97 protein-coding genes and 1 pseudogene are annotated in these 105,359 nt (G+C 66.5%); 49 read left to right on the top strand and 49 right to left on the bottom strand.

All coding sequences use genetic code 11. From position 1 onward, the window contains the following. The 5 genes from ftsY to J5M67_RS20170 form a co-directional block, all read left to right on the top strand. Window positions 1-1,134, top strand: a 1,134-nt coding sequence (gene ftsY, locus J5M67_RS20190; RefSeq protein WP_243434767.1) for a signal recognition particle-docking protein FtsY, incomplete at its 5' end; no start/stop codon positions are given. Then, window positions 1,131-1,802 carry a cell division ATP-binding protein FtsE gene (gene ftsE, locus J5M67_RS20185; protein WP_207887095.1) on the top strand — a complete coding sequence of 224 codons (672 nt, stop codon included), beginning with the start codon at window positions 1,131-1,133 and terminating at the stop codon, window positions 1,800-1,802. The genes ftsY and ftsE, both read left to right, overlap by 4 nt. Next, window positions 1,802-2,812 carry a permease-like cell division protein FtsX gene (gene ftsX / locus J5M67_RS20180; RefSeq protein ID WP_207887094.1) on the top strand — a complete coding sequence of 337 codons (1,011 nt, stop codon included), beginning with the start codon at window positions 1,802-1,804 and terminating at the stop codon, window positions 2,810-2,812. The genes ftsE and ftsX overlap by 1 nt, the downstream gene beginning before the upstream one ends. A gap of 110 nt (window positions 2,813-2,922) precedes the next feature. After that, window positions 2,923-3,777 (top strand): RNA polymerase sigma factor RpoH, encoded by an 855-nt coding sequence (gene rpoH, locus J5M67_RS20175; RefSeq protein ID WP_207887093.1) that lies wholly within the window; start codon window positions 2,923-2,925, stop codon window positions 3,775-3,777. Window positions 3,778-3,856: 79 nt separating this feature from the next. After that, window positions 3,857-4,471: a hypothetical protein gene (locus J5M67_RS20170; protein WP_207887092.1), complete on the top strand. Its 615-nt coding sequence runs from the start codon at window positions 3,857-3,859 to the stop codon at window positions 4,469-4,471. 10 nt (window positions 4,472-4,481) lie between these two features. On the opposite strand, the gene mtgA is transcribed toward J5M67_RS20170, so the two are convergent. After that, the gene (mtgA, locus tag J5M67_RS20165; RefSeq protein WP_207887091.1) at window positions 4,482-5,204 is read right to left on the bottom strand and encodes a monofunctional biosynthetic peptidoglycan transglycosylase; all 723 of its coding nucleotides are present in this window, start codon (window positions 5,202-5,204) and stop codon (window positions 4,482-4,484) included. A 32-nt stretch (window positions 5,205-5,236) separates the two neighbouring features. Here mtgA and J5M67_RS20160 point away from each other — a divergent pair, with 32 nt between their 5' ends. From J5M67_RS20160 to J5M67_RS20140, 5 genes are all read left to right on the top strand, one after another. Then, a complete protein-coding gene (locus tag J5M67_RS20160; RefSeq protein WP_207887090.1) occupies window positions 5,237-5,605 on the top strand; it encodes a DUF423 domain-containing protein in 369 nt (122 codons plus the stop codon). Window positions 5,606-5,705: 100 nt separating this feature from the next. Then, window positions 5,706-5,906 (top strand): sulfur carrier protein ThiS, encoded by a 201-nt coding sequence (gene thiS / locus J5M67_RS20155; RefSeq protein ID WP_207887089.1) that lies wholly within the window; start codon window positions 5,706-5,708, stop codon window positions 5,904-5,906. Between the two features lie 60 nt (window positions 5,907-5,966). Beyond that, window positions 5,967-6,773 carry a thiazole synthase gene (locus J5M67_RS20150; protein ID WP_207887088.1) on the top strand — a complete coding sequence of 269 codons (807 nt, stop codon included), beginning with the start codon at window positions 5,967-5,969 and terminating at the stop codon, window positions 6,771-6,773. A gap of 134 nt (window positions 6,774-6,907) precedes the next feature. Continuing rightward, the gene (gene trmB, locus J5M67_RS20145) at window positions 6,908-7,579 is read left to right on the top strand and encodes a tRNA (guanosine(46)-N7)-methyltransferase TrmB (protein WP_243434773.1); all 672 of its coding nucleotides are present in this window, start codon (window positions 6,908-6,910) and stop codon (window positions 7,577-7,579) included. Window positions 7,580-7,746: 167 nt separating this feature from the next. Next, window positions 7,747-9,093, top strand: a complete 1,347-nt coding sequence (locus J5M67_RS20140) for a DUF1329 domain-containing protein (RefSeq protein WP_207887086.1) — start codon at window positions 7,747-7,749, stop codon at window positions 9,091-9,093. Between the two features lie 181 nt (window positions 9,094-9,274). Here J5M67_RS20140 and J5M67_RS20135 read toward each other — a convergent pair whose 3' ends face one another. The 12 genes from J5M67_RS20135 to J5M67_RS20080 all read right to left on the bottom strand — a co-directional run bounded on the left by J5M67_RS20135 (window position 9,275) and on the right by J5M67_RS20080 (window position 18,750). Next, window positions 9,275-9,529, bottom strand: coding sequence for a hypothetical protein (locus J5M67_RS20135; RefSeq protein ID WP_207887085.1), 255 nt, complete (start codon window positions 9,527-9,529; stop codon window positions 9,275-9,277). A 42-nt stretch (window positions 9,530-9,571) separates the two neighbouring features. Further along, the gene (locus tag J5M67_RS20130) at window positions 9,572-9,895 is read right to left on the bottom strand and encodes a DUF3392 domain-containing protein (RefSeq protein ID WP_207887084.1); all 324 of its coding nucleotides are present in this window, start codon (window positions 9,893-9,895) and stop codon (window positions 9,572-9,574) included. Between the two features lie 71 nt (window positions 9,896-9,966). Continuing rightward, window positions 9,967-11,154: a radical SAM family heme chaperone HemW gene (hemW, locus tag J5M67_RS20125; RefSeq protein WP_207887083.1), complete on the bottom strand. Its 1,188-nt coding sequence runs from the start codon at window positions 11,152-11,154 to the stop codon at window positions 9,967-9,969. Next, a complete protein-coding gene (gene rdgB, locus J5M67_RS20120; protein ID WP_207887082.1) occupies window positions 11,151-11,744 on the bottom strand; it encodes an RdgB/HAM1 family non-canonical purine NTP pyrophosphatase in 594 nt (197 codons plus the stop codon). Before rdgB ends, hemW begins: the two co-directional genes overlap by 4 nt. After that, window positions 11,741-12,163 (bottom strand): DUF4426 domain-containing protein, encoded by a 423-nt coding sequence (locus J5M67_RS20115; protein WP_207887081.1) that lies wholly within the window; start codon window positions 12,161-12,163, stop codon window positions 11,741-11,743. Before J5M67_RS20115 ends, rdgB begins: the two co-directional genes overlap by 4 nt. A 20-nt stretch (window positions 12,164-12,183) precedes the next feature. Further along, window positions 12,184-12,804 carry a methionine biosynthesis protein MetW gene (gene metW / locus J5M67_RS20110; protein WP_152219478.1) on the bottom strand — a complete coding sequence of 207 codons (621 nt, stop codon included), beginning with the start codon at window positions 12,802-12,804 and terminating at the stop codon, window positions 12,184-12,186. Window positions 12,805-12,815: 11 nt separating this feature from the next. After that, window positions 12,816-13,955: a homoserine O-acetyltransferase gene (locus J5M67_RS20105; RefSeq protein ID WP_207887080.1), complete on the bottom strand. Its 1,140-nt coding sequence runs from the start codon at window positions 13,953-13,955 to the stop codon at window positions 12,816-12,818. A 77-nt stretch (window positions 13,956-14,032) separates the two neighbouring features. Next, window positions 14,033-16,000: a dynamin-like GTPase family protein gene (locus J5M67_RS20100; RefSeq protein ID WP_207887079.1), complete on the bottom strand. Its 1,968-nt coding sequence runs from the start codon at window positions 15,998-16,000 to the stop codon at window positions 14,033-14,035. Window positions 16,001-16,116: 116 nt separating this feature from the next. Then, the gene (locus J5M67_RS20095; RefSeq protein ID WP_207887078.1) at window positions 16,117-16,407 is read right to left on the bottom strand and encodes a DUF167 domain-containing protein; all 291 of its coding nucleotides are present in this window, start codon (window positions 16,405-16,407) and stop codon (window positions 16,117-16,119) included. Between the two features lie 195 nt (window positions 16,408-16,602). Then, window positions 16,603-17,196 carry a YggT family protein gene (locus tag J5M67_RS20090; RefSeq protein ID WP_152219487.1) on the bottom strand — a complete coding sequence of 198 codons (594 nt, stop codon included), beginning with the start codon at window positions 17,194-17,196 and terminating at the stop codon, window positions 16,603-16,605. Window positions 17,197-17,209: 13 nt separating this feature from the next. Beyond that, window positions 17,210-18,043 (bottom strand): pyrroline-5-carboxylate reductase, encoded by an 834-nt coding sequence (gene proC / locus J5M67_RS20085; RefSeq protein ID WP_207887077.1) that lies wholly within the window; start codon window positions 18,041-18,043, stop codon window positions 17,210-17,212. A 17-nt stretch (window positions 18,044-18,060) separates the two neighbouring features. Continuing rightward, a complete protein-coding gene (locus tag J5M67_RS20080; RefSeq protein WP_207887076.1) occupies window positions 18,061-18,750 on the bottom strand; it encodes a YggS family pyridoxal phosphate-dependent enzyme in 690 nt (229 codons plus the stop codon). A gap of 73 nt (window positions 18,751-18,823) precedes the next feature. On the opposite strand from J5M67_RS20080, the gene pilT reads away from it, so the two are divergent. The 5 genes from pilT (at window position 18,824) to J5M67_RS20055 (ending at window position 24,368) form a co-directional block, all read left to right on the top strand. Further along, complete coding sequence (gene pilT, locus J5M67_RS20075; RefSeq protein ID WP_207887075.1) at window positions 18,824-19,858, top strand: type IV pilus twitching motility protein PilT; 1,035 nt, start codon at window positions 18,824-18,826, stop codon at window positions 19,856-19,858. Window positions 19,859-19,963: 105 nt separating this feature from the next. Continuing rightward, complete coding sequence (locus tag J5M67_RS20070; RefSeq protein ID WP_207887074.1) at window positions 19,964-21,109, top strand: PilT/PilU family type 4a pilus ATPase; 1,146 nt, start codon at window positions 19,964-19,966, stop codon at window positions 21,107-21,109. Window positions 21,110-21,201: 92 nt separating this feature from the next. Further along, window positions 21,202-21,606, top strand: coding sequence for a TM2 domain-containing protein (locus J5M67_RS20065; RefSeq protein ID WP_207887073.1), 405 nt, complete (start codon window positions 21,202-21,204; stop codon window positions 21,604-21,606). Between the two features lie 222 nt (window positions 21,607-21,828). Further along, window positions 21,829-23,202, top strand: coding sequence for a cystathionine beta-synthase (locus tag J5M67_RS20060; RefSeq protein ID WP_207887072.1), 1,374 nt, complete (start codon window positions 21,829-21,831; stop codon window positions 23,200-23,202). Then, on the top strand, window positions 23,199-24,368 hold the full coding sequence (locus J5M67_RS20055; protein ID WP_207887071.1) for a cystathionine gamma-synthase: 1,170 nt from the start codon (window positions 23,199-23,201) through the stop codon (window positions 24,366-24,368). The genes J5M67_RS20060 and J5M67_RS20055 overlap by 4 nt, the downstream gene beginning before the upstream one ends. A gap of 487 nt (window positions 24,369-24,855) precedes the next feature. On the opposite strand, the gene J5M67_RS20050 is transcribed toward J5M67_RS20055, so the two are convergent. The 7 genes from J5M67_RS20050 to gshB all read right to left on the bottom strand — a co-directional run bounded on the left by J5M67_RS20050 (window position 24,856) and on the right by gshB (window position 30,795). Further along, on the bottom strand, window positions 24,856-26,127 hold the full coding sequence (locus tag J5M67_RS20050; protein WP_207887070.1) for a dihydroorotase: 1,272 nt from the start codon (window positions 26,125-26,127) through the stop codon (window positions 24,856-24,858). Further along, window positions 26,124-27,128: an aspartate carbamoyltransferase catalytic subunit gene (locus tag J5M67_RS20045; RefSeq protein ID WP_207887069.1), complete on the bottom strand. Its 1,005-nt coding sequence runs from the start codon at window positions 27,126-27,128 to the stop codon at window positions 26,124-26,126. Before J5M67_RS20045 ends, J5M67_RS20050 begins: the two co-directional genes overlap by 4 nt. Before the next feature lie 45 nt (window positions 27,129-27,173). Beyond that, window positions 27,174-27,686, bottom strand: coding sequence for a bifunctional pyr operon transcriptional regulator/uracil phosphoribosyltransferase PyrR (gene pyrR / locus J5M67_RS20040; RefSeq protein ID WP_207887068.1), 513 nt, complete (start codon window positions 27,684-27,686; stop codon window positions 27,174-27,176). Window positions 27,687-27,804: 118 nt separating this feature from the next. After that, window positions 27,805-28,242, bottom strand: coding sequence for a Holliday junction resolvase RuvX (gene ruvX / locus J5M67_RS20035; protein ID WP_207887101.1), 438 nt, complete (start codon window positions 28,240-28,242; stop codon window positions 27,805-27,807). Continuing rightward, complete coding sequence (locus tag J5M67_RS20030) at window positions 28,239-28,808, bottom strand: YqgE/AlgH family protein (RefSeq protein ID WP_207887067.1); 570 nt, start codon at window positions 28,806-28,808, stop codon at window positions 28,239-28,241. Before J5M67_RS20030 ends, ruvX begins: the two co-directional genes overlap by 4 nt. A 76-nt stretch (window positions 28,809-28,884) precedes the next feature. Next, a complete protein-coding gene (locus J5M67_RS20025) occupies window positions 28,885-29,778 on the bottom strand; it encodes an energy transducer TonB (RefSeq protein WP_207887066.1) in 894 nt (297 codons plus the stop codon). A gap of 54 nt (window positions 29,779-29,832) precedes the next feature. Continuing rightward, on the bottom strand, window positions 29,833-30,795 hold the full coding sequence (gene gshB / locus J5M67_RS20020; RefSeq protein ID WP_207887065.1) for a glutathione synthase: 963 nt from the start codon (window positions 30,793-30,795) through the stop codon (window positions 29,833-29,835). A gap of 270 nt (window positions 30,796-31,065) precedes the next feature. Between gshB and pilG the strand changes: the two genes are divergently transcribed. The 10 genes from pilG (at window position 31,066) to J5M67_RS19970 (ending at window position 46,954) form a co-directional block, all read left to right on the top strand. Next, window positions 31,066-31,473 (top strand): twitching motility response regulator PilG, encoded by a 408-nt coding sequence (pilG, locus tag J5M67_RS20015; protein ID WP_207887064.1) that lies wholly within the window; start codon window positions 31,066-31,068, stop codon window positions 31,471-31,473. A gap of 45 nt (window positions 31,474-31,518) precedes the next feature. Beyond that, the gene (gene pilH, locus J5M67_RS20010) at window positions 31,519-31,884 is read left to right on the top strand and encodes a twitching motility response regulator PilH (RefSeq protein ID WP_207887063.1); all 366 of its coding nucleotides are present in this window, start codon (window positions 31,519-31,521) and stop codon (window positions 31,882-31,884) included. Between the two features lie 61 nt (window positions 31,885-31,945). After that, window positions 31,946-32,482, top strand: coding sequence for a chemotaxis protein CheW (locus J5M67_RS20005; protein WP_207887062.1), 537 nt, complete (start codon window positions 31,946-31,948; stop codon window positions 32,480-32,482). Between the two features lie 81 nt (window positions 32,483-32,563). After that, the gene (locus tag J5M67_RS20000; protein ID WP_207887061.1) at window positions 32,564-34,612 is read left to right on the top strand and encodes a methyl-accepting chemotaxis protein; all 2,049 of its coding nucleotides are present in this window, start codon (window positions 32,564-32,566) and stop codon (window positions 34,610-34,612) included. A gap of 62 nt (window positions 34,613-34,674) precedes the next feature. Beyond that, window positions 34,675-35,538, top strand: coding sequence for a CheR family methyltransferase (locus J5M67_RS19995; protein ID WP_207887060.1), 864 nt, complete (start codon window positions 34,675-34,677; stop codon window positions 35,536-35,538). A 24-nt stretch (window positions 35,539-35,562) separates the two neighbouring features. Continuing rightward, complete coding sequence (locus tag J5M67_RS19990; protein WP_207887059.1) at window positions 35,563-43,923, top strand: Hpt domain-containing protein; 8,361 nt, start codon at window positions 35,563-35,565, stop codon at window positions 43,921-43,923. Further along, entirely contained in the window at window positions 43,916-44,947 is a 1,032-nt protein-coding gene (locus tag J5M67_RS19985) for a chemotaxis protein CheB (RefSeq protein ID WP_207887058.1), read from the top strand. The genes J5M67_RS19990 and J5M67_RS19985 overlap by 8 nt, the downstream gene beginning before the upstream one ends. A 16-nt stretch (window positions 44,948-44,963) precedes the next feature. Beyond that, window positions 44,964-45,464 carry a chemotaxis protein CheW gene (locus J5M67_RS19980; protein ID WP_207887057.1) on the top strand — a complete coding sequence of 167 codons (501 nt, stop codon included), beginning with the start codon at window positions 44,964-44,966 and terminating at the stop codon, window positions 45,462-45,464. Between the two features lie 6 nt (window positions 45,465-45,470). Continuing rightward, window positions 45,471-46,268, top strand: a complete 798-nt coding sequence (locus tag J5M67_RS19975; RefSeq protein WP_207887056.1) for an AraC family transcriptional regulator — start codon at window positions 45,471-45,473, stop codon at window positions 46,266-46,268. Between the two features lie 74 nt (window positions 46,269-46,342). Beyond that, window positions 46,343-46,954 (top strand): LysE family transporter, encoded by a 612-nt coding sequence (locus tag J5M67_RS19970; RefSeq protein WP_207887055.1) that lies wholly within the window; start codon window positions 46,343-46,345, stop codon window positions 46,952-46,954. Between the two features lie 273 nt (window positions 46,955-47,227). Here the strand turns inward: J5M67_RS19970 and J5M67_RS19965 are convergent, their stop codons facing one another. Next, window positions 47,228-47,947 carry a 16S rRNA (uracil(1498)-N(3))-methyltransferase gene (locus J5M67_RS19965; protein ID WP_207887054.1) on the bottom strand — a complete coding sequence of 240 codons (720 nt, stop codon included), beginning with the start codon at window positions 47,945-47,947 and terminating at the stop codon, window positions 47,228-47,230. 64 nt (window positions 47,948-48,011) lie between these two features. Next, a complete protein-coding gene (locus tag J5M67_RS19960) occupies window positions 48,012-49,415 on the bottom strand; it encodes an adenosylmethionine--8-amino-7-oxononanoate transaminase (RefSeq protein ID WP_207887053.1) in 1,404 nt (467 codons plus the stop codon). A gap of 192 nt (window positions 49,416-49,607) precedes the next feature. Between J5M67_RS19960 and J5M67_RS19955 the strand changes: the two genes are divergently transcribed. From J5M67_RS19955 to J5M67_RS19945, 3 genes are all read left to right on the top strand, one after another. Further along, window positions 49,608-51,086 carry a flavin monoamine oxidase family protein gene (locus J5M67_RS19955; RefSeq protein ID WP_207887052.1) on the top strand — a complete coding sequence of 493 codons (1,479 nt, stop codon included), beginning with the start codon at window positions 49,608-49,610 and terminating at the stop codon, window positions 51,084-51,086. 177 nt (window positions 51,087-51,263) lie between these two features. Then, window positions 51,264-51,818 carry a cytochrome b gene (locus tag J5M67_RS19950; protein WP_207887051.1) on the top strand — a complete coding sequence of 185 codons (555 nt, stop codon included), beginning with the start codon at window positions 51,264-51,266 and terminating at the stop codon, window positions 51,816-51,818. A gap of 27 nt (window positions 51,819-51,845) precedes the next feature. After that, a complete protein-coding gene (locus J5M67_RS19945; protein WP_207887050.1) occupies window positions 51,846-52,421 on the top strand; it encodes a YceI family protein in 576 nt (191 codons plus the stop codon). A gap of 78 nt (window positions 52,422-52,499) precedes the next feature. Here J5M67_RS19945 and J5M67_RS19940 read toward each other — a convergent pair whose 3' ends face one another. After that, window positions 52,500-52,934 carry a MarR family transcriptional regulator gene (locus J5M67_RS19940; protein WP_207887049.1) on the bottom strand — a complete coding sequence of 145 codons (435 nt, stop codon included), beginning with the start codon at window positions 52,932-52,934 and terminating at the stop codon, window positions 52,500-52,502. Between the two features lie 269 nt (window positions 52,935-53,203). Between J5M67_RS19940 and mexA the strand changes: the two genes are divergently transcribed. From mexA to J5M67_RS19925, 3 genes are read left to right on the top strand one after another with little or no spacing between them, the layout of a single operon-like run. Beyond that, a complete protein-coding gene (gene mexA / locus J5M67_RS19935) occupies window positions 53,204-54,361 on the top strand; it encodes a multidrug efflux RND transporter periplasmic adaptor subunit MexA (protein ID WP_207887048.1) in 1,158 nt (385 codons plus the stop codon). Window positions 54,362-54,376: 15 nt separating this feature from the next. Next, window positions 54,377-57,520, top strand: a complete 3,144-nt coding sequence (locus J5M67_RS19930; protein ID WP_207887047.1) for an efflux RND transporter permease subunit — start codon at window positions 54,377-54,379, stop codon at window positions 57,518-57,520. Between the two features lies 1 nt (window position 57,521). Then, complete coding sequence (locus tag J5M67_RS19925; protein ID WP_207887046.1) at window positions 57,522-58,970, top strand: AdeC/AdeK/OprM family multidrug efflux complex outer membrane factor; 1,449 nt, start codon at window positions 57,522-57,524, stop codon at window positions 58,968-58,970. Window positions 58,971-59,210: 240 nt separating this feature from the next. Here the strand turns inward: J5M67_RS19925 and J5M67_RS19920 are convergent, their stop codons facing one another. The 12 genes from J5M67_RS19920 to ubiE form a co-directional block, all read right to left on the bottom strand. Beyond that, entirely contained in the window at window positions 59,211-59,639 is a 429-nt protein-coding gene (locus J5M67_RS19920; protein ID WP_207887045.1) for a UPF0158 family protein, read from the bottom strand. 100 nt (window positions 59,640-59,739) lie between these two features. Next, window positions 59,740-61,317 carry a methyl-accepting chemotaxis protein gene (locus J5M67_RS19915; RefSeq protein WP_207887044.1) on the bottom strand — a complete coding sequence of 526 codons (1,578 nt, stop codon included), beginning with the start codon at window positions 61,315-61,317 and terminating at the stop codon, window positions 59,740-59,742. A 415-nt stretch (window positions 61,318-61,732) separates the two neighbouring features. Further along, window positions 61,733-63,646: a methyl-accepting chemotaxis protein gene (locus J5M67_RS19910; RefSeq protein WP_207887043.1), complete on the bottom strand. Its 1,914-nt coding sequence runs from the start codon at window positions 63,644-63,646 to the stop codon at window positions 61,733-61,735. Window positions 63,647-63,814: 168 nt separating this feature from the next. Next, entirely contained in the window at window positions 63,815-64,522 is a 708-nt protein-coding gene (locus tag J5M67_RS19905) for a 16S rRNA (uracil(1498)-N(3))-methyltransferase (RefSeq protein WP_207887042.1), read from the bottom strand. Beyond that, window positions 64,519-65,316 carry a twin-arginine translocase subunit TatC gene (tatC, locus tag J5M67_RS19900; protein WP_207887041.1) on the bottom strand — a complete coding sequence of 266 codons (798 nt, stop codon included), beginning with the start codon at window positions 65,314-65,316 and terminating at the stop codon, window positions 64,519-64,521. The genes J5M67_RS19905 and tatC overlap by 4 nt, the downstream gene beginning before the upstream one ends. Beyond that, the gene (gene tatB, locus J5M67_RS19895; protein ID WP_207887040.1) at window positions 65,313-65,819 is read right to left on the bottom strand and encodes a Sec-independent protein translocase protein TatB; all 507 of its coding nucleotides are present in this window, start codon (window positions 65,817-65,819) and stop codon (window positions 65,313-65,315) included. The genes tatC and tatB overlap by 4 nt, the downstream gene beginning before the upstream one ends. Window positions 65,820-65,830: 11 nt before the next feature. After that, window positions 65,831-66,076 carry a twin-arginine translocase TatA/TatE family subunit gene (locus J5M67_RS19890; RefSeq protein ID WP_207887039.1) on the bottom strand — a complete coding sequence of 82 codons (246 nt, stop codon included), beginning with the start codon at window positions 66,074-66,076 and terminating at the stop codon, window positions 65,831-65,833. A gap of 24 nt (window positions 66,077-66,100) precedes the next feature. Next, window positions 66,101-66,439 (bottom strand): phosphoribosyl-ATP diphosphatase, encoded by a 339-nt coding sequence (locus J5M67_RS19885; RefSeq protein WP_065086256.1) that lies wholly within the window; start codon window positions 66,437-66,439, stop codon window positions 66,101-66,103. After that, on the bottom strand, window positions 66,429-66,842 hold the full coding sequence (gene hisI / locus J5M67_RS19880) for a phosphoribosyl-AMP cyclohydrolase (RefSeq protein ID WP_207887038.1): 414 nt from the start codon (window positions 66,840-66,842) through the stop codon (window positions 66,429-66,431). The genes J5M67_RS19885 and hisI overlap by 11 nt, the downstream gene beginning before the upstream one ends. Window positions 66,843-66,925: 83 nt before the next feature. Next, window positions 66,926-68,533 (bottom strand): ubiquinone biosynthesis regulatory protein kinase UbiB, encoded by a 1,608-nt coding sequence (ubiB, locus tag J5M67_RS19875; RefSeq protein WP_207887037.1) that lies wholly within the window; start codon window positions 68,531-68,533, stop codon window positions 66,926-66,928. After that, window positions 68,530-69,156, bottom strand: coding sequence for an SCP2 domain-containing protein (locus tag J5M67_RS19870; protein ID WP_207887100.1), 627 nt, complete (start codon window positions 69,154-69,156; stop codon window positions 68,530-68,532). The genes ubiB and J5M67_RS19870 overlap by 4 nt, the downstream gene beginning before the upstream one ends. After that, complete coding sequence (gene ubiE / locus J5M67_RS19865) at window positions 69,153-69,935, bottom strand: bifunctional demethylmenaquinone methyltransferase/2-methoxy-6-polyprenyl-1,4-benzoquinol methylase UbiE (RefSeq protein ID WP_207887036.1); 783 nt, start codon at window positions 69,933-69,935, stop codon at window positions 69,153-69,155. Before ubiE ends, J5M67_RS19870 begins: the two co-directional genes overlap by 4 nt. Before the next feature lie 140 nt (window positions 69,936-70,075). Between ubiE and J5M67_RS19860 the strand changes: the two genes are divergently transcribed. The 3 genes from J5M67_RS19860 (at window position 70,076) to J5M67_RS19850 (ending at window position 71,839) form a co-directional block, all read left to right on the top strand. Next, window positions 70,076-70,351 carry a polyhydroxyalkanoic acid system family protein gene (locus J5M67_RS19860; protein WP_152219573.1) on the top strand — a complete coding sequence of 92 codons (276 nt, stop codon included), beginning with the start codon at window positions 70,076-70,078 and terminating at the stop codon, window positions 70,349-70,351. 170 nt (window positions 70,352-70,521) lie between these two features. Continuing rightward, window positions 70,522-70,932 carry a phasin family protein gene (locus J5M67_RS19855; RefSeq protein WP_207887035.1) on the top strand — a complete coding sequence of 137 codons (411 nt, stop codon included), beginning with the start codon at window positions 70,522-70,524 and terminating at the stop codon, window positions 70,930-70,932. A gap of 10 nt (window positions 70,933-70,942) precedes the next feature. Continuing rightward, window positions 70,943-71,839, top strand: a complete 897-nt coding sequence (locus tag J5M67_RS19850) for a phasin family protein (RefSeq protein ID WP_207887034.1) — start codon at window positions 70,943-70,945, stop codon at window positions 71,837-71,839. 49 nt (window positions 71,840-71,888) lie between these two features. Here J5M67_RS19850 and J5M67_RS19845 read toward each other — a convergent pair whose 3' ends face one another. The 10 genes from J5M67_RS19845 to J5M67_RS19800 all read right to left on the bottom strand — a co-directional run bounded on the left by J5M67_RS19845 (window position 71,889) and on the right by J5M67_RS19800 (window position 85,468). Continuing rightward, complete coding sequence (locus tag J5M67_RS19845) at window positions 71,889-72,503, bottom strand: TetR/AcrR family transcriptional regulator (RefSeq protein ID WP_207887033.1); 615 nt, start codon at window positions 72,501-72,503, stop codon at window positions 71,889-71,891. A 182-nt stretch (window positions 72,504-72,685) separates the two neighbouring features. Beyond that, a complete protein-coding gene (phaC, locus tag J5M67_RS19840; protein ID WP_207887032.1) occupies window positions 72,686-74,368 on the bottom strand; it encodes a class II poly(R)-hydroxyalkanoic acid synthase in 1,683 nt (560 codons plus the stop codon). Between the two features lie 316 nt (window positions 74,369-74,684). Beyond that, complete coding sequence (phaZ, locus tag J5M67_RS19835; RefSeq protein ID WP_243434766.1) at window positions 74,685-75,686, bottom strand: poly(3-hydroxyalkanoate) depolymerase; 1,002 nt, start codon at window positions 75,684-75,686, stop codon at window positions 74,685-74,687. Further along, window positions 75,683-77,362, bottom strand: a complete 1,680-nt coding sequence (gene phaC / locus J5M67_RS19830; protein WP_207887031.1) for a class II poly(R)-hydroxyalkanoic acid synthase — start codon at window positions 77,360-77,362, stop codon at window positions 75,683-75,685. Before phaC (J5M67_RS19830) ends, phaZ begins: the two co-directional genes overlap by 4 nt. A gap of 577 nt (window positions 77,363-77,939) precedes the next feature. After that, window positions 77,940-78,311: a gamma-butyrobetaine hydroxylase-like domain-containing protein gene (locus tag J5M67_RS19825; RefSeq protein ID WP_207887030.1), complete on the bottom strand. Its 372-nt coding sequence runs from the start codon at window positions 78,309-78,311 to the stop codon at window positions 77,940-77,942. 92 nt (window positions 78,312-78,403) lie between these two features. Then, window positions 78,404-79,744: an ATP-dependent protease ATPase subunit HslU gene (gene hslU / locus J5M67_RS19820; RefSeq protein ID WP_207887029.1), complete on the bottom strand. Its 1,341-nt coding sequence runs from the start codon at window positions 79,742-79,744 to the stop codon at window positions 78,404-78,406. 29 nt (window positions 79,745-79,773) lie between these two features. Further along, window positions 79,774-80,310: an ATP-dependent protease subunit HslV gene (gene hslV / locus J5M67_RS19815; protein WP_207887028.1), complete on the bottom strand. Its 537-nt coding sequence runs from the start codon at window positions 80,308-80,310 to the stop codon at window positions 79,774-79,776. Between the two features lie 143 nt (window positions 80,311-80,453). After that, window positions 80,454-81,299, bottom strand: a complete 846-nt coding sequence (locus J5M67_RS19810) for an SPOR domain-containing protein (protein WP_207887027.1) — start codon at window positions 81,297-81,299, stop codon at window positions 80,454-80,456. 6 nt (window positions 81,300-81,305) lie between these two features. Next, window positions 81,306-83,045, bottom strand: coding sequence for an arginine--tRNA ligase (gene argS, locus J5M67_RS19805; RefSeq protein WP_207887026.1), 1,740 nt, complete (start codon window positions 83,043-83,045; stop codon window positions 81,306-81,308). A gap of 203 nt (window positions 83,046-83,248) precedes the next feature. Continuing rightward, a complete protein-coding gene (locus J5M67_RS19800; RefSeq protein ID WP_207887025.1) occupies window positions 83,249-85,468 on the bottom strand; it encodes a primosomal protein N' in 2,220 nt (739 codons plus the stop codon). Between the two features lie 210 nt (window positions 85,469-85,678). Between J5M67_RS19800 and rpmE the strand changes: the two genes are divergently transcribed. The 8 genes and pseudogenes from rpmE (at window position 85,679) to J5M67_RS19760 (ending at window position 93,461) form a co-directional block, all read left to right on the top strand. Continuing rightward, window positions 85,679-85,894 (top strand): 50S ribosomal protein L31, encoded by a 216-nt coding sequence (rpmE, locus tag J5M67_RS19795; RefSeq protein WP_090264577.1) that lies wholly within the window; start codon window positions 85,679-85,681, stop codon window positions 85,892-85,894. A gap of 25 nt (window positions 85,895-85,919) precedes the next feature. Further along, a complete protein-coding gene (locus J5M67_RS19790) occupies window positions 85,920-86,723 on the top strand; it encodes a thermonuclease family protein (protein ID WP_207887098.1) in 804 nt (267 codons plus the stop codon). A gap of 38 nt (window positions 86,724-86,761) precedes the next feature. Beyond that, window positions 86,762-88,171 (top strand): M48 family metalloprotease, encoded by a 1,410-nt coding sequence (locus J5M67_RS19785; protein WP_207887097.1) that lies wholly within the window; start codon window positions 86,762-86,764, stop codon window positions 88,169-88,171. Between the two features lie 103 nt (window positions 88,172-88,274). Beyond that, entirely contained in the window at window positions 88,275-89,543 is a 1,269-nt protein-coding gene (locus tag J5M67_RS19780) for a malic enzyme-like NAD(P)-binding protein (protein WP_207887024.1), read from the top strand. A gap of 140 nt (window positions 89,544-89,683) precedes the next feature. Then, complete coding sequence (locus tag J5M67_RS19775) at window positions 89,684-91,027, top strand: nodulation protein NfeD (RefSeq protein ID WP_207887023.1); 1,344 nt, start codon at window positions 89,684-89,686, stop codon at window positions 91,025-91,027. Next, entirely contained in the window at window positions 91,024-91,797 is a 774-nt protein-coding gene (locus J5M67_RS19770) for a slipin family protein (protein ID WP_207887022.1), read from the top strand. Before J5M67_RS19775 ends, J5M67_RS19770 begins: the two co-directional genes overlap by 4 nt. A gap of 92 nt (window positions 91,798-91,889) precedes the next feature. After that, window positions 91,890-92,663 (top strand): phosphatase PAP2 family protein, encoded by a 774-nt coding sequence (locus tag J5M67_RS19765; RefSeq protein ID WP_243434764.1) that lies wholly within the window; start codon window positions 91,890-91,892, stop codon window positions 92,661-92,663. A gap of 62 nt (window positions 92,664-92,725) precedes the next feature. After that, window positions 92,726-93,461: pseudogene (locus J5M67_RS19760) on the top strand (substrate-binding periplasmic protein). A 132-nt stretch (window positions 93,462-93,593) separates the two neighbouring features. On the opposite strand, the gene yccS reads toward J5M67_RS19760, so the two are convergent. Together yccS and dbpA are read right to left on the bottom strand one after the other, a co-directional pair. Continuing rightward, window positions 93,594-95,789 carry a YccS family putative transporter gene (gene yccS, locus J5M67_RS19755; RefSeq protein ID WP_207887021.1) on the bottom strand — a complete coding sequence of 732 codons (2,196 nt, stop codon included), beginning with the start codon at window positions 95,787-95,789 and terminating at the stop codon, window positions 93,594-93,596. A gap of 213 nt (window positions 95,790-96,002) precedes the next feature. Beyond that, window positions 96,003-97,379 carry an ATP-dependent RNA helicase DbpA gene (gene dbpA, locus J5M67_RS19750; protein ID WP_207887020.1) on the bottom strand — a complete coding sequence of 459 codons (1,377 nt, stop codon included), beginning with the start codon at window positions 97,377-97,379 and terminating at the stop codon, window positions 96,003-96,005. 320 nt (window positions 97,380-97,699) lie between these two features. Between dbpA and J5M67_RS19745 the strand changes: the two genes are divergently transcribed. Both J5M67_RS19745 and J5M67_RS19740 read left to right on the top strand, forming a co-directional pair. Next, entirely contained in the window at window positions 97,700-97,912 is a 213-nt protein-coding gene (locus tag J5M67_RS19745; RefSeq protein ID WP_015475193.1) for a cold-shock protein, read from the top strand. Window positions 97,913-98,002: 90 nt separating this feature from the next. Next, the gene (locus J5M67_RS19740; protein WP_207887019.1) at window positions 98,003-98,530 is read left to right on the top strand and encodes a RimK/LysX family protein; all 528 of its coding nucleotides are present in this window, start codon (window positions 98,003-98,005) and stop codon (window positions 98,528-98,530) included. On the opposite strand, the gene mdtD is transcribed toward J5M67_RS19740, so the two are convergent. Then, window positions 98,531-99,967, bottom strand: a complete 1,437-nt coding sequence (gene mdtD / locus J5M67_RS19735) for a multidrug transporter subunit MdtD (protein ID WP_207887018.1) — start codon at window positions 99,965-99,967, stop codon at window positions 98,531-98,533. 306 nt (window positions 99,968-100,273) lie between these two features. Here mdtD and J5M67_RS19730 point away from each other — a divergent pair, with 306 nt between their 5' ends. Both J5M67_RS19730 and J5M67_RS19725 read left to right on the top strand, forming a co-directional pair. Continuing rightward, complete coding sequence (locus J5M67_RS19730; protein ID WP_207887017.1) at window positions 100,274-100,807, top strand: DUF2780 domain-containing protein; 534 nt, start codon at window positions 100,274-100,276, stop codon at window positions 100,805-100,807. 151 nt (window positions 100,808-100,958) lie between these two features. Beyond that, entirely contained in the window at window positions 100,959-101,513 is a 555-nt protein-coding gene (locus tag J5M67_RS19725) for a DUF2780 domain-containing protein (RefSeq protein WP_207887016.1), read from the top strand. 8 nt (window positions 101,514-101,521) lie between these two features. Here J5M67_RS19725 and J5M67_RS19720 read toward each other — a convergent pair whose 3' ends face one another. Further along, window positions 101,522-102,406: an acyltransferase gene (locus tag J5M67_RS19720; RefSeq protein WP_207887015.1), complete on the bottom strand. Its 885-nt coding sequence runs from the start codon at window positions 102,404-102,406 to the stop codon at window positions 101,522-101,524. 136 nt (window positions 102,407-102,542) lie between these two features. On the opposite strand from J5M67_RS19720, the gene J5M67_RS19715 reads away from it, so the two are divergent. The 3 genes from J5M67_RS19715 (at window position 102,543) to creC (ending at window position 105,241) form a co-directional block, all read left to right on the top strand. Further along, a complete protein-coding gene (locus tag J5M67_RS19715) occupies window positions 102,543-103,070 on the top strand; it encodes an ATP-dependent zinc protease (protein ID WP_207887014.1) in 528 nt (175 codons plus the stop codon). Window positions 103,071-103,136: 66 nt separating this feature from the next. Then, window positions 103,137-103,823, top strand: coding sequence for a two-component system response regulator CreB (creB, locus tag J5M67_RS19710; protein WP_207887013.1), 687 nt, complete (start codon window positions 103,137-103,139; stop codon window positions 103,821-103,823). After that, a complete protein-coding gene (gene creC / locus J5M67_RS19705) occupies window positions 103,823-105,241 on the top strand; it encodes a two-component system sensor histidine kinase CreC (RefSeq protein WP_207887012.1) in 1,419 nt (472 codons plus the stop codon). Before creB ends, creC begins: the two co-directional genes overlap by 1 nt. The last annotated feature ends 118 nt before the right edge of the window (window positions 105,242-105,359 follow it).

Raw genomic sequence — 105,359 nt, 5'->3', positions numbered from 1 at the left:
CAAACCGTACAGCCCGTCGAACCGCCGCCGGCTCCGGTCGCCGCGCCGGTACAGCCCGCGCCCGTGGCGCCTGTCGTAGTCGCCCAGCCGGAGCCGCAACCCACGCCCGAGGCTCCCGTCGCTGTCGCCCAGCCTGAAGAGCAACCCGCTCCCGCAGCGCAGCCCGAGCCGCAAGCCATGCCTGCTGCTGCCGAACCGGCCAGGCTCGGCTTCTTCGCCCGCCTCAAGCAGGGCCTGTCGAAGACCAGCGCCAGCATCGGCGAGGGCATGGCCAGCCTGTTCCTGGGCAAGAAGGCCATCGACGACGACCTGCTGGACGAACTGGAAACCCGCCTGCTGACCGCCGACGTCGGCGTCGAGGCCACCACCACCATCGTGCAGAACCTGACCAAGCGCGTGGCGCGCAAGGAGCTGGCCGACAGCGAGGCGCTGTACAAGGCCCTGCAGGAAGAGCTGACCGGCCTGCTGCGCCCCGTGGAGCAGCCGCTGGCCATCGAGTCCGGCAAGCAGCCCTACGTGATTCTGGTCGTCGGCGTGAACGGCGTCGGCAAGACCACCACCATCGGCAAGCTGGCGAAGAAGCTGCAGCTGGACGGCAGGAAAGTCATGCTGGCCGCCGGCGACACCTTCCGCGCCGCCGCCGTCGAGCAGCTGCAGGTGTGGGGCGAGCGCAACAACATCGCGGTGATCGCCCAGCACACCGGCGCGGATTCCGCCTCGGTGATCTTCGATGCCGTGCAGGCCGCCAAGGCCCGTGGCATCGATGTGCTGATCGCCGATACCGCCGGTCGCCTGCACACCAAGGACAACCTGATGGAAGAGCTGAAGAAGGTGCGCCGCGTGATCGGCAAGCTGGACGAAACGGCTCCCCACGAAGTCCTGCTGGTGCTGGACGCCGGTACCGGGCAGAACGCCATCAACCAGGCCAAGCAGTTCAACAACGCCGTTGAACTCACCGGCCTGGCCCTGACCAAACTGGACGGCACCGCCAAGGGCGGGGTGATCTTCGCCCTGGCCAAGCAGTTCGGCCTGCCGATCCGTTACATCGGTGTCGGCGAGGGGATCGACGATCTTCGAACCTTCGAGGCCGACGCTTTCGTCCGCGCACTCTTCGAGACCCGGGAGATCGCATGATCCGTTTCGAGCAGGTAGGCAAACGCTATCCCAACGGCCATGTCGGCCTGCACGAGATTTCGTTCCGCGTGCCGCGCGGCGAGATCATGTTCGTCACCGGCCACTCCGGCGCGGGCAAGAGCACCCTGCTGCGCCTGATCCTGGCGATGGAGCGACCCACTTCCGGCAAGCTGCTGCTCGGCGGGCAGGACGTGTCGCGCATCTCCACCGCGCAGATTCCCTTCCTGCGCCGGCAGATCGGCGTGGTGTTCCAGAACCACCAGCTGCTCAACGACCGCAGCGTGTTCGACAACGTCGCCCTGCCGATGCAGATCCTCGGGTTGCCCAAGCCCGAGATCGCGCGCCGCGTGGAAGAGGCGCTGGAGCGGGTGAACCTCAAGGAGAAGGCCGACGACCTGCCGTCCGACCTCTCCACCGGCCAGCAGCAGCGCGTCGGGATCGCCCGCGCGGTGGTGCACCGCCCGGCCCTGCTGCTCGCCGACGAACCCACCGGTAACCTGGACCCGCGCCTGGCCTCGGAAATCATGTCCGTGTTCGAAGACATCAACCGTCTCGGCACCACCGTGCTGATCGCCAGCCACGACCTGGCGCTGATCGCGCGGATGCGTCACCGGATGATCACCCTGCAGCGCGGCCGCATCATCGCCGACCGCGAGGAGACCGCCTGATGAGCGCCAACGACCTGCCCCACGGCCCGGAAGAGGGCACGCCGCAGCGCAACACCCGCGAGCGCCCGGACGAGCACGAGAACCAGGACCAGAGCGCCTCGCTGGCCGCCTATGTGGAAAACCACCGCGCCAGCCTCGCCGACAGCCTGCACCGCCTGTTCAGCCATCCCTTCGGCAGCTTCTTCACCTGCCTGGTGATGGGCATCACCCTCAGCCTGCCCATGGGCCTGTCGCTGCTGCTGCACAACGTCGAGCGCCTCGGCGGCTCCTGGCAGCGCGCCGCGCAGATTTCGTTGTTCCTCGACCTGAAGGCCACCGACAGCCAGGGGCAGGACCTGCGCGAACAGATCGAGAAAATGCCCGATGTGATCGAGGCGCAGCTGATCAGCCGCGACGATGCGCTGAAAGAGCTGCAGGAACAGTCCGGTCTGGGCGAGGCGCTCAAGGAACTGCCCGACAACCCGCTGCCGGCGGTGATCTCGGTGACGCCCAAGCAGATCGACAAGGCTCAGCTGGATGCCTTGCGTCAACGGCTCGCCGAACTGCCGGGTGTACAACAGGCGCAGCTGGACCTGGTCTGGGTCGAGCGGCTGTCGGCGATCCTCAAGCTGGGCGACCGCTTCGTCTTCGGCCTGACCATCCTGCTGGTGCTGACCCTGCTGCTGGTCATCGGCAACACCATCCGCCTGCACATTGAAAATCGCCGTAACGAAATCGAGGTGATCAAGCTGGTCGGCGGGACGGACGGTTACGTGCGCCGCCCCTTCCTTTATATGGGCGCGCTGTATGGCCTGGGCGCGGGCATCCTGTCCTGGGCGCTGCTGGCCTTCGGCCTGGACTGGCTGAACGGCGCGGTGGTCAATCTGGCCGGGCTCTACGGCAGCGACTTCGGCCTCGCCGGGGTGCCGGTGGATGATGGCCTGTCGCTCACCGTCGGTGCCGTGCTGCTGGGCTGGATCGGCGCCTGGCTGGCCGTGGCGCGCCACCTGCGGGAGCTGGCTCCGCGCTGAAACCCCCTGAATTTACGGGGGTCAAGCGGGTGTAAAGGAACTTTTACACCCGCTTGCAGTCAGATTTCGCAGTGCTACACTGCGCGAGTTTCGTGAATCGGAGGATTCGCATGACCACTTCTCTGCAACCTGTTTATGCCCTGGTTCCCGGTGCAAACCTGGAATCCTATGTGCACTCGGTGAACAGCATTCCGCTGTTGTCGCCGGAGCAGGAGCGCGAACTGGCCGAACGCCTCTTCTATCAGCAAGATCTGGAAGCGGCACGGCAAATGGTTCTGGCGCACCTGCGCTTCGTCGTGCACATCGCCCGGAGTTATTCCGGGTACGGCCTGGCTCAGGCCGATCTGATCCAGGAAGGCAACGTCGGCCTGATGAAGGCCGTGAAGCGCTTCAACCCGGAAATGGGTGTGCGCCTGGTGTCGTTCGCCGTCCATTGGATCAAGGCGGAAATCCATGAGTTCATCCTGCGCAACTGGCGGATCGTGAAAGTCGCGACCACCAAGGCGCAGCGCAAGCTGTTCTTCAACCTGCGCAGCCAGAAGAAGCGTCTGGCGTGGCTGAGCAACGACGAAGTGAACAGCGTCGCCGAAAGCCTGGGCGTCGAGGCCCGCGAAGTCCGCGAGATGGAAAGCCGTCTCACCGGGCAGGACATGGCCTTCGACCCGGCGGCCGACGCCGACGACGAAAGTGCCTACCAGTCTCCGGCGCATTACCTGGAAGACCATCGCTACGACCCGGCGCGCCAGCTGGAGGAAGCGGACTGGAGCGACAGCTCCACCGCCAGCCTGCACGAGGCGCTGGAAGGCCTGGACGAGCGCAGCCGCGACATCCTCTACCAGCGCTGGCTGGCCGAGGAGAAGGCGACGTTGCACGACCTGGCGGCCAAGTACAACGTGTCCGCCGAGCGTATCCGTCAGCTGGAAAAGAACGCGATGAACAAACTCAAGGGTCGCATCGAAGCCTGACCGGCTTCGACGCGCCCCGGCGAGTCCGAGAACCGCACCCTGGTGCGGTTTTTTTCTGCCCGCGCAACCGGAGAGCTCCATGCCGCGCCTTCGCCCCGCCTATGGGCTGTTCTTTCTCGTCATCGCCGCGCTGGCGTTCGCCCTGGGCTCCTGGATTGCCCGCACCTCGGCGCCACCCAAGCCGCCGCAATGGTTTGGCGACTGGAAGGAGAAGGTGTTCGAGCCGCTGGCCGATGACCGCCTGAGCCTGAGCGACCTGCAGGCGCAACTGCCGGGCGAGCTCTGGCTGACCGCCAGTCAGGACGGGCCCCAACTGCATTACCGCGGTCAGTTGCATACCGATGAAGGGCTCTGGCACGTCGAGGCGGAGCTGGGGTTGAGCGCGGACGAACATGCCAGCCTGGCCAAGGCCACCGGCATGCAGGCGGGCAGCAAGGACCAGCCGTTGAGCGCCGAGCTGATGGGGCAGTTGGCGAGCAAGCCGGTGGCCGAATTGGCGCTGGCGCCCCAGGAAGAGCTGGCCGTAGGCCGTCTGGCGGTCAGCCTGGGCGATCCCCGGCTGCGCCTGCAGACCGAAGGAGGGGAGGCCTGGGTCTACCCCGAGCGGGGCCTGACGCTGCTGCACAAGGATGGTCTGCTGCAATGGCTGCGCATCGTGCCGCGCAATACCTTCGTGAAGACCCGGCCGCACTGAAGCTCAGGGATTACAGGCGATCGAGGTAGTCGCCGCCGCCCAGTTGCCACATCTGCTGGCGGATCCAGGCGGCGCGCTGGCGCACATAGGCGCCGGGACGGCTGGCGCTCCACTTGCGCGGGTTGGGCAGCACGGCGGCGAGCAGACTGGCCTGCTGCTGCGACAAACGCTTGGCATCGACGCCGAAGTGGTGCTGCGCGGCAGCCTGGGCGCCGAATACTCCGGAGCCCCACTCCACGCTGTTCAGGTAGACCTCGAGAATCCGCTGCTTGGGCCAGAAGGTCTCGATCAGCAGGGTGAACCAGGCCTCGAAGCCCTTGCGAATCCAGCTGCGACCGGACCAGAGGAAGACGTTCTTCGCCACCTGCTGGCTGATGGTGCTGGCGCCGCGCACGCTGCCGCCGTGCTCGTTGTGAGCCAGCGCCTGCTGGATCGCCGGCAGGTCGAAGCCGTGGTGTTCGGCGAATTTCTGGTCCTCGCCGGCGATCACCGCGATCTTCAGGCTCTCGGGCAGTTCGTCCCAGGAGCGCCAGCTGCGCTGCAGATCGATCGGCTGCCCGTCGAACCAGGATTCGATCTTGCGCTCGACCATGACCATGGTGCCCGGCGGCGGCACCCAGCGCAGGACGATGACCAGCGCCACGCTGCCGGCAACGAACCAGAGCGCGAACTTGAACAGGCGGCGGAGCAGCTTGGGCATTCGAGACTTTGCCGGGGCGGATGAGCGGGCCATTATAGCGGCACTCATCTGCCTGGAGCTTTCGCATGCTGCGCATCTTCCTCATGCTCGCCGCCTTTTTCGGTTTCACCGGCGTGGCCCTCGGCGCCTTTGCCGCCCACGGCCTGAAGAACCGTCTCACTCCGGAGTACCTGGCGGTGTTCCAGACCGGCGTGCACTACCAGATGCTGCATGCCCTGGCCCTGCTGGGCGTGGCGCTGCTCTCGGTGCAGGTCGGCGGTGCGCTGGTGAAATGGGCGGGCTGGGCCTTCGCCGTCGGCATCCTCCTGTTCTCCGGCAGCCTCTACCTGCTGACCCTGGCGGGGCTGAGCGTGGGCATCGTCACTCCGATCGGTGGCCTGTTCTTCCTCATCGGCTGGGCCCTGCTGTTCGCTACGGCCGCGCGCCTGGGCTGACCCGGACGTCAGAAAAGCCGGCCTGCCGCGCCCGATACCTTGGTCATCGGGCGTGATCGGGCTAGAATGCCGACCCCCTCCAGCAATGACCGTCCCGACCATGCGTATTCAGTTGAACGGCGAATCTTTCGAGCTGCCCGACGGCCAGACCGTCGCCAACCTGCTCGAGCGTCTCGACCTCACCGGCAAGCGTGTCGCGGTCGAACTCAATCTGGACATCGTGCCGCGCAGCCAGCACGCCGCCACCGCCCTGAGCGAAGGCGACCAGGTGGAAGTGGTGCATGCCATCGGCGGCGGCTAGAGCCCGCCGCTACATCTTTCAGGCCCCGCAAAGCTTTCCCAATTCCTGAGGAGTAATCCGATGAGCCAAGCTTCCTCCACCCTGCCGGTCGACAAGCCCTTCACCCTGGCGGGCCGCACCTACAATTCGCGCCTGCTGGTCGGTACCGGCAAGTACAAGGACCTCGAAGAGACCCGCGTGGCCATCGAGGCCTCGGGCGCCGAGATCGTCACCGTCGCCGTGCGCCGCACCAACATCGGCCAGAACCCGGGCGAGCCCAACCTGCTGGACGTGATCCCGCCGGATCGCTACACCATCCTGCCGAACACCGCCGGCTGCTACGACGCGGTCGAAGCCGTGCGCACCTGCCGCTTGGCCCGCGAGCTGCTGGATGGCCACAACCTGGTCAAGCTGGAAGTCCTGGCCGACCAGAAGACCCTCTTCCCCAACGTCGTCGAGACCCTCAAGGCCGCCGAAGTGCTGGTCAAGGACGGCTTCGACGTCATGGTGTACACCAGCGACGACCCGATCATCGCCCGCCAGCTGGCCGAGATCGGCTGCATCGCGGTGATGCCGCTGGCCGGCCTGATCGGCTCGGGCCTGGGCATCTGCAACCCGTACAACCTGCGCATCATCCTCGAAGAAGCCAGCGTTCCGGTGCTGGTGGATGCCGGCGTGGGCACCGCCTCCGACGCCACCATCGCCATGGAGCTGGGCTGCGAGGCCGTGCTGATGAACACCGCCATCGCCCACGCGCAGAACCCGGTGATGATGGCCGAGGCCATGAAGCACGCCATCGTCGCCGGCCGCCTGGCGTACCTGGCCGGCCGCATGCCGCGCAAACTCTATGCAAGCGCGTCGTCGCCGATGACCGGTCTCATCAACTAAGTATTCCACCTCAGCGCGCGGGCCGGTCTGCCTCGGGTAGCCGGCCCGCGTGTGCATTTATCCGCAAGGTCCGAGTCATGAGTGACATTCCCGAGAATCAGCCCGAAAACCAGCCCGATGCCGAAAACCGGCCGATGCGCACCATCAAGAGCTTCGTGATGCGCGCCGGGCGCATGACCGAGGGCCAGCAGCGCGGCCTCGAGCAGGGCTGGCCGAAGTACGGCCTGGAACTGGCCGACGGCCTGCGGGATTTCGACCAGGTGTTCGGACGCAAGGCGCCGCGCACCTTCGAGATCGGCTTCGGCATGGGCCACGCCACCCTGGAGATGGCCGCCGCCGCGCCGGACCAGGACTTCATCGGCGTGGAAGTACACCGTCCGGGTGTCGGCGCGCTGCTCAACGGCATGCTGACCGACAACCTCAGCAACATCCGCGTCTACAGCTGCGATGCCCTGGAAGTGCTGCGCGACTGCGTGGCCGACGCCAGCCTCGACCGCGTGCTGCTGTTCTTCCCCGATCCGTGGCACAAGTCGCGCCATCACAAGCGCCGCATCGTGCAACCGGCCTGGGCCGAGCTGGTGCGGCAGAAACTGAAGGTCGGCGGCGTGCTGCACATGGCCACCGACTGGGAGCAATACGCCGAGCACATGCTGGAAGTGATGAATGCCGCACCCGGCTACCGCAACCTTTCGGCGGATAATACCTACGTGCCGCGCCCCGAAGAGCGCCCGGTGACCAAGTTCGAACGGCGCGGCGAGCGCCTCGGCCATGGCGTCTGGGACCTCAAGTTCGAGCGCGTCGACTGATTCACCCAAGGCCTGCACCGCAGGCCTTTTTCATGGACGAACACACAAGCAGACCGGGACCACCCGGCGGCCGGGACGGCCACACCTCACCTCCTGAACAAGAGCGGCATCCGCCGCCAATAAAAAATAAGAGTGACGGACTGAAGTCCGTCGCAAAGGAGTCTGCTGTGTTGAAGAAACTTGCTGTACTTCTGGTGGCAGGGGTGTGGGCCCTGCCGACGCAGGCAAAGGTCGACGCCGCCGAAGCGGCACGCCTGGGCCGTGACCTGACGCCGATGGGGGCGGAGAAGGCCGGCAACGCCAGTGGCGCCATTCCGGCCTGGACGGGTGGCATCACCACGCCGCCGGCGGGCTATCAGCCCGGCGCCCATCATCCCGACCCCTATGCCGGCGATGCCGTGCAGTACAGGGTCGACAGCAAGAACCTGGCGCAGTACCAGGCCCTGCTCACCCCGGGCACCCAGGCGCTGCTGCAGGAGAACCCGGACTACTACCTGCGCGTGTTCCCCAGCCGCCGCAGCGCCGCGCTGCCCCAGCGCATCTACGACGCCACCCGCTTCAATGCCGAGAATGCCGAGCTGATCGCCGACGGTAACGGTGTGCAGGGCGCCGCCGCCGGCGTGCCGTTCCCGATTCCGAAGAACGGCCTGGAGGCGATCTGGAACCACATCATGCGTTACCGCGGCGAGCAGATTCACATGGTCACCAACCAGGCCGCCGTGCTTGCCAACGGCAGCTACAACCTACTCAAGCTCGACCGCTACGTGTACTTCAACTATGGCCGCGAGGGCATGACCCCGCAGGACCTGAACAACACCCTGTTCTACTACAAGTACGACGTGGTCGCCCCGGCCAAGCTGGCCGGCTCCGCGCTGGTGGTGCAGGAAACCCTCGACCAGGTGCTGTCGATCCGCAAGGCCTGGCGCTTCAGTCGTGGCGAGCGGCGCGTGCGCCGTCTGCCGAGCCTGGCCTACGACAGCCTGCAGCCGGACACCAATGGCCTGGCGACCGCCGACACCGTGGACGTCTACAACGGTGCGCCGGACCATTACGAGTGGCAGCTGCTGGGCAAGCGCGAGATGCTGGTGCCCTACAACAGCTATGCGGTGCACCAGAAGGGCATTCCCTACGCCGACATCCTGCGCACCAAGACCCTCAACCCCGAACTGCTGCGCTACGAGCCGCATCGCGTCTGGGTGGTCGAGGCGACCCTGCGCAAGGGCATGAGTCATCCGTTCGCCAAGCGCCGTTTCTACCTGGATGAGGACAGCTGGCAGATCCTCGCCAGCGACATCTACAACCAGGACGGCAAGCTGATCCGTGCCCAGGAAGTGCACCCGATCAACTACTACGACGTGCCCATGGTGCTGAGCACCCTGGAAGCGCTGTACGACCTGGAGGGCGCGCGCTACTTCGTCGACGGCCTGGACAACAACGAGCCGATGTACGACTTCAACGCCCCGCTGGGGCCGCGCGACTTCACTCCGCAGGCGCTGCGCCGCGAGGGGAACTGAGGTAAACGAAGGCCGCCGCGGGGCGGCCTTTGTGCATCTGGACGGTGTGGGTGGAGGAGCCTGTGCTCGCGAATGTGCTATCCGGCGGTTCGCGAGCAAGCTCGCTCCTACGAAAAGCACTGCCCCGTAGGAGCGGACTCTGTCCGCGATGCCGTCCGAAGGACGGCCGATCCGCCGCGCGTTACTCGATCAACTCCGCCCCCAGTACCGTGGTCTCCGGCATGCGCATCGGCGCCGGGCTGATCTGCAGGTACTTGATGCTGGTGCGGGGAATGATCAGCAGGTCGCCGTCCACTTCGATGGCAATCGCGGGCGACTCCATCTGCTTGCGAATGCCGCGAGCCACTTCGGCAGGGTCTTCACTCTGTTGCGGGAAGCGCAGCGCCAGGCGCTGTCCGTCGACGAAGTGCAGGTAGAGGTGCTTGATCGGCTTCATGGTTCCTCCGGTGGTGGTGGCTGACCGCCGGAGGCACGCAGGTCAGCTGCGGTCGGCGATCATGCCAATCACGAAGAACACTAGCAGCAGGATCGGCGCCAGGGTGTAGTTGTTGAAGTAGCCCAGCCCCTTGGCCAGCCACGGGGTGACGAAGACCATTGCCAGGCCGTAGCCCACGGCGCAGATCAGCACGAACAGCAGGGTACGGAAGACAAAATTCAGGCTGCCGATGCGTTGCTGTATCCAGGCGTTGATCGCCGGGCCGAACAGCACCAGCACGGTGGCCATGATCGCCAGGGCGATGTCGGACAGGTGGCCGCGGCACCAGCGGGAGACGTTGGCAATCAGGTCGAGCGCGAAGTCCATTGGGGCTCCTTGGGATCGAGAGTCGCCGGGGAGTGTACACGGGCGGCGCCGGCAGCGTCGCCCGTCGGTTCTCAGGGAAGGAAGCGCTGCAGCAGGTCGTTGAGGAACAGCTGGCCGCGCTCGGTGGGCGCCAGGCGCTGCGCATCGTCCACCAGCAGCCCGTCCGCGCGTGCCTGGCGGCACGCCTCGTCGATGCTGGCCAGCGGCAGGCCGGTGCGCTCGGTGAAGGTTGCCGCGGGGACGCCGTCGGTCAGGCGCAGGGCGTTCATCATGAACTCGAAGGGCAGGTCGTCCGCCTCCAGGTCGCGCTCGCCGGCCTGGAAGGGTTTTTCCGGGTTCAGGTAGTCCTTCGGCAGGCGGGTCTTCCAGGTGCGCAGGATGCGGCCTTCCGGCGTGCTCAACTTGGCGTGGGCGCCGGCGCCGATGCCGAGGAAGTCGCCGAAGGTCCAGTAGTTCAGGTTGTGCCGCGCGCGCTTGCCGTCACGGGCGTAGGCCGAGGTCTCGTACTGTCGATAGCCCGCCGAGGCGAGCAGGGCTTGCCCGGCTTCCTGGATTTCCCACAGCTGGTCGTCCTCGGGCAGCTCCGGCGGCTGGCTCCAGAACACCGTGTTGGGCTCCATGGTCAGCTGGTACCAGGACAGGTGCGTCGGCGCCAGGACGATGGCTTGCTCCAGGTCGGAGAGAGCATCGGCGACGCTCTGCTCCGGCAGGCCGTGCATCAGGTCCAGGTTGAAGTTGTCGAAGCCGGCGCGGCGGGCCATGTCGGCGGCGCGCACGGCTTCGTCGCCGTCGTGGATGCGGCCGAGCGCCTTGAGCTTGGCGGCCTGGAAGCTCTGCACGCCGATGGACAGACGGTTGATGCCGAGCTTGCGGTAATCGGCGAACTTGGCCTGCTCGAAGGTGCCGGGGTTGGCTTCCAGGGTGATTTCGATATCGCGCTCGAAACCGACCTGGCGCTCCAGGCCTTCGAGGATGCGGCCCAATGCGCTGGCCGAGAACAGGCTGGGGGTGCCGCCGCCGAAGAAGATAGAGGTCAGCTTGCGGCCGTGGACATGCGCGCCGTCGGCGGCCAGGTCAGCCAGCAGCGCCTCGACGTAGGCGTCTTCCGGCAGCTCCGGCCCGGCGGCGTGGGAGTTGAAGTCGCAATAGGGGCATTTGCGCACGCACCAGGGGATGTGCACGTACGCGGACAGCGGCGGCAGGCGGAAGCCGGAAACCACCGGCCCGGCGTCGAGCCCGTGGCTTCCTGCCTGGCTCATAGCCCCAGCCGCTGCTTCAGCAGGGCCATCGCGCGGGCGCGGTGGCTGAGCTGGTTCTTCTGCTCGGGCGGCAGTTCGGCGCTGGAGCACCCGGCTTCCGGCACCCAGAACAGCGGGTCGTAGCCGAAGCCATGTTCGCCGCGCGCTTCGCGCAGGATGCTGCCATGCCAGAGGCCTTCGCAGAGGATCGGCAACGGGTCGTCGGCATGGCGGAGCAGGGCCAGCACGCTGACGAACTGGGCGCCGCGCTCATCGTCCGGCACGTCCTTCAGGGCGTCCAGCAGCTTGGCGTTGTTCGCCGCATCGCCCTTGCCGTCGGCATAGCGCGCGGAATAGATGCCCGGTGCGCCGCCGAGGAAGTCCACGGCCAGGCCGGAGTCGTCGGCCAGCGCCGGCAGGCCGGAGATACGGGCGGCGTTACGGGCCTTGAGGATGGCGTTTTCGACGAAGGACAGGCCGGTTTCCTCCGGCTCCACATCGCTGAACTCGCCGATCGAGCGCACCTTCACGTGGGCGCCGAGCATGGCCTGGAGTTCCTTGAGTTTGCCGGCGTTGTGACTGGCCAGCACCAGTTGTTCGAGCTTGATCATTCGTCGGGGAAGATTTCCTGCATGAAGTCGAAGCTTTGCGGCGCTCCGCCTCCGGACTGGACCTGGATGGTAAAGGTCAGGGTTTCGCGGCCTTCGATGGGGAATTGCGCCAGGTTGTAGACGGCGCCTTCCTCGACCACGCGCTTGAAGGTCAGGGGGATTTCCTGGCCCATCAGGTTCTTCGCGGAACCTGCGACGGTGGCGTTGGCCGGCTTGCCGCTGGCGTCCAGCGGCACGATGTTGACCACGCCCTGGGCCTTGCTGCGTACCACGCCCACGGCCTGGGCGACCTTGGGCTGGAGGAAGCTGGAGTTGAACACGCTGTAATGCACTTGCAGGTCGCCCAGGCGCTTCACCTGTTCGGCGAAGGCAGGCAGGGCGAGGACCAGGCAGGCAATGAAGGTAAGCAGGCGGCGCATGTTAGTTCTCCTGGGGTCGATCAGATGGCGATGCGATGGTCCTGCACGCCAGGGCCACTGACCCGGTAGATACCGATCTCACCCAACAGATTAGGCCAGATTCGCGAGGCCCAGCCATGCTGGTGCTCGCGGTCCACCGCCAGATGGTCGAGAACCTTCACCTGCAACTGCCGGCACAGGGCCTCGAAGTCGCGGAAGGTGCAGAAGTGGATGTTCGGCGTGTTGTACCAAGTGTACGGAAGGAAGTCCGACACCGGCATGCGACCGTTGCGCGCGAGATACCAGCGGCAGCGCCAATGGCCGAAGTTGGGGAAGGTGATGATGCAGGTCTTGCCCACCCGCAGCATTTCCGCGAGCACCTTGTCCGGGTAGCGCAGGGCCTGCAGCGACTGGGTCATCACCACCACGTCGAAGCTGTTGCTGGCGAAGTTGCCCAGGCCCTTGTCCAGGTCCTGCTCGATGACGTTGACGCCGCGTTCGATGCATTTGGCGATCTTTTCGGCGTCGATCTCCAGGCCGTAGCCGCTGACCTGCTTGTGGTCGCGCAGCCAGGCGAGCAGTTCGCCGTCGCCGCAGCCCAGGTCGAGTACCCGGCTGCCGGCGGGGATCCAGTCTTGGATGATGTCCAGGTCGGCGCGCATGCTGTTCCTTCTTATACGCTGATGCGGTTCATGTAACCGCCAAAGGCTTGCAGGTAGCGGGGAATCGGTATCAGGAAGGCGTCATGGCCTTGCGGCGCGTCGATTTCCAGATAGCTGACGTTCTTCTTCGCCGCCAGCAGGGCGTCGACGATCTCCCGCGAGCGCGCCGGGGAGAAGCGCCAGTCGGTGGTGAAGGACATCAGGCAGAAGTCCGCCTTCACCCCGGCGAGGGTCCGCGCCAGGTCGCCGCCGTGGGCCGCGGCCGGATCGAAGTAGTCCAGCGCCTTGGTCATCAGCAGGTAGGTGTTGGCATCGAAGCGGGTGGAGAATTCCTCGCCCTGGTAACGCAGATAGCTTTCCACCTGGAACTCGACGCTGTGCAGGTCGTAGTTGAGCTTCTCCGACTTCAGGTCGCGGCCGAACTTGGCGCCCATGGCGTCATCGGAGAGGTAGGTGATGTGCCCCACCATCCGCGCCAGGCTCAGGCCGCGGCGGGGAATCACGTCATGTTCCTGGAAGTGGCCGCCGAAGAATTCGGGGTCCGAGAGGATCGCCTGGCGTGCCACTTCGTTGAAGGCGATGTTCTGCGCCGACAGCTTGGGGGCGCTGGCGATGCACAGACAGTGGCGCACGCGCTCGGGATAGCTGATGGTCCATTGCAGGGCCTGCATGCCGCCCAGGCTGCCGCCGATCACCGCCGCCCACTGCTGGATGCCCAGACGATCGGCCAGGCGCGCCTGGCTGTGGACCCAGTCTTCCACGGTGACCACCGGGAAATCCGCGCCATAGACCTTGCCGGTGGCGGGATTGAGGTGGGTCGGTCCGGTGGAGCCGTTGCAGCCGCCCAGGTTGTTCAGCGAAACGACGAAGAACTTGCGGGTGTCGATGGGCTTGCCGGGGCCGATGCAGCTGTCCCACCAGCCCGGCTTGCGATCATCAATGCTGTGGTAGCCGGCGGCGTGGTGATGGCCGGACAGCGCGTGACAGATCAGCACGGCGTTGCTCGCCGTGGCGTTCAGCTCGCCGTAGGTCTCGATCACCAGCTGGTATTCGGGCAGCGTCTTGCCGCAGGCCAGGGGCAGCGGCTCGTCGAACTGCAGTGTCTGGGGGGAGACCAGACCGACGGAATCTTCGGGGAAGACTGTAGGCATCGACCCAGCTCAAGGATAAAAAAGGACAGCCAGTCTAAAGAGCCCCGCCCCCAGCGGCAAGCGCTGCGGGGCGGGGTTCAGGCGCGTTGCGAGCCGGGGAGGGTGACGACCTTGGCCTGGCGGTGCAGCGGCGAGGGACGACGCAGCTGGCGGTGGATGTCGCAGGCCTCGGCGAGCTGCTTTTCAAGCTCGTCGGTATAGCGCCCCAGCAGCAGCGAGCGATGGCGTGCCTGCTGGGTTTCCTGGGCGAGCGACTTCAGTCGCAGCATGTGGGTTTCCAGCAGCTGCTTGTGCTCCAGGCTGTACTGCATCAGCGGCATCAGGGCATCGGAGGCCCACTGTTCGGCCTCTTCGCGCAGGCGCTGGTGCAGGCCGATGACTTCCTGGGCCACGGTGGCGAAGAAGCGCCGAGTGAGGGTGCGCTGTTCGGTGAGCAGGGTCTTCAGGTGCAGGCGGAAGCGGTCGGCCTTTTCCTCCAGCTGGACCAGTTCGCGCAGGTAGCGGTCGACCCGGAACTGCGGTGCCTGCAGGGCGTTGAGCGGGTTTTCCTGGTTGTGCCGGTGGTAGATGACCTCGACCATGCGGTTGGTCGCCTGCGCCTCGTGGTGCAGGCCATTGAGGTCGCCCTGCACGGTGCGGAAGAACTGCAGGATGGCCTGGTTGATGCCCACGGTGGTCCAGCTGCCGCGCAGCTTTTCATGGACCTTCTTCAGGTGCTGTTCCAGGCGCTCGGCGCGCACCGCTTCGCACAGCTGCTCGCCCTGGTGGCGCAGCAGGCGCTGGTTGGTCTTCAGGTTGAGCAGGCGCTTGTGATGCAGGCTGTGATCTTCCTTGGTCCTGGCGGTCAGCTCGAACAGCAGCTGGCCGCTGTCATGTTGCTGGCTGTCGAGCAGCGCGTGCTGCTCCTTCACCTTCTCCAGGCGTACGCGCAGGGTGTGCTGGGTGTTGTTCACCAGCGCCAGCACCTGGCCGACCACGGCGTCTTCGAGCAGGCGTTCCTTCTGCGTGACGATCCGCTCGCAGAGCAGCTCCTCCAGGCCTTCCAGCTGGCTGCGGGCGAGCAGTTCGCGGTCGCCGCGGACCTTGGCCAGCAGCGCCTGCTTGGCCGACAGCGGCAGCACGTCGTGGCGGGCGATGCCCAGCTGGCGTGCGGTGGTGTCCTGGACCTGGCGGATGGCGTTCTGCACGAAGCTCTCGCCGGCCAGGTCGTCCCACAATACGTCGATCTTGTTCAGCACCGCGTAGAGCGTGGCGTGGTTGTCCTCGCCCAGCTGGCGGATGTGGTTCTGCCAGATCGCCATGTCGGAGGCGGTGACGCCCGTGTCCACGGCCAGCAGGAAGAGGATCGACTGGGCGGCGGGCAGCATCGACAGCGTGAGTTCGGGCTCGCTGCCCAGTGCATTCAGGCCGGGGGTATCGAGAATGCGCAGGCCCTGGCGCAGCAGCGGGTGGTCGAAGTTGACCAGCGCGTGGCGCCAGGCCGGCACCAGCACGATGCCGGGCTTGTCGGTGGCTTCCAGCAGGTCCGGGTGGAAACCCAGCTGGATCGCCTGTTCCACCGGCAGCGGCTTGGTCTTGGCTACCTGGGCGAAGGCCAGGGCCATGTTGGCCGGGTCGGAGGTGTCCAGTGGAATGTTCACCCAGTGCCGCGGGATGCGCTTGAACTGCGCGACGCTGGCGTCGGCCACGCGGGTCTCGATCGGCAGCAGGCGGATGTAGGGCCGCTCCGAGCGCGGGTCGAAGAACAGCTCGGTGGGACACATGGTGGTGCGCCCGGCCTGGGACGGCAGCATGCGCCGGCCGTAGCCGGCGAAGAACAGGCTGTTGATCAGCTCGGTCTTGCCGCGCGAATACTCGCCGACGAAGGCCAGGGTGATGTGGTCCACGCGCAGCAGGCGCAGGGTGCGGTCGAGGCGGCTTTCGATTTCCGGCGTGTTCAGCCGGCTACGCTCCAGCAAACTGCGATAACGGGTGATCTCCCGGACCAGTTCCCGCTTCCAGGTAACGTAGGCATCGATCTGCTGACTGAGACGCTCCATGCTCATCAGGCGGTCCTTGGGCTGGCGCGTCCTGCGCGGGGATGAATACCGTGGATTATGCGATGACGCGCAATAGCGTCAATTGGCCTTCATCACAATATCGAACGTAAGGTCGGCCAAGGCTACCGAGCGGTAATCCCCAATTCTTCCGGCAGTTTCGCCGGCTTTGGAATGCGCACGCGCTTCTGCCGGTTCAGCTCGCCGCTGACCAGTTGCACCTGGCTCTTGGGAACGCCGAAGGCCTTGCCGAGGAACGCCAGCAGGTGGGCGTTGGCCTTACCCTCCACCGGCGGCGCGGTGAGGCGGATTTTCAGGCGCTCACCGTGCAACCCGGCGAACTCGTCACGGCTCGCCTTGGGTTGCAGGTGGCAGTCGAGGATCAGGTCCTCGCCGTCCCAGAAGTAAAAACTCATCTTGTGGACTCTCGGAGCTAGCGAGCTAGAGCGAGACAAGGCGAAACGACCAGCGGGAGTAACAGCCGAAGGCTGGCCCGAAGGGCGAACGCAGTGAGTAAAACAGCCGGGGATGCGCAGTTTACGATCTGTAAATGAGCAATCCCCGGCTGTTTTCAACGCAGTATCGCCGACGCGCAGCAGCTCATCAGCCGGTCACATGAAGGGGCTGAGGATCTGCGGCATCCCGGTCATCGCGGCGAGGTTGCCGATCACCAGCATGTCGATCAGTTTCAGCGCAATGAAGGCGAAGATCGGCGAAATATCCAGGCCGCCGAGGTTCGGCAGCAGCTTGCGGAACGGCGCCAGGAAGGGCTCGCAGATCTGGTTCACCAGCTGGGCGCCGGGGTTGTAGCTGCCCGGCGCGACCCAGGAGAGGATCACGCTGATGATCAGGGCGAAGAAGAACACCTTGAGGAACAGCGAGGTCACCGCGATCACCGACCACACCAGCAGTTGCAGGATGTAGCCGCCGACGCCGTAGCCCATCAGGGTCAGGGTGACGATCATCAGCACCAGCTGGACCAGGATGGCCAGCACCAGCGAGGCGAAATCGACGCCGCCGAAGCCGGGGATGACGCGGCGCAGCGGGTTCAGCAGCGGCTTGGTGGCGCGCACGATGAACTGGCTGAGCGGGTTGTAGAAGTCGGCGCGCACCAGTTGCAGGATGAAGCGCAGCAGGACGATCAGCAGGTACAGGCTGCCCAGGGTCTGGATGACGTAGATGGCAGCGGTGGAAAGACCGGTCATTGAGGGCTCCTTGTCATTGACCCAGTTGTTCGGCCAGCTCGGCGGAGCGGTGGTCGGCGGCGCCTACCGCCTTCTCTACCAGCGCTTCGAAACCGTTGGCCTGGAAAGTCTTGATGGCAGCTTCGGTGGTGCCGTTGGGCGAGGTCACGCGGCGGCGCAGCTCGGCCGGGTCGACATCGCTGGTGGTAGCCATCTGCGCGGCGCCCAGGGCGGTCTGGCGGGCCAGCTGGCCGGCGACCTCGCGGGACAGGCCGAGCTTCTCGCCGGCGTCGGTCATGGCTTCCATAAGAAGGAAGAAGTAGGCCGGGCCGCTGCCGGAAACGGCGGTGACCGCGTCGATCTGCTTCTCCGCGTCCAGCCACAGGGCGATACCGACCGCGCTCAGCAGCTTCTCGGCCTGCTCGCGCTGGGTGGTGCTGACGCTGGCGTTGGCATACAGGCCGCTGGCGCCCAGGCCGACGAGGGCCGGGGTGTTGGGCATGCAGCGGACGATGGCGCGCGGCTGGCCGTTCACCGCACCCAGCCAGCGCTCAAGGCTGGCGCAGGGGATGCCGGCGGCGATGGAGACGATCAGGGCGTTGCCCGAAAGCGCCGGGGCCAGGGCCTGGCAGACGTCCTTCATGACCTGCGGCTTGACCGCCAGGACCACCACGTCGGCGCCGGCCACGGCGCTGGCGTTGTCGGCAACGACCTCGATGCCGTGCTCGGCGGCGATCTTCGCGCGTTGCTCGGCGCCCGGATCGCTGGCGCGGATGTCGCTCGCGGCGACTCCCTTGGCGCGCAGGCCGCCGATGAGACTGGCGGCCATGTTGCCGGCGCCGATGAAGGCAATGCGGGTGCTGCTCATGGAGTCTCTTCCTTTATTCAGTGGGAAGCGCCGTAGTCGCGGGCGCCGAACAGGGCGGTACCGATCCGCACCCAGGTGGCGCCTTCGTCGATGGCGGCTTCGAGATCGTGGCTCATGCCCATGGACAGACTGTCCAGGCCGAGGTTCAGGGCGTGCATTGCCTCGCGCAGGCGGGCGAATGCGGCGTGCTGTGCGGCAACATCGTCAGTGGGTTCGGGAATCGCCATCAGGCCGCGCAGCGTCAGGTTGGGCAACTGCGCCACCGCCTGGGCGAGGGCGGGAAGCTCCTCGGGGGAGCAGCCGGACTTGCTGTCCTCGCCGCTGACATTCACCTGCAGCAGCACGTTCAGCGGCGGCAGGTGCGCCGGACGCTGTTCGGACAGGCGCTGGGCGATCTTCAGGCGGTCCACCGAGTGCACCCAGTGGAAATGCTCGGCGATCGGCCGGGTCTTGTTGGACTGGATCGGGCCAATGAAATGCCAGGTCAGCGCCAGGTCGGCCAGTTCCGTCTGCTTGGCCAGCGCTTCCTGCAGGTAGTTCTCGCCGAAATCGGCCAATCCGCAGGCGAAGGCTTCGCGAATATCGGCCGCCGGTTTGGTCTTGCTGACCGCCAGCAGGCGCACCGTCTCCGGGTCGCGCCCGCAAGCTTGCGCCGCCTCACGGATGCGTGCGCGAACCTTTGCAATATTCTCTGCTATCGTGGACATTACCGTCGCTTTTCCGCCCGGCTGCTGCGAGTTCTGCGGCATTCTACCTGCTTGCTCTTGATTGGGGAGTCCCATGGATATTACCGAGTTGCTCGCCTTCAGCGCCAAGCAGGGCGCTTCGGACCTGCACCTCTCGGCCGGTCTGCCGCCGATGATCCGCGTCGACGGCGATGTTCGCCGGATCAACCTGCCGCCTCTGGAGCACAAGCAGGTCCATGCGCTGATCTACGACATCATGAACGACAAGCAGCGCAAGGATTACGAAGAATTCCTGGAGACCGACTTCTCCTTCGAAGTCCCCGGGGTCGCGCGTTTCCGGGTCAATGCCTTCAACCAGAACCGTGGCGCCGGCGCCGTGTTCCGGACCATTCCCTCCAAGGTACTCACGATGGAGGACCTGGGCATGGGAGAAGTGTTCAAGCGTATTTCGGACGTGCCGCGCGGCCTGGTGCTGGTGACCGGCCCGACCGGTTCGGGCAAGTCCACCTCGCTGGCGGCGATGCTCGATTACCTGAACAACACCAAGTACAGCCACATCCTCACCGTCGAAGATCCGATCGAATTCGTCCACGAGTCGAAGAAGTGCCTGGTCAACCAGCGCGAGGTGCACCGCGACACCCTCGGCTTCAACGAGGCGCTGCGCTCGGCCCTGCGTGAAGACCCGGACATCATCCTGGTGGGCGAGATGCGCGACCTGGAGACCATCCGCCTGGCGCTGACCGCCGCGGAAACCGGCCACCTGGTGTTCGGCACCCTGCACACCACCTCCGCGGCCAAGACCATCGACCGTATCGTCGACGTGTTCCCCGCCGAGGAAAAATCCATGGTTCGCTCCATGCTGTCCGAATCCTTGCAGTCGGTGATTTCCCAGACCCTGCTGAAGAAGATCGGCGGCGGCCGTGTCGCGGCCCACGAGATCATGATCGGCACCCCGGCCATCCGTAACCTGATCCGTGAGGACAAGGTCGCGCAGATGTATTCGGCGATCCAGACCGGCGGCGCGATCGGCATGCAGACCCTGGATATGTGCCTGAAGGGATTGGTCGCCAAGGGCCTGGTGACCCGCGAGGCGGCGAAGGAAAAAGCCAAGATTCCAGAGAACTTCTAACTCCACCGGGCCGCATCCCGGCCCGGCGCACGGAGCGCGCCACACGCACCCGCTTCGTGATCCGACAGCCCTGTCGTACTCAGCGTGAACCTGGCGAGAAAGATCATGGAATTCGAGAAGCTGTTGCGCCTCATGGTGGAAAAGGGTGCCTCCGACCTGTTCATCACGGCGGGCGTGCCGCCTTCGATGAAGGTCAACGGCAAGGTGCTGCCGGTGACCAAGACCGCGCTGTCGCCGGAGCAGACCCGCGAGACCGTGCTGTCGGTAATGAACGAGCAGCAGCGCCGCGAGTTCGCCGAGAACCACGAGTGCAACTTCGCCATCAGCGCCCGTGGCGTTGGCCGCTTCCGCGTCAGCGCCTTCTACCAGCGCAACCTGGTGGGCATGGTGCTGCGCCGCATCGAGACCAACATCCCGACCTTCGAAGACCTCAAGCTGCCGGAAGTCCTCAAGAAGCTGGCGATGACCAAGCGCGGCCTGGTGATCTTCGTCGGTGCCACCGGTACCGGTAAGTCCACCTCGCTGGCGGCGATGATCGGCTACCGCAACAAGAACTCCACCGGCCACATCATCTCCATCGAAGACCCGATCGAATTCATCCACCAGCACCAGGGCTGCATCGTCACCCAGCGCGAGGTGGGCCTGGATACCGACTCCTTCGAAGTGGCCCTGAAGAACACCCTGCGCCAGGCGCCGGACGTGATCATGATCGGCGAGGTGCGTTCGCGCGAGACCATGGACCACGCCGTGGCCTTCGCCGAAACCGGCCACCTGTGCCTGGCGACCCTGCACGCCAACAACGCCAACCAGGCGCTGGACCGGATCATCCACTTCTTCCCGGCCGACCGGCATGACCAAGTGTGGATGGACCTGTCGCTGAACCTCAAGGCCATCGTCGCCCAGCAACTGGTGCCGACCCCGGACGGCAAGGGCCGTCGCGCAGTGATCGAAGTGCTGCTGAACACCCCGCTGGCCGCCGACCTGATCCGCAAGGGCGAGGTGCACGAGCTCAAGCCGCTGATGAAGCGCTCCACCGAGCAGGGCATGCAGACGTTCGACCAGGCGCTGTACCAGCTCTACAGCCAGGGCGAGATCACCTATGAAGACGCGCTGGCCTACGCCGACTCGGCCAACGACCTGCGCCTGATGATCAAGCTGGGCTCGGAAACCGACGCCGACCACCTGTCCAGCATGACCCAGGGGTTGACCCTGGAGATGAGCGACGACGATCCCAATCGTCGTTTCCGCTGATCCTGCTTTCCAAACAGATAGCGCCCGAGGAGCCCGCCTAGCGCGGGCTTTTCGTTTATTCTGGGTGCATCGCAATGACACGGGAGAAAGGCATGTCCGCCAACCCTGATACCCACAGCAAGGTCATCGGTTATCTGCTGTGGATCTTCGGCTTCACCGGCTCGCACCGCTTCTACTATGGCCGGCCGATCACCGGCACGATCTGGTTCTTCACCCTCGGCCTGTTCTTCATCGGCTGGATCATCGACCTGTTCCTGATCCCCTCCATGGACGATGCGGCGGACCGGCGCTATCGCGCCGGCGGCGTGGACTACAACGTCGCCTGGATCCTGCTGACCTTCCTCGGCGTGTTCGGCGTGCACCGCATGTACATGGGCAAGTGGCTCACCGGCATCCTCTACCTGTTCACCGGCGGGCTGTTCTTCATCGGCGTGCTCTATGACTTCTGGACGCTGAACAGCCAGATCTCCGAGCGCAACGGGCCGCAGCGCATCTGATACCCGCTCACTCCCCGTAGGAGCGGACTCCGTCCGCGATCGATTTCCGGCGGCTCCGTGCTGGCCGGTTGCACATCGCGGACGAAGTCCGCTCCTACGCACGTCCCACCCTCTTTCTTTCGTCGCGCCGCCTGGCGCGAGCTGTGCCTGCCGCCTAAGGTCAGGAGGACAGTAGCAGGCGCACCGGGCGATCCCCGGCACGCCGCAGAAGGAGTGGCTGCCATGAGCAACGAATCCCGCCCTGCCGTACTCGACCTGATCGGCAATACCCCCATGGTCCGCGTGACGCGCTTCGATACCGGACCCTGCACCCTGTTCCTCAAGCTCGAATCGCAGAACCCCGGCGGCTCCATCAAGGACCGCATCGGCGTCGCCATGATCGAGGCGGCCGAGCGCGACGGCCGGCTCAAGCCCGGCGGCGTGATCGTCGAGGCCACCGCCGGCAATACCGGCCTGGGCCTGGCGCTGGTGGGCCGGGCCAAGGGCTACCGGGTGGTGCTGGTGGTGCCGGACAAAATGTCCACCGAGAAGGTCCTGCACCTGCGCGCCATGGGCGCCGAGGTGCACATCACGCGTTCCGATGTCGGCAAGGGCCACCCCGAGTACTACCAGGACGTCGCCGCGCGGCTGGCCAGGGAGCTGCCCGATGCCTTCTTCGCCGACCAGTTCAACAACCCCGCCAACCCGCTGGCCCACGAAACCGGCACCGGCCCGGAAATCTGGGCGCAGACCGGCCATGACCTGGATGCCGTGGTGGTCGGCGTCGGCTCCGCCGGCACCCTGACCGGCCTCACGCGCTTCTTCCAGAAGGTCCAGCCGAAGCTGGAAATGATCCTGGCCGACCCGGTGGGCTCGATCATGGCCGAGTATTCGCGCTCCGGCGCCATCGGCACGCCCGGCTCCTGGGCGGTGGAAGGTATCGGCGAGGACTTCGTACCCTCGATCGCCGACCTTTCCAGCGTGCGCCACGCCTATTCGATCAGCGACGAGGAAAGCTTCGCCACCGCCCGCGAACTGCTGCGCAACGAAGGTATCGCCGCCGGCTCATCTACCGGCACCCTGCTGGCCGCCGCGCTGCGCTTCTGCCGCGAGCAGACCGAACCCAAGCGAGTGGTCAGCCTGGTCTGCGACACCGGCACGCGCTACCTGTCGAAGATCTACAACGATCAGTGGATGACCGACCAGGGTCTGCTGCAGCGCAAGCGCTACGGCGATCTGCGCGACATCGTCGCGCGGCGCTTCGAGGAGGGCCGCGTGGTCAGCGTCGGCCCCGGCGACACGTTGCTCACCGCCTTCCAGCGCATGCGCCTGGCGGACATCTCCCAGCTCCCGGTACTCGATGGCCAGCGGCTGGTCGGCGTCATCGACGAGTCCGACATCCTGCTGGGCGTACATGACGACCCCGAACATTTTCGCAGCGACGTTGCCAGCGCCATGAGCACGGCTCCGGAGACCCTCGCACCGGGCGCCAGCCTCAAGGAGCTCGAAGCCGTGCTGGCGCGCGGTCTGGTCGCCATTGTCGCCGACGCCTCGGGCTTCCACGGCCTGATTACCCGATTCGATCTGCTCAACCATTTGCGGAGGACCCTCGCATGAGCCAGCACGACGACCGCCTCGGTTTCGCCACCCGTGTGATCCACGCCGGGCAGGAGCCGGACCCGTCCACCGGGGCGATCATGCCGCCGATCTACGCCAACTCCACCTACCGCCAGGACAGCCCCGGCGTGCACAAGGGCCTGGATTACGGCCGCTCGCACAACCCCACGCGCTGGGCGCTGGAGCGCTGCGTGGCGGACCTGGAAGGCGGCAGCAAGGCGTTCGCCTTCGCCTCGGGGCTGGCGGCCATCTCGGCGGTACTGGAGCTGCTCGACGCCGGCTCGCACATCGTCTCCGGCAACGACCTCTACGGCGGCACCTTCCGCCTGTTCGAACGGGTACGCCGGCGCAGCGCCGGGCATGACTTCCACTTTGCCGACCTGGCCCAGCCCGGCGCGCTGGAAGCGGCGTTGACCGACAAGACGCGGATGGTCTGGGTGGAAACCCCGAGCAACCCGCTGCTGCGCCTGACCGACCTCGCGGCTATCGCCCGCACCTGCCGCGCGCGCGGCATCCTCTGCGTGGCCGACAACACCTTCGCCAGCCCCTATGTGCAGCGTCCGCTGGACCTGGGCTTCGATATCGTCGTGCACTCCACCACCAAATACCTGAACGGCCACTCCGACGTCATCGGTGGCATCGCCATTGTCGGTGACAACCCTGATCTTGCTGAGCGCCTGGGCTTCCTGCAGAACTCGGTGGGCGCCATCGCCGGCCCGTTCGACGCCTTCCTCACCCTGCGCGGGGTGAAGACCCTGGCGCTGCGCATGGAACGGCACTGCGCCAATGCGCTGGAGCTGGCCAAGTGGCTGGAGCAGCAGCCGCAGGTGAAACGGGTCTACTACCCGGGCCTGCCCTCGCATCCGCAGCACGAGCTGGCGCGCAGGCAGATGAAGGGCTTCGGCGGGATGATCTCGCTGGACCTGAATACCGATCTGGCCGGCTCCAAGCGCTTCCTGGAAAACGTCCATCTGTTTGCTCTGGCGGAAAGCCTGGGCGGCGTGGAAAGCCTGATCGAGCACCCGGCGATCATGACCCACGCCAGCATCCCGCCGGAAAACCGCGCGGCGTTGGGGATTGGCGATTCGCTGATTCGCCTGTCGGTGGGCGTGGAGGACGTGGAAGACCTGCGCGCCGATCTGGCCAAGGCGTTGGCGATGATCTGACGCGCTTTTCGTAGGAGCGAGCTTGCTCGCGAACCCGCATAGCTCCGGAGCTCGGGATGTTCGCGAGCAAGCTCGCTCCTACATGGAGCCGTCTCGCGCGGGTTGATGGGTAGCGCATTGGTAGGATGGTGTGGAGCGAAACGATACCCATCATTCGCAGCACTGGCAGCACCGGCAGCATGGGTATCGCTCCGCTCCACCCATCCTACGCTGGAGCACCCTGTAGGAGCGGACCTTGTCCGCGAAGTCTTGCCGACACCTCGGAGTGTTCAGGAGGGAGCTGGCGCAGGCCTCTGCTGTATCTCGAAAGGCGGGGTGTCCGCCGCGAAGGATTTCGCGGACAAGATCCGCTCCTACGCCCGCCGGTTGGCGCCGGTGCACCCTGTAGGAGCGGGCCATGCCCGCGATCGCGCGCATGGCGCGCTCCTACACGGGCTCCATGAAAAAGCCCGCCAATCGGCGGGCTTTTTCATGGAGCGGCGCTGCGTTACACCGCGTGGACGATATGCCCGTCCACCAGGGTACAGCGCACCACGCCCGGCAGGCAGTGGCCGAGGAACGGGCAGTTCTGGCCACGGGAGTGCCAGGTTTCGCCCGCCAGGGTCTGGCCGTCGGCTTCGAACAGCACTACGTCCGCTGCTGCACCTACTGCCAGTTTGCCGGCCGGCAGGCGCAGGGCGGCGGCGGGGCCGCTGGAGAGGCGCGCGAGCAGGGTGGGCAGATCGAGCAGGCCGTCCTGCACCAGGGTCATGGCCAGCGGCAGCAGCAGTTCGACGCTGCTGATGCCCGGGTCGGTGGCGGCGAACGGGGCGTTCTTGGCGTCCTGCTCGTGGGGCTGGTGGTGGCTGGCGATGGCCTGGATCACGCCGCTCTTCACCGCTTCGCGCAGGGCGTCGCGGTCCTTGCGCGAGCGCAGCGGCGGCTGCACGTGGTACAGGCTGGAGAAGTCCGCCAGCGCCTCGTCGGTGAGGATCAGCTGGTACAGCGCCACGTCGGCGGTAACCGGCAGGCCGCGGGCCTGGGCCTGGGCGATCAGCTCGACGCCACGGGCGCTGGTCAGCTGGCTGAAGTGCGCGCGTACGCCGGACTGCTCGACCAGCAGCAGGTTGCGGGCCAGGGCGACGGTCTCGGCGGTTTCCGGAATGCCGGCAAGGCCACGGAAGCTGGCGGTCGGGCCTTCGTGAGCGAGGCCGCCTTCGGCCAGGTCATGGTCCTGGGAGGTGAAGATCACGGTCAGGTCGAAGGTCGCCGCGTATTCCAGCGAGCGCAGCAGCACGCGGTTGCTCGCCATCGGCGCCAGGCCGTTGGTGAAGGCCACGCAGCCGGCGTCGCGCAGGGCGACCAGTTCGGACAGTTGCTCACCGGCCAGCCCCTTGGTCAGGGCGCCGATGGGGAAGACCTTGGCGTTGCCGGCCTCGCGGGCGCGGTCGAGGATCAGTTCGGCGACGGCGGAGGTGTCCAGCACCGGCTTGGTGTGCGGCGGGAAGCACAGGCTGGTCACGCCACCGGCGGCGGCAGCGCGGGTTTCGCTTTCGATGCTGCCCTTGCGGCTGTAGCCCGGCTCACGCAGGGCGACGCTCAGGTCCACCAGGCCGGGCGCGGCGATCAGGCCGGCGGCGTCGATTTCCTGGGCGGCGTGGAAGCCTTCGGGGGCGTCGCCAATGGCGACGATCTTGCCGGCCTCGATGTGCAGGTCGCAGACCTTGTCCAGGCCGCTGGCCGGGTCGATCAGGTGGGCGCCACGAATACTGACGGTCATTGCGCGTCCTCCTGTTCCAGCTGGCGTTGGGCGTTCTGGCCGCTCATGGCCATGGACAGCACGGCCATGCGGATGGCGATGCCGTAGGTGACCTGGTTGAGGATCACCGACTGTTCACCGTCGGCCACCGCGGAGTCGATCTCCACGCCGCGGTTGATCGGGCCGGGGTGCATGACGATGGCGTCGGGCTTGGCCAGCTTCAGGCGTTTCTGGGTCAGGCCGTAGAGCTTGAAGAATTCGCCTTCGCTGGGCAGCAGGCCGCCGGCCATGCGCTCGCGCTGCAGGCGCAGCATGATCACCACGTCGACGTCCTTCAGGCCTTCGTTGGCGTCGGTGTAGACCTTCACCCCGTACTGCTCTTCCAGACCCACCGGCAGCAGGGTGCGCGGGGCGATGACACGGATGTCCGGGCAGCCGAGGGTCTTCAGCGCCAGCATGTCCGAGCGGGCCACGCGCGAGTGCAGGATGTCGCCGACGATGGCCACCGAGAGCTTCTCGAAGTCGCCCTTGTGGCGGCGGATGGTGAGCATGTCGAGCATGCCCTGGGTCGGGTGGCCGTGGCGGCCGTCGCCGCCGTTGATCACGGCGACGTTGGGGCTGACGTGTTCGGCGATGAAGTGCGCGGCGCCCGAGTCGCTGTGGCGCACGACGAACATGTCGGCGGCCATGGCCTCGAGGTTGCGCAGGGTGTCGGTGAGCGTCTCGCCCTTGCTGGTCGAGGAGGTCGACACGTTCAGCGAGATGACGTCGGCGGACAGGCGCTGGGCGGCCAGTTCGAAGGTGGTGCGGGTGCGCGTGGAGTTCTCGAAGAACACGTTGCACACGGTCTTGCCGCGCAGCAGCGGGACTTTCTTCACCGCGCGGGCTCCGACCTCGAGGAAGGAGTCGGCGGTATCGAGGATTTCAGTCAGCAGTTCGCGGGACAACCCGTCGAGCGAGAGGAAGTGGCGCAGCTGGCCCAGGTCGTTGAGCTGCAGCGGGCGCTTGGCGTCGGTCGGCATGTGGCAGGCCCTGAAAGTAGAAGGTGGAGGTCCGGGCACGCGAAGTTACAGCGCGGTGCTGAGAAGCGTGCGCTCGAGGACGAGTGGTGCGGGACCGCGCAATTTTACCCGCTCGTTGGGGGCGAGCGACAGGGTTTCGCCGACCACATCCGGACGAATCGGCAGTTCGCGCTTGTTCAGGTCGACCAGGCAGACCAGGGTCACGCTGGCCGGGCGGCCGTAGTCGAACAGCTCGTTGAGCGCGGCACGGATGGTGCGACCGCTCATCAGCACGTCGTCCACCAGCACCAGGTGCTGGCCGTCGATCTCGAAGGGCAGCTCCGACGGACGGACCTGCGGGTGCAGGCCGCTGCGGGTGAAATCGTCGCGGTAGAAGGAAACGTCGAGGATGCCGAGGATTTCGTCGCTGCCCAGTTCCTTGAGCAGCGCCTGGGCGACCCAGATGCCGCCGGTATGGATGCCGACGAAGCGCGGCGAGTCGATGCCGCGCTGCGCCAGGTAGTTGCGCAGGTCGGTGGCCATGCGGGGGAGGAGTTCGGCGGGGCTGGGCAGGGTCATGACGTCTCCGGTTCGGTTGGCGAGGCCACCCGGCGCGGGCGGCCTTCGGGGCGGACCGTTCCGGGGCGGACTGGTCCGGCAAGCATAGTGGCTTTCGCTCTCCTGGCGCTGCCTCAGGTCAAACGGGGGCGTGCTCGGCCAGCCAGCCCTCCAGCAGCAGGGCGGCGGCCAGGGCGTCCACCGGGCGCTCTCGGTAGCCGTCGCGCTGGCCCTGGGCCAGGCGTTCGCCCTTGGCGGCGTAGGTGGTCAGGCGTTCGTCGTGGGTGTGCACCGGCAGGTTGTAGCGCCCGTGCAGGCGGCGGGCGAACTTCTCGGCGCGCTCGCTCATGTCGCTGGGGGTGCCGTCCATGTTCAGCGGCAGGCCGACGACGATGGCATCGGGTTGCCATTCCTTGATCAGGGCTTCCACGCGGTTCCAGTCCGGCACGCCGTTCTGCGCCTTGAGCACGCAGAGCTCGCGGGCCTGGCCGGTGATGGCCTGGCCGACAGCGACGCCGATCTGTTTGGTGCCGTAGTCGAAGCCCAGCAGCAGGCGCAGGGGTTTGCTCGACATCAGGCGTGCCCGGCCTGGGCGGTGAGCAGGCTGAGGTTGACCCCCAGGCGTTCGGCGGCGGCGGAGAGGCGCTGTTCGGCCGGAACCTCGAAGAGCACCGCCGGATCGGCGGGGCAGGTCAGCCAGGAATTGTCGGTCAGTTCCGCCTCCAGCTGACCGGCATCCCAGCCGGCGTAGCCGAGGGTGATCAGGTGCTGGGCCGGGCCGCTGCCATCGGCGATGGCGAACAGCACGTCCTGGGAGGTGGACAGCGACAGCTCGCCCAGTTCCAGGGTGGCCTGGTAGCTGCGTCCGGCCGGGTGCAGGACGAAGCCGCGGTCGGTCTGCACCGGGCCGCCGTTGTAGATGACCATGCCCTGGCAGCGTGCCGGCGGCAGTTCGTCCGGACGCAGTTGTTCGAGCACGTCGGAGAGGCTCAGGCCGCTGGGGCGGTTGATGATCAGGCCCATGGCACCCTGCTCGTTGTGTTCGACGATGTAGGTGACGGTCTGGGCAAAGTTGGGGTCCGCCATGTGCGGCATGGCGATCAGGAAGTGGTGCTTGAGCGAACTTGCGGCTGTGCTTTTCATGCCAGCTAGTTTCAGGCCTGGAGCGTCAGGGGACAAGCCTTGAAAACGCCACCGCGTGCCGCCAGGCACGACAGCTTCAGCGGCTGGACAGGCGGTCGCCGCGTTCGAAGCGCCAGGTGCGGATGATTTCCAGGCGGTCGATGTCGTTCAGGTCGCCCGAGAAGGGCGCGAACGGCGCGGCCAGGCGCACGATGCGCTGGGCGGCCTGGTCGAGGGTGGGCTGGCCGGAGGACTCCAGCACCTGCACTTCATAGAGGGAGCCGTCGCGGTTGATCGACACCAGCAGGCGCAGGCTGCCGTAGATGCGCTGGCGGCGGGCCTCGTCGGGGTAGTTGAGGTTGCCGATGCGCTCGATCTTCTTGCGCCACTCTTCCTTATACCAGGCGCCCTTGTCGCGCATGGTCGAGGCGGCGCTCAGGCGGTGGATGCGCGGGCGCTTGGCGTAGGCCTGCTGCTCGCGGGCGAGGTCGGCTTCGAGGCTGGAAATCTGCGCGGACAGCTGGCTGGAGTCGAACTGCGGCGCGGGCTTGGCGACGGTCTCCGCCTTGGGCGTCTGCGGCTTGGCCTGGACCTTGTCCGGGCGCGGGCTGCGGGTGCTGACCGCGGTCTTGGGCGCTTCCGGGCTCTTGGCCTGCTTCGGGGTGGCCGGCGGCGCGACCTTCTTCACCTCGGTGTCCTGGAACGGCGCCTGCTCGGTGGTCTTGGGGATCGCCTTGTGTTCCAGGGTGCCGCTGCCCTGCTGGTGCATCTGGGCGAGGTAGTCGGCCTTCTCGGGCGCTTTCTCGCTCTTGAAGCTGGCCAGGGTGATTTCCAGGGTTTTGCTCAGCATGCTGGGCATGGGCATGGTGAAGCCCACGCCGAGCAGGATGGCCACGTGCACGATGGCCGCAACGAACAGGGTGAAACCCAGCCGGTCCGCCGGGCGGACGCCGGAGGACACGGGGAAGTCGGAATGGGTTGCAGCGTTCATTGCGGGTCACTAGGCCAAAGTGGGCGAAAGTCTGCCCACGGGGCTTATAAAAGTCTATGACGCACTGCGCGCCTTGAGCTTTTCGTCGATGACTGCCATCAGCCTCTCGCCGATACGGGTGTCGTAGGCGGCGTCGATCTCGCGGATGCAGGTCGGGCTGGTGACGTTGATCTCGGTGAGGTTCTCGCCGATCACGTCCAGGCCGACGAACAGCAGGCCGCGCTTGCGCAGTTCCGGGCCGACCTGCGCGGCGATCCAGCGGTCGCGCTCGGACAGCGGCTGGGCCACGCCACGGCCGCCGGCGGCCAGGTTGCCGCGGGTCTCGCCCTGCGCCGGGATGCGCGCCAGGCAGTATTCCACCGGCTCGCCGTCGATCATCAGGATGCGCTTGTCGCCGTCCTTGATGGCCGGCAGGTAGCGCTGCGCCATCACCTGCTCCTGGCCGTGACGGGTCAGGGTCTCGAGGATCACCGAGAGGTTCGGGTCGCCTTCGCGGTGGCGGAAGATCATCGAGCCGCCCATGCCGTCCAGGGGTTTGAGAATGATGTCACGATGCTCGGCGGCGAACTCGCGCAGAATATCGGACCGGCGGCTCACCACCGTCGGCGGCGAGCACTGCGGGAAGAGGGTGGCGAAGTACTTCTCGTTGCAGTCGCGCAGGCTCTGCGGCTTGTTGACCACCAGGGTGCCGGCGGTCTCGGCCTGTTCCAGCAGGTAGGTGGAGTAGACGAATTCGTTATCGAAGGGCGGGTCCTTGCGCATCAGGATCACATCCAGCTCCGACAAGGGCTGGTCGACTTCGGCGTCCAGTTCGAACCAGTGGGCCGGATCGTAGAAGACCTTCAGGGGACGCATGCGGCCACGGGCCACGTTCTCCTTCTGGTAAAGATCCTGCTGTTCCATATAGAACAGCTCCCAGCCACGGGCCTGGGCTGCCAGAAGCATGGCCAGCGAGCTGTCCTTCTTGAAATTGATCTGCGCGATGGGGTCCATCACGATCCCGAGGCGTACGCTCATGGGATGTCCTCCTGAGGACGGGTGAAGGTGCTGAGGAGCACCGTCGAAAAGGCTGAAAAAGGACGTTCAGGGTGGCGCTGGATGTGCGCTCGGTCAAGGAAAAAGCCTGCGCGTTCCGGGTCTTATGGCCTGAATTTGCTGGGCGTGGTAAAGATTCTGACGATTGTGGTAAAAGGTTCCCACGATTGGGTCGCAGCCCGACGGTGGCAGGGCGCACGCGCACTGAAATAAAAAGTGGAAAAACGACTCACCGAGACGGTAAGGGCGAACATGGAACAGCATTCCGACGGTTTGAAAGTGATGGTGATCGACGACTCCAAGACGATTCGTCGCACCGCCGAAACCCTGCTGAAGAAAGTCGGCTGCGATGTCATTACGGCCATCGACGGTTTCGACGCTCTGGCCAAGATTGCCGATACCCATCCCAGCATCATCTTCGTCGACATCATGATGCCCCGCCTGGATGGTTATCAGACCTGCGCCCTGATCAAGAACAACAGTGCCTTCAAATCCACCCCGGTGATCATGCTGTCCTCCAAGGACGGCCTGTTCGACAAGGCCAAGGGTCGCATCGTCGGTTCCGACCAGTACCTCACCAAGCCCTTCAGCAAGGAAGAGCTGCTGGGTGCGATCAAGACCCATGTGCCTGACTTTACCCCGGTGGAGCAAGCTTCCTGAAGTCCGGCCCAGCGCCGGTGACGCCTTTTCCGTATGGGGACCCCAATGGCTCGAATTCTGATTGTTGATGACTCGCCGACCGAGATGTACAAGCTGACCGCGATGCTGGAAAAGCATTCGCATCAGGTGCTGAAGGCCGAAAATGGCGCCGACGGCGTGGCCCTGGCCCGCCAGGAGAAGCCGGACGTCGTCCTGATGGACATCGTCATGCCCGGCCTGAACGGTTTCCAGGCGACCCGTCAACTGTCCAAGGACCCGGAAACCAGCGGTATTCCGGTGATCATCGTCACCACCAAGGATCAGGAGACCGACAAGGTCTGGGGCAAGCGCCAGGGCGCGCGCGACTACCTGACCAAGCCGGTGGACGAAGAAACGCTGCTCAAGACCATCAATGCGGTGCTGGCCGGCTGAAGCCGGTCCGCATGCGCTGAAGTCTTCAAGAACATAATTATTAGAGAAGGCCAGGGCCGGCATGGCGGAAGTCCAGAGTCCTTTCGAGGTTCTCGTCCAGATCGATCAGCGCTGTCGTCTGCTGGCCGCGGGCCTGCCTGCGCAGCGCGAAGTGGCGCAGAGCTGGAACGGGATTGGCTTTCGCATGGCCGGGCGCCTGTTCGTGGCACCCATGGGGGAGGTCGGCGAGGTTCTTCATGAGCCGCGCTACACACAGCTGCCGGGTGTCCGTGACTGGGTGAAGGGGGTCGCCAACGTGCGCGGTCGCCTGTTGCCGATCATGGACCTGTGCGGCTTCCTCGGCGCGGAGCTGTCGCCTCTGCGCAAACAGCGGCGCGTGCTGGTGGTGGAACACCAGGAAGTCTTCGCCGGCCTCATCGTCGATGAGGTGTTCGGCATGCAGCACTTCCCGGTGGAAACCTTCAGCGAGCAGCTGCCGCCCCTCGAAGCGGTCCTGCAACCCTTTATTCATGGCGTCTTCAATCGAGAACAGCCCTGGTTGGTGTTCAGCCCGCATGCGCTGGCGCAGCACCCGGCGTTCCTCGAAGTCGCCAGCTAGATTTTACCGGTTGGGCTGGTTCGCCAGCCCTTGTTGTGACATGGAAACCGTAAGCGTTGGGGGTCCAGGCGGGGGCCGTATATGAAAAAAATCAAGGCAGGCAGTCTCTTTTCGGGCACGCGTAGCAGCTCGCTGATCCTCGGACTCTTCGTGGTCCTGATCGTGGCGATCGTCTTGTTGTTCGCCAACTTCGCTTACCTCAACACCCAGGCGGACCATGACAAGCAGTACATCGGCCACGCCGGTGAGCTGCGCGTGCTGTCCCAGCGCATCGCCAAGAACGCCACCGAAGCGGCGGCGGGCAAGGGCGAGGCGTTCAAGCTGCTGAAAGAAGCGCGCAACGACTTCGAGAAGCGCTGGAACATCCTGGTCAAGGGTGACGAAACCACCGGCCTGCCGCCGAGCCCGGCCTCCGTGCAACCGCAGATGGCGGAAGTGCAGAAGGACTGGGACGTCCTGCGCAAGAACACCGACTCCATCCTGGCCAGCGAGCAGACCGTACTGTCCCTGCACCAGGTGGCCGCGACCCTCGCCGAGACCATCCCGCAGCTGCAGGTGGAGTACGAAGAGGTCGTCGACATCCTGCTGGAGAACGGCGCCCCGGCCGACCAGGTCGCGGTCGCCCAGCGCCAGTCGCTGCTGGCCGAACGTATCCTCGGCTCGGTGAACAAGGTGCTTGCCGGTGACGAGAACTCCGTCCAGGCCGCCGACAGCTTCGGCCGCGACGCCAGCCTGTTCGGTCGCGTGCTCAAGGGCATGAAGGAAGGCAACGCGGCGATGAGCATCTCCAAGGTGACCAACGCCGAAGCGGTGGACCGCCTCAACGAGATTTCCGAACTCTTCGAATTCGTATCCGGTTCGGTGGACGAGATCCTCGAGACCTCGCCGGAACTGTTCCAGGTCCGTGAAGCGGCCAACACCATCTTCGGCGGTTCGCAGACCCTGCTGGAGAAGGCCTCGACCCTGGCTACCGGCTTCGAGAACCTGGCCGAGGGCCGTGTCTTCAACAAGGTCGCCAGCGCCATGCTGGGTGTGATCGTGCTGGGCGCGATCATCCTCATCGGCCTGGTGATGGTGCGCGAGACCAACCGCCGGCTGGCCGAGACCGCCGAGAAGAACGACCGTAACCAGGCGGCGATTCTGCGACTGCTCGACGAGATCGCCGACCTCGCCGACGGTGACCTGACGGTGGCCGCGACCGTGACCGAGGACTTCACCGGTGCGATCGCGGACTCCATCAACTACTCCATCGACCAGCTCCGCGAGCTGGTGGAAACCATCAACCTGACCGCCGTGCAGGTGGCCGCCGCCGCCCAGGAAACCCAGGCCACCGCCATGCACCTGGCCGAGGCTTCCGAGCACCAGGCCCAGGAAATCGCCGGCGCCTCCGCCGCGATCAACGAAATGGCCGTGTCCATTGACCAGGTATCGGCGAACGCCTCCGAGTCCTCGGCGGTAGCGGAACGTTCCGTAGCCATCGCCAACAAGGGCAACGAAGTGGTGCACAACACCATCACCGGCATGGACAACATCCGTGAGCAGATCCAGGACACCTCGAAGCGGATCAAGCGCCTCGGTGAATCGTCCCAGGAGATCGGTGACATCGTAAGCCTCATTAACGACATTGCCGACCAGACCAACATCCTCGCCCTGAACGCCGCGATCCAGGCGTCCATGGCGGGCGACGCGGGCCGAGGCTTTGCGGTGGTAGCGGACGAAGTACAGCGCCTGGCGGAACGTTCCTCCGCGGCGACCAAGCAGATCGAGGCGCTGGTGAAGACCATTCAGACCGACACCAACGAAGCGGTGATCTCGATGGAACAGACCACCTCCGAGGTGGTGCGCGGTGCCCGTCTGGCGCAGGACGCCGGTGTGGCCCTGGAAGAGATCGAGAAGGTATCCAAGACCCTGGCGGCCCTGATCCAGAACATTTCCAACGCCGCCCGTCAGCAGGCGTCCTCCGCCGGCCACATTTCCAACACCATGAACGTGATCCAGGAGATCACCTCGCAGACCTCCGCCGGTACCACCGCCACCGCGCGCAGCATTGGTAACCTGGCGAAGATGGCGAGTGAAATGCGCAATTCCGTATCCGGCTTCAAACTGCCGGACCTTGCGGAACAGGCCTGAGCAGAGGAGGTGCGCTGCTCATTGCCGGGTAGCGCACGACAGTCTTGAGCGAGGGGCGCGACATGCAGGCAAGTGGCGTCTGGTCGTTGCAGCCGTTGGCCGACATGTCGGCCGCGGAATTCCGCGACTGGCAGGCACTGTTGGAAGACCGTACCGGCGTTGTCGTCAACGAACAGCGCCGCGCCTTCCTGCAGACCAGCCTGGGCGCACGCATGCGCGAACTGGGCATCAGCGACTACGGCAGCTACTTCCGGCAGGTCACCGATGGCCCGCGCGGCGCGGTGGAATGGTCGAACCTGCTGGACCGCCTCACCGTTCAGGAAACCCGTTTCTTTCGCCACAAGCCCTCCTTCGACCTGCTCGGGCGCTACCTGCGCCGGCGCGTCGAAGAGGTTGGTCAGGACCGGCCGCTGGCCTTGTGGAGCGTGGGCTGCTCCAGCGGCGAGGAGCCATACTCCCTGGCCATGGTCGCCATGCAGACCATGGAGGCCGCAGGGCTCGCGCCGTTGTTCGGCGTGACCGGGACCGACATCAGCCTTAGCGCCCTGAGCCGGGCGCGCGCGGCGGTGTATGCGGCACGCAAGCTGGATGAGTTCGACCCCGCCTTGACCGAGCGCTTCTTCAGCGTGCAGGCCGACGGGCGTTATCAGGTGATACCGAGTCTGGCCGAGCGCGTCTGCTGCGCCCGGCTGAATGTGCTGGAACTGGCCCAGGCGCCAATGTCCGGCATGGATGTGATCTTTTGCCAGAACCTGCTGATCTACTTCCGCCGCTGGCGGCGGCGGGAAATCCTCAATCGCCTGGCCGAGCGGCTGGCGCCGGGGGGGCTGTTGGTGGTCGGTGTCGGCGAGGTGGTGGATTGGCACCATCCGCTGCTCGAACCGGTTGCCGACGAGCACGTTCTGGCCTTTACCCGGAAGGGGTGACACAGACACATGAGTGGAGTGGCTATGGGTGATCGGCACGATTATGTCGCCCTGGAATGGGTGAAAGGCGAGATTGCCGAAACGCTCAAGCAGGCGCGACAGGCGCTCGAATCCTACGTCGAGAATCCCCAGGACCCGACGCGGATGGGCTTTTGCCTGGCCTATATCCATCAGGTGCGGGGCACCCTGCAGATGGTGGAGTTCTACGGCGCGGCATTGCTCGCCGAAGAAATGGAGCACCTGACCCAGGCATTGATCGACCAGCGCGTCACCCGCCAGGGCGAGGCCCTGGAAGTGCTGATGCAGGCCATCCTGCAGCTGCCGGTCTACCTGGACCGCATCCAGAGCGCCCGCCGCGACCTGCCGATGGTCGTGCTGCCGCTGCTCAACGACCTGCGCACCGCCCGCGGCGAGAAGCTGCTGTCGGAAACCAGCCTGTTCTCCCCCGACCTCTCCCGCACGGCGGCTGCGCTGTCGAGCGATGCCCTGGCGCGCCTGCGCACCGCCGAGTTCACGGCGCTGCTGCGCAAGCTGCGGCAGATGCTCCAGGTCGCCCTGGTGGGCGTTATCCGTAATCAGGACCTGCCGACCAACCTGGGCTACATGGCGCGCGTCTTCGCCCGTCTGGAGTCCGTGTGCAAGGACGCGCCGCTGGGCCGCCTGTGGGTGATCGCCTCGGCCATCGTCGAAGGACTGGCCAACGGCAGCATCGCCAACGGCACCTCCATGCGCAACCTGCTGCGCCAGGTGGACCGCGAGTTCAAGCGCCTGGTCGACCAGGGCGCCGACGCGATGAACCAGCCGGCGCCGGATGAGCTGATCAAGAACCTGCTGTTCTACGTGGCCAAGGCCTCCGAGCAGTCGCCGCGTGTGCGCGCGGTGAAGGACGAGTACCGCCTGGACGACGCCCTGCCCGGCGCGGCGGTGGTCGACGAGGAACGTGCCCGCCTGGCCGGCCCGGACCGCGACGCCATGCGCTCGGTGGTCGGCGCGCTGTGCGAGGAGCTGGTGCGGGTCAAGGACAGCCTCGACCTCTTCGTGCGCAGCGACCGCAGCGCCATCGGCGAGCTGGAAAGCCTGCTGGCGCCGCTCAAGCAGATCGCCGATACCCTGGCGGTGCTGGGCTTCGGCCAGCCGCGCAAGGTCATCCTCGACCAGATCGAGGTGGTCGGCGCCCTGGCGCGCGGCCAGCGCAAGCCGGACGATGCGACCCTGATGGACGTGGCCGGCGCGCTGCTCTACGTCGAAGCGACCCTGGCCGGCATGGTCGGCCCGAGCGAAGCGCCGGGCAGCGAGGAAAGCCGCCTGCCGACCACCGATGTCGAGCAGATCCACCAGGTGGTGATCAAGGAGGCCCGCAATGGCCTGGAGCTGGCCAAGGACGCGATCATCGAGTTCATTGCCTCGCAGTGGAACCACGAGCACCTGGCCCGCGTGCCGGAGCTGCTGACGCAAGTGCGCGGCGGTCTGGCGATGATCTCCCAGGAGCGTGCGGCGAAGCTGCTGGAGTCCTGCAATCGCTACATCCAGGAGCAACTGCTGGTGCGCCAGGCCGTGCCGGACTGGCACAGTCTCGACACCCTGGCCGACGCCATGACCAGCGTCGAGTACTACCTCGAGCGCCTGTCCGAGGACCAGGGCAGCCAGGGCGACCTGATTCTCGACGTGGCCGAGGAGAGCCTGGAAAGCCTGGGCTACTCCCTCAAGCCTCGTCCGTCGATCCTCGATGCCGCCGAGCCGCCGGCTCCGGCACCGCTGGACAATCCGCTGGATGAAATCGACGTGCTCGCCAGCGCGGCCCTGGCGGCCGACCTGGCCGTCGAGCCGGCGCCGCAGGAGGCGCCGAGCGCCCCGCTGGAAGCACTTGAAGAACCGGTAGAAGAACTGCCCGTCGCCCCTGTGGACGATTTCAGTGCCTTGGTATCCGACGAATCGAGTCTCGGCGAACCCCAGGCCGAAGCGCCGGCCTTCGAGCCGCTGCAGCTCGACAGCGAACTGCCGGCTGCCGAGCCGGTGGCCGATCTGGGCGCCTGGTCGCTGGATGAGCCTGAGGCAACCTTGCCGGCCGAACCTGCCGACTTGAGCCTGGAAGCATCCGAGGAGGCCCAGCCCCAAGAGCCGGCCTGGACGCTGGACGATGTCGTCGAGCCCGTGACCCCGGAAGAGAATCTCTGGGAAACGCTCGACCTGAGCGCCGAGCCCGCCCAGCCCGAACCGAGCGGGTCGCTTGAGCCTGTTGGCGAAAGCGCCCCCGTCGAAGAAGAGGACTGGCTGAGCAACGACCTGAGCCTGTCGCCGACCGAGCCGGCGGCACCGCTGGTCCTGGACGAGCTCCCGGCTATGCCTGAGCCGACCTCGGCTGCACCGGTAGACGAGCTGAGCTGGGACATCGCCGAGTTACCCGTCGCCGAGCCGCCTGCCGCTGAGCAAGCGCTGGTCAGCGATGACAACTGGACCCTGGGCGAGTTGTCCGAGACGCCGGCCCTGGCCGACGGCGTCGACCTGAGCCTTGAGGCGCCGCTGGCGCCGGACGAACTCCCCGCCGTCACCGAGCCGGCTCCGACCGCTTCTGCGGATGAGCTGAGCTGGGACATCTCCGAGCTGCCCACCGCCGAGCTGCCTGCCGCTGAGCAAGCGCTGGTGAGCGACGACAACTGGCCCCTCGGCGAGCTGCCGGAAACGCCCGCCCTGGCCGAAGGCGTCGACCTGAGCCTGGACGCGCCGCTGGCTCTGGACGAGCTCCCGGGCACCCTGGAGTCGGTTGCGGCCGCTTCCACCGCGCCGGCGAACGAACTGAACTGGGATGTCGAGCTGCCCGCCACCGAGCCGCCTGTCGCCGAGCAAGCGCTGGTGAGTGACGACAACTGGACCCTGGTCGAGCTGTCCGAGACGCCCGCCCTGGCCGAGGGCGTTGACCTGAGCCTGGATGCGCCGCTGGCGCTGGACGAACTCCCCGCCGCCATCGAGCCGACCCCGGCTGCGCCAATCGACCTGGCGGACGAACTGAGCTGGGATGTCGAGCTGCCCGCCGCTGAACAGCCGCTGGTGAGCGACGACAACTGGACCCTGGGCGAGCTGTCCGAGACACCCGCCTTGGCCGAAGGCATCGATTTCAGCCTGGATGCGCCGCTGGAGCTGGAAACCCTGGCCGCCGACAGCGCCGATGAACCCCTCGCTCCGGCAGAAGGCTGGAACGAGCTGGATATCGCCGACCTCGACCTGCCGGAAGTCGAGCTGCCGGGACCGCCTCGCGTGACGGAAGCAGCCGCCGAACCGATCGCCAAGCCGATGTCCATCGCCGAGGTGATGGCCACGCCGACCCAGGCCATCAATCCGCCCGCGCAGGACGTGCCGCCGAGCCTGCTGCCGCCGCCGGCCGACGAAGAGCCGATGGATGACGAGCTGCGCGAAGTCTTCATCGAAGAAGCCGCCGAGGTGCTGGAAACCATTGGCGAACACCTGCCGGCCTGGCTGGCGAACGCCGACGAGCGCGACGCGCTGAGCGAAATCCGCCGCGCCTTCCACACCCTCAAGGGCAGCGGCCGGATGATCCGCGCGCTGATCATCGGCGAGCTGGCCTGGTCCATCGAGAACCTGCTCAACCGCGTGCTCGACCGCAGCATCACCACCACGCCGGCCGTGCACCAGGTCGTGCAGGACGTGGTCGCGCTGATGCCGGAGCTGGTCGAGGAATTCGCCGCCAATGCCCAGCGCCAGCGCGACGATGTCGACCGCCTGGCCGCCACCGCCCACGCCCTGGCCAAGGGACAGCCGGTGCCGCCGCCCGGCGGCGGACAGCCCGAATCCGCCGCTGACGCCAGCGTCGAGGAAGCGAGCGCGCCGGTTGCGTCGAGCAGCATCGAGGCCGAGGGTGAAAGCCTCGACCCACAGCTGCTGGAAATCTTCCGCAACGAGGCGGAAACCCATCTGGAAACCCTGGTCGGCTTCCTCGCCGACTGCGCACAACAACTGCCGCAGCCGGTGACCGACGACCTGCAGCGCGCCCTGCACACCCTCAAGGGCAGCGCGCACATGGCCGGCATCCTGCCGATCGCCGAAATCGCCACGCCGCTCGAACGGCTGATGAAGGAGTTCAAGACCAACCTGTTGCAGATCGACCTGCGCGAGGCGGAGCTGCTGCACGGCGCCGAGCGTCTGTTCCGTGTCGGTCTGGAGCAGTTGGTGGAAGGTCGCCCGCTGGCGCCCATCGACGGCAGCGCCGAACTGCTGGCACGCATCGCCCAACTGCACCAGGAGCGCCTGGAGGCCGCCGAGGCCAAGCGTCGCGGCGAGAGCGGCGAGGGCAGCGGCAGCGATCCACAGCTGATCGGCGTGTTCCTCGCCGAGGGCATGGACATCCTGCTGGACGCCGAGGACCTGCTGCGGCGCTGGCGCGAACACCCGCAGGAGCGCCAGGAGCTGGGCGCCCTGCACGACGAACTGGAAACCCTCAGCCGCGGTGCGCAAATGGCCGAGCTGCCGCAGATGGCCGAGCTGGCCGACGCGCTGCTGGCGGTCTATGGCGCGGTGCAGCAGGGGCGGCTGGAGGTGGGCGAGGCCTTCTTCAGCGCCGCCGAAGAGGCCCATGAAGCGCTGATCGGGATGATGGACCAGGTGGCCGCGGCACTGCAGGTCAGTGCACGCCCGGAACAGGTCGAAGCGCTGCGCCGCCTGCTGGACTTGGTGACCGAGCCGGGCGAGTCGGAAGAAGACTTCGTCGACCTGGAGAGCCTGACCGCCGACGACTTCCCCGCCGAAGACGAGGAATTCCTCCTCGACACCCGGCCAGTGGCCGAGGAAGACCTGCCCGACGGCCTGAGCTGGCCGCCGCGTAATGACAGCGCCGAGCAGGCGCAGCGCGCCGATGACGACGAAGTCATCACCGCTGCCGACCCGCGCCCGCACCTTGCGCCGCAGCATCCGCCGCAGGCACTGGACGAGGAAATGGTCGCGATCTTCCTCGAAGAGGCGGTGGACATCCTGGACAACGCCGGCCAGGCGCTGGACAAGTGGCTGAAATCGCCCGAGGCCCTGGCGCCCCTGTCGACGCTGCAGCGCGACCTGCACACCCTCAAGGGTGGCGCGCGCATGGCCGAGATTCGCGAGATCGGCGACCTGTCCCATGAGCTCGAATCGCTTTACGAAGGGCTGGTGGATCATCGCTTCCAGCACAGCCCCGCGCTGGGCGACCTGCTGCGCACCTGCCACGACCGCTTGGCGACCCAGCTCGACCAGTTGCAGGCCGGCCAGGCCCTGAGCGATCCGACCGACCTGGTGCAGACCATTCGCACCTTTCGGCAGAATCCCTCCGCCGGGCTGAGCGCCCTGCTGGCCGAGGTTCCGCTCGAAGCGGACGCCGAGGCGGAGCAGCAGCCGGTGGCGCCGGAGATCGCACTGGAACTGCCCGCCGAGCCCGAGCTGGAGACCGAAGCCGAACAGGCGCCCGCGCTGCCGGAAGTCGACCTGCAGTCCTTCCTCGACGAGGCCGTGGCGCAAAGCGTCGAAGTCCCGCAGGAGACTGCCCCCGAGCCGGTTGCCGGGGCTGGCTACGAACTGGACGACGAGCACGACCAGGAGCTGGTGGAAATCTTCCTCGAGGAAGGTTTCGACATCCTCGAAAGCTCCTCCGGTGCCTTGCAGCGCTGGATGGAAAACGTCGACAACAGCGTCGAACTGGAGGCTTTGCAGCGGGATCTGCACACCCTCAAGGGCGGCGCGCGGATGGCCGAGATCCGCCCCATCGGCGATCTCGCCCACGAACTGGAATTCCTCTACGAAGGCCTCTGCGGCGGGCGCCTGCGCGCCAGCCCCACGCTCTTCGAACTGCTGCAGCGTTGCCACGACCGTCTCGCCGAGATGCTCGAGGCCGTCCAGGGGCACCGTCGGATACCGGAGGGCGACTCGTTGATCGAGGCGATCCGCCGATTTCGCGCGAACCCCGACGAGCAACTGAGCATCCCCAGCAGTGTCAGCCTGCAGGCGCTGAGCGCCGAGCCGAGCCTGCCGGAGGGTCCGGAAGCGGACATCCTCGACATCTTCCTCGAAGAAGCCGACGACCTCCTCGACGCCATGGAGCAGGCCCTGGGTCGCTGGGACGCCGAGCGCGAGAACGGTGCGCTGGACGAGCTGCTGCGCATCCTCCACACCCTCAAGGGCGGTGCGCGCCTGGCCGGCCAGGCTGGCCTGGGCGACCTGGCCCACGACCTCGAACAGCATCTGTCCGAGGCCCAGCAGCAGGGCGCGCCCTGGCCGGAAAGCCTGTTGCTGGACGTGCAGTCCGGCTTCGAAGGGTTGCAGTCCGAAGTCGATCAGCTGCGCCAGCACCTGGGCGACACCGACGAGGTGGCCGCCGTCGAGCCGGCGCCGCTTGCGCCCGAAGCGCCGCTCCCGCCGGCCCTGCCGAGCGTGCTGCCGGAGGCGATCATGGCCGCCACCGTGCCGCAGCGCGTCGAGGCGCCGGTGGTGCTGCCGTTCGTCCGTCGCGCCCAGGAGGCCGCCCAGGACGCGGCAGCCCGCCGTGCGCCGCAGGAACTGGTGAAAGTCCCCGCGCAGTTGCTGGAAGGCCTGGTCAACCTCGCCGGTGAGACCTCCATCTTCCGGGGCCGCGTGGAGCAGCAGGTGAGCGACGTCGGTTCGACCCTGACGGAAATGGAAGCCACCATCGAGCGTGTGCGCGACCAGCTGCGCCGCCTCGACACCGAGACCCAGGCGCAGATCCTCTCGCGCCACCAGGCCGACGCCGAGCGCGCCGGCTACGAAGACTTCGACCCGCTGGAAATGGACCGCTACTCGCAGCTGCAGCAGCTCTCTCGCGCGCTGTTCGAGTCCGCGTCCGACCTGTTCGACCTGAAGGAAACCCTGGCCGCGAAGAATCGCGACGCCGAGACCCTGCTGCTGCAACAGGCGCGGGTCAACACCGAGCTGCAGGAAGGCCTGATGCGCACCCGCATGGTGCCCTTCGACCGCCTGGTGCCGCGCCTGCGCCGGATCGTCCGGCAAGTGGCGAACGAGCTGGGCAAGCAGGTGGAGTTCGTGGTCAGCAACGCCGAAGGCGAAATGGACCGTACCGTGCTCGAACGCATCGTCGCGCCGCTGGAGCACATGCTGCGCAACGCGGTGGACCACGGCATCGAGTCCGGCGAGTTGCGCCGCCAGGCCGGCAAGCCGGAAGTCGGCACCATCCGCCTGACCCTCGGCCGCGAGGGTGGCGACATCCTCCTGACCCTGGGCGACGACGGTGGCGGCATCCGCCTCGACGCGGTTCGGCGCAAGGCCATCGAGCGTGGCCTGATGACCGAGGACAGCGACCTGACCGACCACGAGGTGCTGCAGTTCATCCTCGAGGCCGGCTTCAGCACCGCCGAGAAGATCACCCAGATTTCCGGCCGTGGCGTCGGCATGGACGTCGCCGCGTCCGAAGTGAAGCAGCTGGGCGGCTCCATCAGCATCCACTCGACGCTGGGCGAGGGCACGCACTTCAACATCCGCCTGCCGTTCACCGTATCGGTGAACCGTGCACTGATGGTGCTTTCCGGCGAAGACCTGTACGCCCTGCCGCTGAACACCATCGAAGGCATCGTGCGGGTTTCCCCCTTCGAGCTGGAGGCGCTCTACGAGCAGGCCGCGGCCGAGGGCGGCGCCTCGCCGCGCTTCGAATACGCAGGCCAGGACTACGAACTGAAGTACCTGGGCGACCTGCTCAACAACGGCCAGCACCCGAAGCTGGTAGGCCAGTCGCTGCCGCTGCCGGTGATCCTGGTGCGCTCGGCGGACCACGCCGTGGCGGTGCAGGTCGACGCCCTGGCGGGCTCCCGCGAAATCGTGGTGAAGGGCCTCGGCGCGCAGTTCGCCGGGGTGGCCGGCATCTCCGGCGCGACCATCCTCGGTGACGGCCGCGTGGTGGTGATTCTCGACCTGCTGGCGACCATCCGGGTACGCCATGCCCACGCCCTGCAGGCGCAGCCGCGCCGTCAGCTGGCCGGCCCGGCGGTGGCGGAAGTCGAGCACCAGCGCCCGACCCTGGTCATGGTGGTGGACGACTCGGTGACCGTGCGCAAGGTCACCAGCCGCCTGCTGGAGCGCAACGGCATGAACGTGCTCACCGCCAAGGACGGGGTGGACGCCATCGCCCAGTTGCAGGACCACAAGCCCGACATCATGCTGCTGGACATCGAGATGCCGCGCATGGACGGCTTCGAAGTGGCGACCCTGGTGCGCCACGACGAACAACTCAAGGACCTGCCGATCATCATGATCACCTCGCGTACCGGTGAGAAACACCGCGACCGCGCCCTGGCGATCGGCGTCAACCAGTACCTGGGCAAGCCGTACCAGGAGACTGAACTGCTGGAGAGCATCCTGAGCCTGGTGAAGACCCATGTCTGAGCAGAGTACGCCGCGCATCGCGGTCATCGCCGATACCTCCCTGCAACGCCACGTGCTGGCGCAGGCCCTGGCCGGCCACGGCTACCAGGTGGTGCTCAACGCCGACCCGGCGCGCCTGGACGGCGAGCAGCTGGACGCCTGCGAGACCGACCTTTGGCTGGTGGACCTGGCGCAGCAGGAGGACTCGCCCCTGGTGGACAACCTGCTGGAGCAGTCGCGGATTCCCGTGCTGTTCGGCGAGGGCCATGCGCCGGAGCGGCATTCCGAACATTACCCGCGCTGGGAGCGGCGGCTGGTGTCCAAGCTGCGCAAGCTGGTGGGGGACCCCAGCGCCGGCGTCGGCCGCAGCCTCGCGGCGCTGCTCGACGAAGCGCAGCGGCCGACCCGCGTAACGCTGCCCGACGACTTGGCTGCCTCCCCGCTGAAAGCCGGCGAGCCGGCCTCGCAGGTCTGGCTGCTGGCGGCCTCGATGGGCGGCCCGGCGGCGGTCAAGGCCTTCCTCGACGCGCTGCCCGGTGCCCTGCCGGTCGGCTTCCTCTACGCCCAGCACATCGACCCGGCGTTCGAGGCCAGCCTGCCCCAGGCGGTCGGCCGGCACAGCCAGTGGCATGTGAATACCGTGCGCGACGGCGACCCGGTGCGTTGCGGCGAAGTGGTGGTGGTGCCGATCAGCCAGGAGCTGGGCTTCGACGACGAAGCGCGGATGCGCGTCCTCGACCGTCCCTGGCCGGAGCCGTACAGCCCCTCGGTCGACCAGATGATGCTCAACCTGGCCCAGCAGTATGGCGAGCGTTGCGGCGTGATCGTCTTCAGCGGCATGTGCAGCGACGGCAGCGCGGCGGCGGCCTACGTGCGCCGGCAGGGCGCGGAAATCTGGACCCAGCGCGCCGAAAGCTGTGCCTGTTCGAGCATGCCCGACAGCCTGCGCGAGGGCGGCTACAGCACGCTGACCGCCGACCCGCGCGAGCTCGCGGCGGCGCTGGTCAACCATCTGGCCGCGCAATGCGTGGCCGAAGTGACGTGAAAGCTGGAGTGGTGCGATGAGTGATCTTTCCGTGGTCAAGGAAGGCGGCCAACCCGCCGCGGCGGCCAACACCGCGCCGGCGAGCCTGACCGGCCTGCTGGTGCCGCTGGCCGACCGCAACCTGCTGCTGCCCAACGTGGCGGTGGCCGAGCTGATCACCTACCGCGCGCCGCATCCGGTGGATGGCCTGCCGTCCTGGTACCTGGGCCAGGTGGCCTGGCGCGACCTGCGCCTGCCGCTGCTGTCCTTCGAGGCGGCCTCCGGCGGCCAGACCGAAGTCAGCGCCGGTGCCCGGGTGCTGGTGCTCAACGCCCTTGGCGGGCGCGCCAACGTCAAGTTCCTGGCCTTGCTGGTACAGGGGATTCCGCGCTCGCTGAAGATCGGCGCCGACCTCAAGCGCGCCGACGTGCCGCTGGCGCCGCTGGAGCTGGACGCGGTAGACCTGGGCGACGAGCAGGCGCGCATTCCCGACCTGGTCGCGCTGGAACAGAAGCTGGCCGACTCCGGCCTGATCTGATTCGTTATGGGCGGCCTGCGACTCGCGCAGCTGGGCGATGAGCCCGGCTTCGAGGTGGCCAGCGCCGTGCTCGGCGGTCACTCTTTCGAGCGCCACAGCCACGATGAATTCGTCATCAGCGCCAACCTGCGCGGCGAGGAGCGCGTGTGGCTGGACGGCCGCACCTTCGACGCCGGCCCCGGCGCCATCACCAGCTACAACCCCGGTCAGATCCAGGGCGGTGGTGTCGCCGAAGGGCAACCCTGGCAGTTCGTCAGCCTTTACCTCGCGCCCGATCAGTTGGCCGCGATGCTCGGCCTGCGGTGCCTGGAGTTCGAGCGTCCCACGGAGCGGCTTCCCGCCCTGGCCGGTGCCCTGGCCGACGCCGTCGAGCGTGTGCTGGGTGAGGACGCTTTCGTTCGCCAGCGCGGCGAGGAGCGCCTGACGCTGCTGCTGGCCGAGATCGCCCGTGCCATGGGCGTGCGTCTGCCGCGGGAAAGCGCCGAGAGTCGTGGGCGCATCACCGATCTTCAGGAGTGGCTGGCCGCCGACCTGGCGCGACAACCCGGCCTCGACGAGATGGCGGCCTATCTCGGGCTGTCGAGATTCCACCTGCTGCGCAGCTTCCAGAAGCAGGTGGGTCTGAGTCCCCGGCAGTGGGCGATGCAGCTGCGCACCCGCCGTGCCCAGGCGTTGCTGCGCGCGAGCCTGCCGGCCACCGAGGTTGCGCACGAACTGGGCTTCGCCGACCAGAGCCATCTGAACCGGCATTTCCGCGCGGCCTATGGCGTGTCGCCGGGAAACTTCCAGCGCGCGCTGCGCTGAGCAATCCGGTTCAAGTGCGGCGGCCGTTGCCCGGGCAAACTCGTGCAATCGCCATCCTGTTCGAGAGCTGATCCATGACCCTGTTCTTCGCCGCGCTGCTGTTCGGCATCGTCTTCTGCCTGTCCCCCGGTGCCGTGCTGGCCGAAACCCTGCGCCGTGGCCTGAAGGGCGGCTTCCGCCCGGCGCTGCTGGTGCAGTTCGGCTCGCTGATCGGCGATGCGGTGTGGGCGCTGATCGGCCTGACCGGGTTGGCGCTGCTGCTGGGCCACGAGACCCTGCGCCTGCCGCTGACCCTGGCGAGCGCGGCCTATCTCGCCTGGCTGGGTGTGCAGAGCCTGCGCGATGCCCGTCGCGTCGGTGTGGTGGAGGAGGGCGAAAGCGCTGAGCACAACGCCGGGGCTTTCGCTTCCGGGGCGATGCTGTCGTTGTCGAATCCGAAGAACATCGTCTACTGGGGCGCGCTCGGCGGCGCGATGGCCGGGTTGGTGGACGGCGTACCGACGCTACGCGACTCGCTGGTGTTCTTCGCCGGGTTCATGACCGCGTCGGTGCTGTGCTGCTTCTTCTGCGCGGCGCTGGTGGACTGGCTGCGGCGCAATGCTTCGCCGAGATGGCATCGGGTGAGCCATGGGTTGTGCGGGGTGGTGTTGCTGGTGCTGGCGGGGTTGGCGTTGCGGGGGATTTGAATCGCCGTGTGTTTCTGCGCTGGGTGGTTCGCGAGCAAGCTCGCTCCTACAACTTGCCGGTAAGCACTGCAGCTCTTCGTAGGAGCGAGCTTGCTCGCGAACCTGCATTGCATCAGCGTTGCCGGTATCCCTCACCCTAGCCCTCTCCCAGAGGGAGAGGGGACCGTTCGGAGCAGGAAGGAACCACCCCTTCAGCCGGCACGATCTGCTCCCTCTCCCTTCGGGAGAGGGTTGGGGTGAGGGGAATTCGGGCTGGCGCCGGAGTCTCGCGCCTTAGAAATCACCCCAAAGCTGCTGCGCCACGCTCAGAGCAACCACCGGAGCGGTCTCGGTGCGCAATACCCGCGGCCCCAGTCGCGCCGCATGGAAACCAGCGCCCTTGGCCTGCTCCACTTCCGCATCGCTCAAGCCACCTTCCGGCCCGATCAGGAAAGCCAGGCTTGCCGGCTTGTCATGGCTGGTCAGCGGTTCGGCCACCGGGTGCAGCACCAGCTTGAGCTGCGCCTCGCAGCTCTCCAGCCATTCGGCGAGGGTGACCGGCGCGTTGAGCACCGGCAGCACCGAGCGGCCGCATTGCTCGCAGGCGCTGATCGCCACCTGGCGCCAGTGGGCCATGCGCTTGTCGGCGCGTTCGTCCTTCAGGCGTACTTCGCAGCGCTCGCTGACGATCGGGGTGATCTGGCTGGCGCCCAGTTCGGTGGCCTTCTGGATCGCCCAGTCCATGCGCTCGCCGCGGGACAGGCCCTGGCCCAGGTGCACGCGCAGCGGCGATTCGGCCTGGCCGTCGAAGACTTCGCGCAGTTCCACGCGGACGTTCTTCTTGCCCACTTCGATCAGTTCGCCCAGGTATTCGCGGCCCGAGCCGTCGAACAGCTGCACGGCGTCGCCGGCCGTATGGCGCAGCACGCGGCCGATGTAGTGGGCCTGGGCTTCGGGCAGCTCGTGCTGGCCGAGGGAGAGCGGGGCGTCGATGAAGAAGCGGGAAAGGCGCATGGCGATGTCGAACTGAAGGGGAAAGCGGCAAGCTTAAAGCTTTCGGCCTGCCGCTTGTAGCCGATCAGCCCGGATCGCGATGCTCGGGGAAGCGTTCGCTGACCGCCACGCTCACGCTGTCGCGGGTGGCGAGGTCGATGCCTTCGCTGGCGACCTCGGCGAGGAAGTCGATCTGCTCGGGAGTGATGATGTACGGCGGCAGGAAGTACACCACGCTGCCCAGCGGGCGCAGCAGCGCGCCGCGCGTAAGACCATGCTGGAAGACCTTCAGGCCGCGGCGCTCCTGCCAGGGGTAGGCGGTTCTGGTCGCCTTGTCCTGGACCATCTCGATGGCGAGGATCATGCCGGTCTGGCGGATTTCCGAGACGTGCGGGTGGTCGGCCAGGTGCGCGGTGGCGCTGGCCATTTTCGCCGCCAGGGCCTTGTTGGCTTCGATGACGTTGTCCTGTTCGAAGATGTCCAGGGTCGCCAGGGCGGCGGCGCAGGCCAGCGGGTTGCCGGTGTAGGTGTGCGAGTGGAGGAAGGCGCGCAGGGTGGTGTAGTCGTCGTAGAAGGCCTGGTAGACCTTGTCGGTGGTGAGCACCGCGCTCATCGCCAGATAGCCGCCGGTCAGCGCCTTGGACAGCACCAGGAAGTCCGGGGTGATGCCGGCCTGCTCGCAGGCGAACATCGTACCGGTGCGGCCGAAGCCGACGGCGATTTCGTCGTGGATCAGGTGCACGCCGTAGCGGTCGCAGGCCTCGCGCAGCAGCTTGAGGTACACCGGGTGGTACATGCGCATGCCGCCGGCGCCCTGCACCAGCGGCTCGACGATAACTGCTGCGACTTCTTTATGGTGCTGCTCCAGCGCCTGCTCCATGGCGGCGAACATCGTCCGCGAATGCTCTTCCCAGCTCACGCCATCGGGGCGCAGGTAGCAGTCGGGGGTCGGCACCTTGATGGTATCCATCAGCAGCGACTTGTAGGTCTCGGTGAACAGCGCCACGTCGCCCACCGACATCGCCGCCACGGTTTCGCCGTGGTAGCTGTTGGTCAGGGTAATGAAGCGCTTCTTCTCCGGCTGGCCGAGGTTGTGCCAGTAGTGGTAGCTCATCTTCAGCGCCACTTCGATGCCGGCCGAGCCGCTGTCGGCGTAGAACACCCGGGAGAAACCGGCCGGCGCCAGGCGCAGCAGGCGCTCGGACAGCTCGATGACCGGCTGGTGGCTGAAACCGGCGAGGATCACGTGTTCCAGCTGGTCCACCTGGTCCTTGATGCGCTGGTTGATGCGCGGGTTGGCGTGGCCGAAGACGTTGACCCACCAGGAGCTGACCGCGTCCAGGTAGCGCTTGCCTTCGAAGTCCTCCAGCCAGATGCCTTCGCCCCGGCGGATGGGGATCACCGGCAGGCGTTCGTGGTCTTTCATCTGGGTGCAGGGGTGCCACAGCACCTGGAGATCACGCTGCATCCACTCGGCATTCAGGCCCATGGGCTGTTCCTCAAAAATGATGGCGAGTCTTACTGTCGACTCGCCCGGATCGGGCAAGCCTATTCAATGCACTTGAGATGAACAAGGACACGTCCTACGACACATGCTGCAGCTCGCCGACCAAGACAGCTATTCGGTTTTCGGGCGCTCACGTATGCTTCGCGCCTTTGCACTTTTCTGGGGATCTGGTCGATGAAGATGGGATGGCTGCGCGCGGCTGCGCTGGTCGCTCTGGGGGCGTTCAGCGCGGTGGCGCTGGGCAAGGACAAACAACCGACGGCCATCGTGATCGGCGGCGGTCTCGCCGGCCTTTCCTCGGCCTACGAGCTGCAACAGGCCGGCTGGCAGGTCACCCTGCTCGAAGCCAAGCCGCAGGTGGGCGGCCGTTCGGGGCTGGCCACCAGCGAGTGGATCGGCAACACCAAGGTACAGCCGACCCTCAATGGCTACCTGGATACCCTGAAGGTGAAATCGGTGCCGGCACCGGACTTCGTCCGTACCCCGAGCTACCTGATCGACGGTGTCTACTACAGCAGCGCCGACCTCAAGGAGAAGATGCCGGCCGTGGCCGCCGATCTCGAGCGCTTCGAGAAATCGCTGGACGACCTCTCGGCGTCCATCGACGATCCGCTCAACCCGCTGGCGACCAAGACCACCCAGGCCCTGGACGCGCTGACGGTCGCCCGCTGGCTGGACAAGCTGAACCTGTCGCCGACTGCGCGCCTGCTGGTCAACCAGCGCATCCGGTCCCGCTACGAGGAGCCTTCGCGCCTGTCGCTGCTGTTCCTCGCCCAGCAGGGCCGCGTCTATCGCAACGTCGATGACCGCGACATGCGTGCGGCGCGCCTGCCCGGCGGCAGCCAGGCGCTGGCCGAGGCCTTCGCCAAGCAGCTCAAGACCATCAAGACCAACGCCAAGGTCACCGGCATCACCCAGGACAAGGATGGCGTGACCGTCAAGGTCGGTGCCACGGGCTATTCCGCCGATTACGTGGTGCTGACCGTTCCGCTCGCGGCTGTCGGCAAGATCCCGATGACCCCGGGCCTGAGTGCACAGCAGCAGTCTTCGATTGCCAACATGCCGTATGCCTGGCGCGACCAGATCCTGATGAAGTTCAAGCGCCCGGTATGGGACGACAAGACCCGTCTGTCCGGCGAGATCTTCAGCGACCAGGGCCTGGGCATGATCTGGGTGGAGCCCGCGGTCAAGGGCGGCGCCAACGTGCTGATCAACCTGTCCGGCGACAACGCCCGCGTGATGCAGGCCTTCGGCGACCGCCAGGTGCTGGAGCAGGTGCTGATCCGCATGAACAAGTACTACCCGAAGATGCGCGGCGCCTACAACGGCTATGAAATGCGCCGCTACAGCACCGATGCGGGCACCGCCGGCTCCTACGTCACTTATGGACCGGGCGATGTCAGCAGCTTCTGGCGCGTCTGGGAGCGTCCGGTTGGCCGTGTGGCGTTTGCCGGCGAGCACACCGATGCGCTCTATCCGGGCACCATCGAAGGCGCACTGCGCAGCGGCAAGCGCGCGGCGAGCCAGGTGCGCGATCTGCAGGCCGGCAAGACCCCGGTCGTGGAAACCAAGGCGGCCACTCCGGGTTCGAGCAGCAAGCCCGGCGACGCCAAGGGCGAGAAGAAGGGCATCCTGTCCTGGCTGCCGTTCTGATCGGAAGTGTTTCATCCACAATGCCGGCGAAAGCCGGCATTGTCGTTTTCGGGCTCTGGCACGCCCGTTTCACCGGCGATCTATCTTGTGTGTCGATGTTTCAAAGCAGGATTTTCCGCTTTTATTCGATGGATTTGCCGCTAGTCTTGGTCCTCCGTTTTTCAAGGATGTCGATCGATGCAATGGCGTAATTCCCCCTCCCGCTACGGACTGGTCAGCCTGTTCCTGCACTGGGGCAGTGCGCTGGTGGTCTTCGGCCTGTTCGGCCTGGGCCTGTGGATGCGCGAGCTGGACTACTACGACAGTTGGTACCACCGCGCTCCGGAAATCCACAAAGGCATCGGCATCCTGCTGCTCATCGCGCTGTTCCTGCGCCTGCTCTGGCGCTTCGTCAGCCCGCCGCCGCCGGCCCCGGCCAGCCACGGCCAGCTGACCCGCCAGGCGACCAGGCTGGGCCACCTCGCCCTGTATGTCCTGTTGTTCGCCGCAATGATCGCCGGCTACCTGATCTCCACCGCCGAAGGTAAGCCGATCAGCGTGTTCGGCTGGTTCGACGTGCCCGCCACCCTGAGCGGGCTGCCCGACCAGGCCGATGTCGCGGGCGTCATCCACCTGTACCTGGCCTGGGCGCTGGTGGTGCTGGCCGTGCTGCACGCTCTGGCGGCCCTCAAACATCACTTCATCGATCGCGACGCCACGCTGACCCGCATGCTCGGCCGCGCCGCGAAGTAAAAACCTCACTCATAGGGAGATTGTTCAATGCTGAAGAAGACCTTCGCCGCGCTGGCCCTGGGCACTGCGCTGTTCTCCGCCGGCCAGGCCATGGCCGCGGACTACAAGATCGACAAGGAAGGCCAGCACGCCTTCATCGAGTTCCGCATCAAGCACCTGGGCTACAGCTGGCTGTATGGCCGCTTCGACGACTTCGACGGCGCCTTCACCTTCGACGAGAAGAACCCGGCCGCCGACAAGGTCAAGGTCACCATCAACACCAACAGCGTGAACTCCAACCACGCCGAGCGTGATAAGCACCTGCGCAGCGCGGACTTCCTCAACGTCGCCAAGAACCCGACCGCGACCTTCGAGTCCACCGGCGTGAAGGCCGAGGGCAAGAACGCCGAGATCACCGGCAACCTGACCCTGAACGGCGTGACCAAGCCGGTCACCATCAAGGCCGAACTGGTTGGCCAGGGCGACGACCCGTGGGGCGGCTACCGCGCCGGCTTCATCGGTACCACCACCCTGAAACTGAAGGACTTCAACATCCAGCGCGACCTCGGCCCGGCTTCCCAGGAAGTGGAGCTGACCCTGTCGGTCGAAGGGGTGCGTCAGTAAGACGCGATACTGCGAAAACGCCGGCGAATGCCGGCGTTTTCGTTTGTGCGCCTTGGAGCCTGTTCATCTCGCAGGTTCTTACTCCGGGCGGCCGGTCAGGCACTGCTGGAGCAGGCGGGTGAGCAGCTGTTGCTGCGCGTCGTCGAGGGGCGCGAACAGATCGTCATGGGTTCGTGCGAGGATGGCCTGGGTACGCGCTTCGGTGATCCGCCCGGCCTCGGTGAGGAACAGCTGGAAGCTGCGTTGGTCGCCGGGGTTGCGTTCGCGGCGGACCAGCCCCAGTGCTTCCATCTCGCGAATCTTGCGGGTGACCAGTGCCTTGTCGCGGCACAGGCGGCGGCCCAGGGTCTGCAGGCTCTGGCCGGCATCGGCGCCGATCAGCTCGAGCAGGCGGATATCCGGCGGTGCAAGGTCAATACCCTCGGCGCACAGCTGGTCCTGAACGCTTTCGCGCAGGTGGTCGAAAACCAGCCTCAGGGCTTGTGGCAGCTCGGGATTCACGGTGTGGGTCATTGGCGCGGTCACGGTAAACGGAATGTAAATCCGGTTGATTGGATCAACCATTTTTTCGTATTTTAGTTGATGTTATCAACTTTGTGCTGCACGACCTGCGCCTTGCGGGAAACCTACTGCGATATCGGCAAACGGCTAAATCGTTTCAGTAGGTTTCCCTCAAGGCTTTCGGACGTTTACAAACAGAACTGAACGTAAGTATTTTTGCCCGCTTTTCCGGACCGGCACGCACGGCGCCCCCGGATGTTTTGCTCATGAGGAACAACGATATGCAACGAAAGCCAGCCATGCGCGCCCTGGTTCCGGCCCTGCTCGTCGCCATGGCCACCCTTGCCGGCTGTGACAAGAGCCAGGCGCCGCAGGAGAAGCCGGTCCCCGAAGTCGGGGTGGTGACCCTGCAGGCGCAGGAAGTGGCTCTGAGCACCGAGCTGCCCGGCCGGACCACTGCCTATCGCATCGCCGAAGTTCGCCCGCAGGTGAACGGCATCATCCTCAAGCGCCTGTTCAAGGAAGGCAGCGACGTCAAGGAAGGCCAGCAGCTGTACCAGATCGATCCGGCCACTTATGAAGCCACCCTGCAAAGCGCCGAGGCCACCCTGGTCTCCACCCAGCAGCAGGCCGATCGCTACCGCGAGCTGGTGAAGGACGAGGCGGTGAGCAAGCAGCAGTACGCCGACGCGCAGGCGGCCTACCTGCAGGCCAAGGCCACGGTGGACAGCGCCAAGATCAACGTGCGCTACACCAAGGTCTACTCGCCGATCTCCGGCCGTATCGGCCGCTCCACGGTTACCGAAGGCGCGCTGGTACAGAATGGCCAGGCCACGGCGATGGCCACCGTGCAGCAGCTGGACCCGATCTACGTCGACGTGACCCAGCCCTCCACCTCGCTGATCCGCCTGCGCCGCGAGCTGGCCGCCGGGCAGCTGGAGAAGGCCGGCGACAACGCCGCCAAGGTCAAGCTGTACCTGGAAGACGGTTCGGAATACCCGATCGAGGGCAAGCTGGAGTTCTCCGAGGTCTCGGTCGACCAGGGCACCGGCTCGGTCACTGTGCGCGCGATCTTCCCCAACCCGAACAAGGAGCTGCTGCCGGGCATGTTCGTCCATGCGCAGCTGCAGGAAGGCGTGAAGAAGCAGGCCATCCTCGCGCCGCAGCAGGGCGTGACCCGCGACTTCCGTGGCCAGGCCACCGCACTGGTGCTGGGTGCTGGCGACAAGGTCGAGCAGCGCACCCTCAAGGCCGAGCGCACCGTCGGCGCCTACTGGCTGGTCAGCGAGGGCCTGAAGCCCGGCGACCGCCTGATCACCGAAGGCCTGCAGTTCGTCCAGCCGGGCGCCCAGGCCAAGGCCGTACCCGCGAAGAACGTGGCGCCCACCGCCGGTGCCGCCGACAAGCCCGCCGCCGCACAGCCGGCCAAGCAGGGTTAATCAAGGGGATTTGTAATGTCGAAGTTTTTCATTGACCGGCCCATCTTCGCCTGGGTGATCGCCCTGGTGATCATGTTGGCGGGCGGTCTGTCGATCCTCAAGCTGCCGGTGAACCAGTACCCGGCCATTGCGCCGCCGGCCATCGCCATCCAGGTCGCCTACCCGGGTGCCTCCGCCGAAACGGTGCAGGACACCGTGGTGCAGGTGATCGAGCAGCAGATGAACGGGCTCGACCATCTGCGCTACATCTCCTCGGAGTCCAACTCCGACGGCAGCATGACCATCACCGTGACCTTCGACCAGGGCACCAGCCCTGACATCGCCCAGGTCCAGGTGCAGAACAAGCTGCAGCTGGCCACGCCGCTCCTGCCGCAGGAAGTGCAGCAGCAGGGCATCCGCGTGACCAAGGCGGTGAAGAACTTCCTGATGGTGGTCGGCGTCGTCTCCACCGACGGCAGCATGACCAAGGAAGACCTGTCGAACTACATCGTCTCCAACATCCAGGACCCGCTGTCGCGGACCGCCGGTGTGGGCGACTTCCAGGTGTTCGGTTCGCAGTACGCCATGCGCATCTGGCTGGACCCGGCCAGGCTCAACAGCTACCAGATGACCCCGGGCGACGTGAAGGCGGCGATCCAGGCGCAGAACGTGCAGATATCCTCCGGCCAGCTGGGCGGCCTGCCCGCGGTCAAGGGCCAGCAGCTCAACGCCACCATCATCGGCAAGACCCGCCTGCAGAGCGCCGAGCAGTTCAAGGAGATTCTTCTCAGGGTCAACGCCGACGGCTCCCAGGTCCGCCTGAAGGACGTCGCCGACGTGGCCCTGGGCGGCCAGGACTACAGCATCAACGCCCAGTTCAACGGCAAGCCGGCCTCGGGTATCGCGATCAAGCTGGCCACCGGCGCCAACGCGCTGGATACCGCCAAGGCGATCCGCTCCACCCTGAAGACCCTGGAGCCGTTCTTCCCGCAGGGCATGAAGATCGTCTACCCGTACGACACCACCCCGGTGGTCTCCGCCTCCATCCATGAGGTGGTGAAGACCCTGGGCGAGGCGATCCTGCTGGTGTTCCTGGTGATGTACCTGTTCCTGCAGAACTTCCGCGCCACGCTGATCCCGACGATCGCCGTGCCGGTGGTCCTGCTGGGCACCTTCGGCGTGCTCGCCGCCTTCGGTTTCTCGATCAACACCCTGACCATGTTCGGCATGGTGCTGGCGATCGGCCTGTTGGTGGACGACGCCATCGTGGTGGTGGAGAACGTCGAGCGGGTGATGGCCGAGGAAGGCCTGTCGCCCAAGGAAGCGGCGCGCAAGTCCATGGGCCAGATCCAGGGCGCGCTGGTGGGTATCGCCCTGGTGCTCTCGGCGGTGTTCCTGCCGATGGCCTTCTTCGGCGGCTCCACCGGGGTGATCTACCGCCAGTTCTCCATCACCATCGTCTCGGCCATGGCCCTGTCGGTGCTGGTGGCGCTGATCCTGACCCCGGCGCTCTGCGCCACCATGCTCAAGCCCATCGAGAAGGGCGACCACGGCGAGCACAAGCGCGGTTTCTTCGGCTGGTTCAACCGCATGTTCCTCTCCACCACCCACGGCTACGAGCGTGGCGTGTCGTCGATTCTCAAGCACCGCATCCCGTACCTGCTGATGTACGTGCTGATTCTTGGCGGCATGGTCTACCTGTTCACCCGCATTCCCACCGCGTTCCTACCCGACGAGGACCAGGGCGTGCTGTTCGCCCAGGTACAGACCCCGGCCGGCTCGTCCGCCGAGCGTACCCAGGTGGTGGTGGACTCCATGCGCGAGTACCTGCTGGACAAGGAAAGCAGCTCGGTGGCCTCGGTGTTCACCGTGACCGGCTTCAACTTCGCCGGCCGCGGCCAGAGCTCGGGCATGGCATTCATCATGCTCAAGCCGTGGGAAGAGCGTCCGGGCGCGGATAACAGCGTGTTCGCCCTCGCCCAGCGCGCCCAGAAGCATTTCTTCACCTTCAAGGATGCGATGGTGTTCGCCTTCGCCCCGCCGGCGGTGCTCGAACTGGGTAACGCCGTGGGCTTCGACATCTTCCTCCAGGACCAGGCCGGCGTCGGTCACGACGTGCTGATGCAGGCGCGCAACCAGTTCCTCGGTCTTGCCGCGAAGCATCCGGCGCTGCAACGCGTGCGTCCCAACGGCCTGAACGACGAACCGCAGTACAAGCTACTGATCGACGACGAGAAGGCCAGCGCGCTGGGTGTCTCCCTCGCCGACATCAACAGCACCCTGTCCATCGCCTGGGGTTCGAGCTACGTCAACGACTTCATCGATCGTGGCCGGGTGAAGAAGGTCTACCTGCAGGGGCGCCCGAATGCGCGGATGAGCCCGGAAGACCTGGAGAAGTGGTATGTGCGCAACGACAAGGGTGCGATGGTGCCGTTCAGTGCCTTCGCCAGCGGCGAGTGGAGCTACGGCTCGCCCAAGCTGGCGCGCTACAACGGCGTGCCGGCCATGGAAATCCTCGGTGAGCCGGCTCCGGGCCGCAGTACCGGTGAGGCCATGGCGGCGGTCGAGGAGATCGTCCAGCAACTGCCCAAGGGCGTCGGCTACGCCTGGACCGGCCTGTCCTACGAGGAGCGCCTGTCCGGCTCCCAGGCACCGGCGCTCTATGCCCTGTCGCTGATCGTGGTGTTCCTGTGCCTGGCGGCGCTGTACGAGAGCTGGTCGATTCCGTTCTCGGTGATGCTGGTGGTGCCGCTGGGTGTGATCGGTGCGCTGCTGGCGACCTCCATGCGCGGCCTGTCCAACGACGTGTTCTTCCAGGTGGGCCTGTTGACGACCATCGGCCTGTCGGCGAAGAACGCGATCCTCATCGTGGAGTTTGCCAAGGAGCTGCACGAGCGCGAGGGCAAGCGCATCGTCGATGCGGCCATCGAGGCGTGCCGGATGCGTCTGCGTCCGATCGTCATGACCTCCCTGGCGTTCATCCTCGGCGTGGTGCCGCTGGCGATTTCCTCCGGTGCAGGCTCGGGCAGCCAGCACGCGATTGGTACCGGCGTGATCGGCGGCATGGTCACTGCGACCGTCCTGGCGATCTTCTGGGTGCCGTTGTTCTATGTGGTGGTGAGCACCCTGTTCAAGGACGCCGCGTCCAAGGAACAGGAAGCCACCGAGAAGGGCCATTGATATGAGAAAGTCCCTCTTGTCCCTTGCGATTGCCGCCGGCGTGTTGTCCGGCTGCTCGCTGATCCCCGACTACGAGCGCCCCGAAGCGCCCGTGGCCGCGGCCTACCCGCAGGGCGAAGCCTACGATGCGGCGAAACCGGCCAACGCCGGCGCTGACATCGGCTGGCGCGAGTTCTTCAAGGACCCGCAGCTGCAGCGTCTGGTCGAAGTGTCGCTGGAGAACAACCGCGACCTGCGCGTCGCCGCGTTGAACATCGAAGCCTACCGGGCGCAGTACCGCATCCAGCGGGCCGACCTGTTCCCGGCGGTAGATGCCAACGCCAGCGGCTCGCGCCAGCACGTGCCGGGCGATCTGTCGCAGACCGGTCATTCGACCATCACCAGCCAGTACGGCGCGACTCTGGGCGTCACCGCCTGGGAAGTCGACCTGTTCGGCCGCCTGCGTGCCCTGCGCGACCAGGCGCTGGAAACCTACTTCGCCAGTGAACAGGCGCGCCGCAGCACCCAGACCAGCCTGGTGGCCAACGTCGCCAACGCCTACCTGACGCTGCGTGCCGACCAGGCCCAGCTGGAGCTGGCCCGCAACACCCTGGCGACCTACCAGAAAAGCTACGACCTGACCAAGCGCAGCCACGAGGTGGGTGCCGCCTCGGCACTGGACCTGGCCCAGGCGCAGACCTCGGTGGAGCGTGCCCGCGCGATCTCGACGCAGTACACGCGCCTGGTCGCCCAGGACCAGAACGCCCTGGTGCTGCTGCTCGGCTCCGGCCTGCCGGCCGACCTGCCCAAGGGCGGCGATCTGTCCGACGACCTGCTGGCCACCGTACCGGCGGGCCTGCCGTCCGACCTGCTGCAACGTCGCCCGGACATCATCCAGGCCGAGCTCCAGCTCAAGGCCGCCAACGCCAACATCGGCGCGGCGCGTGCGGCGTTCTTCCCGCGTATCAGCCTGACCGCCAATGCCGGCAGCCTGAGCCCGGACCTTTCCGGGCTGTTCGACGGCGGTTCCGGCAGCTGGTTGTTCCAGCCGTCCATCAGCCTGCCGATCTTCAACGCCGGTGCACTGCAGGCCAGCCTGGACCTGGCCAAGGTGCAGAAGGACATCAACGTGGCGCAGTACGAGAAAGCCATCCAGACGGCCTTCTCCGAAGTCGCCGACGGCCTCGCCGCCCGCGGTACCTTCGGCGAGCAGCTGCAGGCGCAGCGGGCGCTGGTGGACGCCAGCGACCGCTACTATCGCCTGGCCGATCATCGCTACCGCACCGGGGTGGACAACTACCTGACCCTGCTCGATGCCCAGCGCTCGCTGTACAGCGCCCAGCAGCAGCTGATCAGCGACCGCCTGAACCAGCTGACCAGCGAGGTCAACCTGTACAAGGCCCTCGGTGGCGGCTGGAGCGAAAGCGCGGCGCAAGCCAAGCCGATCTCCAACGAGGCGCCGCAAGGCTGATCGTTACTGGTTGGAAAATGAAAACGCCGCCCCTCGGGGCGGCGTTTTTGTTTGTGCGGGATACGCGGGGGCGGCCAATCGCGGACGGAGTCCGCTCCTACGGGGGGCTGCGGGGCTGACCTGTAGGAGCGCCCCATGGGCGCGATCGCGGGCATGGCCCGCTCCTACAGGGGAACTCCTGCGCGAACCCCGACGATCTGCGCCGCCCTACATCGAGGCTCGGCGTGGGGGCATTGCCAACTACAACATGGCACTCCGCGTCGCCGGCTGAATGTGGTTATCCGCCAGCCAGTCCAGCGCACACTCGCGCAGGCGCTCGGCCTGGTATGCGTACCAGGCCTGGAGCAGCTCCGGATAGCCCATCAGCACATGACGGAAGGCCTTGAACGGCTTGCGTCCCTCGATGGCATTGGCCAGGGCGGAATAGGCGTGGGGATCGGGCACGTCGCGCAGGAAATCGCGCATCAGCTCCAGCGACTGGCCGCTGCTCAGCGGTTCGATGGGCAGCAGGCGTTCCGGCTCGCGGTGCAGCAGTTCGGCCAGCTCGGGGTCCGGGTCGTCTTCGGGGATCAGCAGCACCTGGCCGCTGAACAGGTCCAGGTAGTGATCGATACCCTGGGTATCGAGCGCGAAGGCCAGTTCGTCGAGGTCGATGGTCAGCGGGCGCATGGTCACTCTCCCTATATGGCGAGTGACCGATCCTACGCCATGCGCATGACAACTGTCCTGCCCTTGTCGGCCGGCGCGGGCGCACTGACCGGTTCAGGGATCACAGGCGGAAGCGGCCCACCTGCACTTGCAGCTCGTTGCCCAGGCGCGCCAGTTCGGTGCTGGAACTGGCGGTCTGTTCGCTGGCGGCGGCGGACTGCTCGGCGATCTCGCGCACCTGCACCACGCTGCGGTTGATCTCCTCGGCCACGCTGCTCTGCTGTTCGGCGGCGGAGGCGATCTGCAGGTTCATGCCCTGGATGTCGGCCACGGTACGGGCGATCTCGCCCAGCGCCTCGCCGGCGCGGCGGGTCAGCTGCACCGAGCTGCCGGTCAGGCGGCGGCTGTCGTCCATGCGCGCCACCGCTTCCTGGGCGCCGCGCTGCAGGCCGGCGATCAGGCCCTCGATCTCGGCGGTGGACTGCTGGGTGCGCTTGGCCAGCCCGCGCACCTCGTCGGCCACCACGGCAAAACCGCGCCCGGCCTCACCAGCGCGGGCCGCCTCGATGGCGGCGTTGAGCGCCAGCAGGTTGGTCTGTTCGGCCACCGACTTGATCACGTCCAGCACGCTGCCGATCTTGTCGCTTTCCTGGCGCAGCGACTCCATGGCCTCGGCGGAGCGATCCACCTCGCTGGCCAGGCGGTCGATCTGCGCCACCGCATCGCGCACCACCTGGTCGCCCTGGCGGGCCTGCTGGTCCGCCTGCCGGGCGGCGAGGGAGGCCTGCTCGGCGTTGCGCGCGACTTCCTGCACGGTGGCGGCCATCTCGTGGATGGCGCTGGCCACCTGCTCGGTTTCCACGCGCTGGGCATTGACCCCGGCGCGGGTCTGCTCGGTGACGGCGGAGAGTTCGTCGGCGGCCGTGGCCAGTTGCCCGACGTTGCCGCCGAGCTGGCCGATCAGCCGCGCCAGGTTCTCGCGCATGCGCAGCATGACGCGTTGCAGCTGCCCCAGCTCATCGGGGCGCTGCAGGTTCAGGTCGCGCGCCAGGCCCCGGGACAGGTCGCCTTCTGCGATGTACTCGGCCAGCTCCAGCGCCTCATGCAGCGGGCGGACGATCTGCCGGTTGATGGCCCAGCCGGAGAGCAGGCCGAAGGCCAGGGCGAGGACCGCGATGAGGATCAGCCGGGTCTTGGCTGCGGCGGTCTCCTCGCTGTTGCGCTGGAGGGTATCGTCGTACAGGCGGGTGCTGGCGCGGAGCATTGCCTGGCTGGCGTCGTCCAGCTCCTGGCGCGCCTGCTGCGTGGCGGTGACGCCGGAGCGGCTCAGGCCGTTGAAGGCCGCACGGTAGTCGGCCACCGCCTGGCGCGCCGCACTCAGCTGCGCTGCGTCGATGTCGCTGCCGCTCAGGCGCCGCTCGATCAGCGCGAGCATCTTCGAGCTGTACTGCTCGACCCGCTCGGCCTGGGCACGGTCGCCACCCAGTTCGAATTGCAGGCGGGCGAGGTTGGCTTGCTGGCCGAGATTGCTCAGTTCGGTGAGGGCCGCCAGTTGTTCGCCGCGCCGGGCCTGGTTGTCCAGGCTGCGCAGGCCGCCGAGCAGGACCAGCAGGGTGAGGAACAGGAGGATGCCGAATCCCACCACAAGCTTGAGGCTGACGTTCAGACGTCCCAGCTGGACTACTAACCAATCGTACATGTCGAAAGCTCCAGAAAGGCTTCGCCACGGGATCGACGGCCCGGGGCAGGGAGGATCGGGAGGAGGCAGATGGGGCGGTTTTTTCTCGGGACGCATCTGTGTGCGTCAGAGGGTATCGGCGGCTGTTTTGGAAACTAAAGGATGAAAATGGTCACGATACGCCCTTGTGGGAGCGAACTTGCTCGCGAACCGCTTCCACAGGAGCGTAGGGCGTATAACGTTCGACGTTATACGCCGCTTGGCCTTGTCATCCGGCCGGAAGGACTTCAACCGGGGAACCTGTCACCGGGCGCTTCGAACTCACCCCTGCGCCAACTCAGGATCACGGTGTATCGGCGTACAACCGCGAACGGTTGTACGCCCTACGAAAAGAAAAAGGCCCGCATTGCGCGGGCCTTTTCCATCCGGTTGGCGATCAGACGCGGAAGCGGCTGACCAGCACCTGCAGCTCGTTGCCCAGGCGCGCCAGCTCCATGCTGGAGGCGGCGGTTTCCTCGCTGGCGGCGGCGGTCTGCTCGGAGATGTCGCGCACGTTCATCACGCTGCGGTTGATCTCCTCGGCTACGGCGCTCTGCTGCTCGGAGGCGGCGGCGATCTGCTGGTTCATCGACTGGATGGTCGACACGGTGCGGGTGATCGCGCCCAAGCGCTCGCCGGCGCGGCGGGTCAGGTCGACGGTGCTGACGGTCAGCTCGCGGCTGGTCTCCATCATCTGCACGGCCTGCTGGGTGCCGCTCTGCAGGCCGGCGATCAGCTCTTCGATCTCCTCGGTGGAGGACTGGGTGCGCTGCGCCAGGGCACGCACTTCATCGGCCACCACGGCGAAGCCACGGCCGGCATCGCCGGCGCGAGCGGCCTCGATGGCGGCATTGAGCGCCAGCAGGTTGGTCTGCTCGGCCACGGCCTTGATCACGTCCAGCACGCTGCCGATCTTCTCGCTTTCGCGCTTGAGCTTGAGCACCGACTCGTTGGAGCGGTCGACTTCGCCGGCCAGGCGGTCCATCTGCCCGACCGCTTCGTTGACCGCGCCTTCGCCGTCGCGGGCCTGGCGGTCGGCGGTGGAGGCGGCCTCGGAGGCTTCCTCGGCGTTGCGCGCAACCTCCTGCACGGTGGCGGCCATTTCGTTCATGGCGGTGGCGACCTGGTCGGTCTCGCTCTTCTGGTTGTTCACCCCGGCGCTGGTCTGCTCGGTGACCGCGGACAGCTCCTCGGCCGCGCTGGCGATCTGCGTCACGCCGTCGTGAATGCGGCCGATCAGCTCGCGCAGCGACAGGTTCATGCGCTGCATGCTCTTCTGCAACTGACCCAGTTCGTCGGAGCGGCTGGTGGGGATGTCGCGGGAGAGGTCGCCGTCGGCAATGCGTTCGGCGTGGCCCAGTACCTCGCGCAGCGGATTGACGATCTGCCCGGTGATGATCCACGCGGCAATCAGCCCGAGCACCAGGGCGATCAGTGTGGCCAGGCCCAGCAGGGTCTTGGCCTGGGCGACGCCGGCGTCGCGCTTGGCGGTTTCGCTGACGGTGAGTTCGTTGCTGATCTTCTCGATCTGGACCCCGCTGTCGCGCATGCGGTCACGGGCGGACTGACTGGCGTTGACCTCGTTGCGATAGGTGTCGAGCGCCGCCCGATAGGCCGCCAGGGCGTCGAGGGCGCTCTGGTAGTCGGTGGCCAGGTCGGCCGGAGCGCTCTGCATGCCTGCCTGCACGGCCTGGGTGGCCTGCTGGAGGCCATTGACAGCGGTCTGCTCCAGCGCGGGATTGTCGACGCTGGTGTAGGCGAGTACCTGGAAGCGCGCCGCCATCACCTGGCGGCCCAGGCTGGCCAGCGCCTGCAGTTGCCGGGGCGACTCGAGGCTGCTGCTGGCGACCAGTTTCTGTTCGGCCTTCTCCAGGCCGCCGGTGATCAGCGCGGCATTGTGGATCAGGTTCTGCTTGGCGGCATCGCGGGCGGCGAAGGACTTCAGCAGTTCGTCATACAGCCGGCGGTACTCCGTGAGCAGTTCTTGCTGCTGGTCCAGCTTGCGACGGTCCTGTGCCTCGCTGAACTTGGCGGAGATAGCCTTTTGGCGCTGCTCCAGCTGGTCCAGGGCGTCGACCACCAGCTTGGCGTCTTCCGGCGCACGGGTGGACTGGAACTTCAGACGGGCAATGCGCAGGTCCTTGGCGCCCGCCACCAGTTCGGAAATCTCGCCGAGCTTGTCGCCCCGGTTGATCACGTTGCTCAGGTTGATCCAGCCGGTGAGGGCGATCAGCAAGGTGAGCAGCAGCACCAGGCCGAAGCCTGCGGCGAGTTTGAGTTTGACACTGAGGTTGTTGAACCAGCGGAACATGGCGGCGGGGCTCCAGCGATGAACAGGGCCGGTACGCATGGCTGAGCAGGGAATGCGCAGAGTGGGAACGACCGGTATCGCAGGTATCGGCGCCAGGGGCGGGAACTGAAGCGTCTGGTGGATATTTTCTGACTGGCGGTTCAAGCCGGAAACCGCATGGTTTCCGGCTTAGAACAGGCGCGCCAGGAGTGCGGTGACGGCGGTTTCGACGCGCAGGATGCGCTCGCCGAGCTGGACCGGGGCGAGGCCGGCTTCGCGGAGTTTTTCCACCTCGTAGGGAATCCAGCCGCCCTCCGGGCCGATCGCCAGGGTGACGGGCTCCGTCAGCGCCCGCGGGCACTCCGGCCAGGGACCGGGATGGCCGATCAGGCCGAGGCTGCCCGCTGCCATGGCCGGCAGGCGATCCTCGACGAAGGGCTTGAAGCGCTTCTCGATGATCACCTCGGGCAGCACGGTGTCGCGGGCCTGCTCGAGGCCGAGGATCAGTTGCTCGCGCACCGCGTCGGGTTCGAGGAAGGGGGTCTGCCAGAAGCTCTTTTCCACCCGGTAGCTGTTGAGCAGTACCAGGCGCGGAACGCCCATGGCGGCGACGGTCTGCAGCACGCGGCGGAGCATTTTCGGGCGGGGCAGGGCGAGCAGCAGGGTGAGCGGCAGCTTGGCCGGCGGGGCCTGGTCGAAGCTGACCTGCAACTCGGCTTCGTTGGCGTCCAGGCGCAGCAGGCGGCCTTCGCCCATCAGGCCGCCGAGGCGGCCGACACGCAGGCGGTCGCCGCTTTCGGCGCGGTGGACTTCCTGCATGTGAGTCAGGCGGCGGTCACGCAGGATCACGCGATCCGCCGCAACGAAGTCGGCGTCGTCGAGCAGCAGCAGGTTCACGGGCGGGTCGCCGGCGGCTGGTCGCCCTTGGATGGGTCTTCTTCGGTTTCCGGCCCGCGTTTGCGGATCAGGTGGCTGAACAGCACGCCGGCCTCGAACAGCATCCACATCGGCACCGCCAGCAGGGTCTGCGACATCGGGTCCGGCGGGGTGAGGATCATGCCGACCACGAAGCAGCCGATGATCACGTAGGGGCGGATCTTCTTCAGGTAGGCCACGTCGACCACCCCGATCCACACCAGCAGCACGGTGGCCACGGGAATCTCGAAGGCCACGCCGAAGGCGAACAGCAGGGTGAGGAAGTCCAGGTAGCTGTTGATGTCGGTCATCGGCGTCACCCCTTCCGGGGCCTGGCCGAGGAAGAAGTGGAACATCAACGGGAATACCAGGAAGTAGGCGAAGGCCATGCCGGCGTAGAACAGCACGATGCTGGAGGCCAGCAGCGGCAGGGCGACGCGCTTCTCATGCTTGTACAGCCCCGGGGCGATGAAGCCCCAGACCTGGCCGAGGATCACCGGCATGGCGAGCAGCACGGCGACGATCATGGTCAGCTTCAGCGGCGCGAGGAAGGCCGATGCCGGGTCGATGGCGATCATGGTCGCGCCTTCGGGCAGGAAGCGCCGCAGCGGCTCGGAGGCCAGGGCGTAGATCTTCTGCGAGAAGTACAAGAGGCCGATGAAGATCACGAAGATCGCGATCACGCAGCGCAGCAGGCGCGTACGCAGCTCGGTCAGGTGCGAGACCAGGGGCATTTCCTGGTCGTTTTCGGGCTGGTCGGGTTTTTCGGCGCTCATGGGTTACGCGGCGTCTCGGACGAAGCGGGCGGCTGGCTCGGTTGCGGCGCCTGGGGCGCGGCAGTCGGCTCGGCCGGTGCGGCGGGGGCCGCTTCCGGGCTGGCGGTGGGCGCAAGGCCCATGCCCGGCAGGTTGTTCAGGCGGCTGTTGGGCGCGATGCTCGGCGCCGCGGGCGGCTCGGCCGGCGTGCCCTGGCCTTCGGGCTGGGCCGGCTGTTGCGGATTGAAGGCTTCCCGGGCCTGGTCTTGCAGGTCGGTCAGCGGCGCCATCAGCTTCTTGGCTTCCTGCTCCATCTGCAGGATGTGCTCGTTGTGCAACTGGCGGCGGATTTCATCCGCACCCAGCTCACGCTCCACTTCCGTCTTGATGGCATTGAAGCTGCGCTTGAGCCGGCCGATCCACAGGCCGGCGGTGCGCGCGGCACCCGGCAGGCGGTCGGGGCCGAGCACCAGCAGGGCGACGAGGCCCACCAGCAGCAGTTCGCTGAAGCTGATACCGAACATGGTTTATCCCATCAGTCCTTGCGAGCCGGCTCTTCGACCTTCTGCGCCTGGGCGTCGATGGTGTGCGGCTGGTTCAGCGGCTGGGCGGGCGCGGCGGGGGCGTCCTTCTTCTCGTCTTCCTCGGTGTTCATCGCCTTCTTGAAGCCCTTGATGGCTTCGCCGACGTCCGAGCCCAGGTTCTTCAGGCGCTTGGTGCCGAAGACCAGGACCACGACGATCAGGATGACGACCCAGTGTTTCCAGTCAAAGATGCCCATCTTGTTCTCCTCGAGTTGTTCGTATCAGGCCGACGGCTGGCGTGCCGCTTTCTCGTCGTGCCCGGAAAGGCCGAAGCGGCGGTCCAGCTCGTCCAGTACCGCCTGCGGGTGCTGGCCGAGCGCGGCGAGCATCACCAGGGAGTGGAACCAGAGGTCGGCCGTTTCGTAGATCAGGTCCGTGCAGTCGCCGCTGGTGGCGGCGTCCTTGGCGGCCAGGATGGTTTCCACCGATTCCTCGCCGACTTTCTCCAGAATCTTGTTCAGGCCCTTGTGGTACAGGCTGGCCACGTAGGAGCTGTCCGGTGCGGCATTCTTGCGCGCTTCGAGGACTTCCGCCAGACGGGCGAGGGTATCAGTGCTCATGGGGTTTTCCTGTACCTGCGTGGGAGTAGATGGCGTCCGGGTCCTTCAGCACCGGGTCGACGGTCTGCCAGGCGCCGTTCTCGAACACCCGGTAGAAGCAACTCTCGCGGCCGGTGTGGCAGGCGATGCCGCCCAGTTGTTCGACCATCAGGATCACCACGTCGGCGTCGCAGTCCAGGCGCAGTTCGTGCAGCTTCTGCACGTGCCCGGACTCCTCGCCCTTGCGCCAGAGCTTGCCGCGCGAGCGCGACCAGTAGATGGCGCGGTTTTCGGCGGCGGTGAGGGCCAGGGCCTCGCGGTTCATCCAGGCCATCATCAGCACACGGCCGGTGCGATGGTCCTGGGCGATCGCCGGCACCAGTCCATCGGCATTCCAGTTGATTTCGTCCAGCCAGTCTTTCATCTCGGGTTCCGTACGGCGGGCACGCGCGGTGCCCGGAGCCACTGTCTACAACGTTCAAGTGTGCCAGTCGGGGCGGCGACTGGCTATCGGCGCAGGATCAGATACAGACCACCGGCCAGCATCGCCCATGCCGGCCAGGCCGCGAGGCTGTGGGTAGCGAGGCCCGTTTCGGCGGCCCCGGCGACCAGCACCGCGCCGATCAGTCGCGCCGGCCAGGCGCTGGCCATGCCGGCTTGGCCATTGCCCTCGCGGGCTTCGTTCTGCGGCTCGCGGGACAGCCGTTCCAGGGTATCGCGGGTCATCTGCGCCAGGTGCGGCAGCTGCTCGATGTGCTGCTGGGCGTTGCGCAGCAGGGTGCCGGGGCTGACGCGCTCGCGCATCCAGCGTTCCAGGAAGGGCTGCGCAGTGGTCCACAGGTCCAGTTCCGGGTAGAGCTGGCGGCCGAGGCCTTCGATGTTCAGCAGGGTCTTCTGCAGCAGCACCAGTTGCGGCTGCACTTCCATGTTGAAGCGCCGCGCGGTCTGGAACAGGCGCAGCAGCACCTGGCCGAAGGAAATGTCCTTCAGCGGCTTCTCGAAGATCGGCTCGCACACGGTGCGGATCGCCGCTTCGAAATCGTTGACCCTGGTTTCCGCCGGCACCCAGCCCGAGTCGATGTGCAACTGGGCGACCTTGCGGTAGTCGCGCTTGAAGAAGGCGATCAGGTTGCGCGCCAGGTAGTCCTGGTCCTCGTCGGTGAGGCTGCCGACGATGCCGCAGTCCACCGCGATGTACTGCGGGCTCCATGGCGTGCGGGTGCTGACGAAGATGTTGCCGGGGTGCATGTCGGCGTGGAAGAAGCTGTCGCGGAACACCTGGGTGAAGAATATCTCCACGCCGCGCTCGGCCAGCGCCTTGAAGTCGGTGCGCTGGTCGCGCAGGGTCTCCAGGTCGGTGACCGGGATGCCGTAGATGCGCTCCATCACCAGCACCTTGGGGCGGCACCAGTCCCAGTAGACCTGGGGTACGTAGAGCAGCGGCGAGCCGTCGAAGTTGCGCCGCAGCTGCGAGGAGTTAGCCGCTTCGCGCAGCAGGTCGAGCTCGTCGTAGATGGTCTTCTCGTAGTCGCTGACCACTTCGGCCGGGTGCAGGCGGCGGGCGTCGGCGGAGATGCGCTCGGCGGTGCGGGCGAGGATGTGCAGCCAGGCGATGTCGGAACGGATCACCGGTTCCAGGTTCGGGCGGATGACCTTCACCACCACTTCTTCGCCGGTCTTGAGCTGGGCGGTGTGCACCTGCGCCACCGAGGCGGAGGCCAGCGGCTCGCGCTCGAAGCGCGAGAACACCTGCTCGATCTTCGCGCCGAGCTGCTGTTCGATGAGCGCCACGGCCTGTTCCGGCGGGAAGGGCGGCACCTTGTCCTGCAGGAAGGCCAGCTCCAGGGCGATGTCGTCGGGGAGCAGGTCGCGGCGGGTCGAGAGGATCTGGCCGAACTTGATGAAGATCGGCCCGAGGTCCTCCAGCGCCAGCCGGATGCGCGCGCCCCGGCTGAGGTCCAGCGGCTTGCGCGGCAGCCAGCGCCAGGGCAGCAGCCCACCGACCAGACGCAGCCACCAGGGCAGGAAGGGCAGTTCGAGGACCATGTCGTCGAGTCGGTAGCGGATCGCTACGCGCTGGATGCGCAGCAGGCGGCGGAAGGCGAGCAGCTTCATGCGTCGGGCTTGGTCTTCTGGGTCAGGCGGGTGATCCGCGCGTCGAGGCGGTCGAGGGCGATCTTCAACTGGTCGAGCTCTTCGAAGCGGGCTTCGGCTTCATGCTGGCCGACCAGGGTACGGCTTTCCTCGGCCAGATAGTCCGCCAGGCTCAGGCGCAGGCTTTCCAGGCTGTCGCCGGCCCAGGCCATGCCGCCGCGCAGGCGCGCGCCGAGCAGGTGGGCGGGCACCGGACCGAGCCAGCGGGCGACTTCGTATTCCCAGTCCAGCTCCAGGCTCTGGAGGATGTCGGCCAGCTCCAGGAGCATGGCGCTGTCGCCGCCCATGGTCACTTCCGGGCTGTGCAGGACGCGGGTCTTGTCTCTGGCCAGGGCCAGTTGCAGCAGGCTGCCGGCCGGCGCGACGAGGGTGCAGTCGGCCTGCGCCTCGTGGTGCGCGGCCAGGTGCAGGCCGTCGGCGTCGGGCAGGATGAACAGCCGCAGCGCGGGCGCCTGGCAATCCACTTCCAGCACCTTGCCGGCGAGCCGGCCAAGACGCCGCAGGGCCACGCCGTCGAGCCGCAGCACGCGGTTGACGGTGGCCTCGGCGCTGGCCAGGGCGGCCTGCAGGAGCAGGGTCATCAGGGCTTGATGCCGCGGTGCAGGGCGACGATGCCGCCGGTCATGTTGTGGTAGGTGACGCGGTCGAAGCCGGCCTCCACCATCATCGACTTCAGGGTTTCCTGGTCCGGGTGCATGCGGATCGACTCGGCGAGATAGCGATAGCTTTCCGAGTCATTGGTGACCAGCTTGCCCATCAGCGGCAGGAGGGTGAAGGAGTAGGCGTCGTAGGCCTTGGACAGCAGGCTGCTGGTGGGCTTGGAGAACTCCAGCACCAGCAGGCGGCCGCCCGGCTTGAGCACCCGCAGCATGGAGCGGATGGCTTCGTCCTTGTGGGTGACGTTGCGCAGGCCGAAGGCGATGGTCACCGCGTCGAAGTAGTTGTCGGGGAACGGCAGCTTCTCGGCGTCGGCCTGGACGAAGCTGACGTTGCCGGCGACGCCGCTGTCGAGCAGCTTGTCGCGGCCGACCTTGAGCATCGAGGCGTTGATGTCGGCCAGCACCACTTCGCCGGTCGGGCCGACCAGGCGGGAGAACTGGCGGGTCAGGTCGCCGGTGCCGCCGGCGATGTCCAGCACCCGGTTGCCGGCGCGCACGCCGGACAGCTCGATGGTGAAGCGCTTCCACAGACGGTGGACGCCGCCGGACATCAGGTCGTTCATCAGGTCGTACTTGGCCGCCACCGAGTGGAACACCTCGGCGACCTTCTCGGCCTTCTCGCTCTCGCGCACGGTCTTGTAGCCGAAGTGCGTGGTGGGATCGGCGCTGTCCTGGCCGGCTTGGGGCTTGCGCGGTTCGCTCATGGCATTTCTACCCTGGAAGTCAGTGGCGGGCATTCTAACAGGAAGCAGAGAAAACGCCGCCCCGGTCAGGGCGCCGCCGGGGTGCGGCGATACGGCGCGGCGCGTATGATCGCAGGGTCAGTCAGTCCCGGAGCTCCAGCATGTCCCGTATCCACGTCGAACGTCCCCATTCCCTCGGCCGCGAGGCCGCCCGTGCCAAGGCGGAAAAGCTTGCCGACAAGCTCAACCGCGAGCACGGCGTGAGCAGCGAGTGGCAGGGCGACACCCTGGTGATCAAGCGCAGCGGCGTGGACGGGCGCATCGAGGTGGGCGAGGACCGGATCGCGGTGGACGTGAAGCTGGGCCTGATGCTCTCGGCCATGAGCGGCCTGCTCAAGGGCGAGATCGAGCGCGCGCTGGACAAGGCCCTGGCCTGATTCCCGCCGGCCCCGTTCCCCGCGGGGCCCTGGCCGTTTTTCGACGGCGCCGGCGGCATTGCGCACGCTGGTATGTGTTTTCTAATTTTCCCCGATACCTTGGCCCACAGTCCCGCCTTTCGCGGGCAGCTATTCGACATCATCGAATCCGAACCCTGTGAGGTGCCACCATGGCCAAGGCTGTCAGCAAGAAGAAAGTCGAAGAACTCGAATCCTCCCTCTACTCCGATGCCAAGCGCTACGCGCGGCAGATCTGGCTCGCGGGCCTGGGCACCTACGCCAAGGTCGGCCATGAAGGCAGCGAGTACTTCAAGGAGCTGGTCAAGTCCGGCGAGTCCGTGGAGAAGAAGGGCCGCGAGCTGGTCACCACCCAGATCGACGCCGCCAACGACAACGTCAAGGGCCGCCTGCACAGCGTGAAGGCCAAGTTCAACCTGGACAAGATCGAAGAGGCGTTCGACGCCCGTGTCGCCTCCGCTCTCAATCGTCTCGGAATTCCCTCCAGGCGCGATGTGGCGGCGCTCTCTGCTAAGCTGGATTCGCTGAGCGAAGTGCTCGAGCGTGTCGCGAGAACTCAATAAGGAGAGCAGGATGGCTGGCAAAAAAACTACCGATAAAGAGTCCAGTTGGATCGGCGAGATCGAGAAATACTCGCGGCAGATCTGGCTGGCCGGCTTGGGGGCCTACTCGAAGGTCAGCAAGGACGGCAGCAAGTTGTTCGAGACCCTGGTCAAGGACGGCGAGAAGGCTGAGAAGGAAGCCAAGACCGAAGTCGACAAGTCCGTTGGCGCAGTGAAGTCTTCGGCGCGCTCCGCCAAGTCCAAGGTGGAAGCGGTGAAGGGCAAGGCAATCGACAAGTGGGGCGAGCTGGAAGAGGCGTTCGACAAGCGCCTGAACAGTGCGATCTCCCGCCTGGGCGTGCCGAGCAGCCGTGAGGTGAAGGACCTGCACAGCAAGGTCGAGAGCCTGACCAAGCAGATCGAGAAGCTCACCGGCGTCAGCGTCAAGCCAGCCGCCAAACCGGCCGCGAAAGCTGCCGCCAAGCCGGCTGCCAAGGCCGCCGCCAAGCCCGCAGCGAAAGCCGCCGCCAAACCGGCTGCGAAACCCGCTGCGAAGACCGCGGCAGCCAAACCCGCTGCCAAGGCCGCGGCGAAACCGGCGGCCAAGCCGGCTGCGAAAGCTGCCGCGAAGCCTGCTGCCAAGGCTGCCGCCAAACCGGCTGCGAAGCCGGCGGCCAAGCCTGCTGCAAAACCGGCCGCCAAGGCTGCTGCCAAGCCCGCCGCGGCGAAACCTGCCGCAGCGAAACCGGCTGCTGCAAAACCGGCTGCTGCGAAGAAGCCGGCGGTGAAGAAAGCGGCTGCACCCAAGCCTGCCGCTGCCAAGCCGGCCGCTCCGGTCGCCACTCCGGCTCCGGCAGCTCCCGCCGCTGCCGCTGCACCGGCGGTGACGCCCGCTGCCGCTCCGGTGACGCCGCCGACCCAGGCCTGACCAGCCTGTCGCCGTACCCACGCCCGGCCTCGCGCCGGGCGTTTTCATTTCAGTGCCCGAGGTAGCGCTCGGCCAGGCGTTCGGCGATCTGCCGCGAGTCGTCGCGCAGGTGCGGCGCGACCAGCATCATCACCTGGTAGACCACATGGCGCACGTCGCCGGGGTGGCCGAGGATGCGCTGGTAGTCGAGGGAGAACAGCAGGGTCAGGGTGATCTGCTCGACCAGTTGGCCGAGGGACTCGGTATCGCTGTCCAGTTCGCCGCGGGCCTTGAGCTGGGCCAGCAGGGTCGCCAGGGTGCGCTTGAGTCCGTTGAGCCAGCTGCGCATGCCGCGCGCCAGCTTGGTCAGGCGTCCGGCGAGGTTGGAGAGGTCCTGGAACAGGAAGCGGTAGTGCGCCAGCCGCTCGACGATCAGGTGCAGGAACAGCCAGTAGTCCTCGGCGCCCAGGCGAACGTCTTCCGGCGGATCGAGCAGGGGCGCGAGCTCCTCCTGGAAGCGTTCGAACAGCGCCAGCACCAGCGGCTCCTTGCCGTGGAAGTGGTAGTAGAGGTTGCCGGGGCTGATGCCCAGCTCGGTGGCGATCTCCAGGGTGGAGACATTGGGTTCGCCCCGCTCGTTGAACAGCAGCAGAGCACACTCGAGGATTCGGTCGCGCGTTTTCATCCGTGTTCTGGTTCTGGCCGCAGTGGTGGCCGACGATAGCTTCAGGGGTGGGTGGCTGCCAATCGGACGGTTTCAAACTTCCGCATGGCCTCGGGCTTTTCGTAGGAGCGAGCTTGCTCGCGATGAGCCCCGCTGCGGGGCTGGTTCGCGAGCAAGCTCGCTCCTACCGGTGGGACGGGGCTTCAACGTACGTGCACATAGGTGCCCGGCGCGGCTTCCTTTGCCGGGTACTCGGCATTGCCCAGTTCGAAACTCACCGGACGGCGTTCGCCGGAGCGCTGCTGGATCCACTCCAGCCACAGCGGCCACCAGCTGCCTTCGTGGCGCTGGGTGTCGTAGTACCAGGCGCGCGGGTCGGAGCTGAGCTTGCCGTTGTCGAAGTAGCAGGCCTTGGGGTTGCCCGGCGGGTTGAGGATGCTCTGGATGTGCCCGCTGTTGGAGAGGATGAAGCGGCTCTCGCCGCCCAGCAGCAGGGCCGAGCGGTAGACCGCGTCCCAGGGCGTGATGTGGTCGGTGATGCCGGCCACGTGGAAGTTGTCCACCGCGACCTTCTTCAGGTCGATGGCGGTGCCGTTGACCTCCATCGCCCCGGGGCGGGCCAGCGGGTTGTGCTTGAAGAAGTCGAGGAAGTCGCCGTGCAGCGCGGCCGGCAGGCGGGTGTTGTCGTTGTTCCAGTAGAGGATGTCGAACGCCGGCGGTTCCTTGCCCAACAGGTAGTTGTTGACCCAGTAGTTCCAGATCAGGTCGTTGGGGCGCATCCAGGCGAAGACCTTGGCCATGTCGCGGCCGTCCAGCACGCCCTGCTGGTAGGAGCGGCGCTTGCTGCTTTCCAGGGTCTGCTCGTCGGCGAACAGCGCGGCGGGGGTTTCCACCTGGCTGTCGAGCAGGCTCACCAGGTAGGTGGCGCTGGCGACCTTGCGCAGTTGCCGGCGCGCCTGCAGGTGGCCCTGCAGCGCGGCGATGGTCAGGCCGCCGGAGCAGGCGCCCATCAGGTTGACGCTGCGGCTGCCGCTGATCGAGCGGCAGGCTTCGATGGCGGCGTCCAGCGCGTCGACGTAGGTCGACAGCCCCCATTCGCGATGGCGCGCATCGGGGTTGCGCCAGCTGACCATGAAGACCTGCAGATTGTTCTTCAGGGCGTACTGGACGAAGCTCTTCTCCACGCTCAGATCGAAGATGTAGAACTTGTTGATCTGCGGCGGCACGACCAGCAGCGGCTTGGCATGCAGGTGCTCGCCCATCGGCTTGTACTGGATCAGCTCCAGCACCTCGTTGCGGAACACCACCGCCCCCGCCGTGGTGGCGACGTTCTGGCCGATCTCGAAGGCATTGCGGTTGACCTGGCTGGGCATGCCGCCGTTGTGCATCAGGTCGTCGAGCAGGTGCTGCACGCCCTTGAGCAGGCTCTGGCCACCGGTGTTGAACAGCTCCTTTACCGCCAGCGGGTTGAGCAGGGTGTTCGACGGCGAGGCGGCGTCGGACAGGATCGACAGCAGGAAGCGTGCGCGGGCGCGGTCGTCGCTGTCCAGGTTGCTCTCGTCGACCCAGGCCAGCAGTTGCTTCTGCCAGGCCAGGTAGGCCTGCACGGTGCGGCGGTAGATCGGATTCAGGCGCCAGGACGGATCCTGGAAGCGCGCGTCCTGCGGATTGGGCTGCAATGGCGAGTCGCCGATCAGCACCCGGCCCATCTGCTTGCCGAATGCCGCCAGGTGCCGCGCCGAGTGTACTGGCTGGCGGATCCCCTGCGCGGCGAGCATGCGCAGGGTGGAGAGCAGGTCCCTGCCGCGCAGGCCGACGATGGCGCTCTGCGCATTCATGAACTCGGTGGGGACGGGCACGCTACCCGGCTCGGCTTTCTCTCGCATGAACAGCACTCCGTAAGGGGCCAACCTGACAATGGCGAAGCAAAGCCTGTACCGGAGCCGGGAAGACCCCATCGCAGGCGGCTGCCGCCGGTTCGAGGGATGCACGGGTATCGACGCGGGAGGAAAGACTGCCCGAAAACAGGGCAGTGGATCAGCAGTCGAGCAGCAGTCCGGCCCCCTTTTGGGGCGGTCGGCACCTGCTGTCCCGAATCAGGCGCTACGTGTCGATACCCGTGAACACGCCTGTTTGTTGTTAGTAACTGCGCAACGATTGGTCAAGGCAGGGTGCCCGCCGTTCATGACGAGTCCGTGACACCTAGCTGGCCTTGGGCGTGAACGGTCGCGGGTGGATGACCGCGCGCTGCCGCTCCTCCTGGAGGAACTTCATGATGATCGGCGCCACGGTTTCGGCGCGGGTCACCAGGAACAGGTGGCCGTCGTCGATCACGTGCAGCTCCGCGTTGGGGATGCGCCAGGCGAGCATGCGCATGTTGATCAGCGGGATGATCGGGTCGTCGTCGCCGGCCAGGATCAGCGTCGGCTGGCGGATCTTGTGCAGCCAGTGGATGCTGGTCCAGCCGAGACCGGCGAACAGTTGCCAGTAATAGCCCATCTTGCCCGACGAGCGCGCCTTGCTGGCGAAGGCCAGGGCCAGCTTGGGGTCGCGGCGGAAGGCGCCGCCATAGATGTCCGGGGCGATGTGTATGCCGTAGGACGGCTGGATGTAGCGCCGTGGACTGGCCATGCGCCAGAGCACCTTGGGCTTGCCCGGCACCATCACCGCGCCGGCGGCGGTGGCGGCGAGGATCAGTTTCTTGCAGCGCTCCGGATAGTCATGGGCGAACTGCTGCGCCAGCGCGCCACCCCAGGACACGCCGATGGCCGTCACCTGGCCGTAGTCCAGGTAGTCGAGCATCCGAGCGGCCAGCTTGGCCAGGCCCGGGAAGCGGTACGGCGTACTGGGGGTGGAGGAACCGCCGACGCCGGGGACGTCGAAGGCGATCACCTCCAGATCCGGGTCCAGCGCGGCGACGAAGGGGAACACCAGCTCAAGGTTGGCGCCGATGCCATTGAAGATCAGCAGCGGTGTCGTGTGTTCCTTGCCCGGCCGTACGGCGGTGCGGATGGTCTGCCCGTCGAGCTCGATGGTGCGGAACTCGAAGGGCTGGGCGGCCGGTGCCTTGTCCGGCAACACCTCCGGGCTGCTACGCCGGACCTTGGCGCGCCGGGGCGCGGCGACCACCTCGGTGGCCGCTACCGGTTGCAGGGAGGCGTCGTCCAGGGCGGCGCCGACGGGCGGGACAGGTTCTGTCTTCATCGTTCGTGTACGTAGGTTCCGGGAGCGGCTTCGCCGGCCGGGTGGGCCTTGCAGCCCAGCGTGGTGGGTGCCTTGCGGGTCTTGCCCGAACGCTCGGCCAGCCAGTTCTGCCAGTGCAGCCACCAGGAGTCGGCGTGCTTGCTGGCGTTTTCCTGCCAGGTCTTCGGATCGACGGAAAGCTCCGGTCCGGTCATGAAGCGTGCCTTGGGGTTGCCCGGCGGGTTGAGGATGCTCTGGATGTGCCCGCTGTTGGACAGGATGAATTCACACTTCCCGCCCAGCAGCCGCGCGGAGCGGTAGCAGGCTTCCCAGGGCGTGATGTGGTCGGACAGGCCGGCCACGCAATAGAAATCGCAGGTGACCTGCTTGAGGTCGATCGGCGTGCCGGCCACTTCCAGCGCGCCGGCGCGGGTCAGCGGGTTGGTCTTGAACATCTCCACCAGCTCGCCGTGCAGCGCGGCCGGCAGGCGCGTGGTGTCGTTGTTCCAGAACAGGATGTCGAACGCCGGAGGCTCGTTGCCCAGCAGGTAGTTGTTGACCCAGTAGTTCCAGATCAGGTCGTTGGGACGCATCCAGGCGAACACCTTGGCCATGTCCTTGCCTTCCAGAACGCCGGACTGGTACGAGCGGCGCTTGGCGGTCTCCAGGGTCTTCTCGTCGGCGAACAGGGCGATCTGGGTGTTCATCTCGAAGTCGAGCACGCTGACCATCTGGGTGAAGGCGTGCACCTTGTTCTCGCCCAGGGCGGCGTAGTGGCCCAGCAGCGTCACGGTGGTGATGCCGCCGGAGCAGGCGCCGAGCATGTTCAGGTCCTTGCTGCCGGTGATGGCCAGGACCACGTCGATGGCTTCCTTGAGCGCCTCGATGTAGGTGGTCAGGCCCCATTCGCGCTGCGCCTTGGTCGGGTTGCGCCAGCTGACGATGAAGGTCTGCACGCTGTTGCGCAGGGAGAAGCGCGCCAGGCTCTTCTCCGGGGACAGGTCGAAGACGTAGAACTTGTTGATCTGCGGCGGCACCACCAGCAGCGGGCGCTCGTGCACGCTCTCGGTGATCGGCTTGTACTGGATCAGCTCCAGCACGTCGTTGCGGAACACCACCGCGCCTTCGGTCAGGGCCAGGTTCTTGCCGACCTCGAAGGCTTCCATGTTCACCTGGCTGGGCATACCGCCGTTGTTCACCAGGTCCTTGGCCAGGTGGGTGAGGCCGTCGAGCAGGCTTTTGCCGCCGGTCTCGAAGAAACGCTTGACCGCCGCCGGGTTGGAAAGCGTGTTGGTCGGCGCCATGGCTTCGGTCATCAGGTTGATGACGAACTGGCCGCGGCTGATGTCCTGCGCCGACAGGTCGCTGTCGCCGATCCACGAATGCAGTTCCTTGCGCCAGGCCAGGTAGGTCTGCAGGTAGCGTCGGTAGAGCGGGTTCTGGCTCCAGGCCGGGTCGTTGAAGCGACGGTCGTCGTCGGCGGGCTTGAGTTCGGATTTGCCCAGCAGCACGTTCTTCAGCTCGAGGCCGAAATGGGTCACGTGCTTGGCACTGTGGAAGGGCTGCTTGATCGCTTGCAGCAGCACCATGCGGGCAGAGGTAAGCAGGTCCTTGCCACGAATGCCGATCACCGGATTGAGGTTGAGCGTATTCTCCGCGGCTTGCTGAGGCAGATCGTTGTTTTTCTTCTGGGTCATCGGCGACGCTCCATTGTCCTGAGACGAATACTGGCGAGGCTCATCTGGAGTGACGCGGCCAAGTACTGCTCGGGTTGGCGGAACGTGGAGAACACTCCACGCGGTTCATCACTTGGCGGCGTCACTGGAAGTCAGGAACCTCAAGTGCGGTGCATTGCACTGTCTTGGTTACCCGAGTTTCCTTCACCGCGCAAGCTGGTGCAGCGTGGGCCTTCTCCGAGGAGTATGTCGGGAAAAGTTAGAAAACGCGCTCTAGAGAGGGGGGATCTTCCGAACTCGTCCACAGTTACCACGCAAGAACCAGTCTGCACGGCGAATGTTGCAAATGGCGTGCCCCAAGGCGATTGCCCGACGAAGGTTTGTGCGGAGGGGCGTAGTGGAAGTGAGTTTCGAATTAGTTCTAGAGGGTTGGGCGGGGCCGTAGGATGGCGTGGAGCGAAGCGATGCGCGTCACGGTGACGAAGAGCAAGAGCATCGCGGACGGAGTCCGCTCCTACGGGAGTCGCGCGGGAGCCGATCTGTAGGAGCGGACTTTGTCCGCGATTGCGCCCGAGGGGCGCTTCCACAGGGATAGTTGTCAGAGCATCAGCTTGACCACGGACTCCGACGGATCCCGCGACTTGCCGGCCTTCTCCAGTTGCGCCAGGTAATCCGCCCACATTTCGTCCTGGCGGATGCACAGCTCGTACAGGTAGTCCCAGGTGAACAGCCCGCTGTCGTGGCCGTCGTCGAAGGTCAGTTTCAGTGCGTACTGTCCGGCCGGTTCCAGCCCGGACAGGCCGACATTCAGCTTGCCGTATTGCAGCACCGGATTGCCGTGGCCCTGCACTTCCGCCGAAGGGGAATGCACACGCAGGAACTCGGCGGAGAGGTCGTAGGACTGCTCCCCGTAGGTCAGCGAAAGTTTCTTCGAGGCCTTGTGCAGCTTGATGGCGGAAGGGATGCGCATGGGCGGCTCCTGAACGGGGATTCCGGCATTGTAGCGCCGGCGGAAAAAGAGCGGGGCGCCCTGAGGCGCCCCGTCGCAGCGATAGGGATCGCTTACAGGATGTAGCGGGACAGGTCTTCGTCCTGGGCCAGTTCGCCCAGGTGGCCGTTGACGTAGGCCGCGTCGATCACGATCGGCTTGTCGCTGTGCTCGCTGGCCAGGTCGGCGGCGTCGAAGGACACTTCTTCCAGCAGGCGTTCGAGCAGGGTGTGCAGGCGACGGGCACCGATGTTCTCGGTCTTCTCGTTGACCTGGTAGGCGATCTCCGCCAGGCGCTTGATGCCATCGGCGGCGAACTCGATGCCCAGGCCCTCGGTGTTGAGCAGCGCGGTGTACTGCTCGGTCAGCGAGGCGTGCGGCTCCTGGAGGATGCGCTCGAAGTCGCTCGGGGTCAGGGCCTTCAGCTCGACGCGGATCGGCAGGCGGCCCTGCAGTTCCGGCACCAGGTCGCTCGGCTTGGACAGGTGGAACGCGCCCGAGGCGATGAACAGGATGTGGTCGGTCTTCACCATGCCCAGCTTGGTGTTCACCGTGCAGCCCTCGATCAGCGGCAGCAGGTCGCGCTGCACGCCCTCGCGGGAGACGTCGGCGCCGCCCACGTTGCCGCGCTTGGCGATCTTGTCGATCTCGTCGATGAAGACGATGCCGTTCTGCTCCACTGCTTCCAGGGCGCGGGCCTTGAGGTCTTCTTCGTTGACCAGGCGCTGCGCTTCCTCGTCGCGGATCAGCTTCATGGCCTCGGCGACCTTCAGCTTGCGGGTCTTGCGCTTGCCCTTGCCCATGTTGGAGAACAGGTTCTGCAGCTGGTTGGTCATCTCTTCCATGCCGGGCGGGGCCATGATTTCCACGCCCGCCGGGATGTCGGCGACCTCGATGTCGATTTCCTTGTCGTCCAGCTGGCCTTCACGCAGGCGCTTGCGGAACAGCTGGCGGGTGTTGGAGTCCTCGCGCGGCGGCTCGTCGCCGAACCCGCCGGTGCGTGCCGGCGGCAGCAGGGCGTCGAGGATGCGCTCTTCGGCGGCATCTTCGGCGCGGTACTTCACCTTCTGCACTTCCTGCTCGCGGAGCATCTTGATGGCGGCGTCAGCGAGGTCGCGGATGATCGACTCGACGTCACGGCCGACGTAGCCGACTTCGGTGAACTTGGTCGCTTCCACCTTGAGGAAGGGCGCATTGGCCAGCTTGGCCAGGCGGCGGGCGATCTCGGTCTTGCCGACGCCGGTCGGACCGATCATCAGGATGTTCTTCGGCGTCACCTCGGCGCGCAGCTCGGCCGGCAGCTGCATGCGCCGCCAGCGGTTGCGCAGGGCGATGGCCACGGCGCGCTTGGCGTCTTCCTGGCCGATGATGTGACGGTTGAGCTCGTGGACGATCTCGCGGGGAGTCATGGACATTTGATGCGTTACTCCGGAACGACAACGCCTCAGATGGCGCTGTCGAGCTCCTCGATGGTCAGGTTCTGGTTGGTGAACACGCAGATGGAGCCGGCGATATTCAGTGCGGTCTCGGCGATCTCGCGGGCGCTCATGTCATCGGTGCCTTTCTGCAGCAGGGCCAGGGCCGCCGCCTGGGCGAAGCCGCCGCCCGAACCCATGGCGATCAGGCCATGCTCGGGTTCGACCACGTCGCCGTTGCCGGTGATGATCAGGGAGGCGTCCTTGTTGGCCACGGCGAGCATGGCTTCCAGGCGGCTCAGGGAACGGTCGGTGCGCCAGTCCTTGGCCAGTTCGACGGCGGCGCGCACCAGGTGGCCCTGGTGTTTTTCCAGCTGCTGCTCGAAGCGTTCGAAGAGGGTGAAGGCATCGGCGGTGGCGCCGGCGAAGCCGGCCAGCACTTCACCGTGGTACAGGCGACGGACTTTCTTCGCGTTGCCTTTCATCACGGTGTTGCCCAGGGAAACCTGGCCGTCGCCGCCCATGACGACTTTGCCGTTACGGCGGACAGATACGATGGTGGTCAAGGGTCTTACTCCACACTGCGGGGCGATGTGCCCGAATGCAGAGTCAGATGGGGACTACGAAGGCGGGGTTCAAGTCCTGCGCCGGACGGTGTACGTGCTTTTCGTACACCGCCTGTCGGCGCAGGGCCCGAATGACGAGGCTATCAGCGGGTCTGGCGTTGCTGTAACAGCAGATTGCTGAAGCCGTTGCCGGCCAGCTGTTTCTGCGCGGCCGAGGCCTTGGTGCGGTCGCCGTAGGGGCCGACCATTACCCGGTACCAGGTTTCGTCGCGCACGGTGCCCGATTCCACGCGGGCGTTCTGGCCCATCATGATGATCTGCGCGCGCAGATGGTCGGCGTCGGACTGCTTACGGAACGAGCCGGCCTGCAGGTAGTACTGGGTGGCGGCCACGGCCGGCGGCGGCGTGGGCTTGGCCGGTGCGGTGGCGGTTGCCGGGGTCGACGGGGTTTGCGGCAGCGCCTGCTTCTGCGCCGTTGCCACCTGGTTGGCGGCGGCAGCGGTCGTCGGAGTGGCCGGAGCGGTAACCGGCTTGACCACCGCGGGCGGCGGCGGGTTCTGCCCGCTCAGGGCGGTCAGCGCGCGCTGGGTGTCGATCTTCGCGGCTTCTTCCTTGGTCGCGACCACGGTCGGCGGCTGCTGCGGTTGCGCAGGCTTGGCCGGCGGCGGCACGGCTTCCGGCGGCACGGCGACTTCGGAACCCGGCAGCAGGGTGTAGAAGTCGTACTTGGGCTTCACCCCGGTCGGGGCGTTGGCCTGTTGCGACTGCACGGTGCCGGAGGGCTTGTTGGAGCCGACCACGGCCTTGGGCGTCTCCGGCTTCTCGCGTTTGACGTCGTTGCGACCCGGCTCCAGCTTCATCAGGAACATGATGAAGCCGCCGATGGCCAGGCCGGCGACCAGCCAGACCCAGCCGGGGACCGAACTCTTCTTGGCCGGGGCCTGGTAGCGGCTGGCGCCGCGCTTGGGAGCGGGTTTCTTCTTCGCCATGGGTACTTACATGCGCTCCAGGGTTTCCAGGCCCAGCAGCTCCAGGCCCTGCTTGAGGGTGCGGCCGGTCAGCGCGGCGAGGCGCAGGCGGCTTTCCTGTTGCGCCGGGTCTTCGGCTGCGAGGATCGGGCAGTGTTCGTAGAAGCTGGAGAACAGGCCCGCCAGTTCGTACAGGTAGGCGCAGAGGATGTGCGGGACACCCTTCACGGCGACGTTGTTGAGCAGGTCGGCGAACTGCGCCAGCTGTGCGGCCAGGGCGATTTCCTGGGGCTGCTCAAGGACGATCTTGCCGCCCACTTCGTCATAGCCCTTGCCCAGCTTGCGGAAGATGCTCGCCACGCGGGTGTACGCATACAGTAGGTACGGCGCGGTGTTGCCCTCGAAGCTCAGCATCAGGTCGAAGTTGAAGCTGTAGTCGCTGGTGCGGTGCTTGGACAGATCGGCGTACTTCACCGCGCCGATGCCGACGGCGTGGGCGATCTGGCGCAGGTCCTGCTCGCTGAAGTCGGGGTTCTTGCCCTTCACCAGGGTGTAGGCGCGCTCCTCGGCCTCGATCAGCAGGTCGATCAGCTTCACGGTGCCGCCGTCGCGGGTCTTGAACGGCTTGCCGTCGGCGCCGTTCATGGTGCCGAAGCCCATGTGCTCCAGCTCCATGCTGGCCGGGACGAAACCGGCGCGGCGGGCTACTTCGAAGACCTGCTGGAAGTGCAGGGCCTGGCGCTGGTCGACGAAGTACAGCACGCGGTCGGCGTGCAGCACCTTGTGCCGGTAGCGCATGGCAGCAAGGTCGGTGGTGGCGTAGAGGTAGCCGCCGCCGGCCTTCTGCACGATCACCGGCAGCGGCTCGCCTTCGGCGTTCTTGAATTCGTCGAGGAACACGCACAGGGCGCCGTCGCTCTCGACCAGCAGGCCCTTGGCGGTGAGGTCGGCCACCACCTGGGCGAGGTCGTCGTTGTAGGCGCTTTCGCCCTTCACGTCGGCCATGGTCAGTTTCACGCCCAGCAGGTCATAGACCTTCTGGCAGTGCGACAGGGAGATGTCGTTGAAGCGGGTCCACAGGGCCAGGCACTTGGGATCGCCGGCCTGCAGCTTCACCACCAGCTCACGGGCGCGGTCGGCGAACTCGGGGGACTCGTCGAAGCGCTTCTTGGCGGCGCGGTAGAAGACTTCCAGGTCGTGCAGTTCGGCCTGGGCATCCACCGGTTGTTCTTCCAGGTAGGCCAGCAGCATGCCGAACTGGGTGCCCCAGTCGCCCACGTGGTTCTGGCGGATCACGGTGTCGCCGAGGAATTCCAGCACGCGGCTGACGGCGTCGCCGATGATGGTCGAGCGCAGGTGGCCGACGTGCATCTCCTTCGCCAGGTTCGGCGAGGACAGGTCCACCACCACGCGCTGCGCGGCACCGGCCTTGCGCACGCCGATGTGGCCGTCGGCCAGGGCCTTGTCGAGGCTGGCGGCAAGCCAGGCCTGGTCCTGGAAGAAGTTCAGGAAGCCGGGGCCGGCGATCTCGACCTTGGCCACTTCCGGGCTCTGCGGCAGCGCTGCGACCAGCTGGGTGGCGAGGTCGCGCGGCTTCATGCCGGCGGGCTTGGCCAGCATCATGGCGATGTTGCTGGCGAAGTCCCCGTGGGTTCGGTCCTTGGTGTTCTCCACCTGGATGTCGGGCGTCAGGCCGGCCGGCAGGGTGCCGTCTTCGGTGAGGCTGACAAGGGCTTGCTGGATCAGGTGGCGAATCGTGTCTTTCATGGTTTTCTCCGTGCTCGCGTGCATCCGGCGCGCGCGACCGGTTATCGGGCTCAGAACCGCGCATTATCCGTGGCCGGGCATGGCTTGCCAACCGCGGAGCGCTCCTTGTTCAGTCTCGCCGCTGTGCCATCCGTCGCGGCTGATGGAAGTCAATGTAGGACGGATGCGCAACCCCAGGCGGTTTTGCCTGACGGGATTGCCCGTCAGAAAAGATCGATCGGGTCGACATCCAGCGACCAGCGCACCTGCCTGCCGCTGGGCATGCCTTCGAGCATCTGCAGCCAGGGCGTGAGCAGACGGTGCAAGGGCGCGCGGGCGGCACTCATCAGCAGCAGTTGGGCCCGGTAGCGGCCGGCGCGGCGCTCCATGGGAGCGGGTACCGGGCCGAGGAGTTCCACCTCGCTGCCCAGCGACGCCTGCAGGCGCTCGGCCTCGGCGCAGGCTTCGTCGAGGAAGGCCTCGGCCTGCCCCGGCTTGTGCGCCTCGGCGCGCAGCAGCGCGAGGTGCGCGAAGGGCGGCAGGCCGGCGGCGCGGCGTTCGGCCAGGGCCTGGTCGGCGAAGGCGAAGTAGCCCTGCTCGGTGAGTTGCACCAGCAGCGGGTGGTCGGCCAGGTGGGTCTGAATCAGAACGCGGCCCGGCTCCTCGGCGCGCCCGGCGCGGCCGGCGACCTGGACGATCTGCTGGGCCATGCGCTCGCTGGCGCGGAAGTCGGCGGAGAACAGCCCGCCGTCGGCATCGAGGATCGCCACCAGGGTCACGCGCGGGAAGTGGTGCCCCTTGGCGAGCATCTGCGTGCCCACCAGGATGCACGGCTCGCCCTTGTTGATGGTGGCGAACAGGTCGCGCATGGCGTGCTTGCGCGAGGTGCTGTCGCGGTCGATGCGCAGCACCGGGTAATCCGGGAAGAGGATGCGCAGGCGCTCCTCGGCGCGCTCGGTACCGGCGCCGACCGGGCGCAGGTCCACCGTGCCGCATTTCGGGCAGTTGCGCGGCGGCCGCTCGCGGTGGTCGCAGTGGTGGCAGCGCAACTCGCCGCTGCCCTGGTGCACGGTCATCCGCGCATCGCAGCGCGGGCACTGGCTGATCCAGCCGCAGTCGTGGCACAGCAGGGTCGGGGCGAAGCCGCGGCGGTTCAGGTAGACCAGCACCTGCTGGCCGGCGGCCAGGGTTTCCTTGATCGAGCGTTGCAGCGGCATGGAGATACCCGAATCCAGCGGCAGGCTCTTCACGTCCAGGCGCTGGAACTTCGGCTGGTGGGCGCCGCCGGCGCGCTGGGTCAGGCGCAGCAGGCCGTAGCGGCCGCTCTGGGCGTTGTGCAGGCTTTCCAGCGCGGGGGTGGCGGAGCCCAGCAGGATCGGCACATTCTCCAGCCGCGCGCGCACCATCGCCAGGTCGCGGGCGTGGTAGCGCAGGCCTTCCTGCTGTTTATAGGAAGCGTCGTGTTCCTCGTCGATGATGATCAGCCCCGGATGCTTCAGCGGGGTGAACAGCGCCGAGCGGGTGCCGATGATGATGTCCGCCTCGCCGTCGCGGGCGGCCAGCCAGGCGTCGAGGCGCTCGCGGTCGGTCAGCGCGGAGTGCAGCAGGGCGATGCGCGCGTTGAAGCGGCGCTCGAAGCGCGACAGGGTCTGCGGGCCGAGATTGATCTCCGGGATCAGCACCAGCGCCTGCTTGCCGGCCTCCAGGGTCTCGCGGATCAGCTGCAGATAGACCTCGGTCTTGCCGCTGCCGGTGACGCCGGCCAGGAGGAAGCTGTGGAAGCTGCCGAAGCCGGCGCGTACCGCTTCGAAGGCGGCGCGCTGCTCGGCGTTGAGCGGCAGCTCGGCCTGTGCCAGCCACGGGCCGTGATGCGGCGGCACGCTGTGCACGCGCACCTCCAGGCTGACCAGGCCTTTTTCCTGCAACAGGTCGAGGCTGTCCTTGTTGATCTGCAGTTGGCTCAGCAGATCGTGGGCCACGCCGTGGGGGTGTTGCTTGAGGATCTTCAGCGTCTCGCGCTGGCGCGGCGCGCGGGCCAGGCGCGGGTCTTCCTCGCGGGCGCCGGGCTCGGCGTGCCAGAAACGCTGCTGGCGCGCTTCGGCGGGTTCGCCCTGGCGCAGCAGGTTGGGCAGCGCCCAGGAGAGGGTGTCGCCGAGGCTGTGCTGGTAGTACTGGGATGTCCAGCGGCACAGCTCCAGCAGGTGCGCCGGCATCGGTGGCTCGTGGTCGAGCACGGCCAGTGCCGGGCGCAGCTTGTCCGCCGGGACCTCGGAGGTTTCCACCTTGTCCACCAGCACCCCGACCATCTCGCGGCGGCCGAACGGCACGCGCAGGCGCACGCCTGGCTGCAGGCGCGCTACGTCGACCCCGCGCGGCGGCAGGTAGTCGAACAGGCGGCGCAGCGGCGAGGGCAGGGCGAGGCGTAGAATGGGCGGTGAGAGCACGCGGTGCGATTCCGGGTGGCGGGGAGCGGCGATCTTAGCACCCGGCGACCATCGGTCGAGGCTTGACTTGCGTGGAAAAACAGCTCTGGTATGATCCACGCCCTTAATTTGTGCGGTGCCCGGTAAAGATCCCGCCTGCGGTCCTCGATGACCGTGGCTCGGCTTCTGACAGAGACTGGGTGGCGGCACACCAACCAGAGAGAAGACATCATGAAACCGGAAATCCATCCCGCTTACGAAGAAATCGAAGCTACCTGCAGCTGCGGCAACGTGATCAAGACCCGTTCGACCCTGTGCAAGAGCATCCACCTGGACGTCTGCTCCGAGTGCCACCCGTTCTACACCGGCAAGCAGAAAGTCGTCGACACCGGCGGCCGTATCGATCGCTTCAACCAGCGTTTCGCCATGTTCGGTGGCAAGAAGTAAGATCGATTTCCGGGAAAGGCCCTCGATGGTTTTTCACGGTATCTCGAAAAAGGCGTCCCTCGTGGGCGCCTTTTTTATGGCCGTCTGCTTTATGGCGGACGCGTCGGCCGCTGCCTGCCCGAAGCCTGGATCGCCTGAAACGGTGCGCGTGGCGCGGGTGGTGGACGGCGACACCCTGAAACTCGCCGATGGCCGCAGCGTGCGCCTCATCGGCGTGAACGCCCCGGAGCTGGCCCATCGCGGCCGCCCGGAAGAGCCCTTCGCCGTCGCCGCGCAGCGCCGCTTGCAGGCGCTGGTGGCGGCCAATGACGGCGAAGTCGGCCTGGTCACTGGCCGCCAGGGCAAGGACAAGTACGGCCGCACCCTGGCCTATGCCTACGATTCCCAGGGCAACAACCTCGAATCCCGTCTGCTCGCCGAAGGCCTGGGCTACCTTGTAGCTATCGCGCCCAATACCGATCTCACCGCCTGCCAGCAGGCCGCCGAGCGCGAGGCGCGCAGCGCCGGGCTGGGGCTGTGGGAGCACGCGCCGGTTCAATCGGCGGAGCAACTTCACGAAAGCGGCTTTGCCGTGGTTCGCGGTCGTGTCGATCAGGTACAACGTAACGGCGGTGGACTGTGGATCGATCTGGATGGCCCGTTGGTGCTGCGTATCGATCCGCGCCTGCTGAAGCATTTCGACAACGCAACCCTGCGTGACCTGCGTGGTCGACAAGTGGAAGCGCGCGGCTGGGTGATCGACCGGTCCGAGCGCGGTGCAATCAAACCAGGACAGGCACGCTGGATGCTGCCTTTGACCGACCCGGCGATGATGGAGGTATTGCCATGAGCGTGCGCTCGTTCGGAATTCTTACCCTGCTGGCGCTGATGAGCGTCCTGGGCGGTTGCGCCGTGAACCCGGCCACCGGCAAGTCCGACTTCGTAATGATGAGCGAGCAGGAGGAACTCAGCCTGGGGCAGAAGTACAGCCAGGAAATCCTCAAGCAGTACCCGCGCTACGAAGACGAGAAGCTGCAGGCCTACGTGCAGCAGGTCGGCGAGCGGGTCGCCCGCGCCGGCGACCGGCCCCAGCTGCAGTACCACTTCACCGTCATCGACACCCCGGACATCAACGCCTTCGCCCTGCCCGGCGGTTACATCTACATCCATCGCGGCCTGATGGCCTACCTGGGCTCCGAGGCGGAGCTGGCGGCGGTGCTGGGCCACGAAGTCGGCCACGTCACCGCCCGCCACAGCGTGCGCCAGCAGAGCCAGTCCAGCGCCTGGAACATCCTCGGCCAGGCGGTCGCCATCGGTACTGGCGTGGGCGCCGCCGCCGATCTCACCAATGTGCTCGGCACCGCCTTCGTGCGCGGTTATGGACGTGACATGGAGCTGGAGGCTGACGGCCTGGGCGCCAAGTACCTGGCCCGCGCCGGCTACGATCCCACCGCGATGATCCAGGTGGTGCGGGTGCTGAAGAACCAGGAAGACTTCGCCCGCGACGAGGCCGCACGCAAGGGCCAGGCGACCCAGCCGGTGGGTTACCACGGCCTGTTCGACACCCACCCGGACAACGACCAGCGTCTCAAGCAGGTGATCGGCCCGGCCCAGGCCCTGGCCGGCAACAGCCAGCACGAAGTCGGCGCCGAACGCTACCTGAAGGCCATCGACGGCATGCCGTTCGGCGATTCGGCTTCCAGCGGCGTGCGCCGTGGGCAGAGCTTCTACCATGCGGAACTGGACTTCACCCTGACCTACCCGGCGGGATGGGGCATCCTCAACCAGCCGACCGCGCTGGTCGGGTTCACCGCCGACCAGCAGGCCTACATCGGCATGAAAGTGGTGCAGCGCGATGGCCAGCTGACGCCGGTGGAGTTCCTGCGCAAGGGAACGGGCGGTCGCCTGGCGGGTGAGGAGAGCTTCCAGCAGGCCGGCCTGGACGTCGCCACCGGCGTAGTGCCCGGCTCGCCGGCCCGTCGCGTCGCGGTGATCTACCAGAAGGACCGTGCCTATCTGTTCGTGGGTGCGGTCAAAGGCCGCGCCTCCCTGGAAAGCGTGGATGACCAGTTCCTGCAGGTGATCCGCAGCTTCCGGCCGATGCGCGCGGACGAGAAGAAGCTGGCGCAACCGCGCCGGATCGCCGTCGTTCAGGTCAAATCCGGGCAGACTGTCGAGGAGTTCGCGAAAGCAGGTCCGGGGCTGGAATCTGACTCGATAAATCGTATACGCTTATTGAACGACTTGTATCCAATCGGCCAGCCAAAACCTGGCGATTGGCTGAAGGTCGTACGCTAGAGGTCTTGACAGCAGGGGCTTGGGCTACCTTGGCAGGTGCGGGCTTTCTGCGTATGCTCGGACCCCCGTCTGTCCAACAAGTAACAAAAGCGGAAGTGCCCAAATGTCTGATCTCAAGACCGCTGCCCTCGAATATCACGCCCAACCCCGCCCCGGTAAACTGAGCGTCGAGCTGACCAAGCCGACCGCCACCGCCCGCGACCTGTCGCTGGCCTACAGCCCGGGCGTCGCCGAGCCGGTCCGCGAAATCGCGCGTGATCCGGAGCTGGCCTTCAAGTACACCGGCAAGGGCAACCTGGTCGCGGTCATTTCCGACGGTACCGCCATTCTCGGCCTGGGCAACCTCGGCCCGCTGGCCTCCAAGCCGGTCATGGAAGGCAAAGGCGTGCTGTTCAAGCGCTTCGCCGGTGTCGACGTATTCGACATCGAAGTCGACGCCGAAAGCCCGCAGGCCTTCATCGATACCGTCAAGCGCATCTCCATCACCTTCGGCGGCATCAACCTGGAAGACATCAAGGCACCCGAGTGCTTCGAGATCGAGCGCGCGCTGATCGAGCAGTGCGACATCCCGGTATTCCACGATGACCAGCACGGCACCGCCATCGTGACCGCCGCCGGCATGCTCAACGCCCTGGAAATCGCCGGCAAGAAGCTGGAGTCCGCGAAGATCGTCTGCCTGGGTGCCGGCGCCGCCGCCATCTCCTGCATGAAGCTGCTGGTGAGCATGGGCGCCAAGGTCGAGAACATCTACATGATCGACCGCCAGGGCGTGATCCACGCTGGCCGTAACGACCTGAACCAGTACAAGGCCGTATTCGCCACCGAGACCGACAAGCGCACCCTGTCCGACGCCCTCGACGGCGCCGACGTGTTCGTCGGCCTGTCCGGCGCCAACCTGCTGAGCGCTGAAGACCTCGCCCGCATGGCGCCGAACCCGATCGTCTTCGCCTGCTCCAACCCGGACCCGGAAATCAAGCCGGAACTGGCCCACGCCACCCGCAATGACGTGATCATGGCCACCGGTCGTTCGGACTACCCGAACCAGGTGAACAACGTACTGGGCTTCCCCTTCATCTTCCGCGGTGCCCTGGACGTACGCGCCACCCGCATCAACGAGGAAATGAAGATCGCCGCCGCCCTGGCCCTGCGTGACCTGGCCAAGCAGCCGGTACCCAAGGACGTGTGCGATGCCTACGGCGTGAGCGCCCTGGAGTTCGGCCGCGAGTACATCATTCCGAAGCCGATGGACAAGCGCCTGATCACCGTCGTTTCCGACGCCGTGGCCAAGGCCGCCATCGAGACCGGCGTGGCCACCCTGCCGTATCCGAAGCACTACCCGCTGAAGTCCGTCGAAGACGTCTTCAACGGCTGATTCGCACCGGCTCACGAGAAACCCCGCTTCGGCGGGGTTTTTCGTTTCCGGCGGGGCGCCCGGCCCTGGGGGCTATGCTTAGGGGAGGGCATCGTCCATTCATTCGCCGCGATGCCCGCCGGCCAAGGCCGGGAGGCGCCATGTTGAGGCTGCTCCGTCGACTCGCCTGTTTCCTGCTGCTTGGCGCGGGAGGGGTTCTGGCGGCTCCCACGGCGGTAGTGCTGGATGTGGACGGCGCCATCGGGCCGGCGACCGCCGACTACGTGGTGCGTGGCATCAGCCGTGCCGCGGAGGAGGGCGCGGCGCTGGTGGTGCTGCGCATGGACACTCCGGGCGGGCTGGACAGCGCCATGCGCAGCATCGTCAAGGCGATCCTGGTCAGCCCGGTGCCGGTGGCCGGCTACGTCGCCCCCGGCGGCGCGCGGGCCGCCAGTGCCGGGACCTACATCCTCTACGCCTGCCATATCGCGGCGATGGCGCCGGGCACCAACCTGGGCGCGGCGACGCCGGTACAGATCGGCGCACCCAATCCCGAGCCCTCGCAGGGCAAGCCCTCGGACAAGCCCGACACCAACAGCGGCACTCTCGAGCGCAAGCAGATCAACGATGCCTCGGCCTACATCCGCGGCCTGGCGCAACTGCGCGGACGCAACGCGGAGTGGGCCGAGCGCGCGGTGCGCGAGGCGGTCAGCCTGGCGGCGGACGAAGCACTGAAGCAGAGGGTGGTGGATGTGGTGGCGCCGGACATTCCCATGCTGCTGACAATGATCGACGGCCACAGCGTCAGCGTCCAGGGTCATGACCTGCGCCTGCAGGTGGCCGGCGCTGCACTGGTCGAGCGGCAGGCGGACTGGCGGACCCGGCTGCTGGCGGTGATCACCGATCCCAGCGTGGCGCTGATCCTGATGATGATCGGCATCTATGGGTTGATCTTCGAATTCGCCAACCCCGGCATGACGCTGCCCGGCGTGCTCGGCGCGATCTGCCTGCTGCTGGGACTCTATGCCCTGCAGATGCTGCCGGTGAGCTACGCCGGGATGGCGCTGATCCTGCTCGGCCTGGCCTTCATGGTCGGCGAGGCCTTCATGCCCAGCTTCGGCGCTTTGGGCCTGGGTGGTATTGCCGCCTTCGTGGTCGGTGCGCTGATCCTGGTCGATACCGATGCCCCCGGCTACGGTATTCCTCTGGGGCTGGTAGTGGCCCTGGCGACCGTCAGCGCGCTGTTCATCGCCGGCGTCCTCGGTGTTGCGCTCAAGGCTCGCCGGCGTGCCGTGGTCAGTGGCCCGGCCGGCCTGGTGGGCAGCCTGGCGACCATCCAGTGGGTGGCCGATGACGATCCCTGCGCCGGCTGGGTATCGCTGCAGGGCGAACAATGGCAGGTCCACGCCGACCGGCCGCTGCATAGCGGCCAGCGGGTGCGGGTGATGGCGCGCAACGGCCTGAGCCTGGAAGTGGCGGCCAACGACGATTCAGGAGGTGTGTGATGGGCTTTCCCTTCGGACTCTTGGTGGCGCTGATCCTGCTGCTGTTCCTGGTGCTCAGCGCGCTGCGGATCCTGCGCGAATACGAGCGCGGGGTGGTGTTCCAGCTGGGCCGCTTCTGGAAGGTGAAGGGACCGGGGCTGGTGCTGGTGATCCCGGTGGTGCAGCAGATGGTCCGGGTCGACCTGCGCACGGTGGTGCTCGACGTGCCGCCGCAGGACGTGATCTCCCGCGACAACGTCTCGGTGAAGGTCAACGCGGTGGTGTACTTCCGCGTGCTCGACCCGCAGAAGGCGATCATCCAGGTGGAGAACTTCCTCGCCGCCACCAGCCAGCTGGCGCAGACCACCCTGCGCGCGGTGCTGGGCAAGCACGAGCTGGACGAGATGCTGGCCGAGCGCGAGCGGCTCAACATGGACATCCAGAAAGTCCTCGATGCGCAGACCGACGCCTGGGGCATCAAGGTCGCCAACGTCGAGATCAAGCACGTCGACCTCAACGAATCGATGATCCGCGCCATCGCCCGCCAGGCCGAGGCGGAGCGGGAACGGCGGGCCAAGGTCATCCATGCCGAGGGCGAGTTGCAGGCGTCCGAGAAGCTGATGCAGGCCGCCGAGATGCTCAGCCGCCAGTCCGGCGCCATGCAGTTGCGCTACATGCAGACGCTGAGTGCGATTGCCGGCGACAAGAATTCCACCATCGTTTTCCCCATGCCCATCGAGTTGCTCAAGGGGCTGCTCGAATCCAGCGGCAAGTCGGGCAAGCCTGACTGAAGGCAACGTCTGTCAGATAGTCAGCGTCTATAGTTCCCAGCTCATGCATTGACGCGTCCATTCCCGGACGAAGTGGGCGCCCTGGGGGAACGATGAAAACGACCCTGCTGACGGCCCTGACGCTGGCCGTCACCACTGGCCTGCTCGGTTGCGCAGGCACACCTCAGATGAGCTGGTCACGTGTGGGCGACTCCGCGCAGCGTGCGGTGGTCAGCCCGGATGTCTGGGCGCCGGTGGCAGGCGCGGCGGTGATCGCCGCCGGCAACTGGGACCACAAGTGGCAACGCTCGGCGAGCGATCACGACTGGTTCTTCGGCGGCGATGCCAACCAGGCCGCCGACCGCATGCTCAACCTCGCCACCGGGGCGAGCGTGGTCAGCGCGCTGGTCGCCGCCCCGAAAACGGCGGACAGCGAGGAGAAATGGAGCTGGCGCGGGCGCAACCTGGCGTTGCTGGCGGCGGATCGTTATGCGGTGACCGGCTTCGTCGAAGAGGCCAAGGAGTGGTCCGGCCGCGAGCGCCCCGATGGGGTGCCCGACGACTCCTTCCCGTCCAAGCACACCGCCGTCACCGCCGTGCACACCAGCTTCACCCGGCGCAACCTGGACTACATCGACATGGACCCGACCCTGCGCTACACCGCCAAGGCCGGGCTCTACGCGCTCGACGGGCTGACCGCGCTGGCGCGGGTCGAAGGCGACAAGCACTACCCGACCGATGTGCTGGTGGGCATGGCGGTGGGCAACTTCTTCGCCAACTTCACCTACAACCTGTTCCTCGAAGGCCCCGAGCGTGATCGCTACAACCTGACGGTAGTACCCGAGACCGGCGGCGGCATGAGCCTGCGCGCGGCGATGTTGTTCTGAGGTTGGCGCGGCGCCGTGGGCAGCGTCTAGTCTTGAAAGCTTCTCCCAGGACGACATCCCCGATGGCGCTGCGCCTGCTGCTGATCCTCGTGTTCCTGTGCGTTGCCGGCGTGGCGCGGGCCGGAGAAGTGCTGCGCATTGCCGCGGATCGCTGGCCGCCCTACGCGGACAACCGGTTGCCCGGGAACGGCGTGGCGGTGCATCTGGTGCAGGCCGCACTTAAGCGTGCCGGCTACGCCAGCGAATACATCGAGGTGCCCTGGCCGCGCGTGCTGCACGGCGTGGCGAACGGCGAGTACGACCTGGTGGTGGACGCCTGGTACGCGCAGGAGCGGGAAGCCTTCGGCGTGTATTCCGAGCCCTACCTGGTCAATCGCGTGCGCCTGATCAAGCGCCGGGGTTCGCCCATCACCTTCGCCAAGCTGGCCGATCTCTATCCGTACCGCATCGCCATGGTGCGCGGCTACGCCTACTCCGAGGCCTTCAACAGCGACCCGAAACTGCAACGGGTGCCGGTGTTCAGCATTCGTCAATGCGGCGCTGATGCTGCAGGCCGGGCGCGTGGACCTGACGTTGGAAGACGAGATCACCGCGCAGGTGCATTTCAACAGCGACCTCGCCGAACTCAAGGGCGAGCTGGAGTTCCTTCCGGTGCCGCTGGCCGAGAATGGCCTGCACATCCTGGTGGGTCGTCACGTTCCGCATCACGCGGAAATTATCGTGGCGTTCAACCAGGCTATTCGCGCGATGCGGGCGGACGGCAGTTATGACGCGCTGATGCGGGAGCATGGGTTGTAACGGGCAGCCGGGCTGTGTGGGGATTACCGGGATGGCTTTTCGTAGGGGCGAGCTTGCTCGCGAATGGAGTCTCCCGGCGACAGCGGTGCCGTGCGGTTCGCGAGCAGGCTCGCTCCTACAGAGGCTGTGTGCTCAGGCCGTCTCGGCCTGCTCCGCACCACTCTCCTTCTTCAGCAGGTGCGCCGCCAGGGTGCGTAGCGGCGTGAGCTGTCGGCAGATCAGTGCCAGCTGGGTCTGCACCAGTCGATGCGCGTCGTCCTCGTCCTCGGGCAGCTCCTCCAGGCGCTTGGCCAGCGCGTCTTCCTCATCGCTGTAGATCGCAACCGGGCGCTGCTCGGTGAGGCGTGCGGCGATGTCGTCGAGGCTGGCGGTGAGGCGTTCGGCGGCCTCGCCGATCAGCGCGTCGCTGGGGGCCGGGGGCAGGCGGTCGCGGTGCGCGCCGAGGGCGGAGAGGTAGCTGAGCAGGGTGTGGGAAAGCACCAGGAAGCGGAAGCCGATCTCCGCGTCCTTCCGGAAGTGGCCGGGCTCCAGCAGCATGTTCGACAGGGTGGTGGACAGTGTGGCGTCGGCGTTGTGCGCGTTGCGCCGGGCGGTACGGTAGACCAGGTCGTCGCGCTTGCCGTTGGCGTACTGCTGCATGATCTCGCGCAGGTAGCGGCTGTTGCAGGCCAGGGTGCCGCCGACCAGACGGTGCAGGCTGCGGCCGTGCCAGTCGGGCAGCACCAGCAGCACCGCGGCGCCGGCGATCAGCGCGCCGAGCAGGGTATCGAACAGGCGCGGCAGGATCAGCCCGTAGCCGTCGCCCACCTGGTTGAAGCAGAACAGCACCAGCAGGGTGATGGCTGCCGTCGCCAGGGTGTAGCGCGTACTCCGACTGGCGAAGAAGGCGACCCCAGCGATCACCGCCAGCAGCGACTGGATCAGTGGGTTGGGGAACAGGTCGATCAGTGCCCAGCCGGCCACCAGGCCGATCAGGGTACCGAGAATCCGCTGCACCAGGCGGATGCGCGTGGCGCCGTAGTTCGGCTGGCAGACGAACACCGTGGTCAGCATGATCCAGTAGCCCTGGGTCGGATGGATCAGGTGCAGCACTCCGTAGCCGGCGGCCAGCGCCAGGGACAGGCGCAGGGCGTGGCGGAACAGCAGCGAGGTCGGCGAGACCTGCAGGCGGATGCGTTCCAGCGCCTCCTTCAGCGAGTGCGGGGAACGGTCGAGCAGGGTGCTGTCCTGCTCGTCGTCCAGGGTGTCCGGATTGCTCGCGCCGCTGAGCTTGCGGTCCAGCGTGGTGAGGTTGGCCGCCAGCGCGCCGAGGGAGCGCAGCAGCCCGCGCCAGGCCGGGTTGCCCTGCTCGCGCAGGTACTCCAGCGAGGCATTGAGGTCGGCCAGGGCCAGCTCGCTGTCGTTGTAGTCAAATGGCTGGCGCAGTTGGATGGCCTTCGCCAAGGCCTTGCACGCCTTGCCCTGCTGGTTGAGCAGGCGCTGGCAGCGGAACAGCACGTCGCTGTGGAAGAAGGCTTCGGCCAGTTGGTTGTAGGGATAGTGCGAGGAACTGGCGCGCTCGTGGACGTCCTGGGCGATGAAGTAGAGCTTCAGGTAGCGGCTGATCTTCGGGCTCGGCCTGCCGTGGGAGAGGCGCGCCAGGATGGTTTCCTTGGCCTGGTTGAGCGCCACCACCACGCGGCCGTTCTGCCGTGCCAGGGCCAGGCGCTGGGCCTCGACGTCGAGCTGGCGCAGCGGTTCCAGCAGGCTCGATTTGATCTTCAGGTACTCACCCAGTTCGAGGAACAGCTTCGCCAGGCTCTGCTGTACCGGCTGGTTGGCGAACAGCGCGTTCCACAGTACCGAGAGCAGGCCGTACCAGAGCGCGCCGATCACCAGCAGCACCGGCTCGCGCCAGAAGTCGGTAGGCGTGCCGCCGCGCTGGTCCACGCCGATCATGGTGTAGATCGACAGGATCAGCGTGGCCGAGGCGATGGCCGCGTAGCGCTCGCCCAGCGCACCGAGCAGGGTCATGGCGAAGGTCGAGAGCGCCAGGCCGGCGACGAAGAGGAGCGGGTAGGGGAACAGAAGCTCCACCGCCAGCGAGGCGATGCTGAAGCAGGCCAGGGTCACCAGCAGTGCCTGCAGGCGGCCCAGCCAGTGGTCGTCGGTTTCCGCCAGGGCGCTGGCGATGACCCCGAGGAACAGCGGGATCACCAGCTCCGGCCGGCCCTGCAGCCAGCACGCGAGCATGACCCCGCTGAGGGCGACGAACACCCGCAGGCTGTAGGCGAACTTGTCCAGCGCCCAGAGGCGCCGCAGAGACTGGAGCAATGGGGAGGAAAACATGCGCGTGCGGGACTTCCGGGTGTCTGCCGCTCAGACTAGCGGAACGTCTGCCGCGCTGCTATCGCGAGCGCAATACACAACTGTCCTGGCTGCGCAGAAGGGCTTTTCGTAGGAGCGAGCTTGCTCGCGAACCGCACGGCAACGGTATTGCCGGCAAACAGTTCGCGAGCAAGCTCGCTCCTACAGGGTGCCCCCAATCAAGCGGGGTCGGTATCAGAGGATGCGCGCCTTGAACGAACGGCCCTTGATCTTGCCTTCGTTGAAGTGCTTCAACGCCTGCTTGGCCACATCACGTTCCACGGCGACGAAGGCCTGGAAGTCGAAGATGGCGATCTTGCCGACCTGGGTGCCCTTGAGCCCAGCATCGCCGGTCAGCGCGCCGAGGATGTCGCCGGGGCGCAGCTTGTCCTTGCGCCCGCCGGCAATCGCCAGAGTGGTCATCGGCGGCAGCAGCGGGGTGTCGTTGGCCTTGAGGAAGTCGATGCGCTCCCAGTTCAGCGGCGCGCCCTGCAGGTCCTCGATGGCCTGGGCGCGGCTGGCCTCGGCGGGGGTGACCAGCGACAGCGCCAGGCCCTTCTCGCCAGCACGGCCGCTGCGGCCGATGCGGTGCACGTGGACCTGCGCATCGCGCGACAGCTCGACGTTGATCACCGCCTCCAGCGCGGCGATGTCCAGCCCGCGCGCGGCCACGTCGGTGGCGACCAGCACGCTGCAGCTGCGGTTGGCGAACATGGTCAGCACCTGATCACGCTCACGCTGTTCCAGGTCGCCGTGCAGGGCCAGGGCGGAAATCTTGCGGGCGTTGAGCTGCTCCACCACTTCCATGCACTGCTGGCGGGTATGGCAGAAGGCGACGCAGGACTGCGGGCGGAAATGCTGCAGCAGACGCACGACCGCATCGATGCGCTGCTTCGGATCGATCTCGTAGAAGTGCTGTTCGATCTGGCTGTCGTCGTGCAGCGCTTCGACTTCCACGCGCTCGGGGTTCTTCAGGAACTTCGCCGCCAACTGGCCGATGCCTTCGGGGTAGGTGGCGGAGAACAGCAGGGTCTGCCGGCGCGCCGGCAACTGGCCGATGATGTCGGCGATGCTGTCGTAGAAGCCCATGTCGAGCATGCGGTCGGCTTCGTCCAGCACCAGGGTGTTCAGGCCATCGAGCTTCAGGGTGCCGCGGCGCAGGTGTTCCTGCACCCGGCCCGGGGTGCCGACCACCACGTGGGCGCCGTGCTCCAGGGAACCGATCTGCGGGCCGAAGGGCACGCCGCCGCAGAGGGTCAGCACCTTGATGTTGTCGGCGGCGCGGGCCAGGCGGCGGATTTCCTTGGCCACCTGGTCGGCCAGCTCGCGGGTTGGGCAGAGCACCAGCGCCTGGCAGCCGAAGTAGCGCGGATTCAGCGGGCTGAGCAGGCCGATGCCGAAGGCGGCGGTCTTGCCGCTGCCGGTCTTGGCCTGGGCGATCAGGTCGCGGCCCTTGAGGATCGCAGGCAAGGCGGCGGCCTGGATTGGCGTCATCTCGCGGTAGCCGAGGGAATCGAGGTTGGCCAGCAGGTCTGCCGACAGGGAAAGGCTGGAGAAGGCGGAGGTGGTCACGAAGGAGGCCCGGGTGAATCCATATGGCCGCGCAGTGTAGCAGGAGGGGCCCTCCAGCGGCCGGAATACCGGCTGCACAGGGCTTTGCGGCCACTCGTCAGAAAACGCGCGACCGGGCACATATGGTTTTTTATACAGATTCGCTTTCCGTAGATTTTTGTCGTAGAGTGCCTGAACTGTGTTTGCATGGGTCGCCGTCGATCGTGACCTGATGCGGTCGGTTATTCCACCCCGTCCTGCTCGACTCCTTGTAACTCCTTGCAACTCAGTTCCTGGCCACTCGCGTGGCTAATTTCCAAATTCGTTCCAAGGAGAACACCATGTCGAATCGTCAGAACGGCACCGTCAAGTGGTTCAACGAGACCAAAGGCTACGGCTTCATTACCCCGGAAAGCGGCCCGGACGTATTCGTTCACTTCCGCGCTATCGAAGGTAACGGCTTCAAGACCCTGGCCGAAGGCCAGAAAGTCAGCTTCGAAGTCGTGCAGGGCCAGAAAGGCATGCAGGCCGAGCGCGTACAGGTGATCAACTAAGATCCCCTGGCGTCAGCCAAAGAACCCCGGGTGGAAACATCCGGGGTTTTTTATTGCCTAAAGCTGCCACCTCTTCCGGAGTTTCCATCCATGCCGTCGCCCGTCCTCCGCCTGCTGGCCCTTGGTCTGTTCGCTTTCACCGGTACCTGCGCCGTTGCGGCCGACGAACCGGCTCCGTCCGCCCAGCCCACGACCTGGGGCTGGGCCGAGACGATCAAGCTGATGCCTGAGGAGACCGCCCTCAAGGCCCGCCTGGATACCGGTGCGCAGACCTCGACCATGGATGCGCGCAACATCGTCCGGATCAAGAAGAACAACGAGCGCTGGGTGCAGTACGACGTGATGGTCGCCGACCCCGCGACCGGCAAGGAACTGCGCCTGCCGTTCGAGCGCAAGATCGAGCGCGTCCTGAAGTTCCACTCGGCCAATGGCGTCGAGCGCAGCCCGGTGGTGCTGATGGACGTGTGCCTGGGCAACAAGGTCTACCGCGAGCAGTTCTCCCTGCGCGACCGGCAGGCCCAGGAGTACCCGGTGCTGCTCGGCCGCCGCAGCCTGGAACACATGGGCAGCGTGGATTCGTCGAAGACCCAGACCCTGGCGCCCAGCTGCAAACCTTGATCAGTGTTCGCTGACGTCGTTCTCCGGATCGACCCGGCGCGGCGTGGTGCGGCCATCCTCGGCATTGAGCTGGAAGAAGATCGCCGCCGCCAGCATCGACAGCAGACCGACGCTCAGGTAGGTCGCGTGGAAGGCTGACAGCACGTCGCCCTGCGCGCTCTCCAGATCGCCATTGAAGCCCCCCAGCAGTGCCGCCGCACAGGCCACGCCCAGGCCGATGGACAACTGCATCACCACTGACAGCAGGCTGTTGCCGGCGCTGGCGTTGTCGTCGCGCAGGTCGATCAGGGTCAGGGTGTTCATCGCGGTGAATTGCAGCGAGTTGATCCCGCCCAGCACCGCCAGCTGCGCCAGCAGCAGGGGGTAGGAGGTGTCCTGGTCCACCAGGCCGAGGCTGGCGATCATCGCGCCCAGCAGCAGCGTGTTGCCCACCAGCAGCCTGCGGTAGCCGAACAGCTCCAGCAGCGGCTTGGCCAGCGACTTGATCACCATCGCCGACAGGGCCATCGGGATCATGGTCATCCCCGCCTTGGCCGGCGAATAACCCAGCCCGACCTGCAGCAGCAGCGGGGTCAGGAACGGCAGCGAGCCGCTGCCCAGGCGCGCGAACAGATTGCCCAGCACGCCTACGGCGAAGGTGCGGGTGCGGAACAGCGACGGATGGAACAGCGGCGCCTCGATGCGCAGGGCGCGCAGCCAGTAGGCCGCCAGCAGGACCAGGCCGCCCACCAGCAGGAGCACCACGCGCACATGGGGCATGTGCAACTCGCCCAGGCCTTCCAGGGCGATAGTGATGAGCACCATGGCGCCGCCGAAGAGCAGGAAGCCGACGCTGTCGAAGCGTGTGGCGCGCACGCCGCGCAGGTCCGGCATCAGGCGCAGGGCGACAAGGAAGCCGACCAGCCCCACCGGCAGGTTGATCAGGAAGATCCAGTGCCAGCTGGCGTACTCCACCAGCCAGCCCCCCATGGTCGGGCCGGCCAGCGGGCCGAGCAGGCCGGGGATGGTGACGAAGCTGAGAATCCGCACCAGCTCGCTGCGCGGGTAGACTCGCAGGATCACCAGTCGCCCCACCGGCATCATCAGCGCCCCGCCGATGCCCTGCACCACCCGCGCGCCGACCAGGATGCCGAGGGTTGGCGACAAGGCGCAGAACAGCGAGCCAAGGCTGAACAGGAAGATCGCGAAGAGGAACACCCGGCGCGTGCCGAAGCGGTCGGAAATCCAGCCGGAGGAAGGAATCAGCAGCGCCACCGTGAGCAGGTAGGCGATCACCACGCCCTGCATGCGCAGCGGGTCCTCGTTGAGCGAGCGGGCCATGCTCGGCAGCGCGGTATTGAGGATGGTGCCGTCCAGGGCCTGCATGAAGAAGGCGATGGCCACCAGCCAGGGCAGCAGGCGGGCCACGCGGGGTGTCAGGGTGAAGGGTTCGCTCATGATCGGTCCGTCGGTCAGGGATGGCACAAGCTTAGGGAATGTTCGGCGGCGGTGGGGAAAATACAGCGCGGCGCGGTGCACGGCACCCGTCGGACGATGCTCTGCCCGCGCGCGCCCGGCCATGATCCGGCAGGACTCTCTAGGTGTTTGGAAACGCCTGTGCTAGACATTTAGCAGCGATCTTTTTTCCGCCTTGTGATGCGGTGCCTTGTTTCATCACCGGCGTCCGTCATGGCGGAACGATGTCACTGCCGACCGGTCGATATGGCGTCCGGTCGCTTGCCGGAATTCTCAAAGGAGACAGCGATGTCCGTCAAACCCCGCGCCACCCTCGCCCTTGCCGCCCTGCTGGCGGCTTCTTCCGCATTTGCCTTCAACCTGGGCGACGCCGCCAAGGCGGTATCCGGCGCCACCGGCGGCGGCACCGCGCAGGTCGCCACCACCCCGCAGGCCAGCGGCCTGCTCGGCGCCCTGACCGGCCAGCTCGGGGTCAACGAAGAACAGGCTGTGGGCGGTACCGGCGCACTGCTGGGCCTGGCGAAGAACAAGCTCAGCGGCGGCGATTACTCGCAGCTGCTCAAGGCAGTTCCCGGCCTCGACAAGCTGTCCGGCGCCAATGCCCTGGGCGGCCTGGGTGGCCAGCTCGGCAACTCGGCGGCCAGCAGCATGCTGGGCAACGTCAGCAGCCTGGGCGACGTGAACAAGGCGTTCGGTGCGCTGGGGATGGATCAGAGCATGACCGGCAAGTTCGCCGGCGTGCTGCTGGACTACTTCGGCAAGCAGGGCGTGAACAGCCAGGTGCTCAGCAGCCTCAGCGGGCTCTGGGGCGCCGGCGCCTGATCGCCTGTCCACGATCTTCTCCAGCTCGGAAGATCGTGAACGGGCTCTGAGTCAGTGGGCCGCCGGACGGCGCGGAACCGCCGGCGGCCCACTGTGTCATATCGACGAGCCGGTCCCTGTTCGGGGCCGGGCATCCTCTCCGGAGCCGTCGATGTTCGCCAAACCCGCCGTTGTCCTGGCCGCCGCCTGGCTGGCCGTATCCCCTGTGTTCGCCGCCACCTTCACCGAGACCGCCGAGCCGGCGCCGTCGGCTGAAGTGCCCGCGCAGACGGCCAACGCCCTGTTGAGCAACCTGACCCATCAGCTGGGCGTCAGCGAGCAGCAGGCCATCGGCGGCACCGGCGCCTTGCTGGGGCTGGCGCTGAACTCCCTGAAGGAAACCGACAGCACCCAGCTGCAGAAGGCCATGCCGGACATGCAGCAACTCGCCGGCAGCGGCTCCACTGGCGACCTGGGCAGCATGCTGGGTGGCCTGGGCGGGGCCGCAGCGCTGCTCGGCGGAATCAACAACCTGCAGGACGTCGACCAGATTTTCGGCGTGCTGGGTATGGACCAATCGATGATCGGCCGCTTCGCCGGGGTGATCCTCGACTACTTCACCGAGCAGGGCCTGAGCAGCCAACTGCTCGGCACGCTCGGCGGCCTCTGGGGCATGCCCGCCTCGCCGGCATTGAAGGCTCCGCCAGTGGCCGGACGCGGGGCCTGAGCCCCGCTTCAGAACTCCTGGCGCAGCGCCTCGATGCGCGCGTCCTTCTCTTCCCACAGGCGTGATACCCAGGCCTGCACGTACTGGCGAAACTCGGGATCGTTCTCGTATTCGCCCTGCCACAGCGCGGGGTCGATCTCGCGCGCCTGGATATCCACGATCACCCGTGGCAGCCGTCCGCACAGCAGGTCCCAGAAGCCTGGCCGCGGGCCTTTCGGGTAGACCAGGGTGACGTCCAGCAGGGTGTCGAGCTGCTCGCCCAGCGCGGCCAGGACGAAGGCCACGCCGCCCGCCTTGGGGCGCAGCAGGTTCTTGTACGGGGATTGCTGATTGGCCTGCTTGGCCGGGGTGAAGCGGGTGCCTTCGAGGTAGTTCACCACGGTCACCGGCATGCGCTTGAACTTCTCGCAGGCGGCCTTGGTGATCTCCAGGTCCTTGCCTTTGAGCTCCGGGTGCTTCTCCAGGAACGCCTTGCTGTAGCGTTTCATGAAGGGGTAGTCCAGCGCCCAGAAGGCCAGGCCGAGGAAGGGCACCCAGATCAGCTCCTTTTTCAGGAAGAACTTGAAATAGGGCGTCTTGCGGTTGAACGCCTGCACCAGCGCCGGGATATCGACCCAGGACTGGTGGTTGCTGATCACCAGGTAGGAGGTGTCGCGGCGCAGGTCGTCGCCGCCGCGGATGTCCCAGACGGTCGGGGTCATCAGCGCGAAGATGGCCTTGTCGATTTCCGCCCAGGTCTCGGCGATCCACATCACTCCACGCGAGCAGGCATCCTTGGCGGCCTGGCCGGGGACGACCAGCTTGAGCAGGGCGATCAGCAACATCGGGCCGATCAGGACCAGGGTATTGAGCAGCAACAGGAGGCTGGCGATCAGGCCGGTCAGTGCTCGCATGGAGATCCGATTCCTTGTGCGACGGTGGCGCGGCCATGATACGCAGACAATTACCGAGGCCCAAGTGGGGGCGCTATGGCGAACCAAGGGCCGTCGTGCTAGTCCTATGCGCAGATACCTATCCCGGAGATTCTGCGTGAAACGCGCCCTCGCCCTGCTTTCCCTGTTCGCTCTGCCCAGCCTGGTGCTGGCCGCCGAACCCAAGCTCTACGGCCGCTACGAATGGGTCAGCCTGCCCGAACTCGATCAGACGTTGCAGGCGAAGATGGACACCGGCGCCTACACTTCGTCGCTGTCGGCCAAGGACATCCAGCTGTTCCAGCGCGACGGCGAGGACTGGGTGCGCTTCAAGCTGGCCACCAAGGACGGCGGTGACTCGGTGTACGAGCACAAGCTGCTGCGCATCACCAAGATCAAGAACCGCGCCGAAGGCGCCGCCGAGGACGACGAGGAAGACAGCAACCCCGGCCTCAGCCAGCGTCCGGTGATCGAGTTGCCGGTGTGCCTGGGCGGTGACCAGCGCACCATCGAGGTCAACCTGACCGACCGCAGCCACTTCAACTACCCCTTCCTGATGGGCACCAAGGGCCTGCGCAAATTCCACGTCGCGGTCGACCCCGGCGAGCGCTTCACCGCCGGCAAACCCAACTGCTCCGGCGGCTGAGGCCCCGATTGACGCGGTGCCGGGCTTGCGGCACCGTGCCGGCAGTTTCCACGGAGCCGGAATCTCATGCCGCACATCCTCATCGTCGAAGATGAAGCCGCCATCGCCGACACGCTGCTCTACGCGCTGCAGGCCGAGGGCTTCGAGACCACCTGGCTGAGCCTGGCCGGCGCCGCGCTGGAGCGGCTGCAGCGCGAGGTGTTCGATCTGGTCATCCTCGACGTCGGCCTGCCGGACATCAGCGGCTTCGAAGCCTGCAAACGGCTGCGGCGCTTTTCCGAGGTGCCGGTGATCTTCCTCACTGCGCGCGACGCCGAGATCGACCGGGTGGTGGGGCTGGAGATCGGCGCCGACGACTACGTGGTCAAACCCTTCAGCCCGCGTGAAGTCGCCGCGCGGGTGAAGGCCATCCTCAAGCGCACCGCGCCGCGCGAGGCGCCCGTCGCCGCCACTGGCAATGGGCCCTTCGAGGTGGACGAGGAGCGGGCGCAGATTCGCTACCACAGCCAGCCGCTGGTGCTGACCCGCCATGAGTTCCGCCTGCTGCAGACCCTGCTGGCGCGCCCGGAACGGGTGTTCAGCCGCGAGCAGTTGCTCGATGCGCTGGGTGTTGCCGCCGACGCCGGCTATGAGCGCAACGTCGACAGCCACATCAAGAGCCTGCGCGCCAAGCTGCGCCAGGTCGCCGCCACCGCCGAACCGATCCAGACCCATCGCGGCCTGGGCTACAGCTACGCGCCGGACAAGAGCTGATGCGCCTGTCGCTGCGGATCTTCCTGGTGTACTTCTTCTTCGTCGGGCTGACCGGCTGGTTCGTCCTGCGCACGGTGATGGACGAGATCCGCCCCGGCGTGCGCCAGTCCAGCGAAGAGACCCTGGTGGACACCGCCAACCTGCTGGCCGAGGTACTGCAGGCCGATGTGAAGAACGGCACCCTCAGCCAGAGCCGGCTGCCCGAGATGCTCCGCGCCTACGGTGCGCGCAGCCCGCAGGCGGACATCTGGGGGGTGAACAAGACGGCGGTGAACCATCGCATCTACGTCACCGATGCGCGCGGCATCGTCCTGCTGGACTCCCTCGGCCAGGCGGTGGGCCAGGACTACTCGCGCTGGAACGACGTCTACCTGACCCTGCGCGGCCAGTACGGCGCGCGCTCCAGCCGAGAGTCGGCGGACGATCCGGAGTCCTCGGTGATGTACGTCGCCGCGCCGATTCGCGATGGCGAGAAGATCATCGGCGTGGTCTCGGTCTCCAAGCCCAACCGTACCTTGCAGCCTTACATCGATCGCTCGCAGCGGCGCCTCGCCTGGCTCGGCGCCGGGCTGATCGTCCTCGGCCTGCTGGTCGGCGCGCTGCTGTCCTGGTGGCTCAGCCGCTCCCTGGAGCGCCTGACCCGCTATGCCCAGGCGGTCAGCGAAGGGCAGCGTGCGGAGCTGCCGCGCTACCGGGGCGGCGAGATGGCGCAACTGGCTGACGCGGTGGAGCGCATGCGCGTGCAACTGGAGGGCAAGGCCTACGTCGAGCGCTACGTGCATACCCTGACCCACGAACTGAAGAGCCCGCTGGCGGCCATCCGTGGCGCGGCGGAATTGCTCGAAGGCGAGATGCCGGCCGAGCAGCGGGCGCGCTTCGTCGGCAACATCGCCGGGGAGAGCGAGCGTCTGCAGCAACTGATCGAGCGCCTGCTGAACCTGGCCCAGGTGGAGCAGCGTCAGGGATTGGAGGAGCGGGTTCCAGTAGACCTGCATGAGCTGGTCGACGCGCTGATCGCCGAGCGGCTGGCGCGGGTGCACGGCGTGCAGCTGGCGAACGATATTCCACCCGAGGCGAGCGTGCCGGGCGAGCGTTTCCTGCTGCGCCAGGCACTGGGCAACCTGTTGGACAATGCGCTGGATTTCACCCCGCCCGGTGGTGTGGTGCGCTTCTCCGCTCTGGCCGAAGGTAGCGGCTGGCGCGTCGAGCTGTTCAACCAGGGCGAGGCCATCCCCGACTTCGCTCTGCCGCGCCTGACCGAGCGTTTCTATTCCCTGCCGCGCCCATCCAGCGGACGCAAGAGCACCGGGCTGGGGCTCAACTTCGTCGCCGAGGTGGCGGCGCTGCATGGCGGCGAGCTGAGGGTCGAGAACGTCGATGGTGGGGTGCGGGCGAGTCTGTCCGTGCCGCAGCCGTAGCCTGTAGGAGCGCCCCATGGGCGCGAATCGCGGGCATGGCCCGCTCCTACGGGGAGCATCGAAGCTCATCACACAAACTCCACAGACTCTCCACATTCGCCCCCCGGCCCCCCCACAC

Origin of the sequence: Pseudomonas sp. 30_B (assembly GCF_017491605.1) — a bacterium.
Lineage (GTDB): Bacteria > Pseudomonadota > Gammaproteobacteria > Pseudomonadales > Pseudomonadaceae > Pseudomonas.
The sequence above is the reverse complement of the archived record's forward strand: the minus strand, read 5'-3'. Positions and strand labels throughout refer to the sequence as shown.

Bases quoted from the DNA above. Each gene is read 5' to 3' on its own strand.
- J5M67_RS19810 (WP_207887027.1), bottom strand. From the start codon at position 81,299: ATGGCGAAGAAGAAACCCGCTCCCAAGCGCGGCGCCAGCCGCTACCAG.
- ubiE (WP_207887036.1), bottom strand. From the start codon at position 69,935: ATGAGCGAACCGCGCAAGCCCCAAGCCGGCCAGGACAGCGCCGATCCC.
- J5M67_RS19860 (WP_152219573.1), top strand. From the start codon at position 70,076: ATGTCCCGTATCCACGTCGAACGTCCCCATTCCCTCGGCCGCGAGGCC.
- J5M67_RS20160 (WP_207887090.1), top strand. From the start codon at position 5,237: ATGCTGCGCATCTTCCTCATGCTCGCCGCCTTTTTCGGTTTCACCGGC.
- J5M67_RS19950 (WP_207887051.1), top strand. From the start codon at position 51,264: ATGCAATGGCGTAATTCCCCCTCCCGCTACGGACTGGTCAGCCTGTTC.
- mdtD (WP_207887018.1), bottom strand. From the start codon at position 99,967: ATGAGCGAACCCTTCACCCTGACACCCCGCGTGGCCCGCCTGCTGCCC.
- J5M67_RS19725 (WP_207887016.1), top strand. From the start codon at position 100,959: ATGTTCGCCAAACCCGCCGTTGTCCTGGCCGCCGCCTGGCTGGCCGTA.
- J5M67_RS19990 (WP_207887059.1), top strand. From the start codon at position 35,563: ATGGGTGATCGGCACGATTATGTCGCCCTGGAATGGGTGAAAGGCGAG.
- proC (WP_207887077.1), bottom strand. From the start codon at position 18,043: ATGAGCAGCACCCGCATTGCCTTCATCGGCGCCGGCAACATGGCCGCC.
- J5M67_RS19765 (WP_243434764.1), top strand. From the start codon at position 91,890: ATGAAAACGACCCTGCTGACGGCCCTGACGCTGGCCGTCACCACTGGC.
- J5M67_RS19995 (WP_207887060.1), top strand. From the start codon at position 34,675: ATGCAGGCAAGTGGCGTCTGGTCGTTGCAGCCGTTGGCCGACATGTCG.
- J5M67_RS20025 (WP_207887066.1), bottom strand. From the start codon at position 29,778: ATGAACGCTGCAACCCATTCCGACTTCCCCGTGTCCTCCGGCGTCCGC.
- pyrR (WP_207887068.1), bottom strand. From the start codon at position 27,686: ATGACCCTGCCCAGCCCCGCCGAACTCCTCCCCCGCATGGCCACCGAC.
- J5M67_RS20095 (WP_207887078.1), bottom strand. From the start codon at position 16,407: ATGAGTTTTTACTTCTGGGACGGCGAGGACCTGATCCTCGACTGCCAC.
- J5M67_RS20130 (WP_207887084.1), bottom strand. From the start codon at position 9,895: ATGGACTTCGCGCTCGACCTGATTGCCAACGTCTCCCGCTGGTGCCGC.
- J5M67_RS19940 (WP_207887049.1), bottom strand. From the start codon at position 52,934: ATGACCCACACCGTGAATCCCGAGCTGCCACAAGCCCTGAGGCTGGTT.
- J5M67_RS19785 (WP_207887097.1), top strand. From the start codon at position 86,762: ATGAGCGTCCTGGGCGGTTGCGCCGTGAACCCGGCCACCGGCAAGTCC.
- ftsX (WP_207887094.1), top strand. From the start codon at position 1,802: ATGAGCGCCAACGACCTGCCCCACGGCCCGGAAGAGGGCACGCCGCAG.
- rpmE (WP_090264577.1), top strand. From the start codon at position 85,679: ATGAAACCGGAAATCCATCCCGCTTACGAAGAAATCGAAGCTACCTGC.
- J5M67_RS20100 (WP_207887079.1), bottom strand. From the start codon at position 16,000: ATGAGCATGGAGCGTCTCAGTCAGCAGATCGATGCCTACGTTACCTGG.
- pilT (WP_207887075.1), top strand. From the start codon at position 18,824: ATGGATATTACCGAGTTGCTCGCCTTCAGCGCCAAGCAGGGCGCTTCG.
- creC (WP_207887012.1), top strand. From the start codon at position 103,823: ATGCGCCTGTCGCTGCGGATCTTCCTGGTGTACTTCTTCTTCGTCGGG.
- J5M67_RS19930 (WP_207887047.1), top strand. From the start codon at position 54,377: ATGTCGAAGTTTTTCATTGACCGGCCCATCTTCGCCTGGGTGATCGCC.
- J5M67_RS19850 (WP_207887034.1), top strand. From the start codon at position 70,943: ATGGCTGGCAAAAAAACTACCGATAAAGAGTCCAGTTGGATCGGCGAG.
- mexA (WP_207887048.1), top strand. From the start codon at position 53,204: ATGCAACGAAAGCCAGCCATGCGCGCCCTGGTTCCGGCCCTGCTCGTC.
- tatB (WP_207887040.1), bottom strand. From the start codon at position 65,819: ATGTTCGGTATCAGCTTCAGCGAACTGCTGCTGGTGGGCCTCGTCGCC.
- pilH (WP_207887063.1), top strand. From the start codon at position 31,519: ATGGCTCGAATTCTGATTGTTGATGACTCGCCGACCGAGATGTACAAG.
- J5M67_RS20060 (WP_207887072.1), top strand. From the start codon at position 21,829: ATGAGCAACGAATCCCGCCCTGCCGTACTCGACCTGATCGGCAATACC.
- hisI (WP_207887038.1), bottom strand. From the start codon at position 66,842: ATGAAAGACTGGCTGGACGAAATCAACTGGAATGCCGATGGACTGGTG.
- J5M67_RS19720 (WP_207887015.1), bottom strand. From the start codon at position 102,406: ATGCGAGCACTGACCGGCCTGATCGCCAGCCTCCTGTTGCTGCTCAAT.
- tatC (WP_207887041.1), bottom strand. From the start codon at position 65,316: ATGAGCGCCGAAAAACCCGACCAGCCCGAAAACGACCAGGAAATGCCC.
- phaC (WP_207887032.1), bottom strand. From the start codon at position 74,368: ATGCGAGAGAAAGCCGAGCCGGGTAGCGTGCCCGTCCCCACCGAGTTC.
- J5M67_RS19885 (WP_065086256.1), bottom strand. From the start codon at position 66,439: ATGAGCACTGATACCCTCGCCCGTCTGGCGGAAGTCCTCGAAGCGCGC.
- J5M67_RS20090 (WP_152219487.1), bottom strand. From the start codon at position 17,196: ATGACCGGTCTTTCCACCGCTGCCATCTACGTCATCCAGACCCTGGGC.
- J5M67_RS19920 (WP_207887045.1), bottom strand. From the start codon at position 59,639: ATGCGCCCGCTGACCATCGACCTCGACGAACTGGCCTTCGCGCTCGAT.
- J5M67_RS19965 (WP_207887054.1), bottom strand. From the start codon at position 47,947: ATGCGCCTTTCCCGCTTCTTCATCGACGCCCCGCTCTCCCTCGGCCAG.
- J5M67_RS19910 (WP_207887043.1), bottom strand. From the start codon at position 63,646: ATGTTCCGCTGGTTCAACAACCTCAGTGTCAAACTCAAACTCGCCGCA.
- J5M67_RS20000 (WP_207887061.1), top strand. From the start codon at position 32,564: ATGAAAAAAATCAAGGCAGGCAGTCTCTTTTCGGGCACGCGTAGCAGC.
- J5M67_RS19825 (WP_207887030.1), bottom strand. From the start codon at position 78,311: ATGCGCATCCCTTCCGCCATCAAGCTGCACAAGGCCTCGAAGAAACTT.
- J5M67_RS20030 (WP_207887067.1), bottom strand. From the start codon at position 28,808: ATGAAAAGCACAGCCGCAAGTTCGCTCAAGCACCACTTCCTGATCGCC.
- J5M67_RS20070 (WP_207887074.1), top strand. From the start codon at position 19,964: ATGGAATTCGAGAAGCTGTTGCGCCTCATGGTGGAAAAGGGTGCCTCC.
- yccS (WP_207887021.1), bottom strand. From the start codon at position 95,789: ATGTTTTCCTCCCCATTGCTCCAGTCTCTGCGGCGCCTCTGGGCGCTG.
- J5M67_RS19960 (WP_207887053.1), bottom strand. From the start codon at position 49,415: ATGGGCCTGAATGCCGAGTGGATGCAGCGTGATCTCCAGGTGCTGTGG.
- J5M67_RS19890 (WP_207887039.1), bottom strand. From the start codon at position 66,076: ATGGGCATCTTTGACTGGAAACACTGGGTCGTCATCCTGATCGTCGTG.
- J5M67_RS20045 (WP_207887069.1), bottom strand. From the start codon at position 27,128: ATGCCGACCGACGCCAAGCGCCCGCTGCAGCTCAACGACCTGGGCCAG.
- J5M67_RS20005 (WP_207887062.1), top strand. From the start codon at position 31,946: ATGGCGGAAGTCCAGAGTCCTTTCGAGGTTCTCGTCCAGATCGATCAG.
- J5M67_RS19925 (WP_207887046.1), top strand. From the start codon at position 57,522: ATGAGAAAGTCCCTCTTGTCCCTTGCGATTGCCGCCGGCGTGTTGTCC.
- ubiB (WP_207887037.1), bottom strand. From the start codon at position 68,533: ATGAAGCTGCTCGCCTTCCGCCGCCTGCTGCGCATCCAGCGCGTAGCG.
- J5M67_RS20170 (WP_207887092.1), top strand. From the start codon at position 3,857: ATGCCGCGCCTTCGCCCCGCCTATGGGCTGTTCTTTCTCGTCATCGCC.
- J5M67_RS20115 (WP_207887081.1), bottom strand. From the start codon at position 12,163: ATGCGCCGCCTGCTTACCTTCATTGCCTGCCTGGTCCTCGCCCTGCCT.
- hemW (WP_207887083.1), bottom strand. From the start codon at position 11,154: ATGAGCCAGGCAGGAAGCCACGGGCTCGACGCCGGGCCGGTGGTTTCC.
- mtgA (WP_207887091.1), bottom strand. From the start codon at position 5,204: ATGGCCCGCTCATCCGCCCCGGCAAAGTCTCGAATGCCCAAGCTGCTC.
- J5M67_RS19980 (WP_207887057.1), top strand. From the start codon at position 44,964: ATGAGTGATCTTTCCGTGGTCAAGGAAGGCGGCCAACCCGCCGCGGCG.
- J5M67_RS20150 (WP_207887088.1), top strand. From the start codon at position 5,967: ATGAGCCAAGCTTCCTCCACCCTGCCGGTCGACAAGCCCTTCACCCTG.
- phaZ (WP_243434766.1), bottom strand. From the start codon at position 75,686: ATGAAGACAGAACCTGTCCCGCCCGTCGGCGCCGCCCTGGACGACGCC.
- pilG (WP_207887064.1), top strand. From the start codon at position 31,066: ATGGAACAGCATTCCGACGGTTTGAAAGTGATGGTGATCGACGACTCC.
- metW (WP_152219478.1), bottom strand. From the start codon at position 12,804: ATGCGCGCCGACCTGGACATCATCCAAGACTGGATCCCCGCCGGCAGC.
- J5M67_RS19855 (WP_207887035.1), top strand. From the start codon at position 70,522: ATGGCCAAGGCTGTCAGCAAGAAGAAAGTCGAAGAACTCGAATCCTCC.
- gshB (WP_207887065.1), bottom strand. From the start codon at position 30,795: ATGAGCGTACGCCTCGGGATCGTGATGGACCCCATCGCGCAGATCAAT.
- J5M67_RS19775 (WP_207887023.1), top strand. From the start codon at position 89,684: ATGTTGAGGCTGCTCCGTCGACTCGCCTGTTTCCTGCTGCTTGGCGCG.
- J5M67_RS19985 (WP_207887058.1), top strand. From the start codon at position 43,916: ATGTCTGAGCAGAGTACGCCGCGCATCGCGGTCATCGCCGATACCTCC.
- hslU (WP_207887029.1), bottom strand. From the start codon at position 79,744: ATGTCCATGACTCCCCGCGAGATCGTCCACGAGCTCAACCGTCACATC.
- J5M67_RS19740 (WP_207887019.1), top strand. From the start codon at position 98,003: ATGCCGTCGCCCGTCCTCCGCCTGCTGGCCCTTGGTCTGTTCGCTTTC.
- thiS (WP_207887089.1), top strand. From the start codon at position 5,706: ATGCGTATTCAGTTGAACGGCGAATCTTTCGAGCTGCCCGACGGCCAG.
- phaC (WP_207887031.1), bottom strand. From the start codon at position 77,362: ATGACCCAGAAGAAAAACAACGATCTGCCTCAGCAAGCCGCGGAGAAT.
- J5M67_RS19945 (WP_207887050.1), top strand. From the start codon at position 51,846: ATGCTGAAGAAGACCTTCGCCGCGCTGGCCCTGGGCACTGCGCTGTTC.
- ftsE (WP_207887095.1), top strand. From the start codon at position 1,131: ATGATCCGTTTCGAGCAGGTAGGCAAACGCTATCCCAACGGCCATGTC.
- J5M67_RS20055 (WP_207887071.1), top strand. From the start codon at position 23,199: ATGAGCCAGCACGACGACCGCCTCGGTTTCGCCACCCGTGTGATCCAC.
- J5M67_RS20105 (WP_207887080.1), bottom strand. From the start codon at position 13,955: ATGCCTACAGTCTTCCCCGAAGATTCCGTCGGTCTGGTCTCCCCCCAG.
- J5M67_RS19730 (WP_207887017.1), top strand. From the start codon at position 100,274: ATGTCCGTCAAACCCCGCGCCACCCTCGCCCTTGCCGCCCTGCTGGCG.
- rdgB (WP_207887082.1), bottom strand. From the start codon at position 11,744: ATGATCAAGCTCGAACAACTGGTGCTGGCCAGTCACAACGCCGGCAAA.
- J5M67_RS19975 (WP_207887056.1), top strand. From the start codon at position 45,471: ATGGGCGGCCTGCGACTCGCGCAGCTGGGCGATGAGCCCGGCTTCGAG.
- J5M67_RS20050 (WP_207887070.1), bottom strand. From the start codon at position 26,127: ATGACCGTCAGTATTCGTGGCGCCCACCTGATCGACCCGGCCAGCGGC.
- J5M67_RS19970 (WP_207887055.1), top strand. From the start codon at position 46,343: ATGACCCTGTTCTTCGCCGCGCTGCTGTTCGGCATCGTCTTCTGCCTG.
- trmB (WP_243434773.1), top strand. From the start codon at position 6,908: ATGCGCACCATCAAGAGCTTCGTGATGCGCGCCGGGCGCATGACCGAG.
- argS (WP_207887026.1), bottom strand. From the start codon at position 83,045: ATGAAAGACACGATTCGCCACCTGATCCAGCAAGCCCTTGTCAGCCTC.
- J5M67_RS19845 (WP_207887033.1), bottom strand. From the start codon at position 72,503: ATGAAAACGCGCGACCGAATCCTCGAGTGTGCTCTGCTGCTGTTCAAC.
- J5M67_RS20080 (WP_207887076.1), bottom strand. From the start codon at position 18,750: ATGTCCACGATAGCAGAGAATATTGCAAAGGTTCGCGCACGCATCCGT.
- J5M67_RS20135 (WP_207887085.1), bottom strand. From the start codon at position 9,529: ATGAAGCCGATCAAGCACCTCTACCTGCACTTCGTCGACGGACAGCGC.
- J5M67_RS19915 (WP_207887044.1), bottom strand. From the start codon at position 61,317: ATGTACGATTGGTTAGTAGTCCAGCTGGGACGTCTGAACGTCAGCCTC.
- rpoH (WP_207887093.1), top strand. From the start codon at position 2,923: ATGACCACTTCTCTGCAACCTGTTTATGCCCTGGTTCCCGGTGCAAAC.
- J5M67_RS19790 (WP_207887098.1), top strand. From the start codon at position 85,920: ATGGTTTTTCACGGTATCTCGAAAAAGGCGTCCCTCGTGGGCGCCTTT.
- J5M67_RS19745 (WP_015475193.1), top strand. From the start codon at position 97,700: ATGTCGAATCGTCAGAACGGCACCGTCAAGTGGTTCAACGAGACCAAA.
- J5M67_RS19955 (WP_207887052.1), top strand. From the start codon at position 49,608: ATGAAGATGGGATGGCTGCGCGCGGCTGCGCTGGTCGCTCTGGGGGCG.
- creB (WP_207887013.1), top strand. From the start codon at position 103,137: ATGCCGCACATCCTCATCGTCGAAGATGAAGCCGCCATCGCCGACACG.
- J5M67_RS20065 (WP_207887073.1), top strand. From the start codon at position 21,202: ATGTCCGCCAACCCTGATACCCACAGCAAGGTCATCGGTTATCTGCTG.
- J5M67_RS19780 (WP_207887024.1), top strand. From the start codon at position 88,275: ATGTCTGATCTCAAGACCGCTGCCCTCGAATATCACGCCCAACCCCGC.